This window comes from Chryseobacterium antibioticum (genome assembly GCF_012927325.1).
Classification (GTDB): domain Bacteria; phylum Bacteroidota; class Bacteroidia; order Flavobacteriales; family Weeksellaceae; genus Chryseobacterium; species Chryseobacterium antibioticum.
This window is the reverse complement of record NZ_JABBGI010000020.1, coordinates 1-87,205: the sequence shown is the minus strand read 5'-3', so window position 1 is coordinate 87,205 and position 87,205 is coordinate 1. Positions and strand designations below refer to the sequence as shown.

Genomic DNA, 87,205 nt, shown 5'->3' with positions numbered 1-87,205 from the left:
ATGCTGATTATAATCCTTGAAATTCATACAGATACCTGATATACAGTTAAATGTAATGAAAATAAAACAGTAAAACAAGTACTTTTATAACAAAAAGAATCTGCCTCAGTTGTGAGACAGATTCTTTTTTTATTACAGGATCACGGTAATCATTCAAAACGGATCATTTACTCAATATTCAGCTACACCTGTTAATTCTGGTTTGGTTTTAAAATCTGTACGTTTCATATTTGTCTAACATATCATCAGGGTGTGAAAAAATTAATAATAACAGTAATTTAAACTTAGAATATTATGAAAAAATTTAAAAAATTAACCAGAGAAGAATTAAAAAAAGTGACGGGAGCTGGCATAGACTGCGGTCCGTTTCCATGTGTCTGTATTTACACCCATTATTGGTGTGAGTATGCAAAAAAATGTATTCCCAAAGGATTTTTTTGTGGAAAAATTCCGGTAGAAGTAGAATAGTATGATTAAAAATTAAACTCAAAAATATTATGAAAAATATCAGGAAACTTTCGAGAGAAGAAAAAAGTAAAATAAGTGGCGGGTTTACCGAATTTCAAATCGAAACATGTGGTGGTGCTACTTACGTATGTTTCCGTGGAGGTGGTGCCTGGGGGTGCTGGAGAAAACCTGGCGGAACCTGTTATCCTCCAATGGTGTAATGAATCAGACTATATCAATCTCAAAAAATTATTATTATGAAAAAATTATCAAAAGAACAATTGAAAAACATCAACGGTGCGGCTTGCCCCGGAGGATGTCCTTACCCTGCAGGAACCACTTTCGGGCCTCCGGGATCAGGAGCAACGCGCAGCTGTCAACAGTACAATGCTATGACTGACTGTTGTAAAGGTCAGTATATTGTACATATGGGTTGTGTAGGTCCAGTTTTTAGCTGATTAAACTGAAAGAGCAGCGATGGAAGAGGGTTCTTTCGTTATTAATCGGGGATTTAAAATAGAAGTGATTAAAGTTGTGTTTAATTGTTTTTACCGGCTTTTATAATTTCCGTCTTAGCTCTTTTATTGGTATTCCCTTTAATGGGATATATTTAGATTTACTTATATATTTTTCATAGAATAGGTTTAAAATGCTATATTTATGAACCAAAATAAAATTAATATGAAAAATTTAAAAAAGCTTTCCAGAGAAGAAAAAAGTAAAATCAGTGGCGGATTTACCGAATTGCAGATTGAAGCATGTGGTGGTGCTGCCTATGTCTGTTTCCGCGGAGGCGGTGCCTGGGGCTGCTGGAGAAAACCTGGTGGTACCTGCTATGCGCCAATGCTGTAATTAATTAAAGTATTTTCTGTTCTTTATGGTTTATTTTTCATGATTTAGGTTTAAAATGCTATATTTATAAACCAAATAAATTAATATGAAAAATCTGAGAAAGTTAAACAGAGGAAATCTGAAATCGGTTAACGGAGGAAATGTCTGTTATGAAAACTGTCCTCCGGGACCTTATGGACCAGGGCCGGATTATCCAAAATCATGTGATGATTTTAATGCTTTGCCTGCCTGCTGTAAATTACGGGTCAAGGTAGACTATCTTTGTTCTGGACCATTATAAAAAAGCACTGTGTGAAAACAGTGTTTTTTTATCTTATTTGATCAATTTTTTAAAGCTATTTGATGTGTATTCTTTCCCGTTTCTATATCTTTTCTGAAAGTATCTATAAATTTTCCATTGCTTCCTTTATCCTTTGACACAGCTATCAGATAATAGTTGCCTGAGTTATTTTATTTAGGCGTCTCTATTTCTAATTTTTGATGGATCTATTGTTTGTAAGTTTAAGGTTTTGTAAGATATATGCTCTTCCTCAGTAAATTAAAAAAGGATGCCTCTTTGCTTTGAGACAACCTTTTTCAATACTAAAATTGATTAATCCATCAACTTTTTAAGAAGTGGCTAAACATTTTGGCGGACTACCACATACTCCCGGAATGCATACTTCATCGGGTTTACAATAAGTGTCACATTCCCTTGATGTTCCGCCATTGATACTTTTTAGACATTCTTTGTCTAATTTTTTTAAATTTTTCATATGTAAAGATTTTGGTTTGAACCTTAAATATATGAAAAATTATTTTATACTTTTCGAAAGATCCAGCATTGCCTCAATCGGTTTTAAAGCTCTTAAACGAAGCTCTTCGTCGATCAGGATTTCCGGAAGTTCGTATTTCATACACAGGTATAATTTCTCCATGGTATTGCGTTTCATGTAGAAACATTCTGAACAGTTACAGCTTTCGTCAAAAACCAGAGCAGGAATCAGTTCTTTGTGTGGCGCACGCTTTCTCATTTCATGAAGAATTCCTTCCTCAGTGGCAATAATGAATTTCTGACAGTCATCTTTTTCTACAAAATTCAGCAGGGCAGAAGTAGAACCGATGAAGTGAGCCAGTTTTAATACGGCTTCTTCACTTTCAGGATGTGCAATCATTTTCGCATCAGGATTGTCTGCCAACTGTTGGGCAATTCTTTCCATAGAAAAAGCTTCATGTACGATGCAGCTTCCATCCCAAAGAATCATATCACGGCCGGTTTTTTTAGATAAATATCGTCCTAAATTTTTATCCGGTGCAAAGATGATTGGTCGGTCTTTTGGTAGTGCTTCAATCACGGTTTCAGCATTTGAGCTGGTTACGATGATGTCACTTTCTGCTTTCGTTTCAGCATTACAGTTGATGTAGGTGGCGATGAGAGCATTAGGATGCTGTTCACGCATTTTTCTCAGACCTTCTCCTGAACATCCGTCTGCCAGAGAGCATCCTGCCATCGTATCGGGAAGAACTACTTTTTTAGTCGGGTTCAGAATTTTAGCAGCTTCTGCCATAAAATGTACTCCGCAGAATACGATCATGTCTGCATTGGTATCTTTGGCCTGTCTGGCCAGCTGTAAAGAATCTCCCAGAAAGTCTGCGATATCTTGGATTTCTCCCGGCTGGTAATAATGGGCAAGGATCACCGCATTTTTTTCTTCTTTAAGTTTCAGAATAGCTTTCACCAATTCTTCGCCTTGAGGGATTGCTATATCTTTTATGTCCAAAAACCCTCTTACAGGAATGGCAGATTTAGCTTTTTCTAATGTTTCGGTACTCATATCAACCTCAATTTTTTGATTATAGAAGTTAGAGATTAGAAATTAGAGTTTTGGTGTGACTTCAATGGGTATATCGACACAACTAATTTCTAGCATCTAGTTTCTTTCTATAAATTTTTTTATTAAACTTTCTATTTCTATTTTTGCTTCGTCAAGATCGTTATTAATGACGATCCTGTCAAACTCTTTCGCAAAGGTCATTTCTTCTCCTGCCTTTGCTACCCGGGTTTTGATGGTTTCTGCATCATCTGTGTTTCTGGAGATCAATCTTCGTTCCAATTCTTCGATGGAAGGCGGTTCAATGAAAATGGACAGGGCTTTTTCTCCAAAATATTTTTTTAAAGAAATTCCTCCTTTTACATCCACATCAAAAATGACCACTTTTCCGTTGTTCCAGATCTTTTCCACTTCCGATTTTAAAGTTCCGTAATATTTGTCAGTATACACTTCTTCATATTCTACAAAAGCATCTTCCGATATTTTCTGTCTGAATTCGTCAGGACTCAAAAAATGATAATCCACGGCATGAGCCTCACTTCCTCTCGGCTGTCTTGTGGTGCATGAGATAGAAAATGCCAGTTCAGGAAATGTTTCCAGAGAATGTTTTACTAATGTAGTTTTTCCGCTCCCCGACGGTGCTGAAAATATGATAACTTTATTCATTTAGATTAGAGATTTTTAGATTAGAGATATGAGAACAAACTCTCTACTCTCTTGTCTATAGGTCTATGGTCTATAATACGTTTAACGTCTGTTCTTTAATTTTTTCCAAATCATCTTTCATCATGACTACCAGTTTCTGGATTTCTGCATGATTGGCTTTTGAACCTAAAGTATTGATCTCTCTTCCGATCTCCTGAGAAATAAAACCAAGTTTTTTCCCGTTGAAATCTTCATTGTCCATTACTTCTTGGTAGTATTTCAAATGCTGCGTAAGTCTTACTTTTTCTTCTGCAATATCCAGTTTCTCTGTAAAATAAGCCATTTCCTGATAGAAACGGGTTTCGTCTACATTTTCAAATTCTTTTAAAGATTTTTGATAACGTTCTTTTACAGCAATGATTCTTTCCTCTTCAAAAGGAATAACTTCAGAAAGGTATTTATCAATATTCTGAATATTTCTGGCCAGTTCTTCGTGTAAGATACCTCCTTCTGTCTTTCGGAATTCCATAAAACGATCCACAGCAGCGTGAACGATCTTCGCCAAAGACTCCCATTCACCTTCCGTAAGTTCGTCAGGTCTTGAAGTAATAGCATCAGGAAGTCTTACTGCCATTTTCAGGTATTCAAAGTCTGGTCCGTCAGAAGCTATGTTGCGAAGTTCATTCATATAAGAATCAATTAAGCTTCTATTGATCTTCACATCATTAGTCTCTTCAAGGTTCTCCAAATTGATGTAGCAGTCTACCTTTCCACGGATAATTCTGTCGTTAAGGATTTTTCTGATTTCGAATTCCTTTTCTTTATAACGTAAAGGAACTTTGATATTTAAATCAAAGCTTTTGCTGTTCAATGATTTAATATCTATTGAAATCTTTTTACCTTCAAAAACACCTTCGGCTCTGCCGAATCCGGTCATTGATAAAATCATAGTTTTTTATTGTTGTACAAAGATAAACATTTAAATTAGCACTGTGAAATCGCAGTGATTTGGAAATCACAATTAATGATGAAGATTTTAGATTCCATATGACCTTTAAAAAACAAATAGATAAACTACATATGAAAAATTTGATTTCTGTTGTAGGACCCACTGGAATAGGCAAAACGAGACTTGCAATTGATCTGGCCAACCATTTCAATACCGAAATTGTTTCCTGCGATTCCCGTCAGTTTTTTAAAGAAATGAAAATAGGTACGGCATCGCCATCGGAAGAAGAACTGGCGCAGGCACCTCATCATTTTATTGGGAATCTTTCAGTTAAAGAATACTATTCCATTGGTCAGTATGAGGAAGATGCTTTAAAAAAACTCAATGAACTTTTTGTCAATCATGACACTGTCATTTTGGTAGGTGGAAGTATGATGTATGAAAAAGCAGTTATTGAAGGTTTGAATGATCTGCCTGAAGCTGATGAAGATAATCAGAAAAAATTACAGGAAATCCTTGATACCGATGGAATCGAGAAACTTCAGCAGATTCTTAAAGAGCTTGATCCCGAGTATTTCGAAGTGGTAGATTTTCACAATCACAGAAGACTTTTACGGGCTATTGATGTGATCTGGCAGACCAATAAAAAATATTCCGAACAGATTGCTGTTTCACAGGATTCCAGAGATTTCAACGTGATCCGGATAGGAATTGAAGCGCCCAGAGAAGATCTGTATGACAGAATCAACAGAAGGGTAGATATCATGATGGAAAAAGGGCTTTTAGCGGAAGCGGAAGGCTTGGAGGAATTTAAAGATCTGACCGCTTTGAAAACTGTTGGATATGCAGAATTATTCAAATATTTTGATGGAGAATGGGATCTGGAATTTGCCGTTTCCGAGATCAAAAAAAACAGCCGAAGATATGCCAAGCGTCAGTTAACATGGTATAGAAAAGCGGATGATATTCACTATTTGCCATTGGGCTATTCACAAAATGATTTTGATGACCTTCTTCAATGGATCTCTGAAGAATTTCAAAAGTGAGTTTTGTACTGAATTCTAAAATTTCAAATATTTTTAAACCATTAAGATCTCATTAAGGGTTTTAGAATATTAAGTTGAGCTTCGCTTTAAGTAGTATCGGCTTAAAAAATCCATTGATTTTCTTAACTAAACTTAATTGCTTCAATGAACTTAATGGTTTAAAACAGGAATTTGTAAGTGCAAATTCAGGGAGTTTTTAACGCAAAGTCTAATTATTATAGTATATATTTAAAGGAGAAAAGAGAGAATCAATTGAAATTGATTCGACTAAGCTGGCGTATATCAGGTCACTTAACCAACGGCTCTGCCGTAATCTTTGCAAATCTCAAAATAACACGTTTACACAGTAAGCCTTTGCGTTAAAAAATGCGGCCCCTGAACCAGAGACCGCACCAAAAACAATATAATTAAATTTACTACTTCCAACCGCCACCAAGAGCTCTGTAAAGATCCACAATGCTGCTTAGTCTCTGTCTTTTTACAGACGCAAGATTCAGTTCAGCCTGCAGAGAATTTCCCTGAGCTGTAATCACTTCCAGATAGTTGGCCATACCGCCCTTGTAAAGCATTTCTGCACTTTTTATTCCGTTTTTCAACGTTGACACCTGCTCTGTTGCTTTCTGTTCCTGAACTTTCAGGCTTTCGTTAGATACCAAAGCATCGGAAACTTCACCCACTGCATTTAAAACAGATTGGCGAAAAGCCAATACGTTTTTCTCTCTTTGGATTTTTGCCACATTCAGATCCATTTTCAATTGTCTTTTCTGGAAAATAGGCTGGGTGATTCCTCCTAATACAGATCCGAACAAAGATGCCGGAATCTGAAACCAGTTATCAATTTTAAATGAATTCACACCACCGTTTGCTGTGATTTTCAAGGCAGGATACATATTAGCCTGAGCAATTCCCACCATTGAATTGGACTCCAAGAGAACCAGTTCCTGCTGACGCACATCCGGACGACGGCTTACCATCGCTGCAGGAAGTCCTGCTGAAATATTCTGAGGAAGAGAAGTGTCAGACATTTCAATCGTTCTGTTGACTTTATTTGGATTTTCACCCACAAGGATACTCAAAGCATTTTCCTGAATGGCAATATTTTGTTCCAACTGAGTGATCAGAAGTTCTGTAGACTGTTTCTGAGCAGTAGCCTGCTGAACACCTAAAGAAGTGGTATCACCGCTTTGCCACATTTTTTCAGTAATGGAAAGAGTATTATTGCTTAATTCCAGATTTGATTGGGCAATCTGCATCTGCTTATCAAGCATCAGTAAATTATAATATCCCTGGGCAATAGCTGCAACCACCTGTGTCTGTACCGCTTTTGTAGCTTCATACGTTTGCAGATACTGCATTCTTGAAACCTCCTGCTGATTTTTGATCTTGCCCCAGATATCAGCTTCCCATGAAAGGTTGAATGCTGCATTGTAATCTTCAACATGGTTCTGACCTAAAAAAGAATTTAAGCTTTTCCCGTTCATACTGTTTTCTGAAGGTTTTGAAATTTGCGCCGAAACACCAAAGCCTACATCAGGATATTGAAGATATTTTGCCTGTTTGAGTTTTTCCTGTGAAGAAGCTACCTGTTTCAAAGCAATCTGAAGATCATAATTATTTTTAATTCCTTTTTCAATCAATCCCTGTAAAATAGGATCGCTGAAAAACTGTTTCCATTCTAGGTTGGCAATGCTTGCTGTATCAGCAGTAGCCGTGTACTGGAATTTTTCCGGAAGCTGGAGGTCCGGCTCTGTGTATGCCAGTTTGGACACACATGAAACCGCGCCTAAAGCTAATATAAGGGTTAGAATAAAATTCTTAATTCTTTTCATAGTTTTAAATAGACTTTTAATTGAAAACAAAACTTTGAGAGGGTTTTATTACTGCAAAGAGGTCTTTAGTAGGAGAATACTTTGCTTTTAATGAACCATTAATGTCTCAAAGTTTTGATATCATATGTATTAGTGAGCAGTTGCCAGAAGTTCTTCCTGCTGTTTTTTAAGAAGTCTTTTCTTTTTTCTGCTTGGCATTTTTTCATGCAGGTACTGGAAGATCACGTACATTACCGGAATGATGAAAATCCCGAATACCACACCTGTAAACATTCCTCCTACGGTACTGATACCGATGGAATGGTTACCTTTTGCCGCAGCTCCCTGGCTCCAAACCAGTGGAAGCATCCCGATGATGAAGGCAAATGAGGTCATCAGAATAGGTCTCAAACGTAATCTTGAAGCCTGTAGAGCGGACTCAATCAATGTTTTTCCTGCTTTTCTTCGCTGCACAGCAAATTCCACAATCAGAATCGCATTTTTGGCCAAGAGTCCGACAAGCATGATCAAACCAACCTGAACGTAAATATTATTGTCAATTCCAGCCAGCCCCGTGAAAGCAAATACTCCAAAAATCCCTGTAGGAACAGTCAGAATAACAGCAAAAGGAAGAATGTAACTTTCATACTGAGCGGCCAATAAGAAATACACAAATAGTATACTTAAGAAGAATACAAATGCAGTTTGTCCACCTGTCTTGATTTCTTCACGGGTAATTCCCGTCCATTCATATCCATATCCTCTTGGTAATGATTTTTGAGCTACTTCTTCTACGGCTTTAATGGCATCTCCGGTACTGTAACCAGGTTTTGGAGTTCCGTTAATGGTTACCGCGTTGAACAGGTTATTTCTCGTCACTGTTTCAGGTCCGAAAGTTCTTTGCAAAGTAACCAGGGTCTTTACAGGAACCATTTCACCTGATTTATTTTTAACATAAATTCCTTCCAGAGAATTCGCATCGGTACGGTAAGGAATATCCGCCTGAGCCATTACTCTGTAATATTTCCCAAATCTGTTGAAATCCGAAACAAAACTACTTCCGTAATAGATCTGCATAGTCTGCATCAATTCTGTGATAGAAACTCCCAATTGATTCGCTTTGTCCGAATCTACATCAATGGTGTACTGAGGGTTTCCTGCTGCATACGTGGTAAAGGCGAATGCAATTTCCGGACGTTTCATCAATTCTCCGATGAAGGCTTGAGTGGTTGTTCCTAACTGTTCAAAAGAACCGTTGGTTTTATCCTGAAGCATAAATTCAAAACCGGAAACGTTACCAAAACCTTGTACGGTAGGGAAGTTGAAGAAGAATGCGTTGGCATCTTTCACTTGTGACACTTTTCCCGTCAATGCTGCTGCAATTTGATCAGGATCTTTCATTTCGCCACGATCTTCATAATCTTTAAGCTTAATGAAACCTGCAGAATAAGGAGAAGCGTTGGCATTACTGATAAAGTTCATTCCATCTGCTACCCAAAGGTGCTTCATCGCTTTTTCAGCATTGACAATTTTATCAATCTGTTCAGTAGCTCTGTTGGTTCTGTCCAGTGAACTTCCCGGAGGTGTATTTACGGCATACAAAACAAATCCCTGGTCTTCCGTTGGAATAAATCCTGTAGGAGCTTTATTGATCAGGAAAACACTTGCAGCAATAATAATGGCTAAACCTCCTACGGCAACCCATTTGTTTTTAATTAAAAACTTAAGGCTGTAAATGTACTTTTGGGTCATATTACTAAAGGCCACATTGAACGCGTTGAAAAACTTCGCTCCAAAACCTTTTTTATGATTGTGCTCGCCATGTTCTCCCTGAGGATCATTTAATAGTAATGCACAAAGAGCCGGGCTTAATGTTAATGCATTGACTGCTGAGATCATGATAGCGATTACCAATGTGAAGGCAAACTGTCTGTAGAAAACCCCTGCAGGACCCTGCATAAACCCAACCGGAATAAATACGGCACACATCACCAAAGTAATGGAAATAATCGCACCGGAAATTTCACTCATAGAGTTGGTTGTGGCTTGTTCCACTGGCATTCCAGTCTGTTCCATTTTGGAATGGACAGCTTCTACCACAACGATGGCATCATCCACTACAATACCGATGGCGAGTACCAATGCGAACAAGGTCAACATGTTGATACTGAATCCAAATAACTGCAAGAAGAAGAAGGTACCGATAATGGCAACCGGAACTGCAATTGCAGGAATCAATGTAGATCTGAAATCCTGAAGGAAAATGTATACTACAATAAATACCAGGATGAATGCAATCACCAAAGTTTCAACGACCTGATGAATAGAAGCATCAAGGAAGTCTTTGGAGTTGTACATAATGATGGGCTTTACTCCTTTTGGAAGCGTGGTAGAAAACTGATCTACCTGCTTTTCAATTTCAGTAAGAATTTCATTCGCATTGGAACCTGCAGTTTGAAGGATAGCGAAACCCGCTACAGGTTTACCGTCCACTCTGTTGGCTGCTGTATACGTATAGGAACCGAATTCTACTCTCGCTACATCTTTTAATCTTAAAAATGAACCGTCATTATTGGCTTTAATAGCAATGTTCTCGTAGTCCTCGTTTTTGCTTAATTTACCTTTATACTTTAAAATATATTCGTAAGTTTCCTTACTTCCCTGTCCAAGACGTCCTGGTGCAGCTTCCAGGTTATGATCTTTGATAGCAGCCATCACTTCCTGTGGAGAAAGATTATTAGCGGCTAATCGGTCTGGCTTTAACCAAATTCTCATCGAGTAATCTCTCGTACCGAAAACCTGAGCCTGGGCAACACCGGGAATACGCTGTATCTGCGGAATGATGTTGATTTTAAGATAATTTTGTAGAAACAGTTCGTCATATTGTTTAGGATCATCACTGGACAATCCCATAAACATGATCATACTGTTCTGTACTTTCTGCGTGGAGATTCCGGCCTGAACTACCTCCTGAGGAAGCTGGCTCATGGCTTTAGATACACGGTTTTGAACGTTTACTGCGGCATTATCCGCATCTGAGCCCTGTTTGAAAAATACACTCAGGGTCATGGTACCGTCGTTACTCGAGTTGGAGGTCATGTAAGTCATGTTCTCAACTCCATTCACTGCTTCTTCAATAGGAACAGCAACGGATCGGGCTACAACTTCTGCGTTCGCACCCGGATAAAAAGCGGTTACCTGAACGCTTGGAGGTGCAATATCTGGAAATAGCGTAATCGGCAGGTTGAAAACCGAAAGGGCTCCCAGCAATAGCAGTATAATGGAGATGACCGTTGAAAGTACCGGTCTTTCTATAAATTGTTTTAACATAAGAAGTTTATTTTTTTAAGTCTTCTGTATTCGGAATAGATGACAAAGGTTTAGCTCTCAATAAGCTGTCAGATGAAATCGCTTTTGGCTTGATAGACACTCCGTCCTTTAAGTTTCCAATTCCGGTGTATACGATTTTCTCTCCGGGAGAAAGTCCTTCAGAAATAAAGTAATAGCTTTCGGTTTTTCCTGAGATTTTAATCGGTTTGCTGGTTACTTTGTTGTCTTTACCTAAAATATAGACATAGGTCTTATCCTGAATTTCAAAAGTAGATTCCTGTGGAACGACCAGAACATTGGAAAGCATCTGAGGCATACGCACTCTTCCTGTATTTCCTGTTCTTAAAGAACCTTTTGCATTAGGGAAAACGGCACGAACGGTGATGGCTCCGGTAGTTTTATCAAACTGTCCGTCTACAATACTCATTTTTCCTTTTTCAGGGTAAGTACTGTTATCTGCGATCACCAGGTCTACCATTGGCATATTCTTCAGTTTTTCGTCTAAAGTTGCTCCGGGATATTTATTTTGAAACGCAATAAAATCCAGTTCACTTAAAGAGAAATAGGCATAAATTTCACTGATATCTGATAATAGCGTCAACGGGCTTGGATCTGTTCTTGAAATCAAGCTTCCTTTTTTGTAAGGAATTCTTCCGATGTATCCGCTTACAGGTGCTGTAATGGTGGTAAATCCTACATTAATTCTGGCACCTCCTACGGAAGCTTGTGCCTGTGATGCGGCTGCTACTGCGGCTGCGTAGTTTGCTTTTGCCGTTTTCATCTGTACATCGGAAACTACTTTCGCGGCTACCAATGGCTGAAGTCTGTCAACTTCCACTTTAGCTTTTTGAATATTGGCATTGGCAACCTGTAAATTGGCCTGAGCCATATTCATTTGCTCGCCATATGCTCTTGAATCTATTTTAAATAAAGGCTGTCCGGCTCTTACATAAGCGCCTTCTTCAACGTAGATCCTGTCCAGATATCCGTCTACCTGAGATCTTATCTCTACGTTGTTTTTACCTTCCAGTGCGGTAGGGAATTCCTGATATGTTGTAGCTGGAGAGGTGATCACGGTGTAAACCGGAAGTTCCGGAGCAGGCGGTGCTGCATTGGAACCTTCTGCTGCTTGGGTACAGTTCTGCAAAAGGATAATACTTGATATAAGTACGATAAACCTTATTTTTCCAGGTATTTTCATTGTTGGTTTAATTTTTTTAATGAAGTGTTAGATTTAAGTAATAGTGTTCTTTTAAATATTTTCTGTTATTTTTCCTAACGGTGTTAATGATTAGTTCAAAAAAAATTCCAGAAATTTTAATAAAGGAGTCAGATCGTCATTTTCATAATAGTTGTCTGTTTTTTTTATGTTGGTTGTCTATAGATGAGGTATATTAAGTATGCGTTAATTTATCTAACAGTGTTAGGCTTAGTGGTAAAAGCCTCCTGTAATTTTAAATAATAGTTTCCATTGGTACTTTTTTTAATTTTTTAAATGAATCTTTAACTGATATCCGATGTTATTTTTCCTAACGCTGTTAATTTTAAGTTCAAAAAAAATTTACAAAGACTTAACGAAGGCTGAAACGGTTTCGTCCAGAGTCGTTTTATTCATCGTAGAAGGAATATCAGAATTTCTCATCATCATAATAGAGATCAGACCGTGCACCGCCGAAAATAAGGCGTGAGACATATGACAGGCATTGTCGGGATTAGATCCGTTCTTCTTAATGATATTGAAAGTACATTCATAGATCAGGTCCTGAAATGATGAAAATTCTTCTTTCATCTGGCCCTTACCGCTGCACTGCATTCCCAAACCAAACATCAGCTGATAGTATTCTTTATTTTTAAAAGCAAAATTCCAGTAAGCATCCACTATAGCAATAAGCTGCTCTTCAGGAGTTTCAAATTTGCTCTGGGCTTTTAATAATTCTATATGAAGACAGTGAAAGCCGTTTATAGAAATTTCATACAAGATTGCTTCTTTGTTTTCAAAATAATCATAGACTACAGGAGCACTGTACTCAATGGCATCTGCAATCTTACGCATTGACAATGAAGCCCAGCCCTCTGTTTTAGCCAAACCGAAAGCTGCCTGCAAAATATTTGCACGGATGGATTCTTTCTCTCTTTGACGACGTTCATGTAGGCCCATGATATTTATTTACTAACAGTGTTAGCAAAACTACAAACTTTTAGGTATAACTTCCAAATAATAATTGATAATTAACATTTAACGCAAGTTTATAAATCAGCAGATTGGCTTGTATGAAAAAGAAACTTTATATTTGCTGTTAAAGAAAATAAAGGATATGAATACTCCCTCAAATATGTTGGCCCTAGGAACTAAAGCTCCGTTTTTCGAGCTTCCGAACCCTTCAAAAACTAATGAGATCCAATCTCTTGACGAACTGAAAGGAGAGAAAGGAACACTGGTGATCTTTATGTGCAACCATTGTCCGTTTGTTCTTCACGTGATCGATAAGATCAACGAACTGTATGAAGACTACAATGAAAAAGGAATTGAATTCATTGCGATCAATGCTAATAATGTAGAAAAATATCCGGCTGATGCTCCGGAAAAAATGATAGAATTCCAAATCGAAAGAAATTTTGATTTTCCATATCTGTATGACGAAAGCCAGGCGGTAGCAAAAGCTTATGATGCAGCCTGCACACCGGATTTTTATTTCTTTGATGATAAATTAGACCTTATCTACAGAGGACAAATGGATGATTCAAGACCTGGGAACAACAAAGACGTAACAGGAGAAGATCTGATCATCGCCTTTGAAAACCTGTTGTTAGGAGAACCTCAAGAAGAGATTCAAAAACCAAGTATGGGATGTAATATCAAATGGAAGTAATACTATGAATGGTTGAAATTTTTAACCGTCATATATAATAAGTATAAAGCTGTTCTTTTTCAAGAGCAGCTTTTTTTACCCCTAGTAAGATTTAAAATCTTGCCAGGGATAATAGTATTTTTAAAAGCTAGCTTTTAATTTAACCTCATTCTCAACCTTCAAATCTACACTCACTTTATTATGAGAATAGTTTTTGATAAACTCAGAAGGTGTCTTCTCCGTATACTTCTTAAACATCCGGTTGAAGTAAGTCACATTATTAAACCCGCAGCTATAACTGCATTCTGAGATACTTTTATCCTGAGCCATCAGAAGACAGGCTTTATTGATGCGATACCGGTTAACAAATTCTGTAAAGGTGATTTGGGTCGCTTTTTTAAAGAAATTACAGAAAGCCGGCAGTGTCAGATTGGCCAGTTTGGCTACCTCTTCAATATTGATTTCTTTATCGTAATTGTGCTCTACATAAGTAAAGATATTTTCCAGTCTTGTTTTATTTTTTGAAATAATGGTATACGGCATAATTTCCTTGTTCAAAAGATCATAATCCTTACATTTTGAAAGTTCAAATAGAATATCAAGCAAGAGTAAATATCTTTTATAGCCTTCCGATTCCAGCATCAGTTTCAGCTTGGGGAGCATTACTTTTTTGATTTTATGGGGAAAGTGGATCCCATATTTAGAAAGCTCCAGCAAATTTTTAATAGATCGGGCTTCCACTTCCTGTTCCGGAAACTGGAGAATGTCTTCTCTGAACTGAAGTACAATTTCCTCATGTGGATCTGTTGAATTTAATCCAAACCCTGAATGGGGAATATTGGAACCGATTAAAACCAGATCGCCGTTGGTATAATTGCTTTTGTGATAGCCAACGTGGCGGGTGCCGTTCCCGGAAATGACACAGACCAACTCGATTTCCGGGTGGTAATGATATTGCCATTTGAATTCGCTGATGGGCGAATTGTTGTGCAGGGTACGGAAGGAGCTCTTTTCGCTGGGGATTATTCTTTCAAAACTGACTTTCATCTAATTAATCATATTTAATCAATAAAAATACTAATTATATTAATATAGTTCAAATATTGATTTATTGTGTTAAATTAATGTTAAGTGAAATGCTTCTATCTTAGCCGACAAGAAATGATCTCCATGAAAAATTTCAATATTAAAGCTGTATTATTTTTAAATTATTTTGTTTTCGCGATTCTTTTGAATTCCGTGGGAACCGTTATTCTGCAGGTACAGCAGAACTTTGGAATTTCAAAATCTTCAGCCAGTATTCTGGAAGGGTTTAAGGATCTCCCAATCGCGATATGTTCATTTATTCTAGCTTCATTTCTACCTAAGATCGGGATCAAGAATTCAATGCTTATTGCCCTTTTCCTGGTGAGCTGTATGTGTTTTGTGATGCCTTTTGCCGATGATTTCTGGTTTTTTAAATTGCTATTTGCGATGGTAGGAATTTCATTTGCACTCATAAAGATCTCAGTTTTCACCTCCATCGGTCTTGTGACCAATACGGATAAGGAACATTCCAGCTTCATGGGGTTTCTGGAAGGATTTTTCATGATTGGGGTATTGGCAGGAAATGTCCTTTTCAGTTTATTCATAGATGACCATAATCCAAAATCTACCCAGTGGCTGAACGTATATTGGGTGCTGGGGACGCTTTCCGCACTGTCATTTTTGTTTTTATTCTTTTCAAAATTAAATGAAAGCGAAGCCAGAAGTGAGAAAACAGATTTGTTAGGCGATCTTAAAAACAGTATCAGTCTGTTCAGTTATAAAAAAGTATTGTTTTTCCTTTTGTGCGCCTTTTTATTTGTACTGGTAGAACAGAGCTTCCAGACATGGACCCCCACTTTTTACAAAGAAATTTTAAAACTTCCGACTTCAATGAGCATCCAGGCCGGAGCAGTTTTAGCCGGAGCTTTTGCACTGGGAAGATTTTTATCAGGCTTTTTCTCTAAAAAATTTAGCTGGATCTATGTGGTTTCTTTCTGTGTGATCGGCTTTGCAATCAGTATCATTCTGGTTCTGCCATTGACTCATAATGTTCAGATCGATGAAGGAACAGGCTGGTTTAATGCGCCTCTTGTCGTGTATTTATTTCCTTTAATGGGAGGTTTGCTGGCACCCATCTATCCAAGCATCAATTCTGTGATCCTGGCATCCATTCCAAAATATTTGCACAGTGCCATGTCCGGGTTGATTGTGGTCTTTTCGGCAATCGGAGGCACCATCGGTTCTATGATCACAGGCTTTGTCTTCCAGGAATTCAGCGGACAGCAGGCATTTTATCTTTCACTGATACCGCTTTCGCTGCTGATCATTTCGGCCATTTTCATGAGTAAATTAAAAATAAATCCTAAGAAATAATAATGAATAAACAGCTTTACATAAACGAAATCCAGGCTCTTTTTGATGATGTACAGAGAGCACAGATCTTTGAGGACCAAAAGATGATGACCGATGCCGTTCCCATGTTTCCTGTTTCGGAGATCAATGCGGAATATGAAAAGAAAAAAGGAAACGAAGGATTTAATTTGAAAGATTTTGTGCTGGCGAATTTTGATTTTCTGGGAGCGAAAATTTCAATCCGGAGGGAAGATCAGCTGCCTATTGAACAGCACATTGAAAAGCTTTGGGATGAACTGACCCGTACTGCTTATGAAGAAAAAGGAACGCTGTTGAAGCTTCCAAAACCCTATATTGTACCGGGAGGCCGTTTTAATGAGTTTTTCTATTGGGACAGCTACTTTATTATGCTTGGGCTGCAGGCATCGGGAAGAACAGAAATGATGGAAAATATTGTTGAAAACTGTTCTTATTTAATTCAGAATGTTGGCTTTGTTCCGAATGCGAGCAGAACTCATTTTCTGAGCCGTTCACAGCCACCTTACTTTTCGCTGATGCTGGATCTTATTTTTGAAACCACACACGACGAAAATATTTATACCCGATATCATGATACTTTAGAGAAAGAATATGCTTTCTGGATGAATGGGGAAGAGAGTCTGGATAATGATTCCAGTGCGAAAAGAGTAGCAAAAACCAAAGACGGAGATATCCTGAACCGTTATTATGATGCCGAAAATACACCCCGTCCTGAAAGTTATCTGATTGATATTGAAGATAGTGAAAATACAGGAGAAGAATTTTACAGAAATATTAGAAGCGCTTGCGAATCCGGCTGGGATTTTTCCAGCAGATGGTTTGCAGACGGAGAACATATACAGACAATAGAAACCTTGAACATCGCAGAAGTGGATCTGAACAGCCTTTTATGGCATTTGGAGAAAACACTTGCAAAATCTTCAGCGCTTCTGAATCTGACAGAGAAAGAAAATTATTTTACTCAAAGAGCAGCAAGACGCAGACAGATGATCAACACCTACTTTTGGGATGAAAACACTGAATGTTATAAAGATTATCATTTAAAAAAACACAAAAACACACCGTCTGAACATATTGCTGCTCTTTATCCATTATTTCTGGGACTGGCAGATCAGGCACAGGCAGAATCTGTGGCTAAAAATATCGCAGAGAAGTTCCTGTATCAGGGAGGTCTTGTGACTACTACAAAGAAAACCGGCCAGCAATGGGATCTTCCCAATGCATGGGCGCCCTATCAGTGGCTAGGTTTTAAAGCGATGAAGAATTACGGTTTCGATGAACTGGCTGAGGAAATAAAAAATAACTGGTGCAACAATGTGGAAAGGGTATACAGCAACACCGGAAAATTAATGGAAAAATACAACGCGTTAGACACTGAAACAATTGCGGGAGGCGGAGAATATCCGAATCAGGACGGATTCGGATGGACAAATGGGGTCTATCTCAAATTAAAACAAAACTAACTATATAAAAATCATGCTATGAAAAAAAGATCGATATTTTTAATGGCTGCCACCGCTACGCTTTACTTTAACAATGCGTATGCTCAGGAAACCCCTCAGGATTCAGTCAAAACGTCTTCTATAGACCAGATCGTTATCACCGGAAACTCCGGTCCAAAAAAGAAAATAGAATCCAGTACGGCTATCTCTACGTTTACGGCCAAAGAGATTCAGAAACAGAATCCTATCAGTGCTGCGGCTCTTTTACAGAGAGTTCCGGGGTTTGCTGTGGAAACTTCAGGAGGTGAAGTAGGAAACAACCTTTTCGCAAGAGGTATTCCTTCGGCAGGAGCTTACGAATTCGTGCAGGTTCAGGAAGACGGACTTCCGGTTTTTGAAGACGGAGCACTTCAGTTTGCCAATGCAGATAATTTTTTCCGTGTAGATAATTCGGTAAGCAGGCTGGAAGCTTTAAGAGGAGGTTCCGGGTCTATTTATGCAACCAATTCTCCGGGAGGTCTGATCAACTTTATTACTAAAGAAGGAAGTAACGACTTTAAAGGAACTGCTAAACTGGAAACCAGTACTTATGGGTTGATGCGTACAGATGTGAATGTAGGCGGTGCATTGGTTCAGGATAAACTTTTCTTTAACGTAGGCGGATTCTACAGAACGGATAATGGAATCAGAAAAACAGGTTTCAGAGCCAACAACGGCGGGCAGATCAGAATGAATCTTAAATATGTCTTTGATAAAGGTTATGCTAAAGTATATTACAAAAAATTAGACGATAGAAATACTTTTTTCCTTCCGATTCCTTTAACTCAAAACGGAAATGATTTGAAAGAATTTCCGGGTTTTGATGCTAATTACGGAACTTACAGTTACAGAACCATCAGCCAGCTCAATATTCCTCAGGCCGGAGGCGGTTTTTTCAGCAGAAATCTGGAAGACGGTATTCATCCGAAAGTTGATGTTTTAGGGGCCGAATTCAAATATGATCTTGGAAATAACTTCTCTGTTTTAAATAAAACAAGGTATACCAATATCAATATGAATTATACAGGGATTTTCCCTGCAGGAGGTCCTGCCACAGCAGGTCAATTTGCGAAAGATAATGGAATCACAGGAAACAATTATCAATATTCGTTAGTAAGCAGCGGAGCGATTGTAAACCCTGCTTTTGTTCAGGAACTGGGCTTCTGGGCTATTGATAAGCAGATGAACAATTTTGTGAACGACTTACAGTTGAATTATAAATTTGACAAAGGAAATGTGACTGCAGGTTTCTACAAATCCAACTGGAAATCGCATCAGAACTGGAACTGGAGCAATATTCTGGCAACAGCATCAGATAAGCCGGAACTTCTTAACCTGGTTGATACTTCTCTCACTCCAAATTCTACAGGCTATTCTAAAACGTATAACGGAGTTACAGATATGTCTTTCCTGTTGAGAGACTCTCAGGTTCAGGGAAGTTTGAATGATCTTTATGCCAACTTAGATTATAACATTACAGATAATTTGAGTATCAATGCGGGACTTCGTTATAGCCGTGATTTCTACAAGGGATATTCGGTAAATACCACAACGGCCAATCTGAATAATTCTGGCTTAACTACTGATGGTATGCATAGCTTCAATACGACAACTGCGGATGATAACATGAGTGTTTTAGGAAACAAATATAACTACTGGAGTTATGATATTGATAAGCTTTCCTATACTTTGGCTACCAACTATAAAATTAATAAAGAAAACGCTGTTTATGCACGTTTCTCTCACGGATTCAGATCTCCAAATGAGGAGGCATATTATAATTATTTCACCACCCCTAATCCGGACCAGCCTTTAAAACCGGTATTAACCAATCAGGTAGAATTGGGGTATAAATATTACTCCCGTACATTTGATATTGCGGTGATCCCTTTTTATTCAACACTTAAAAATCTGTCATTTACAGATGTGTTTTCTAACGGAACTTCAGAAAATACTTTTGCCAATACCAAAAATTATGGAGTTGAGCTGGAAGGATATGCAAGATTGTTTAACAATATGCTAGAGCTTACTTTCAACGGAACCATTCAAAATCCAAAATACAGCGGATTGGAAGAAGGAAGTCTTTTGGAAGGAAATGTGGTAAGAAGAATGCCAAAGGTATATTTTAATATTTCACCAGCTGTAAATATTACCAAACAGTGGAGAACATATGTAAGCTATAACTACTATGGAAAACGTTTCCAGGACCAGTTGAATGTTCAGACTTTACCGTCATTCAGCGAATTTGGAGCCGGAACTTCTTATCAGTTGGGAAAAATCCGTTTTGCTGTTGATGGAACCAATATCTTTAATACGATCGGTATTACAGAAGGCGATCCAAGAGCTGGTTCTCCAACCGGAGACGGAACTATTATGGCAAGACCAATTATGGGAGCAGCCGTAAGAGCATCTATCACACTCGATTTTTAAACTTATATTTATTTTCTTCATAAAAAAACCGTCAGAATCTTTTCTGGCGGTTTTGATTTTTTGTCGAAAAGAACGGAGAGGTAAAAGCCAGGAATCAAGACTTCAGACATGAGATCATAGACTTCAGACTTTTTCCCGGTGAATTTTAGCAAATGATAAAAGTTTCAGGATTCACGGTTGGAACTAGCAACTGTCAACCAGCAACTTAATCCCCACTCTAATACTCTCAAACTCCGGGAACCCGAAACTATTTAAAAAACGGATTATACTGCTTCTCAAAGCCTATTGTTGTAGGATTACCGTGGCCTGAGAAAACCTGAGTTTCATCATCCAGAATAAATAATTTGTTGGTAATACCATCGATCAGTAACTCATGGTTTCCTTTGTAAAGATCGGTTCTTCCGATGCTTCCTTCAAAAAGAACATCTCCTGAAATCATAAATTTCTGGTCTTCATGATGGTAAACCACACTTCCCGGTGAATGTCCCGGAACATGGTAAATTTTAAATTTTTCTCCATCCAGGTCAAGAACTTCATCTTCATTAATATAAGTGATATCTGCTTTTACAGGATTAACAGAGAATCCGAATCGCATTCCGCTGGCCTGAAGCATATCCAGTACTTCCTGGTCGTCCTGATGCATATGGACAGGTACTTTAAAGGTGTCGAAAGCCCACTGCAACCCTAAAACATGATCGATATGAGCATGGGTTAAAAGGATCTTCTGAATCATCAGTCCGTTTTCAGAAATAAAGCTCTCTATAGCTTTGGTTTCCTGCTCATTCATATTTCCCGGATCAATCAGCCAGGCGTTTTTATTTTCGTTGTAAAGAATATACGTGTTTTCACTGGCAAAATTAAATACGAAGCCTTGGATCTGAAGCATAACTGATTTTTTTTGTTTCAAAAGTACGATATTATTAAGAAAATCCCGATTTTTCGTTATCTTCGTCATAATGAAAACTTTGCGAATACTTTTACTTTCTTTGGGCGGACTGGTTTTTGGACAGAATATCCAAAGCATCCAGCTTTTTAATCCTCAGACGAACGATGAAACGCCTGTGATCAGGTTTGGGGAACAGTTGGTTTTAAGCTTTGATGACCTTACCAATGCCAGTGAAATCTATCGATACACCATCAAGCATTACGACAGAAACTGGAACGATGACAACCTATTTTTTACAGAAATTGCAACGGGAAGCCTAAACGGGCTTTTAGATCAGTTTCAATATTCTTTTAATACGTTGCAGCCTTACACACACTATAAGCTTACCTTTCCGAACGATAAAATCCAGCCGAAAATTTCAGGAAATTTTGAGTTGATCGTTTATAAAGATTCTGCAGACAAACCTCTTTTCAAAAGACGTTTTTATCTGGTAGAAGATGCTGCCACTGTTGCTTTAAATATTTCAAGGATTGCAGATGCCAAAAATCCGAATGTGAATCAGAGAGTGGAAGTAAAAGCGACTTCAAAAGCAGGAGACCTTTCTTCTAATGTCAATTCTATGACTTTGAATGTGATGCAGAACAACAATCCTAATGTGGTGGTTAATACTCTTAAACCCAGTGCGACTTTAGGAAACCAACTGCTTTTTCAACAGATGAACTTAACATTTCCGGGCAATAACGAATTCTATTATTTTGATAACAAGAATATGAATATGGCCGCAGACATGGTGAGAGCTACAGAACTGAAGGATGGTATTAATCAGACTTATCTGCATCCGGTATGGGCTTTTCCACTCAATTATCAGTACCAGCCAGACGTTAACGGAGCATGGTATTACAGAAGAAATGATCTGGGATTGGAAAGAAATGCTGAAAGAGAAGCTGATTATTCCTGGGTCCATTTTTCATTGGATTCGGATCCTGTGGATAAAGAAATTTATGTAATGGGAGGTTTTAATAATTTTAAAGCGGGTAAAGAAAATCTGATGCAGTATGATGCAGCCAATAAAAGGTACGTAGCCAGAATATTTCTAAAGCAGGGTTTTTACAACTATATCCTCGCGACAAAAGAAGGTGACGGATCTCTGAATTTCGGAGAAATAAATGGTAATTTCTGGCAGACTGAAAACCTATATCAGGCATTTCTATATTATGCTCCTTTCGGACGTAATTATGACGGACTGATGGGATATGGTGAATTCAGAACACCAATTGGGAAATAATATTGAATAAATTACCCCTTTTTTTGTAGACTATTCATAGAAATAACAAATTACTTAAAATAAAATACGATATAGAAAAACCATCTCTCATGAGATGGTTTTTTTTTTGAAACTATGATGAATACATAATTTGAGAGAATGTCAGAGGATTTATAAGACAATCAAGTATTATGCTTAGCATATTGAAAAAAATATTTCATAAAATGTTGAATTGTGTAAAAAATATTAGTCTATAATTTTTGTAGGAATAAAATTGTTTTTAATTAATTACAATGTTTTTAAAAAAAAATTAAATTTAAAACAATTGTTCTATTTGTTTTTTAAGTTTTATTTATTGATTCCGCTTTTTTTTTACAAAAAAAATATAAATTCGTTTCACATTAAACAAAAATTTTTATGAAAACAAAATTTATCTTAGCAGTAAGCGTTGCCGCTTTCTCCTTTTCTTTTGGACAAGAAACTCCATCAAAACTAATCTCTGGTAAAAACGGACTTCATGCAGAACTTATCAGGTTCGACAAAAACGGACCGGATTTTAAGGGACAGCCTGTTTTATTTGATGAAACAACTAAAAGAGTTTCACAGGGACAAGGTTTAAGACTAGGTTCAGAAAAAGATGCACTTGGTTTTGAAACCCACAGATTCCAGCAGACAATTAATAATATTCCTGTAGAATACGGAATGATGGCAGTGCAAACAAAAGGGGGCAAAGTAGTAGGGGAAACCGGAAAATGGATCCTTAAAACACCTGCATCTGCAGAAAAAAAACCGGCTATTTCTGAAAGTATTGCATTGCAGAGTGCTTTATCTTTTGTAGGGGCTGATTCTTATAAATGGCAGAACAAAGAAGAAGAGGAATTCCTTAAAAACGAATCTAAAAATCCTAATGCAACTTTTGCTCCAAAAGGAGAATTGGTGTACTATTCAGATCCTTCTGATGAAAAGCTGACCGATCTGAAGCTTGCTTACAAATTTGATATCTATGCAGAAAAACCATTAAGCAGACAATACGTTTTCGTAGATGCTAAAAATGGCGCAGTTTTAGGAACTGATGCATTGATTCACGAAACCAATGCTCCCGGAACTGCTACAACTGCTTATAGTGGAAACAGATCTATAGTGGCAGATTCATACAATGGAAGCTACAGATTAAGAGAAACAGGAAGAAATACCGGCACAGCTGTAGAAACTTACAACCTGAAAAAAGGAACCAATTATTCGAGGGCAGTAGACTTTACAGATACTGATAACAACTGGAACAACGTAAACACCAGTAAAGATCAATATGCTACTGATGCCCACTGGGGAGCTGAAATGACCTTAGATTATCTTTATACAAAATTTGGCAGAAAGAGTATAGACAATAATAATTTTGCCATAAAATCTTACGTACATTACTCAACCAACTATTTTAATGCTTTTTGGGATGGTTCCAGAATGACTTATGGAGATGGAAGCTCAACAAACGGAAATAAACCGTTAACGGCATTAGATGTTTGTGGTCACGAAATTACCCATGGTATGACCTCAAAAACAGCCAATCTGGCTTATCAAAGAGAATCAGGAGCATTGAATGAAGGTTTTTCTGATATTTTCGGAAACAGTATAGAACTTTGGGCAAGACCTACTCAGGCAAGCTGGAAGTTAGGGGAAGACTTTAGTTATGTGATCAGAGATATGGCTAATCCTAATGCTTACAGCCAGCCTGATACTTACAAAGGAACATACTGGAAAGATGCAACTACTACAGGCTGTGCAGTACCGGGACAAACTACCAATGATTATTGTGGAGTTCATACGAACTCGGGAGTACTTAATTTCTGGTATTATCTATTAGTAACCGGAGGTTCTGGTACAAATGATAATGGTTTTGCTTATAATGTTACGGGAATCGGCTTAGATAAGGCAGCGGCAATTGCTTATAGAACACTAACGACTTATCTTACTTCTTCTTCTACGTATGCCAACGCAAGAACTTCTTCTCTTCAGGCAGCGGCAGATCTATACGGAGCTGGCGGAGTTGAAGTTACTCAGGTAACCAATGCATGGAATGCAGTAGGTGTTGGCGGAGGAACTTCTGTTGCAGGAAAAATGGCTGCTCCTGATGCTTCACTTTACACCATCAGCCCAAATCCAGCTACCGACAAATTTACTGTTGAATTTGAAGGAAAAGAAGGAAACGGAATTGTTGAATTAGTGAGCCTGACAGGAAAAAGAGAGCTTTCTGAAAAGATCAAGATTACCAACGGTAACAATAAAGTAGATGTTCGGTTACCTTCTAATATCCTTTCAGGAGTATACGTAGTAACGGTTAACGGACAAAAAGCAGGAAACCTGATCAAGAAATAAATTTTAAGATATCTTAAAAAGGGGCACAAAATTAATTTTGTGCCCCTTTTTGTTTTATGTATTGACGAAGTTATACCAAATAAAAATCACTTAGTTTTTCTTCACAAAGTATTTTTACCACATCGATCCATCGGTCTTCATCGTTCAGGCACGGAATATAGTGGAAGTTTTCACCGCCTCCATGCTGAAACTGCTCTTTACCTTCTACTGAAATTTCTTCCAGAGTTTCAAGACAATCGGAAACAAAAGCCGGGCATACAACTGCCAGATTTTTTACTCCTTTTTTAGGAATCGTTTCTAAAGTCTCATCTGTATAAGGTTCAATCCATTTGTCATTTCCCAATCTTGACTGGAAAGAAACAATGGTTTTCTCTTTGGGAAGATTTAATTTTTCAATAACAAGGCTGGTCGTTTTATAACATTGATGACGGTAACAAAACTTATGGCTTGGATTGCTGTCTCTTGAGCAGCAGTCATTAAGATTACAAGTATTGGTAGGATCTGTTTTGTAGATATGCCTTTCCGGAACACCGTGATAAGAAAACTGCAGCGCATCAAAATTTTCAGGAAGTTTTTCCCTGATACTTTCTGCCAGACAGTTGATATAAATATCTCTGTTGTAAAAAGGCTGGATATAATTAATCTTTACCTTCGGAAACTTCTTTTTTCTTACCTCTTCAGCTTTTTCAATGACTGTTTCCGTTGTACTCATAGCATATTGCGGATACAAAGGAAAAAGAACAATCTCGGAAACTCCCTGATCAACTAATTTCTGAATTCCTGCTTCAATGCTGGGTTGAGCATATCTCATTCCGATTTCTACAGGAACATCAACAATTTTCTGAAGTTTCTTCTGAATTTTTTGAGTGATGACAATTAAAGGCGAACCTTCATCCGTCCATACTGTTTTATAAGCTTCTGCAGATTTTGCAGGTCTTGTTTTAAGAATAATTCCCTGAACTAACAGTGCCCGGAAAAACCAACGGTAATCAATCACCCTTTCATCCATGAGAAATTCGTCAAGATACTCCTTTACATCATTTACCGCCGTTGATCTTGGTGATCCCAGATTGACTAATAAAATTCCTTTCTTTGGCTGGAGGGATTCTTTCTGCAAAACTTTCTTTTTTTAATTATAATTTCAATTGATAGGGTATGGGTATAGATGCCAGATATCAGATATGAGATCAGAGACATGAGACTTTTTAAAGTAAGGCTAGAAACCAGCAACTGTCAACCAGTAACTAAACTCCCAAATCTAATACTCTCAAACACCAAAACTCAAAACCAGCTACCCATTTACCGCTTCCACTTTCTCAACCAGATCAGGAACGAATTGTTTTAAAATATTTTCAATACCGTTTTTCAAAGTAGCAGTAGAGCTTGGACATCCTGAACAAGCACCCTGTAAAAGCATTTTTGCGGTTTTGCTTTCCTGATCATATTCCATCAGCGAAATTTTTCCACCGTCATTTTCTACTGCAGGAGCTACATATTCATTTAAGATATCTGAAATTTTCTGCTCATCGTCTGTATATTCTCTGTTGATGATCTTTTCAACAGGGCTTTCATGATTCTGAGGTTCAATATTTGAAATCTCACCACCATTTTGAAGGTATTCCGCGATAAGACCTCTTACAGCCATCATGACCTGATGCCATTCTACAGAATCATCTCTTGTCACGGCAACAAAATTATCAGAAATAAAAATTTCTTTAGCGAAATCAAATTCCTTAAAGATCGCTTGTGCTAAAGGAACTCCGTCTGCAGCCTCTCTTGATTTTACTTCCACAAAACCGTCAATAAGCATTTTGCTGGAAACAAATTTCATGGCATTCGGATTAGGAGTCATCTCTGCATAGATCTGATACATCTCTTTCTTTTTCTGAAGGTAAATTCTCGGATTAGCCAATAATTCATCCTCAATAACATTTTTAAGGCTGTCAGCCACATGTTCCCATTCTATTGTATCCTGCTTTGCTATCGCTACAAAATTAGCAGTAATGAAAATTCTTTCGACAAAAGGATAGTTGAAAAGTTCCTGAGCTAAAGGAATTTCTGAAATATCTGAACTTCTGTCCAACTCTAAAGATCCCGGGATCAGGTTATAATCCGCGACAAATTTCATCACTTTCGGGTTTTCAGTTGGTTCTATAAGTATCGTACGCATTTTTTCGTTAAATTTGAGATACAAAAATACGCAATTAGAAATTAGAAGTCAGAGATTAGAAATTAGATTTTTGCTATCACACTCATTTAGAAATAAAAATTCAGAAGTTGGAAATGAGTGGGAGCAGAAGTATAATCTTTAAATGAACTCATTTTCAAATCATCAAATTAAAGCTATGGCAATTGTAAAAGAACTTTTAGGAAAAAAACCTCAGATAGGAGAGGATACTTTTTTAGCAGAAACGGCCACCATTATCGGGGACGTTATCATGGGAAAGAACTGCAGTATCTGGTATAATGCAGTAATCAGAGGAGATGTAAACTACATCAAAATGGGCGACAAAGTAAATGTTCAGGACAATGCCATGCTGCACTGTACCTATCAGAAATATCCTTTAATTCTTGGAAATAATGTTTCCATAGGCCACAATGCGATTGTCCATGGATGTACCATCAAAGACAATGTACTGATTGGCATGGGAGCAATTGTAATGGATGACTGTCTGGTAGAAGAAAATTCTATTGTAGGTGCAGGTTCTGTGGTAACACAGGGAACTCATATCAAGTCAGGAGAAGTTTGGGGAGGAGTTCCGGCAAAAAAAATTAAAGATATTTCTGCCCAGTTGCTGGAAGGCGAAGTCAACAGAATCGCTGATAATTATGTAAAATATTCTTCATGGTATAAGGAGAATCTTGAAGTTTGAGAGTAGGAGAGTTTTAGAGTATTAGAGTTGGGAGTTTAGTTACTGGTAGACAGTTGCTAGTTTTTAACTTACTATAAAGGTCTCATGTCTAATATCTGATGTCTAACATCTTGATTCTTGGCTCTTGTTTCTTGGCTCTACTCACCTTCACTTACGAAGTAAAATTCACAAAATAGTAAAAGCTCCATCAAATTGATAGAGCTTTTTTTATCCTTAGTATCAACTCCTGAGTGAGTTTTTGTTGATGATTCAACGGAATATATAACCTTTGCTTCGATTTTTTCTTTTTATTGTTCTGCCATTATCAGCATTGCTTTTCCAGCGATACACTTGATAGAAGTTGGTGGTATGAGCATCATACAGTCAGAAGTAATATTGTACTTCTCGTTGAAGGTTTTTACTTTCTGTGTATAATCTTCAATTCTTGGTAATAGCGTAGTCTCAATTTTTTTAGGATATGCGACATATTGCTGAGGTCCTCCACAAGCTTTGGCTCCCATCGGGGCAAATGTCCATTCCGAGGCATCAGTACATTTTTCTTTCAATGCCTCAGACTCAATGGATGCTTTTATCTTATCCAGTTGGGCCTGCTCATATTTCTGACTGTCCTCATCGGCTGGTCTTTCTGAGATATCTTTAGGAAGATTGGTATTGAGATTCTTGGATGTATTACATGAAACTACGGTAAGTGTAGTGCATAATGCTAGTAATGGAATATTGATGAAAAATTTTTTCATTATAATTTCTTTTCTGTTAAAGAATTTTCAAAAGTTATGCCAAGGTAACAAATTCAAATTCATTTTGCGTAATTTTGGAGCGATGAACAATCATTTTTTTGACTTAATAGAGCATACGAACAGAAGTGTTTTTCTTACGGGAAAAGCAGGAACCGGAAAAACAACCTTCCTTAATGACTTTGTAAAGAAGACAAGGAAAAAGTATATTGTAGTAGCTCCTACGGGAATTGCCGCGATCAATGCAGGAGGAGTAACAATCCATTCTATGTTTGGTTTGCCTTTAAGGACTTTTTTACCGACTACGGACCGTATTGATGGAAGTTTGGCGAATAATATTGCCGATCTGATGCCCCATTTCAAATACAGAAAAGATAAGCTTAAACTTTTAAGAGAAGTGGAGGTCCTGATTATTGATGAGGTTTCCATGCTGAGGGCCGATGTTCTTGATATGATGGACTTTTCTCTGAGGTTTATCAGAAGGAATAATCAGCGATTTGGCGGGGTTCAGATGTTGTTCATTGGAGATTTGTATCAGCTTCCTCCCGTTGTAAGGGACGAACATATTTTAAAGATTTGCTACCAGTCTCCTTTCTTTTTCGATAGTCATGCTGTTAAAGAGATTCCGCTGCTGACTATTGAACTGACTAAAGTGTACAGACAATCGGATGAGAAATTTCTGGATATTCTAAACGCGATTCGTGACGGAGATGTAGCGAATATTAATTTTGATGTGCTGAACGAAAGATATGATCCTGATTTTAAAGCAGGAACGGATTCCTACGTTTATCTGTGTTCGCACAATCGAATGGCCGATGAGATCAACCAGCAAAAGCTGGAAGAAATTGACCTGACAGTGAAAACCTATGAAGCTAAACTTTTTGGTGATTTCAAGGAAAACCAGTTTCCCAATGAACAATTTTTAGAATTGAAAGTAGGGGCACAGGTGATGTTCATCAGAAATGATATTACCGGAGAGAAAAAATATTTCAACGGAAAGTTGGGTGAAATCATGTCACTTGATGATAACGAAATCAAAGTCGTTCTCGATGGAAGCGAAAGAGAAATTGTGGTGAAAAGGGAAGTGTGGGAACAGAAAAAATATTTCCTCGACACTGAAAAAAATATCAAAGAAGAAGTGCTCGGAAGCTTCGAACAGTTCCCGATCAAGCTTGCGTGGGCGGTTACCATTCACAAAAGTCAGGGATTAACGTTTGACAATGTTATTATTGATGCAGGAAAAAGCTTTACAGCAGGACAGGTTTATGTAGCCTTGTCAAGATGCCGTACTTTGGAAGGAATTGTTTTAAAATCCAAAATTACACCGGAGGTTATTTTTAAGGATAACAGAATTCTGCAATTCCAGGGGAATACTTTTGCCAATGACAATGTAGAAGCTATCCTGAACCGTGAAAAATATGATTACAGCATCAGGAAAGTCCTCCGTACAGTCAACTGTCTGTGGTTTCTGCATGAAGTGGAAGAATGGAATAAACTTTCAATAACCACGAAAAGTATCGATCATGTAAAAACCAATCAGCTTTATCTTCAGCTGAAACATGAAATTGTTAATCTTGGAAAAATTTTCGAAAAACTGGAAAGGGTTATTTCACAAAAGGTTAATAATTTTATTGAGAACAAAGAAGAATGGTCTGAAATTGAAGGTAAAACGAAAGGGGCAGTTAATTTTTTTTTTACGGAAATCAGGGATAAAGTGTTCAATCCGTTGAAAGAATTTTATGCTGAAATTAAAGGGACAAAAGGCTTAAAACAGTATAATGAAGAATTCAGGGAATGGCTGGAAGATACAGAAGAATACCTGAACAGTCTGAAAGAGGCTCATTTATTGGAAACGAAGCTTTTAGATGAAAAAAATGATAAAGAAATCAATTTAAAAATTGCAAAAGTTCCTTCGCAGGTCCTGACCTTCCAGCTATTTGAACAAGGAAAAACCATCGGTGAAATTGCAATGGAAAGAGGTTTGGTAAAAGAAACCGTGATCGGGCATTTAGCGAAATTTGCAGAGCAGGGATTGCTGGATATTTCAAGAGTCATCACTTCTGATAAGATCAAAGCATTTGAAGACCAGTTCTACAAAAATCCACACGAAACCTTAACGGAATGGAAGAATGCATTGCCCAACGATTTTGAATTTAACGAGATCAGGATTTTGATCAATCATTATACTTTTAAAAAGGAAAAGAATTCATAAAATTCTTTTCCTTAGTTGTATTGTAAGCCTTTTAGACTGGAAATTATGGATACATCGTATTGATTGTATTAATATCTCCGGTTGTAAAGCCGGTTCTATTGTAGGTAAAGTTGGTATTGTTTGCTCTCTTAATAGTAGGTTGCCCATTTTTAGAATAGGAATTTGGCCAATACATCATCACTGAATTAATGTTGAAAGGACCTATATCCGTTCCTGAATTATACATATTGAAATTATAAGCCTGCCCATCCTGAATGTTGTTCCACTGGATACTAACATATTGATCTCTGTCTTTACGCGCATGTTCGTGATAAAGCCCTACGGTATGTCCCATTTCGTGAATTACCGATCCTACAGAAATATATTGATCCAAAGAAATATTCTGCCTTCCACCCTGGAATCCTATATGAGCCCATCCATCTGATCCGGATGAACTTCCGAAAATAAATTCCACATAGTTCGTTTGATTGGTACGGGGAATCCATTGGGTGTTGGTTTTAGTATTATACTCATTAACTGCGCTGGTAATTTTATTTGCATTTATAGAACCCATGTTACTGGCAACAGTATAGTAAATTTTACCTCCCGGCCATCTTGAAAAGCTGGCGCCTCCTTTAGAATTATCTCCCACTAACTGTTTGTCGGATAGTACAATATCCCCCTGGAAAAAGTTCATTCCATCTTTTCTCTCATAAGTAATAGTCTGGCCTTCCAATTGTCCCTTTTTAATGCTCTCAGCATGAAGGGTTGTTGTGTGGGCTTCTGTCATCATCTCTTCATTATTTTTATTACAAGATGCTAAAGTAGCGGCAATAATAAAGCTTATAAAGACAGTTCTTTTTGTCAGTATTTTCTGAAATAGGTTATTAGATTTTTTGTTCATGATAATATTTTTTATTGGTGTTAAAATTTAGTCTATTTTTTATATACGAATATAGTATTTTATTTCACTTATTAATGAATTATTAATGTTAAAATATTTTTTTTAATAATTAATAAGCTTTGCTTTAATATTTTAAAGGAAAGCTATGGAAATTGAGGTGAACTTGTTTTGGTTTTATTGTCCAGTTGCACGAAAGATAATGGAGGCGTATGAAAAATAGAAGATAGTGGAGATTTTTCAATTTTTTTACACCAATAATCTGTCTTAGGTATATAAGAATTCATCCGAAAAGAATGCAACAGATACTACAGCAGTAATTTTTTTTCCTTATCCTATTTCCTGAAATTCATTTACGAAAGATATAATTAAGATTTAAAATTTTTCAATAGTTTTTGCCTGAACTAGGCGATCAGACTTATCAATTACAAAAAGTAACTAATGCAATTTTATTGGTTTAAATTTGTTTGGTTTTTAGAACCTAAAATTTAAAATAATGAAATTGAAAGGAGATTCTATGTCACCTTTAAAATAAACATCTCGATATGAAAAATTTTGAAATATCGGTGCTGGATCTTGCTCCCGTAAAGCAAGGGAAAAGCATTCACGATACCTTTCAGGACAGTTTATCTTTAGCAAACCATACTGAAAATTTAAATTATAAAAGATTCTGGCTTGCCGAGCATCACAATATGGAAAGCATTGCCAGTTCTGCGACCTCTGTTCTGATCGGCTTTATTGCCAACGGAACGAAAACAATAAGAGTGGGATCAGGAGGAATTATGCTTCCCAACCACAGTTCTCTTATCATCGCCGAACAGTTCGGAACCCTGGAATCTCTTTTTCCGGGGAGAATAGATCTTGGTCTGGGAAGAGCTCCCGGAACTGATGGTCTTACCGCTCAGGCCCTGGGAAGAAATCCTGCGATCATCAACCAACAGTTTCCAAGACAGATCTTAGAACTGCAGACGTATTTTTCAAAAGAAAATTCTGATGCTTTGGTCCGTGCGATTCCGGGTGAAGGTCTGGATATTCCACTGTATATGCTGGGATCCAGTACAGACAGTGCATGGCTGGCTGCAGAACTTGGGCTTCCCTATGCTTTTGCAGGACATTTTGCTCCCGAGCAGATGGAAATGGCGTTTAAAATTTACAGAGAACATTTTCAGCCTTCAAAACAGTTGGAGCAACCTTATATCATGGCCTGTGTTAATGGTGTGGCAGCAGAAACTTCAGAAGAGGCTCACAAAATTTCCACTACTTTGTTCCAGGCATTCATCAATATTGTAAGGAATGACCGTAAACCTTTTGCACCACCGGTAGATGATATGGATGATATCTGGTCTCCCATGGAAAAATCCATGGTGCTTCAGAAACTAAGATATACGTTTATAGGAGATCAGGCAGAAATTGAAGAAAAGATGAAAGATTTTCAGGGAAAATTCAATGTAGATGAATTAATTATCAATTCACATATCTACGATCATCAGAAAAGACTGAGATCTTATGAAATTTTCAGAGAGGCAGCAAACTCTTTATCCAAAGCCTAACAAACCCTCTATATTAATTGGCAGATGCTTATTTTTATAAGTATCTTTGCACAAATAAAAAGTAAACATGTCTGATATTAAATTAAATACTATTCCAGAGGCTATTGAAGACCTTAAAAATGGTAAAATAATCATAGTAGTAGATGATGAAGACAGAGAAAATGAAGGAGATTTTCTTTGCGCTGCAGAATTGACAACGCCAGAAATTATCAATTTTATGGCACTCCACGGAAGAGGACTTATATGTATGCCGCTTCCTGAAAAAAGATGTGACGAGCTTGGTCTTGAAGTAATGGTAAGCAGAAGCAGTGATCCTAAGGAGACCGCTTTTACCGTTTCTGTTGACCTTCTTGGAAACGGAACTTCTACAGGTATTTCCGCCGGTGACAGAGCAAAAACAATTTTAGCTTTGATGGATGAAAAATCCAAACCTACAGATTTCATGAGACCCGGACATATTTTCCCGCTTCGTGCAAGAAAAGGAGGCGTTTTAAAAAGAGCTGGACATACGGAAGCTGCCATTGATCTTACTCAGTTAGCTGGTTTAAAAGAAGGAGGTGTGATCTGTGAAATAATGAATGATGACGGGACTATGTCACGTTTGCCTGAGCTTCACGTTTTCGCTCAAAAGCATGATATGAAGATTGTTTCTATTGAAGATCTGATTCATTATCAGCTTAAAAAAGGAAACCTTATCGAAAGACTGGAAGAAAGAAAAGTAAAAACAGCCTATGGTGAGTTTGATTTTTATGCTTTCAGAGAAACATCTAACGACCAGATCCATTTTGCATTAACGAAAGGAGCATGGACAGTTGATGAACCTGTTTTGGTAAGAGTTCAGTCTTCAGATTCTTATTTTGATGTATTGACAAGACTTAACAACGGTGAAAAACCTTTATTGGAAAAAGTAACCCATATGGTGAATGAAGCAGGGAAAGGAGCCGTTATTTTCATCAATAACGTTTCAAATTCTGAGAATACACTGAGAAAACTTCAGCAGTTTCTGAATTATCAGGACGGGCAGGAGCAGCATCCTACATTGGCATACAATTACAGAGATTACGGTATCGGAACACAGATCCTGAAGAATCTGGGAATCAATAAATTCAAGGTGATCACGCAGAACCCTAATATCAAGCCTCAGGTTGGAGGATATGATGTAGAGGTGACCGAGCTGGTTCAGCTTTAAATGTGAATTGTGAATGATCAATTGTTAATTAACATGATCATTTTATAAATAATTTCAAGATAAAAGGTTTAGAATTTTTCTAAACCTTTTTTATTTTTAAACTGTGACAGAGCTTTTAATAAGTCAATGATGAATTTTGCTTCGCAAGTGAATGGTGAATGGGAGAATCAGGATATGATAACCGAGAATTAAGATGCCAGATTTCAGACATCGGATTTCAGGTCAGAGATATTAGACTTTTTTATATTGAGTCTCGGAACCAGCAACTGTCAACCAGCAACTCCACTCATATACTCTAAAACTCTCTTACCCTTAAACTCCCAAACTCCCAAACCCGAAACCCATCAACTACAAGCTTATTTCGTCAAAATTTCTAAACCCGTTCAGAAAATCTTTCACAGTCATTCTTTTTTTGCCTTCAAGCTGAAGTTCCTGTGGGAAATAAACGCCGTCTTCTGTATAGATTTTAAATTCATTTTTAGAAATATCCAAAGTTCCGGAAGGTTTTCCATGATCTGAAATTTCGAATTTTCCAGCGAATATTTTTAATCCTTTTTCTTCTTCTCCAATTTTTATAGTGGTGAAAGCAGCCGGATAAGGTGACATGCCAAGAATGAACTGATGAACTGTTTTTGAAGGAGCCTTCCAGTTGATTCTGGTGTCTTCCTTAAATATTTTATAAGCATTTTTAGGATGCTCCACATGAGGTTGAGGCTTTTCTACAATAGCATTTTCTGCAAGGCCATCAAGTGTTTTTACTACCAGTTTTGAACCCATTTCCATCAATCTGTCGTGAAGGCTTCCTGCATTTTCATCCGGTAAAATTTCCAGCTCTTCCTGAAGAAGGATATTCCCTTCATCAATTTTTTCATTGATAAAGAATGTGGTAGCTCCGGTTTTTTCTTCTCCATTAATTACGGCATAATTGATTGGTGCTGCGCCTCTGTAATCAGGAAGAAGAGAAGCATGAAGATTGAAAGTTCCCAGTTTAGGCATTTCAAAAAGAACCTTTGGCATCATTCTGAAAGCGACCACTATAAAAACATCAGCATCCAGCTTTCTCAGTTCTTCTAAAAATTCAGGGTTTCTCAATTTTTCCGGCTGAAAAACAGGAATATGATTGTCTGAAGCATACACTTTTACAGGAGACTGACTGATCTTTTGTCCGCGACCACTAGCTTTATCAGCTACCGTTACAACACCTACTACTTCATGCTTTGACTGATGGATAGCCTCCAAAGAAGTCTTTGCAAACTCCGGAGTTCCTAAAAAAACGACTTTCAATGATTTCATAGGACAAAGATAAGGGTTTTTGGGAGTTGGAGAGTATTAGGGCTGTAGAGTTTTAGGGTGGATGGGAGTGGGGATAGTTGCTTGTTGCTCGTTATTAGTTGCTAAATTTACCGTAAAAGTATTTATTTGAAATTGGGTATCTAAAATCTTATTTCCTGGCTCTCTCTTGAGTCTGTAACCTAGAAAAGTCTCCTATCCCGTGTCTGAAATCTAGATTCTATCATTCACCATTCACTTGCGAAGCAAAATTTCACTATTCACGATTATTCATTACTCAGCGCATACGTTCTGAAATTCAGCATTTTTATTTTTCCGGCATCTAAAAGGAAGATCAGGTTTTCTAAAATGTTGTTTTTAGAATGATAGTTGAGCTGTACCGAAAGATCTTCAATGGTTGAAGGTTTTTTAGCCAATAGATTAATGATTTGCTGAGAAATATTTTTTCCGAAAATCGACTGTTTATTCTTTTCGCAGACTGAACACTGTCCACAGTTCTTCGTATTCTTTTCACCAAAGTAGGCGAGAATAAGTTTCATTTTACAGTAATCATTATTTTCTATAAAAAACTTGATCTCCTCCCATTTCTGAATCTTATTTTTTTGGATATGCTCAAAAAGTTTCCAATAGGCTGAATGGGTTACTCTTTCATCACGCGGTTTTAGAAATTTAATGCTCGAAAGGGCACCGTCTACATATTCCAGATAATTTTTCTGCTGAAGTTCCTTCAGTCGTTCTTTGATCAGCGGAACGCTTACACCGATTTTATTACTTACCTGCTGCTCACTGAACATTACTTTGTGTGTAGTGATTCCTGATACCGTACGAAGTAGAAGCTCTATAAAATAAGCGTCTTTTCGTGGAAGCTGGTCTATTTCATCAGCATTGAAAAGAAGCTCCAGTGAAGACAGGCTTTTGTTGTCGTTATGAAAGATGATTTCCTGATTGTGAAGAAAATTGAGAACATTACTGATCTTAGCTTTCGACAATCTTGTGAAGTTTTGTATGCCCTGAGTATTAAGCTGGAATACTTTTTCCGGCAATTCATATTCAGCCACCTGAAAAATAGAATAGAGATAGGTGATAATCTTTAAAAACTCTGCTTTGTTGGGTGTTTGGTTTTTTAAGATCTCATCAAAATTAATAAGTTCCTGTTTATTCCAGAGAAGAAATGCAAAACTGTCTTTTCCGTCCCTTCCTGCTCTTCCGATTTCCTGGTAATAATTCTCTAATGATGGTGCAGGAGAGTAGTGGATGACAAATCTGACATTGTCCTTGTCTATTCCCATCCCGAAAGCATTGGTGGAAATAAGGACATGATTGTCACTTTGATTCCACATATTTTGCCGTGTATTTTTCTCTTTTGTCGTTAAACCGGCATGAAAATAATCTACATTTTTTACCTGATTTTTTTTAAGAAATTCTGCCAGCATTTCTGCATCTTTTCTGGTTCTTACGTAGACAATTCCTGAGTCATTGTTGTGTTTTAAAATATCAAAAACACGTTGAAACTTATCTGAAACTTCATCCATAAAGATTCTGATATTCTCTCTTTTAAAGCTCTTCTGGAAAACAAAAGGTTTTTTAAGTTCCAGTTTGTTTTTTATTTCTTCCAGTACTTTAGGAGTGGCAGTGGCCGTTAAAGCCAGACAGGGAATCTTGGGATTATTTTTTCTAAATTCTTTGATGTTCTGATAACTAGGGCGGAAATCCTGTCCCCATTCTGAAATACAGTGAGCTTCATCTACGGCAATAAAAGACAGTTGAATTTCTTCAATATTCTGCAAAAACTGTCTGTTAGTCAATCTTTCCGGTGACACATACAAGAGTTTGGTAAGTCCGTCCTTACAACGGTCATAGACTGCTTCAGCATCATATTCATCCAATTCGGAGGATAGATAGTCTGCTTCGATACCGCGATGCTTAAGCTGGCTTACCTGATCTTTCATCAGGGCTAGCAGGGGAGAAATAACCAGACAGGTGCCTTCTTTTAATAAGGCTGGTAGTTGGTAGCAGAGTGATTTTCCGGCACCCGTAGGTAACAGGACGAGGCTGTCACTTTCATTGATAACTGCGTTAATGATCTCTTCCTGAGAATCTCTGAAACTATCATAGCCCCAAAAAAACTTTAGGGTATCATATTTTAACTTTTGGAAATCCTGCTGAGAAATCATAGGGTAAAAGTAATAAAAGTATTACAACAAAAAAAGCCGTGCAAGGCACGGCTTTAATATATTTACTGCTAATTGTATTATTTAGCTTCGAAGTATACTCTTCTGTTTGCTCTGTTTTTCCATTCAGGACATTTAGTAGCTGGCTCACACTCAGGATATTTAAGGTCTTTTTCACCTTTACCGATTGCGTTTAATTTAGAAGATTCTACTCCGCTTTTGATTAAATAACTTTTAACGCTATTAGCTCTTCTTTCAGATAATTTTTGGTTATAAGCATCAGAAGCTCTTGTATCTGTAGCTCCGATTACATTATATGAACCGTTTGAAGAGTTGATATATGAAACAGCATTATTTAAGATTGGAGTGTTTGAAGGTAAAATTCTGTCAGAATTTAAATCAAACTCAATTCCTTCAAGTTTAGTTTCTGTTTCTACTACAGGTCCTGTAGTTGTTGTAGGACATCCGTTGTTTTCAACAGGTCCAGGAACAGTCACACACTTATCGTAAAGGTCGATTACACCGTCAAGGTCTGTATCAAGAGCAACACCAGCACCATCTACTCTTGCACCAGCAGGAGTATCAAGCTGTCTGTCCCAATCGTCACAAACTCCGTCGTTATCAGCATCACCTTTCTTACATACTTCAATATCCTGGTTTTTGTTAGCCAAAACATCAAGTTTGTAATAGATTTCCTGAAGTGGGTCATGCCACATTAAGTGCGACTCATGCTTTCCAAGTTTCAATGAAATACCTAAAGTAGCATTGAAGAAGTTGTCAGATACCTGCTCTTCACGTTTGTTGATAGCACTGTATTTGTCACCTCCACCGTCGAATTCATCATCACCGGTTACTACATACATCAATCGGCCTTCAAGGTCAATTCTTCTGTTAATTTTATATTTTAAACCAGCACCAGCCTGCATAAACATAGATCCAAACTTGAATGGTTTAATTTCTGTAACCATTTTCTGTCCGGTAATATCTTTTTGATATGCTCTGTAAGCAATCGTACCGATACCTGCATAACCGTGAAGTGCCCATCTGAAAGGAGAATGATTGTCAACTCTTCTCAATAAGTTAGAGAAGTTGATATCTCCTAATAAAGAGATTGCATCATACTGAGTTCTTGCACCTACCGCTGTTGCATCTGGAGCAGTATCCTTAGTATTGAACCATCCTTGTCTTGTTTCACCTCTGTCATATTGTAATTTTAAACCGAATGCATGAGTAATCGCTTTATCAATACTTACATAAGCAGAGTATCCGAAAAGATTCTTACCGTTACCATTCTTAATAGAAGTCAAATCTCCTGACTGAACTAGCGGTACACCTGCACCAGCTGAAATAGACCAGTCGTTGAATCTTTTTGACTGATTGGTAAACGGGGAAACATTGGCAGAACCAGAAGAAAATGTGTTTGGATATTCTCCATTTGAAACTGCTGTTGAGTCTTGTGCATAGCTTGTGGCTGGAATTGCCAGTGCTAATGCTACAATTGCTAAACTTAATTTCATAGTGTATTTTTTATTTAGTTAATTAAATGATTTTATTTTTATAAAAACAGTTTTTATCGCTGTTTACTATTTTGTAGGGCATCCGTTGTTTTCAACAGGTCCGGGAACCGTTACACACTTATCATATAAATCTATCACTCCGTCAAGATCCATATCTAAAGCGACTCCAGCACCATCTACTCTTGCTCCTGCAGGAGTATCTAGTTGTCTGTCCCAATCGTCACATACACCGTCATTATCAGCGTCTCCTTTTTCGCATACAACAAGATCTGTAGATGCATTTTCTAAAACGCTTGTTCTGTAGTATGCTTCCTGAAGAGGATCATGCCATGCTAAGTGAGATAAATTTTTCCCTAGTTTGAAAGAAACTCCTAAAGTAACTGTCCATGCATTATCAGATCTCGAATCGCTGATCATGTTATACTTTGAACCGAAAGCTGCAGGATCGTAGTCGTTTGGACCAGCCCATCCGCCTCCGTCAAATTCATCATCTCCACTTAGAATATACATTGTTCTCGCTTCGATGTCGATAAGCTTTGATACTTTGTATTTCACTCCTGCTCCAAACTGATAAAATAGAGAGTTAATGTCGAGATTTTGTTTGATAAACAAAGGAACTCTTTTTGGAGCGTCACTCCATCTGAATTCGTTTGCGTCATGCAGAGAAGTATTATAACCCTGGAACCCAATTCCTGCATAACCGTGTAAAGCCCATCTATAAGGGGAGTGGTTATCAACTCTTCTCAATAGATTGGAAAAGTTAACATCTCCCATTAAAGCAACCTGATCAAATTTAGTAGTTGCTGTACCTACCCCTGCCGCAGCACCTACTGCGCCTTCTAACATTGCTTTCTGTTTTGTTTCACCTCTCTGATAGATAAGGCTTAATCCAAAAGCATGCGTGATCTGCTTGTCAACACTTACATAGGCACTATATCCCCAATTAACCTTTTTGTCATAAAAAGATCTAAGATCGGAATGAGCCATAAATGCTGCGCCTCCACCAACAGAAATAGACCAGTCGTTGAAACGTCTGGACTTATTGTCGAATGGTTTTACATTAGCAGAACCTGAAGAGAAGGTATTAGGATACTCAGTTGAAGAGTTTACTGTTGTACTGTCCTGAGCGTAAGCTGTGATAGGCAGTGCGGCCAATAATAATAAACCTAATTTCATATTGTATGTTTTATGTTTTATTTAGATAAAATTTTTCAATAATATTTTAGAAAAATCCCTTTCAAATAAATGCTTTTGATGGGGTATCTCTAATCTTTTTGATTTGAATTTCAAATCGTTATATTTAATGATATCAATATCTATTATTCTATCGCTGTAACTTCCAGATGATGTTGAATCATTAACTCTACCCATTTCCATTTCAATACCTTTAACAAAATCAAGCAGTTGAATTGGTGAAAGACGCGTGAATATTATTGATGCAATATTACAAAAAATATTGGAACTAACAAACTCTACGGGTTCAGTAATTAAAAATTCGCTTGTTTGTGATATTTTATTACCACTCTTACTGATTTTCTGTAAAGCGTATTCTAAATTTTTTTTTTGATCTCCAAGGTTACTTCCCAGTAACAAAACGACCTTATTCTGCGACATATTAGAAAATTGATTGATTTATGAGAAGTTTCTTTAAAAACGTATTGGCAAATATAGTGGCAATTGTCCTATTATGTGCTATATTTTTCGTCTTTTTCATTATGATGATTGTATTCAGTTCCATGGGGAGCGATAAATCTGTTGCGGTGAAAAACAATTCTGTTCTGACGATTAATTTAAAGACCAATATAATAGATAGTCCAACTGAAGAGGAAGTAGGGCTGTTTAATATTAATGATAAAAGCAAAAGCGTTTTGCTATATGATGTCCTGGAGGCTATCAGGAAAGCGAAGACCGATGATCATATTAAAGGGATAAGTATTGAGGCTGATGATCTGCATGCAGGGATGACGCAAATCGATGATATCAGAAATGCTATTGAAGATTTTAAAAAGAGCGGAAAATTTGTATACGCTTACGGAAATGGAGTATCACAGGCTTCTTATTATCTAGGATCTGTAGCTGATCAGTATTATCTTAACCCATCCGGAATGATAGAACTGAAAGGACTCGCTACTGAAGTTACATTTTTTAAAGACTTTGCAGATAAATATGGTATTGGGATAGAAGTGATTCGTCACGGAAAATTCAAGTCAGCTGTAGAGCCTTTTTTAAGAAATGATATTTCCCCTGAAAATAAAGAGCAGCTGAGTACACTTTTAAATGATATCTGGAAAAATACATCCACTAAGATGGCCATTTCAAGAAAAATTGATACAGCTCAGTTTAAAACAGTTGTCGACAGCTTATACGGAATGATTCCTGAATTGGGTTTAAAATATAAGCTTGCGGATAAACTGATCCAGAAAACAGAGTATGATCAGATGATAAAATCTAAGCTGAGCCTTAAAGAAAAAGAAAAGCTGAATAAAGTATCATTAGCAGGCTATATCAATTCTTACGCAGATGAAGACAAAGCAGGAGAGAAAGTGGCTATATTGTATGCGTCAGGAGGAATTAACAACGGAGATGGGTATAACGAAATCTATTCTGAAAAATACATCAAGTATATCAGAGATCTTCAGGATGATGATAAAGTAAAAGCAGTGGTCTTCAGAATCAATTCTCCGGGGGGAAGTGCCAATGCTTCGGATGAGATTTTATTTGAACTTCAGCAATTGAAAAAGAAAAAACCTTTAGTAGTTTCTTTTGGGGACTATGCTGCTTCAGGAGGTTATTACATCGCAATGGCAGCGGATAAGATCTATTCTGAGCCTAATACACTGACAGGATCTATCGGAGTTTTCGGAGTGATCCCTTATTATAAAGATCTTGCTAATAAAAACGGGATTCGTTCAGATATTGTTGCGACCAATGCCAATTCTCAGTATTATTCAGCTCTGAACGGTGTGACGCCTTACGGAGTCAATCTGATCACGAGAAGTGTAGAAGGAACCTATAAGAGATTTGTACACTTTGTTACTCAAAACAGAAAGCAGACTTTCGAGCAGATTGACAGTGTAGGAGGTGGGAGAGTATGGAGTGGTGTTCGTGCCAAGGAAATTGGGCTTGTAGATGAGTTAGGAACATTGAATGACGCTGTGAGGTTTGCTGCACAAAAAGCAGGTTTAAAATCTTACCACGTATCTTCATATCCTAAGAGAATGACTCCTTTTGAGCAGATCTTTAAAGACCTTAATGAAGAAGATATTTCAGCAAGAATCATTAAAAATAAAATAGGAAAAGCCAACTATGAAATCCTTCAGCAGATCACAGATGAGAAACTGAAGTCTGAGGTGAAAATGGAAATGCCTTACCAGATTAAGATCAACTAAACTAAATTATATTGTACAAAAAATCCCGGATCTGAATTTCAGATCCGGGATTTTATTTTTTATCTGCTAATGCTAGCTTTTCTTTGTTACCATTCCGTATATCCAAAGAACAATTAAAGCTCCGCCTACGGCTAATAGCATACTTCTGAAATCGAAACTATCTGTCGTTCCCCATCCCAAAAAGCTGCCTACAAATCCTCCTACGAAGGCTCCAATAATACCTAAGATAATCGTTATCAGCCAACCGCCGCCTTGTGTTCCCGGCATAATAAGTTTTGCAATTGCACCCGCGATAAGACCAAATATGATCCAAGTTAAAATTCCCATAGTCCTAAATTTTTAATTGTTAATAATGTATAAAAGTTGAAATACTAATTTAAAGATAAATATGATAAAAATCATCTTTTCTTGAAAAAAGAATCTACAAATTCTGTACCATTAAACAATTGGAGGTCCTGCATCTTTTCACCTACACCGATATATTTTACCGGAATCTGGAATTGATCTGATATACCTATGACCACACCACCTTTGGCAGTTCCGTCAAGTTTTGTTACTGCCAATGCGTTTACTTCAGTGGCTGCTGTAAACTGTTTTGCTTGCTCAAATGCATTTTGTCCTGTAGAGCCGTCAAGAACCAGAAGGATCTCATGAGGAGCATCAGGGATGACCTTCTGCATGACTCTTTTGATCTTAGAAAGTTCATTCATCAGGTTGATCTTATTGTGAAGTCTTCCCGCAGTATCAATGATCACCACATCTGCCTCCTGTGCAACGGCACTCTGTACGGTGTCGAAAGCCACAGAAGCCGGATCTGAGCCCATATCCTGTTTTACGATAGCAACACCCGCTCTTTCGCTCCAGATCGTCAGCTGGTCTACTGCTGCCGCTCTAAAGGTATCTGCTGCTCCAAGTACAACCTTTCTGCCCTCAGATTTAAACTGGTGAGCAAGTTTCCCGATTGTCGTTGTTTTTCCTACACCATTTACTCCAACTACCATGATGACATAAGGCTTTTTCGAGCTGTCTATATTTCCTGTTCCTGCGTGAGGGTTTTCAAGAAGCAGTCCTGAGATCTCTTCACGAAGGATATTGTCAAGTTCGCTTACGCTTACATATTTATCACGGGCAACGCGTTCTTCAATCCTTTCTATGATCTTGATGGTGGTGGATGCGCCTACGTCAGATGCAATAAGTATTTCTTCAAGATTATCCAGTACTTCATCATCTACCTTGCTTTTACCGACTACGGCCTTCGTCATTTTTTCAAAGAACCCCTGGCTGGATTTTTCCAGACCTTTATCTAAAGATTCTTTTTCTTCTTTTTTGAAAATATTTTTAAACCAACTCATAGTTCATTCTTATTTGTTTTTTATAACTGCCGTGGCTTCTACTTCTATAAGTACGTCATCTCTGAAAAGACGGCTCACTTCCACAAGGCTGCTCACTGGAGGATTTTGAAGGTTGATATACAAGTCACGAATTTTTCTAAAGTCTGGTATTTTAGAAATATCGGTTACGAAAATTCCCAGTTTTACAATATCCTTTGCTGTAGCTCCATATTCTTTCAGGATGCCTTCAATGTTTTTAAAAATCTGCTGGGTTTGCTTCTCTACGTCGTTTCCAACGAGGTTGCCGGCAACATCCAGTGGAACTTGTCCGGAAAGAAAGATCATCTTAGAATTTCCACAGTCAATGCTTGTTGATTGTGAAAGTCCTTTAATGGAGAAAACTTCAGCTGAGTTTTTAAATTCTACATTGTCCATCTTTTTCTGACCGAATGAAAATAGAAAAATTTCTGTGAAAACCAGAATAAGAATCTTTTTCATATAGAGGTATATTTAATTAATAATCTGGTGAACAAAGATAACAAAAAAACTACCCAAAATCTGAGTAGTTTTTTATATTGTAAATAAAGTGGAGATTATTTCTTCAAATAACCGTCTACTTCGTCTGCATTCATTACTTTTTCTTCAAAAACGTAAGCACCTGACTTAGATGACTTAACCATTTTCACAACTTTAGTCATTTTTTTTGACTGTCCGCTTTGTAGGGTTGCTACTACTTTCTTTGCCATGGTAAATTATATTTATAAATTACTTGATTTCTTTGTGAAGGGTAGATCTTTTAAGAACTGGATTATACTTCTTAAGCTCTAATCTCTCTGTAGTGTTCTTTTTATTTTTAGTAGAAATGTATCTAGACATTCCTGGCATACCACTCTCTTTGTGCTCTGTACATTCAAGGATTACTTGAACTCTGTTTCCTTTTTTTGCCATGATTTATTAATTCTTTTTAATCAATCCGTTTCTAGTAGCTCTTTCAATAGCTTCCTCGATTCCAATCTTGTTAATCACTCTCAATCCATGAGCTGATACTTTCAGTGTTACGTGCTTATCTTGCTCCGGAAGGTAAAATTTCTTCTCTAATAAGTTAATTTCAAAACGACGCTTCGTTTTGTTATTAGCGTGAGAAACGTTGTTACCAACCATTGCACGCTTTCCTGTTATTTGGCAAATTCTTGACATATCTCGATGTTCTTATTTGTATAATATTTGAGAGTGCAAAATAACGAAGAATTTTTTATATAGACAAATCTTTTGGAAAATATTTACAAATAACAGGCTGATTAATAATCATGAATTTTAAAATAGTTGAAATCCCGACATAAGCTGAGCCAAGTGACTGATATATTTCATGTAAACTTTCCGTGAAAAGCAAATTCGAATGTTTTATCTTTGTTTTTAATTAATCTAAATAAAAATAATATGAAGAGGATTTGTATTCTTTTATCTATGCTTCCTGTTGGGCTGGTGGCGCAGGACTATACTGAAATCCAGACCGGTATGAGGAATTTTTATTACGGGTCAGCAGGTGTGGCTGATATGGATAATGACGGAAAGCAGGATGTAGTGATCAACGGAGCCATTGATAGTGATGATGATGGAAATGTTGACACCTCTTTCAATGAAGTATACAAAAATAATGGAACTTCACTGGTACCTTATGCTAATTTGGGAACGAATGTAACCCACCTGGGAGATATAAAATTCATGGACTTTAATAATGACGGTCTTTTGGATATTATTTCTACAGGGCTAAGCTATAATGATGTGGTCAACTATAAACATTACAGATTTCGAAATACTGGAAGCGGTTTTACAAAAGAAGCTGACCTTGCAGGAAAGATCTATGGATCCTTGGAAGCTTTCGATTTCAATAATGATGGCAAAATTGATTACGCGATCAATGGAACTCAATATGTAGAAGGAGCCGGTTTTTTAAATAATCTGGATTTTTATAAGAATACAGGCACTGACTTTGAAATCTTCAAAGGCTGGCTGCCGGGAACACAAAATGGAAGCTTCAAATTTGTAGATCTTAACAATGATAATCTTTTGGATCTCGTTATTTTAGGAGTTGCTGATGGTGATGTTCCCATATTTAGAGTCTATATCAATCAGGCAGGAACATTAACGCTAACGCAGGATTTTACGTCCCTGACAGGCGGAAAAATGGATTTCGCAGATTTCAATGCCGATGGTTACCAGGATATTGTAGTTACAGGCCAGGATAGCAGCTACTCTGGATTTCTTGCGGTCCTTATGAATGATGGAACCGGGCATCTGAATGTAGAACAGATCAATGCTCCGGAGATCGCTGATTCATCTGTAACGACAGGGGATCTGAATAATGACGGATACTATGATTTTATTGTTTCCGGAAATGATGAAAATAATGCTGCTGTCGTAAAAACTTTTTTATATGATACTTCGAACCAAAATTTCACTGAACATATACCTACAGGACTGTATACTTTAGGAGGGCCGGGTTTTGTTAATTTACTTGACTTTGACAATGACCACCATCTGGATGTTTTGCTGGCCGGATTTGATTGGGCGGATCCGGACATGCCTTCACTTACCAAAATTTTCAAAAATACTTCTACTGAAGTTAATCTGAAACCTGTACCTCCTGCAGTCCTTAATGTAGCAAAGACCGGAAACCGTTTTAGATTCTCATGGAGTGGAGCGTCTGATGATAAGACACCTGTGAATGCGCTTCGCTATGAAATTAAGGTAGGAACTACGCCCGGAGCTGGCAATATTGCAAAATACGTAGTGACAACACCATCGTGGTTCCTGGATCTTGATCCTTCTATTCAGAATGTATACTGGAGTGTAAAATCTATAGATGCTTCAAACGTATTTTCTGATGAGTCTGCTCAAAATACATTGGCAACCCAAGATGTAATGAATATAGACAGCCAGATTTCAATATATCCAAATCCGGCATCAGAGAAAATACATATTAAAGGAGAGAAAGTTTCGGACGTTGAAATCTATTCGATGGATGGCAGAAAACAGAATGTTGTTTTAAATAATGACCAGTCTATCAATGTATCCCATCTTACGAAAGGAGCTTATGTGGTAAAACTGAAAATTAAAAACGAAATAATCATCAGAAAACTAATTATTAAATAGCTGATAGTTCTATGAGTGAGAAAAGCCAGTCGTCCAGCTGGCTTTTCTATTTTTTGATAGTGAAAATTTTATTAGGTTATGCTGGACCACCCCGTCAAGAATTCTTTGAATTTTCGCCACCCTTCCGTGGGAGGGGAATTTTCGTCGTTTGAATCGTCATCGTATTTTTTACTCAAACATATTGATAGCCCTAATAGTAAATAAAAACCTTTGATTTTTTTAAACTTATGTGGTCTTCTTATTCGCAAAGTATTTAAACCTAAAATAACTTAAGTGTCAAAATCTTTTGTGACTTTTGTGGTAGAAATTTCTCAACAATAAATAGGCCGGTCAGTACAGAAAATTCTGTTATTTATGTTTAAAAAAGATGATCATCAATATTAAGCTTTCTTAATCCTGCTCTTGAACTTTTCAATCAAAAAGTAAAATAGTAAAAAGCCCAGTGCGAAAAAGGAAAATCTTGATAAAATATCACCCGCTCTTGTGTAGAAAGTCGTGGTTTCATAAAGATTCACTTTTGCAAATAATGTGGTCTGGTCACCGTAGAAAGTGTCGGTTACGACTTCTCCTTTTGCATTGATATGTGCAGATATACCGCTGTTGGCAGCACGGGCAATTTCTCTTCTGTTTTCAATAGCCCTTAGTTTCGCATAGGATAGAAGCTGTTTGTGTCCTTCTGTAACTCCCCACCAGGAGTCGTTGGTCATAATACCCATAAAATTGGCTCCTTTTTTCACGTATTCTGTTGTGAATTCACCATAGATACTTTCGTAGCAGATGATGGGTGCCATACGGCCTTTATTGTAAGGATTTGAGAAGGATTTTCTTTCTTTGTCTATGCTCAGAGAAGCAACGGTTCCGCCTAGGTTAAGCATGGCATCGCCCAGAAGAGGTTTTAAAACACTCATGTATGGGAAGATCTCAACACCAGGTACCAGTTTTCCTTTATGATACACCTGAATCTTCTCCTGTGGGGCAATCTGAATAGCGGTATTATAGCTTTCTACCCAAAGTTCGGGATTGAGCTGATAAGCTTCTTTTGGAATGTTTTCCTGATTTTTATAAAAACGGTGAGAAGAAATTCCTGTGGCAAAAACGGCTCCCGGATGTTTAGATAAAAATCCTTTGACATTATTTAAAAGGACACTTTTCTCAAAAGTGGTTTCAGAGATGGAGCCTCTTCCGGGAAGGGCAGTTTCTGGCGCGATATAATAATCGATCTTACCTTTTGAATTATTTTCTGCTAAAGTTAACAGGTCGTTTTCAATGGTAAGGCTGTCCTTTGAATACTTTTCAGCATAAGGATCAAGATCAGGCTGAAGCATCAGAACATTCACCTGTCCGGAAGGTTTTTCGTTGAAGTTATTGTATTTGATTAATGAAATAATCATCGGCAGAATAATCAGGGCAGCTACAATAGAAACATTTCTGATCAGATCTTTTCTCTTTCTTCCGGCTTCCCAGGTTCTTAAAGTATAGAAAACTAAAACATTGATGAGTAAGATCCAGAAGCTTCCACCGGTTGCTCCCAGTGTATCATACCATTGGATCAGTTTAGGGTATTCTGAAAATACATTTCCTAAATTCAGCCATGGCCATGTCATTTCCCAGTTAAGATGGAATTTTTCAAAACTCATCCAGATAGCGATCAGAAATCCTAATCCCCAGTAGGTTCCCTGTGCATTTTTGTACCAGTGATAACATTGGAAAACAAGAGAATACAGGAACGAATTCACAAGGACCGGAAAAACTACGGCCATCATAGAATGGCTTCCATCCGGGTTTTTGGAACCATACAGCCATCCCGTCGTTACGATGTTCCATACTATAAAACAAAGGTAGGAGAGCCCGAAGACCATCCAGCTTTTTCTTTTGTAAGCTGAAAATTTTGATATGCCGTGTTCCATCATCAATAGAGGAACAAGGGCAAAAAATATAAAGAACGGTACTCCGTAAGTGGGCCACGAAACGGATAGTAGCATTGCTGAAATAAGCGTAAGTAAAAGGTATTTCATTAAATTAATTTAACACACAAATTTAATGTTTTTGAAATGAATAAATTTGCACTTGATGTTAAAGAAATTTTATAAAATTATTATTGTTCCGTATACACTGGTGTTGCTCTATCTCATGTTTTTAGGAATGGGCAGATTTCAATACGAAGACAATCAGATTACAGTAGAGCCTATTCTCTCCACGCTGGAGTTTATCCACAATACCATTGGATGGAAAGATATTGTGCTCATTGTGCTGGGTAATATCATCATGTTTATTCCTTTCGGATTTTTGGGCTGGATCTTTCCTCACCTTAAAAATCTGAAAAGGCTGCTGTACGTTTTCGTTTCTTCCATAGTCATCGTTGAAGCACTTCAGTATTTTACAAGAATGGGCATATTTGAGGTGGATGATATCATTCTTAATACTTTCGGTGTTTTTCTGGGGTGGCTGCTTCGCAGGCTGATAGAAAAGAAATTTACCCGTTTAGTTCTTTAGCCCGCTTTTCAGCATTTAAAATTCCGCTTTTTAAAATTTCTTTAAAATTGTTGTCTTCAAATGTTTTTAAAGCAGCTTCGGTTGTTCCGCCTTTGGAGGCAACGTCTTTGATGAGTTCTTCAAGACTTTTTTCAGAATTATTGATCAGGTGGTATGCACCCAGCATGGTCTGTTGTACAAACAGTTTAGAAAGATTTTCTTCAATACCCATTTCCATACCAGCTTTGATCATAGTGTCAATAATATAATAAAAGTAGGCAGGTCCGCTTCCTGAAAGGGCTGTAACACCGTCCAGAAGATCTTCATTTTCCAGATACACCGATCTTCCGGTACTGTTCAGAAGTCTTTCAATATTGATCAGTTGGCTGAAAGAAATGCCATTAGCAGCGGTGTACCCAGTAATTCCCATTCCCAAGAGGGTAGGAGAGTTGGGCATCGCTCTTACGACAAGCGGGTGATTTAATAATTGTTGAATCTTTTCAATTTTGATTCCGGCCATGATCGACAGGACCATTTGGTTTTTTTTTAATGTAAATTGAAAATTCTGGGCAACATGCAGGAAATCCTGAGGTTTTACAGCAATGATAATGAGATCGGCATCCAGTTCCTGGGTTTCTTCAAAAGTAGAGATTTTGGATTTTGGAAACTCTTCGGCGATCTTAGAAATTTTAGACAGGCTTCTTGTGATCAGGTGTAGATTTTCAGGCTTGATCAGGTCATACTTTAAGAAGGATTTTGAAAAAGAAAGGCCCATATTGCCTGCTCCGAGAATAGTGATTTTCATATTTGTGCTCTTTTTTTAGCTAAAATAGTGATTTTGATGACTAGTCCTAAATAATATTCACCTCCCGTTCCAGCTCTATTCCGAACTTTTCTTTAACAGAATTGATAATCTGCGTTGAAAAATTATAGATTTCTTTTCCAGTAGCATTTCCCGTAGCATTCACGATAACCAGCGCCTGAAGTTGGTGTGAGGCTGCATTGCCTATCTGTTTTCCTTTCCAGCCACATTGCTCGATCAGCCATCCGGCAGGTACTTTTACCACATCTCCGTTTGGATATCCGGGAATATGTTCAAACTTTTGCTTTAAATCTTCAAACTGGGCTAATGGAATGGTAGGGTTTTTAAAAAAACTTCCTGCATTTCCGGTCACCTTTGGATCCGGGAGTTTGCTCTGTCTGATGTTGATGACAGCTTTGGAAACGTCCTGAATCGTAGGATGAGTGATGCCTAAATGATCCAGCTCAGTTTTTATTGCTCCGTATTCTGTTTTAATGTGATGATTCTTCTTTGTTAATTTAAAACTAACCTCCAGGATCACATACTTTCCTTTGCCTTCCTGCTTGAAAATAGAATCCCTGTATCCGAAATGACACTGTTCAAGGTTAAATGTTTTCAATTCAATATTTTCAAGATCCAAAACAGTACAACCTACGAAAATATCTTTAATTTCAGTTCCGTAGGCTCCGATATTCTGCATAGGTGAGGTACCTACATTTCCGGGAATCAAAGAAAGATTTTCCAGTCCGCCGTAGTTTTTTTTAAGGCTGTACATCACGAATTCATGCCAGTTTTCACCGGCTTTTGCCGTTACAAGAACTTCATTTTCATTCAGATCTTCCTGTTCAATTCCTTTTAAACTAAGTTTAATAGCAAGACCTTCAAAATCTTTAGTCAGCAGGATATTGCTTCCGCCGCCCAAAAATAAAACAGGAAGATCATGATCTTTAGAATAATTAATAGCATTCTTCAGTTCTTCAATCGTGTGTACTTCAATAAAGTATTTTGCGTTGACATCAACACCGAATGTATTGTAAGGCTTTAGGGAAAAATTTTCTTGCATATTGTTATTGGTATTCTGTTGGAAGAATCATGTTGAGTTGTTCTTTGAATTGCTTCAGCTGTTGGTAATGAAGCGTATCCGCATAAGAATTGACGTAAATATGTGACTTTTTCGGAGTTCTGATCTGAAAAGTTTCGTCGATGCCGTCTACAGACTGTTTGCTTGGAGAACTTTGTATCTCATCAAGATCTTTAGTATGGATCGAAGAGATCAGCTGTTTCCAGATTTGTACATTGATGGCTGTGCTCCATTCCTTATGAGTTCCGCGGGCTGTGATGCCCTGTTCTGCGCGTATGGAGTCTTTGGTGACTTTGATGATCTTATAATCTCCCTGATCACCTCCGATATTGGATAAACTGATGAAGGTTATTTCATTCGGATTTTGATGAGTAGCTGGGGTCTGCTCCTTTGTCTTGTCACAGGAAAAAAATGCCGGCAACAAAAATATTGAAAACAGGAGTTTCAGATAAGTATTTTTTATTGCCGGCACCATAGATTATATTTTACAGGCTAAATTCTTCTCTGTATTTTTTCAAAGCTTCTTTAAGAATTTCAGCGCTTTTCTTAAGATCTTCCTCTTTCAGCACATAAGCAATTCTTACCTGTTTTTTTCCTAATTCAGGATCGCTGTAGAAACCTCCTGCCGGAGCTACCATGATCGTTTCCTTGTTAAGAGAATATTTTTCTAGAAGCCACTGTGCAAATTTTTCAGTATCATCTACGGGAAGTTCTGCAACACAGTAGAACGCACCTCTTGGCTTAGGGCAAATTACTCCCGGAATAGCATTCAGAAGGTCTACCAATATATTTCTTCTGTGCGTATACTCTTCTCTTACCGCTCTGATGTAGGCACCGTCGTTCTGGTGAGCTGCTGTTGCTGCAATCTGACCCAAAAGTACAGGACTCAATCTTGCCTGTGCAAAAAGCATCGCTGCATCATGAATCTTTTTGGAACGGGTTAGCATACATCCGATTCTTACGCCACACATAGAATAACGCTTGGATTCTGAATCGATGATGATGCAATTCTCGCTCAGTTCAGGGAAATCCAGCATAGAAATCTGCTGCTTTCCATCATAAACATATTCTCTGTATACCTCGTCAGAGATGATAACGATATCATATTTCAAAGCAATTTCTGCCAGCTGCTGAAGCTCTTCACGGGTGTAAAGATATCCTGTAGGATTACCCGGGTTGCAGATAACGATAGCTCTTGTTTTATCTGTAATCTTTTTCTCAAATTCTTCGATCGGAGGAAGGGCGAAACCTGTATCAATAGTAGACGGAACCGCTACAACGTTTACATTAAATGTGCTGGTAAAGCCGTTGTAATTGGCATAGTAAGGCTCGGGAATGATCACCTCGTCACCGTCATCACATAAAGTAGAAATCGCGAAGTTTAAGGCTTCAGAACCTCCATTCGTTACAATGAAATTATCAGGCGTCAGATCTGAAAAACCTAAGGTATGATAATAATCGGTTAGGGCTGTTCTGTATTCTATATTACCTTCAGAAAGCGCATATTCTAATACTTTAAGATCAATATTCTTTAAAGCATTTAAAGCTGTTTCCGGCGTTTCAATATCAGGTTGCCCGATATTAAGGTGATAGACTTTTATTCCCTGCTGTTTCGCTTTTAAAGCGTAAGGGACCAGTTTTCTTACCGGCGATGGCGGCATATGCTGTGCTCTGTTTGAAATATTCGGCATTGTTCAAAAAATTTGTATGGCAAAAGTAAGATTTAATTTCTCAATAATAAAATAACCTGTTGTCCATTTTGAGTGCTTTTTAATTGTTTTGAAAATCAGCGAATTAAAATTGATTGTTGCCGGTTCTTTTGATTGCCGGCGTAATCCTTTTTATTTATGCTTCATACTGGTCATCAGTTTGTTAAAAATATGGGCTATTGGAGATTGATTATAGGTCAAAATGATTGAAATTGTTAAAATAATATCTTAAAATGTGAATAAAGCATTTGGTCATAAAATAATGTTTTTATATAGTTGAAAATATTGATACTTTAATGTTATTAACTAATGTTTAATTATTTTATAATAATATTGATTCTTTATTGATTTTTTATTAAATTTCGATGCTAATAAAAAATAATTATGAAAATACATTTACCATTGAGAATTTTACCTGCGATGGCTCTTTTTGCGGTATCCGCTGTGAATGCCCAAAATTTTCAAACCATGCCTGTCTCATCCGGATACACAGCCGACGTTATTGCCAATGATGTGGGTCCCGCTACATCAAGTACTACAGAAGATGTGGACGGAGTGTCTTTTGCCTTTGTAGCAAGGGATTTTAAACTTACCTCTACAAGTACACCCATTACTTATGGGCTTCCCGTGAACGGGATTATTAATTCTGCAGTGGCTTCTACACCGGGACTGAGCTTTAAACTGGGAGATTTGTATGGAAATAATTCCTTGAAAATTTCCAGTAATACTACAGGAAGCAATACCGGAACACTGTCATTTTTGACACCGGTTCCTGCTTTTAAAGTGTACATGCTTTCTACCGGTGGAAGCGGAACATGTACAGTGAATGTCACCGTCAACTTTACAGATGCTACCTCTCAGATATTTTCCGGAGTAGCGATCTCAGACTGGTATGGCGGGTCCAACTATGCCGTTCAGGGAATCGGAAGGATTAACAGAAGTAATAATGTTTTGGAACCGAATTCTACAAATCCAAGACTATATCAGTCTGCATTGACTATTGATGCAGCCAATCAGACCAAACCTATTCAAAGCGTTACCGTAACGAAAGTCAGTGGAACAGGAATCGCCAATGTTTTTGCCTTTTCAGCGGATGCTTATACCGATTGTGTAGCGCCTACACTTCAGCCAGTAGGTACATTGACGTCAAATTCTGCTCAGGTTTCATGGACAATACCAGGCAGCGTTCAGGCGGTAAGCTATGATGTGTATTACAGTACCAGCAATACGGCTCCTACAGCTGCGACAGCGCCTAATCACGCTGGAGTTACGGGAACTTCCTTTACCATTCCATCTTTATCACCAAGTACGGTCTATTATTATTGGGTAAGAAGTAATTGCAGTACTGCAACAGCTCAGAGTGGGTGGTCTTTATCCGGAACATTTATTACATTGTGTGGTGCCGTTGTTCCGTCATATACCCATGATTTCAACAGCTTTCCGGGAACTTGCTGGACAGCCGCACTTTCAGGCGGTACTCCTGCGACAGCTCCTACCGGGACAACATCTTATTGGGGAGCAGGTGGATTCTTAGGAGTAGGCTCTGCCGGATCAGCGACGATCAATTTATATACAACAGGCAGAACAGGATGGCTAAAAACACTGCCCTTCAATCTTTCCGCAGGTGCATATAAAGTTAAATTTGATTATGGTGTAACAGCTTATCTTAGTACCAATTCTTCACCGATGGGATCTGATGATGTCATTCAGTTTTTGGTATCGAACGATGGAGGAACTACATGGACAATTCTGGAAACATGGAACGCAGCCAATGCACCTACCAATACGTCGACTCCTTACTCGTACAGCTTAACGGGATACAACAGCGCCAATACTGTATTCGCCTTCTACGCAACTGACGGAACGGTGAATGATGATCCTGATTACAATTTTTATGTTGATAATTTTAAGGTTGAAAATGCTCAGTTGAGTACTTCCGAAGTAAAAGAGGGAGTGAAGAAAGCATCAGTTCATCCAAATCCGTTCAAAGATATTTTATATATTTCAGACAGCAGAGAAGTGAAATCTGTAACGGTAGGAGATGCTTCCGGCAGAACAGTAAAAACCTTTACCGGAGCTGTGAAGGAACTTGATCTGAGTACGCTGAAGACAGGTTTGTATTTTGTTATGATCTATTTTAAAGACGGATCACAATCTACTGTGAAAACGATCAAAAAATAATTTTTTTTAATGTCAATAAAGTTAGGCCGCAGTGCATTCATGTACTGCTGCTTTTTTTGATTCAATTTGATTCAGGATATCTATAAATTTTGTTATTTTGGATGACTATAAAAACTTAACTGAAAATGCAAATTCCAGCAGACTCTGTAGCCGATTATATTTCAAAAATTCCTGAAGAAAGACAGGAAGTATTCAAAAAATTATTTGATACTATAAATGACAATCTACCGAAAGGCTTTCAGCAAGGGACCAGTTACGGCATGGTAGGTTGGGCAGTTCCTTTGGAGACCTATCCGGCAGGGTATCACTGTACGTCAGGCTCGCCATTACCTTTTATGTCGTTGGCTTCTCAAAAGAATTTTATCGCCCTTTATCACATGGGAATCTATGCAGATCCTGAATTGTTAGACTGGTTTGTTGCTGAATACCCGAAATACTCCACAAGAAAACTTGATATGGGAAAATCATGCATCCGTTTCAAAAAAATGGAGGATATTCTTTTTGAACTGATTGCGGAGGTCAGTAAAAAAATGACCGTTGAAGACTGGATCAATCTTTATGAAACTCAGTTTAAAAAGCAAAAAGAGTCCGTTTCAAAAAAGAAATAGACTCTTTGCTTACTTTATCAATCTAACCACAAAAGCAGCAAAAGTTTTTTAAGGTTAAAAATTCTCCTCATAGAAAGGGCACTTAAGTTTGGGAAAAATCAAGGAGATTATTCAGTATTGCTATCAAGCACTCTTATGAAAAATGGGCAATCATTTAAACGGCGATCATTCCCCTTCGATGGAGGGGTGGCGAAAATTCAAAGAATTTTTGACGGGGTGGTTAATTACTAAACACGAATAAACACAATCACTCGTGCTCATCCGGAAAACCCTAACATCAAAAATCAATATCCCAAATCCCGGTTTTTCTTTCTAATTCAACAAGTGCTACCGCATTATCTGCAAGCGTTTCAATATAGCGCTGCCTGATATCATTATACGTTCTCTGTGCATTCAAAACTTCCAGAATAGAACTTTCACCTCTCTGATAACTGTAGCTGATGCCGTCCAGAATATTTTTGGCTTCGGCCAGCATTCCGTTATCAAACTGTTTCAGTTGCTTCTGTGTAGCTTGGTATTGCTGGTAAGCTTGCATGACTTCAGTGCGGACGCTGTTTTCGATCTGCTTATACTCGGTTTCTGCCTGCATACGTCCCATTTCTGCAATTTTCAGATCTGCATTTCTTCGGTTTGAAAACTTCAGAGGAATGCTGGCTCCCAGTTTTACGGTATTTACAGCGGGTGAGGGCGCAATTTCATTGGTTGCCCAGGTATTGTGCTCTGCGCCTAAGCTTAATCCCAAATCAATGATACGGTTAGCCTTTTCAAGCTTAACCAAGCTCGCAGCAGTATTGATGTTTTGTTTTGAGGCTAAAAGATCAGATCTGTTATTCACTGCCTCCAAGACAAGTTCCTCAGGATTGAAATCTCTGTTAAAAGCTTTGAAATCTCCATTAATCTCTCTGTCTTCCATACCGGTTCCCAGGAATATAGAAAGTGCTGAGAAGGACTGTCTGCTAATGCTTTCTGTTATATACAGATCGTTAAGCAAAGAAGAAGCTTCCAGTCTGCTTTGTTTAGACGTGACCAGCGAAATAGCTCCCAGCCTGTATCTGATGTTGTCGGATTTTGCAAGTTGATCCATACTCAGGTAAGAATCTTTTTGGACTTCAACAAGAGCTTTTGTTTTTAAAACTTCAATATACCCAACAGATGCGTCTGCTATAAGATTTCTTAAAAAATCCTGAAGCTGAAGCTTAGCGTATTCGGCCTGGTTTTTTGCCGTTTCTATCCTTGCTTTTCTTTTTTGGCCAAGTTCCAGGGTCCAGCTTACCGAAGTTCCTATCGTATAGCCCATCTTTTTTGAAACACCATTGTCCGAGGTCTCCATTTCAAGTTGGGGATCCGGGAAAATTCCGGCAGTAAGGATAGAAGCTTCCGCCATTCTGACATTATATTTCTGGGCGGCGTAACTGAGGTTTTTTTCTCTGACCTCATTCAGATAAGACGAAAAACTGAGAACTTCTTTTTCCTGACCTTTCAGTGAAAATTGGAAAGTTGCACACACGGATATGATAAAAATGATTTTAAACTTCATCTGATTTTATTTTTTGTTTGTCGAAATGATATTCTGCGAGATAATAAATAGCGGGCAGGATAAATAAAGTAAGAAGGGTTGAAAACATAAGACCATAAACAATGACTGTAGCTAAAGGTCTCTGTACATCAGAACCTATCCCGGTAGCCAGTGAAGCAGGGAATAAGCCGATTACGGCAACCGAAGCGGTCATCAATACAGGTCTGAAACGGTCTTCTGCTCCTTTTATCACCGATATTTTTAGATTAACTCCCTGTTTTCTTAGCGTGTTGATATGAGATACCATGATGACCCCGTTCTGTACGGCTACTCCAAATAGTGCTATAAAGCCCACAGCTGACGGGACATTTAAAGTCATACCCCGTACATTTAATGCTAACATACCCCCGAATAAGGCAAGAGGAATAATACTCATCAGGACAAGCGCCTGTCTGAAGCTTCCGAATGCCCCGTAAAGCAGTAAGAACATAACAGCCAATGCCAGCGGAACAATGAAAGTTAAGCGGGAATAAGCTCTGTTTTTGTTCTCAAACTGTCCGCCCCATTTGATCTCGTATTTCTGATGATCGTAGCGGATATCTTTTTCAATCGTATCCTGCGCTTCCTTCAGAAAAGAAGATAAATCACGATCCCTTAAATTGAGTTTTACGGTGAGATGTCTTTTATTCATTTCTCTGGTGATTGTACTTTCTCCGGTACTCAATTTGATCTCAGCTACCTGTGAAAGCGGTATTTTAGCACCTGAAGCAGAAGTCAGCATAAGATTCCCGACCTTATCAGGAGTATTCCGGCTGTCTTCGGCATACCGGAACGAAATATCGTAGACTTTATTGCCGATAAAGATCTGTGAAATAGCCTTTCCGCCAAGGGCTGTTTCGATGAGGTCTGCCACATCGGAAACATTCAGTCCGTACTGTGCAATTTTATCCCGTTCTGCAATAATTTGCAACTGCGGAAGCGGTGGTTCCTGATCAATCGCAAGATCAGCAGATCCCGGAATTGTTTGTAGAGTAGAAAGAATCTGTTCTGCAATTTTTCTTGTTCCGTCAAAATCATCACCGTATACTTTGACGACCAATTCACTGTGGGCTCCGGAAATTTTATCCATAACCCCATCGATCATCGGTTGGGAAAATCCTACAGAAAATCCCGGCATATTTTTATAATCATCAGCCAGTTCTTTGATAAGATCGGCTTTAGTCTTTCCGGATGCCCACTCTTTGTAGGGTTTTATGCCTACAGAAACTTCAAAATGGGAAGCCGTCCACGGATCTGTTCCGTCATCATTTCTTCCGGTCTGTACCATGACATAGGTGACTTCAGAATGTTTCATAGTCTGAGTACGTAAAGAATCACTCATCTCTCTGGCTTTGTCTAATGAAATTCCGGGCGGAAGCTGTACCTGAAGCCAGATAGACCCTTCATCCAGTTCCGGCAGAAAGTCTTTACCTACCATAAACGAAAGGAATCCCGCTGAGATGAGTATAATGCCTGCTGGAATCAGCATTTTTTTAGGAGCCTTTATGATTTTATCAATTCTTTTACCGTAAAGACGGCTTATTTTTTCAAGCCAACGGTTGTGAAATATCTTCTGAGGCTTTCTGTAAATAACGTAGGCCAGTCCGGGAATCAAAATCAAAGCAGCAGCCAATGCTCCCAGCAATGCATATCCGATTGTAAAAGCCATAGGAGTAAAAAGTTTTTTTTCTACACGCTCAAAGGCAAACAGCGGAAGATAAGCTGTAATGATAATGACGGTTGAAAAGAAAATAGGTTTTGCGATTTCTGTTGCCCGCTTGATGATGGTTTTTTCTTCCAGTTCCTTATCCGGATCTTCTTCTCTCTTTTTTAAAATAACCTCCAGCATGACAATAGACCCGTCTACAATAATCCCGAAATCTATAGCGCCTAAAGACAGGAGATTAGCAGGGATATTGGTGAAATACATCAGGATAAATGCAATCAGCAGAGATAGAGGAATCGTGATGGCGACAAGCAGCGCCCCTCTCCAGCTTCCTAAAAATACGATTAGGATGATAATGACTAAAACAATTCCTTCCGTTAGCGTATGGGTGACTGTGGTTAGGGTGGTATTCACAAGATCGGTTCTGTCCAGATAAGGGTGGATTTTTACGCCAGCGGGAAGAATACTGGTGTTCAGTTCTTCAATAGCCTGATGAACATCCTTTAAAACGACGGAAGGATTCTGCCCTTTTAGAAGAAGTACAATTCCTCCGGTACTTTCATTATAATTCCGTTTTCGGTCTGTGTAACCCAGAATTCCTTTTCTTTCAAGATTGCCGTATTTCAGAGTACCTACATCATTTAAAAAAACGGGAACACCTTTTTCTGTTTTGATGACAATTTTACCCAGATCATCTAAATCTTTGATCAGACCGATTCCACGTACTACATAAGCAAGGTCACCCCTCGGCAGCATACTTCCTCCGGCATTGCTGTTGTTTTTGGTGATAGTTTCCGTAACCTCAGATAAAGATAATCCATACTGATCCAGTTTTTGAGGATCCAGCTCGATCTGGAACTGTGTGGTGATTCCACCAAAATTTGTCACATCCGCAATGCCTGTAACCTGTTTGATTCTTGGGATAATGACAAAATTCTGCAAATCGGTCAGTTCCCTGAGACTTTGTCCGTTTCCTTCAATAATGTAGCGGTAAATTTCTCCCACCGGAGAGGTTAAAGGATCCAAGCCTGGTTGGGCATTGTAAGGCAGTTCCGCTTCTGAAAGCCTTTCCTGAATACGTTGTCTTGCCCAGTAATCATCAACCCCATCATCAAAAACCATTGTGATGATAGAAAGTCCGAAGGTACTTTTGCTTCTCATGATATGCATTCCCGGAAGACCGTTTAGAGATCTTTCCAAAGGAATGGTGATCTGCTGTTCTATTTCTTCGGCAGCCAGCCCCGGCACCTGGGTAACTACCTGTGATGTGGTGTCGGCAATATCAGGATAGGCTTCCACAGAGAGTTTGGTCCATGAATAATATCCGAAAATTCCGAGTAATAAGAAAAGGGTAAGCATCAGCCATCTCTTCTGTATAGAGAGTGTGAGTAATTTTTTCATAAGATTGATTGAATAGTCCAGTCCGGAAACCGTTTTGCTCAGTGGGCGAAAGCTTCCAGAGTTATTGAAGAGGTATTATTTTGTATCAGGCAAATAGACTCCACCTTGAGTCATGATGATATCTCCGGGTTTGAGCCCTGAATTGATCTTGGTGGTCTTCTCAGCCGTGCTACCGGGAACGACGATACGTTTTGTAAATTCATTTTTACCGGATTTTATCCAGACATATTGGCGGTCTCCCTGCTGCATCAGTGCACGGGAGGGAATAATCACGGCTTTTTCTGTTCCTGCAGAATAGGTAACCGCTGCGAACATTCCGGGTTTTAATTTCCTCTGCGGATTGTCACATTGGATTAAGACCCTGATACTTCGGGTATCTTCATCTACCAGTTCGCTGATGTGATACACCTTTCCGGTAATCTCCATATCCGGGTAGGTATTGACTTTCACCGATACAGGATCTCCCGGACTGATAAAACGGATGTCTTTCTCTTTCACAGCACCTGTGATCCATACTTTTGAAAGTTCAGCGATAATCACCACCGGTTCCGAGTCTTCTTTCAGATATTGCCCGGTAACGATTTTATTGGAGATAATTTCTCCACTGATCGGTGCTTTTATAATATAGGTTCCGCCTGAGCTTTTGCTGTTGTAGGCATTCAAGGTTGAAGAAGCATTGGAAAGCGATGTTTTCTTATTCTGATATTCAGTTTCTGTTTCTTCCAGTTCTTTTTGTATACCCACACCATGTCTGACAAGGTCTTGCTGACGTCTGTAATTTTTTTCTGCAAGTCTTAGGTCATTCAATGCATCAGAATAATCTTTCTGCACAGACGAATATCCGGGAGCGAGGATCTCAAAAACCGGACTTCCTGCATTTACGCTCTGTCCTATATTCACAAAGGATCTGATCACCCTTCCGGAAAAAGGACTGGCTATTTCTGCATAATTATTGGGAATGGTTTCTATCGTTCCTGCTGAAGTAATGCGGTTACTGTATTCCTGCTCCGTAACAGTTTCTGTAATGATTTTCTTTAATACCGGATTGTTTTCTGATAGGATAACATGATTTCCTTTGATGCTGAAGGTTTCTTTTTGCTGAGGTTCTTCTTTCTTACCGCTACAGGAAATGATAAGGAAAAGAACAGGAGAGAAAAATAGTATTTTCATTGAGAATATATTAATCAGTTGGGGTTCATTTTTTAGAATCATTTTAGATTGATTTTTAAGTTTATAAATCGTTTTCAGTTCCGATGATCTCCCAGCTTACTCTGGTAATTTTGTCTTCCAGGGTAAGTCTGCTGACCGCCTTTTCGATAATGTTGTCTTGGGGCGAAGAGGAGTAGACTTCTGCAGAAATAATAATGTTTTCCGGTGTTTCAGTATCGTCGCTGGTCAGGGATTTGAGTAAGATCTGGTCAGTTGAATTAAAAGACTGCATGAGCAATACTCTTGCATGGTTTTCAATTTCAGTTCTGCATGTAATGATGATAAGATATTCGGAAGTGCTGGGACGGATGGTTTTTGAGCCTAATGCTTTTCCCAGAGGACGCAGGACCGTGTGGATTAAGATAATAAGTCCGGTGGTGATTCCAGCTTCGGTCACAAATCCCAAAGCAGCCAGTGAACCTACAGAGGCAGAACACCAGATGGTCGCAGCGGTATTCAGTCCCCGTACAGTAAGTCCGTCTTTCATGATAACACCACCACCCAGAAAGCCAATGCCACTGACAATGTATGAGGCTATTCTACCTGTAGCATCGCCTCCGATTTTAACCGATAATAAAACAAATGCTGCCGATCCCAGACATACCAACGTATTGGTTCTGAGCCCTGCACTTTTCTGATGCCACTGTCTTTCAAAACCAATTGATGCACCTAAAATAAGAGCGATCAGTAAGCGGGTAGCAAATTCTAATGTATTCATAACTTTTTCTTTTTTGCAGGCCTTTTCAGGCATACAGAAAAAGCATACTCAGAAAAGCCTTAAGGTTGATAATAACAGGCAGGATCTGTGTCCATAGTTTGAATTATTTTGCTGCAAAAGTAGTGGTAACGGCTGGCGTAAGCTGTTAGAGATGGTTTAGAAAGTTATTAGAATTCTATTAGAGAGGTTAGAAGTTAGAAGTTAGAGAGTATGAGGGTTTTAGAGTTTTAGAGTTTGAGGGTCGGAGAGTGTATGAAAGTGGAATTTAGTTGCCGGTTGCGAGTTGACAAGTTGACAAGTTGCTGTTTCAAAATGCGAAACCGGAAACGCGTATCTCGAAACTTTATTAACGATTAAAATAAATCTAAATTTCTATTTCATCACGATTCTGTCTGAAATCTGATGTCTGGCATCTGATGTCTCAAATAAATTCATGTAAACAGTATCTGAAAAGTAGTCGTATCTTCTTTGGAAGAGACCTGGATTTGGGCATGGTGAAGACTAATGATCTTTTGGGTAAGGTAAAGGCCTATTCCATATCCTTTTTGATCAAGGGAATTTTCAGCTCTGTAGAAAGGTTTGAAAATATTCTGCTGATCCTTTTCAGAAACAGGCAGTCCATTGTTGATAAACTGAATGGAAAGATGATCTGAAGCTGAAGCAACATCAATAAAACAAGTGCCGTCTGAAGCGTATTTACAGGCATTGTCAATAAGATTGTTGAATGCCACCAGAAGAAGATAAGGATTTCCTTTGTGGATCAGTTTCTGCTCATCCATCTCAGGATCAATGTTGAGGTTGATTTTATACTGAGGGTTTTCTTTTCTGATTTTAGCATAAGAGTCCATTAGAATTTCATCTATCCTGATCTCGGAAAAACTTATTTCAGCCGGGTCATAGCTGGCTTTGGCAAGATCCATTAAACTTCCGGAAAGCTTACTCATGTTTTTCACATCCGTTAAGGCATTCAGGATAATCTTTTGATATTCGCCCTGCGTATAATTTTTCTGGAGAGCCAGTTCCAGCTCAGCAGTCATGGCTGCAAGCGGCGTATTCAGTTCGTGGGAAATATTGGAGACAAAATGCTTTTGTGTATTGAAAGAATGATCCAGCCTTTCCAGCATTTGGTTGAAGTTTTTTTCAAGTTCATGGAATTCTCCTTTCTCTTCAGATTCATCCAGTCGGAGCTGCAGTTTTCCTGCATTGATCCTTTTGATCTGTTTCACCATTTTCACGGCAGGACTGAGCGCTTTTTTAGAAAGAAAAAGACCCGCCAGATAAATAAGGACAAGGATAATAATGAAGGAAACAATACTGATGGTCAATAAATGATGGATGGAATTATAACCATACTGATCATAAGCTGCTGCTGTGACTGCATACTGTTTTCCGTTATGGGAATAAACGATTCCTGCCACCTGAAAATCATTCAGAAAGAAAAAAAGCTGTTTACTTTTAAAGATCTTTGAAAGCATTTCGGAGTTTTCCTTCACATAATCCACTTTTGAATCATCATGATACACAAGATTGAAACCGGAATCATAGATGGCAACCTGAACCTCACTTAACGTCTGGGTATTGGTTTTGTAAAGCTGATGCATTTCCTTTTCGCTCAGGGCACCCTGGAAAAAGAGATTGGCTTTGGCAATAGCTTCGCTTTTAAGTTCCGTATAAAACGAAGTTTCCCTGGCTTCCTTTGAAGAATAGTAGATCGCAACGCCATAAAAACTGATGAGCATCGCAGTGACTAATGTAAACAGTAAGGTAAGCCTGGTTCTAACTTTCATGGCGAATCTTTAAGTGTTGGAGTTGTCTTCGTAGCCCTTTTTTAAAATGAAACCCATGCCTGCTTTGGTGTGAATAAGCTTGGTTTCAAAGCTACGGTCTATTTTTTTTCTGATATAATTAATGTAAACATCAATGAAATTCGTACCTGTATCAAAATGAGTATCCCATACATTTTCTGCAATTTCATGGCGGGAAAGCACCCTTTCAGGATTTTCAAGCAAAAATTTCATCAGGTTAAACTCTTTGGGAGTAAGCTTGATGGGATATCCGGCACGGATGACAGTTTTTAATTTCAAATCCATCTCAATATCTTCGTATTGAAGCACAGACGAGGTTTCCGGACGATAGGTGGAATATCTTTTAAGCAGAACCTTGACTCTGGCCATAAGCTCACGCATTTCAAAGGGTTTTGTAAGATAATCATCTGCCCCGGAATCAAAACCTTCCAGTTTATCGTCTGTCGTTCCCAATGCTGTCAGCATAATAACGGGGATTTCGGGTTTCAGTGCCTTGATCTCTTTGCAGAATTCCAGTCCATTTTTAACAGGAAGGATAATATCTGTGATGATGAGGTCAAAATCCATCAATTCGGTAAGTTTGAGGGCTGTTTCACCGTCGGCAGCAATGTTTACTTCCATATCATTTTCCATCACTCCTCTCGCAATCAGCTGCAAAAGTCTTTTATCATCTTCAACTAACAGGATATGAGGCATAGAATTCAGGTTTTATGGCTGGTCCTGCAAAGGTAATTAAGTATTTTCACATACATATAATGAATGCAATTTGTAAATTTGACGGCTCAACATAAACCTGTTATGATTAAATTAAAAAATGGTCCTTTTTTGAAAACCGGAAAAACCTTTACCTATATTATTTTCTTTGCTGTCATGCTCTTATGGCAGAATTGTACTCCCCATCCTAAAGCCAGGCAGCTAAAGAATGGTGATCTGCTTTTCGTCACAGCAAAAGAAACCGGACTTTCAGGAGCGATTAATAATGTCACTCAAAAACAGAAAGAGGCATCATTTGATCATATCGGAATTGTAGAAAAAGAAAATAATCATTGGTATGTGCTGCACGCTGCACCAAAAGGAGGCTCCCAGAAACAAGACCTGACATCTTTTCTTAAAGATCAGTCTAATGACGGACAAAAAGTAATGATTTACCGTTTAAAATCTGACTATCAGAAATCTGTTCCTGCAGCGCTTAAAAAGGCAGAATCTATGTTGGGGAAGCCTTATAATTTCAATTATATCTTGGATGAAAATTCATATTACTGTTCAGATTATATCGAAAGGACTTTCCGTGACAACAAGATCTTCAAATTAGAACCTATGACATTTATTGATCCTAAAACCGGTCATACCAATGAATTCTGGACAGAATTTTATAGAAAAAAGAACCTGGCCGTTCCGGAAGGAGAACCCGGATGTAATCCCAATGGACTGGCCGCTTCAGAAAAACTGGAAAGAGTAGGAGAACTGTAAATCATACCATAAAATAATATTGCCCCTAAAGACTTCAATGATCTTTAGGGGTATTTTTTATTTGGATTAATTTAAAATATGTGATCTTCGTGTAATCTGTGGGAAATAATTCTCTTTTATGATCCTAAGCTTAAAAATAATATGTTAAAATTCAAAATTATTAGTCTACTAATTTGGTGGACTAATAATTTTTTATATTTTTGTCAAAGATTTAACGCAAGAAAGCAAACATGATCTAGAAAATGTTTAACCAAAAAATTGTTTAATGATGATTACACCTAATTCAACATTACAGGTAATACCCAATAATACCATAGGGCTGCCTAAAAAAGAACTGATACTGGAAATAGAATTGAATGGCAAAATGAAATTTGAGCATTTAATGAATACCATCTACAATCAGTTTGGAATCTGCCACAGGGTGTTGTCTGCCAATGTAGAATATGTGAATGGAAACAGTTTTGGTTCAGTACAATTGTATATTAATGTCAATTCAGAAGACTACCAGCAGCTGGAGTTCTATCTGAATAAAAATAAACTTTTAAGTACCATGGTGGAATACAACTGCCGGAAGTATTTTTAGGGGAGATTCATATAGTTTTAATTACAGAAAGTATCCGGTTTTCCGGGTACTTTTTTTGTGTTGTGAGTTTAAATAGAAATCTTATTATTTTAGCTTTATTTTCTTATATCACTTCAATATTTTTAATGATTTAAAGGGAATTCCATTAAAATAATTCCCGAGTATTCTTAAATTTCTATTTCCGATTCAAAAAAACAGTACTTTTAAAGGATATAAAATAAAAATTTATGACCCTAGTTATTATTGCTTTAATCGCAGCGTTCGCTATTTATGCAGTGTCTATCTACAACCGTCTTGTAAAACTGAGAAATCTGGTTCAGGAAGCGTGGAGCAGTATTGATGTTATGCTTAAAAAACGTCATGATCTCATCCCCAATCTTGTGGAAACAGTGAAAGGCTATGCCACTCACGAGCGTGAAACCCTTGATAGTGTCATCAGAGCCAGAACACAGGCCGTAGGGGCAGATTCTGTTCAGGCTAAAGAAGCGGCTGAGAAAAACCTGAATCAGGCGATGATGAATTTATTTGCTGTAGCAGAGCAATATCCTGATTTGAAAGCTAATGCCAATTTTCAACAGCTGCAGAGCGAACTTACTTCCATAGAAAATGATGTTGAGAAATCAAGAAGATATTATAACGGAACGGTGCGTGAGAATAATACACTGGTAGAATCTTTTCCAAGTAATATCATTGCCAATATGTACAAATTTGAGAAATCACCTTTCTTCGAACTGGATAATATTGCTGAAAGAGAAGTTCCAACCGTAAAATTCTAGGAATGAAAAAGTCGTTACAACTTTTCCTTCTTCATTTTTTTTTCATTGCTTTTGCCCAAAATGAGCTGGCAAGGGCAGATCAGTTGTCGATTATAGGGTCGGAAAAAATTATTTCTTTCCATTCGGAGATCGACGTGGATAAAAATTCAGGAATTACCGTCACGGAAAATATAAAAGTGTACAGTCTCGGAAATAATATCAAAAGAGGTATTTTCCGGGCACTTCCTTTATCCAGAAATCTGAACAATAAGACACAGAAAGTAAGGTACACGATCATCTCTGTTAAAAAAAACGGGATCGATGAAAATTACCATGAAGAAACCGGGGACGGTTATTTAAAAATATATGCGGGAAACAAAGATATTATCCTGGATCCCGGAACCTACGACTATGAAATACAATACAAAGCAGAGAACCAGATCGGATTTTTTGCGAAGTATGATGAATTTTACTGGAATGTAAACGGGACCTACTGGGATTTTGATGTAGATTCTATTTCTGCCAAAGTAAACCTTCCGGAAGGGGCCGGAATCATCCAAAATTCTTGCTATACCGGAGCATATGGCAGCAATAGCCAGAACTGTACGGCTCAGGTACTGTCAGATCATTCCATAGAGTGGAGGGCTGCAGGGCTTAAGGCTAATGAAGGGCTCACTGTTGCAGTGGGTTTCAAAAAAGGACTTATGGTCCCACCGCCGCCGCCAACTTTTCTTGAAAAATATGGAATTCTGATGGGTGGATGTATCGTATTCCTAGGATTTTTGATGTATCTCTATTCAACATGGAGAAAATACGGAATAGATCCCGAAATGCCAACCGTTTATCCACAGTTCAATGTTCCTGAAAATCTTTCACCGTCTTCTCTGGGCTATATCAATTCTGAAAGTTTTAAAAATAAATACCTTACCGCGGCCGTTGTCAACCTTGCTGTAAAAGGTTACGTAAAGATTATTGAAGGTGAAGATTCGGGTCTGTTGGGATTTTTTAATACCAAAACTTTTACGCTGGAAAAACTGAAACCGGCAGATGAAACCCTGTCTAAAGAAGAAATCAATCTGATGAACAGTCTTTTTTCAGCATCTGAAAATTCTGTGAAGTTTGACGGAAAATACAATTCGAAAATTGAAAAAGCAGTTCTTAATTTTAAAGAAACACTGAAATTTCAGCATGATGATTTGTTAAATGAAGGAAATAATACAAAGAAATTATTACTCCCATGGATCATTATTACTCTGGTTTACGGCTTAGGTTTATTGATAAGCTACCATATATTACCTGAGTTTGAAAGAGTATTTGCCGGAGTAATTTTATATATTATTCTTTTTGTTGCGTTTGCTTTAATAGCATTTTTTGCGAAAAAATTATCATGGAAACTGTTATTCTTTATCCCTATTCCCATTAGTATTATACTGGGAGTAATAGGGGTGGTTTCTCAGGAAAGTACAGGTGCTGAAAGTATCAATTTCAGTGTCTGCTATATTTTCATTGTTCTGGCATTTTCAGTGATGATGCTGTATCAGTATTTAATCAAACAGCCATCCAAAGAAAAGTTGAGAAAAAAATCATTGATAGACGGGTTCAAAATGTATATGGGAGCAGCAGAAAATGAGCAACTGAAATTCCATAATCCACCTCAGATGACTCCACAGGTTTTTGAGACCCTTCTTCCCTTTGCTATGGTGATGGGAGTAGATCAGATCTGGGGACAGAAATTTGATGATTTACTGAAAAGAACATCAACAGAATATAATAATACCTGGTATTACGGGGGCGTGATGAATCATTATGCATTCGGAAATACTTTAAACTCAAGTCTTACGCAATCCATACAGTCTGCATCTACAAAGCCATCCAGTTCCGGCAGCGGATCCGGTGGAGGTGGATTCTCCGGCGGTGGAGGTGGCGGCGGAGGCGGAGGTGGCTGGTAACCGATGTTTCAAAAAAATAAAAGCGTTCAAAAATTAATTTGAACGCTTTTTTATTGGAATACAATGTATTTTTAAATTCTTTCAATGTCAGCACCAATGGCTTTCAGTCTTCCGTCAATATTTTCGTAACCTCTGTCGATTTGCTCGATATTGTGGATGATGGATTTTCCTTCCGCAGAAAGGGCTGCAATAAGAAGGGCGTTTCCGGCTCTGATATCAGGAGAAACCATAGTCGTTCCTCTTAACGGAGATTCTTGATTCATCCCGATTACCGTAGCTCTGTGCGGATCACACAAAATGATCTGTGCCCCCATGTCAATCAGTTTATCTACAAAGAATAATCTGGATTCAAACATTTTCTGGTGAACCAAAAGACTTCCTTTCGCCTGAGTAGCCACTACCAGAATAATGGATAATAAATCTGGTGTGAATCCCGGCCAAGGAGCATCTGAAATGGTAAGGATAGATCCGTCGATAAACTTCTGGATCTTATAATTTTCCTGAGCAGGAATAAAGATATCGTCATTGCTTTGTTCAAGCTGAATTCCTAATTTTCTGAATGTATTTGGAATCACGCCAAGCTGGCTCCAGTTTACATTTTTGATGGTGATTTCAGATTTCGTCATGGCGGCAAGGCCTATCCATGATCCGATCTCTACCATGTCCGGAAGCATCGTGTGTTCTGTACCGTGAAGATATTCTACCCCTTCAATGGTCACAAGGTTGGAGCCGATTCCGGAAATATTAGCCCCCATTCTGTTCAGCATTTTGCAAAGTTGCTGAAGATAAGGTTCGCAGGCAGCATTATAAATTCTTGTTTTTCCTTTGGCAAGGGCAGCAGCCATTACGATATTGGCTGTCCCGGTTACAGAAGCTTCCTCAAGAAGGATAAATTTCCCTCTCAGTTCTTTAGCTTTTAGTGAATAGAAATATTCCTCTTCATCATAATTGAATTCAGCACCCAATTCTACCAATCCCTGGAAATGCGTATCCAGTCTTCTTCTTCCAATCTTGTCACCTCCAGGAGTCGGCATATACGCTTCACCGTAACGGGCAAGCATCGGACCCATCAGCATAATGGAACCTCTCAGTTTAGCGCCGTCTTTTTTAAATTCGTCTGATTTTATATAGTCAAAATTGACCTTATCGGCTTTGAATGTGAAATCGCCCTGGCCGTTTTTTGTTACTTTTACCCCGAAATCCCCAAGGATTTCGATCAGCCTGTTTACATCGTGGATATCAGGAATATTTTTAATTCTTACCTCCTCATCTGTTAACAAGACAGCACATAAAATTTGTAAAGCTTCATTTTTTGCCCCTTGTGGAGTTATTTCCCCATGCAGTTTTTTTCCTCCCCTTATCTGAAATGTTCCACTCATTACTTTCTGTTTTTATGGTTGTTGTTGTTATGCCTTCTCTTATTAGTCTGGTCTTTATTATTAATATTGCTGTTGCTTCGTCCGTTGTTGCTGTTATTTCGTCCGTTGTTGCTGTTGTTACGGCTATTGTTATTGCTGGTATAGTAGATCTTGCTCTTCTCAAGAGATTCTATTCCGGTAAGGTCCAACCTGTTTGCAGACAACTCTTTAAGGTGACGGAAAATAACGTCATCCGTTACATGTTCCTTATTATATACATTGTAAGACTTCTTCATGTTATTGGCGATCACCTCGATAAGGGCTTCCTTTTCGTCACCCGGTTCAAGTTCAATTGCTTTTTCAATCAGTTGAAGGATACTTTTCCCGTAAAACTTGAAATCTCCCTGAAGTTTAGGGTATTCCATTCTTTTAGGCTTTTCTGCCAATTGTTCTCTGGTGGGGAAAGGATATGGGGATTCTACATCGAGATCATATTCTGCTAAAATGAAAAGATGATCCCAAAGTTTATGTTTATAATTTTCTTCGTCACGGAGTTGAGGGTTTCTCTGACCCATAAAATCGATAATAGCCATTGCCATTTCACTCCTTTCCTCTTTGTTAGGGAGTTCCTTGCAGCGTTCAACCAACTGCTGTATGATTCTGCCATATTCCGGCATATGAAGCTGAGTTCTTTGGGTGTTATATTCCATAATATGCAAATATATGGATTAAAAGAAAAATTGTTTTGAAAATATGAAAAGTTTATGATTTTTTAATGAAAATTGTATGCAGTCTTTTCTGGAGATCTTTTCGTGAAAATGAAAATATCTCACTTTTTTTAGACTTTGTTTTAAGAAAATTGTAATTTAGTTAATAGATTAATAATTAAAATAGTAGTATGAAAAAAACACATTTATTAGTTTCGATGCTGGTTTTAACAATCTTTAGTGCCTGCCGGAACAATGATGAAAACGACAATGAAAATCCCCGCAATGAAGAAGTTCATTCCAAAATCGTAAACGTTACCAACCATGACGGGCGTCCCTTCAGTACCGGAAGCGGATCTGTATCCGGAAAATTTGTCTCCGGTCCTGGAGGTGGAGTGCTTATGCAGGGTTTTTACTGGGATGTCCCCGAAGGTGGGAGCTGGTGGAATACCGTGACAGGCAAGTTAACCGCCTGGTCAGATTCAGGAATCGGGGCAGTATGGCTGCCGCCTGCATCAAAAGCTCAGAACGGAGCCTACTCAATGGGGTATGATCCTACAGATTACTATGATTTCGGTAATTTCAATCAGAACGGAAGCGTAGAAACGAGGTTTGGATCAAGGACTGAACTGGAAGGGTTGATTACAAAAGCCCATGCTGAAAATATGCAGGTTTATGCAGATATTGTCATCAATCACAACAGTGGCGGACAGTCTCAGGCCAACCCTTTTACCGGAACAAGCACATGGACCGATTTCTCAGCCATTGCTTCAGGGAAATTTCCGAGAAGCTACAATGATTTTTACAAAAATTCTTACGGAAATAATGATGAAGGCGCTTTTGGTGGATTTCCGGATCTTTGTCACGCTAATCCCTACGTTCAGGACTGGCTTTGGGGGAGAGATGATTCTGTCGGGAAATATTATAAGAATGTCATGAAATTTGACGGCTGGAGATTTGATTATGTGAAAGGTTTCGGACCTTGGGTCGTGAATAACTGGAATAGTAACGTGGGCGGATTTTCCGTGGGTGAGTTGTGGGATTCCAATGTGAATACCCTAGAATGGTGGGCTAATAATGCCAACAGTTCTGTATTCGATTTTGCAGCGTATTATAAAATGGATGAAGCTTTTGATAACGGAAATTTAAATGCTTTGAATGACGATATGATGTGGAAGAGAAATCCTTACAAAGCTGTTACTTTCGTAGCCAATCACGATACGGATATCATTAACAACAAAATGCCGGCTTATGCTTATATTCTGACTCATGAAGGGTATCCGACCATCTTTTACCGGGATTATGAAGAATGGCTGAATAAAGAAAGACTGAATAATCTGATCTGGATCCATAACAATAAAGCTACCGGAACCACTTCAATCCTTTATACGGATAATGATGAATATATTGCCAGACGTAACGGGTACAACGGAAATCCGGGACTGGTAGTCTATATCAACAATTCTTCAAGCTGGCAGGAAAGATGGGTGGAAACCAATTGGAGCAGTCAGCAGATTAAAGATTTTACTGGTAATTCTACCTGGTATCCTACAACACAGGGAGACAAATGGGTGAAAATCCAGTCTCCGCCAAATAGTTATTCAATATGGTCTTTGAACCAATAAAACAAGTGTAATAAATAAGAAAGCAAAGATGATTCATCTTTGCTTTTTTCATATACGTTTTGCAGAAATCTGTAATTAAAGATCAGACTTCAATAAATTTTTTCTTTTGATTTTGATCAGGGAGAAAGCATTTCTGGTTAGCCAGTTTCATTCTGTTTCTTGAAATAAGATCATACACCTGATCGCTTAAAAAAGCGGGTACTATTTTTCCTGCAGCGGACAGTTTATAAATACCACCCAGTATATGGGCTATCTGCAGTACCGCCCGTGATTTTGTATAGTAATATTTCCCAGGTTTCCAGAGGTAAAGGGTATTGAATACTTTATTTTCCAGACCTCTTTCAGACAGGAACTTCTGGCCAAAATCTGATTGCAGAGATGCAAACATGAACCTATCATGTTTATCCCGTTCCAGAATCCATTGCACCCAAAAATTACAGACGCCGCATTCGCCGTCAAAAAATACAATATGTTTGTCTTCCCAGTTCTCCCGCATGATGCTGATGTTTAAAATACCATTTTCCTTTCGGTGTCTTCTTTTACTTTTTTGAAATATTTAACCAATTCTTTCCGTTGTTCAGGAGTCAATTTGGCATCCTGATGTCCTACATAATACGATTCCAAAGGCATTTCTTCTTTCTCGATCATTTCTATGCATTCTTCCAATTTATGTGCCTGTATCTTGGGTTCATACACCGCAAAGGTAGAGAAATTAAGCTGTTTTCTGCCTTCATCTATATGATTTTTAACAAACCACGAAGCTGGTGAAATACTGGAATACCATGGATATTGAGTTTCATTGGAATGGCAGTCATAGCATGATGTACTGATGATCTTTGCGATAGGTTCCGGCGTGTTTTTAATCTTCAGAAAATCCATACCCGGAGTAGCGGGCGGATTGGTTTTATCAATCGGAAAAAACTGAATAATAATGAATGCAACAAGAAGAATAACGAGTATTTTTTTCATATCAATTGTATACTTGAAATATAAAAATAATCAAATTTTATTAAATCGAATGAACTGATTATCAAATTATAGACCACTCATTTGAATCATTCTAAATATGATAGTTTCATCTTGCTTTTTATACAGATGTTCTTTAATTTTTATTAACTTAATTGCATTATTGTACCTTTTGATCTCATACTATAAAAAGATTTGTAAAATTGAATTGATTATAGTTTTTAACTATGGTTTAAATTAAAATTAATAGATTGTATATATTATATAAACTTTATAAGTTTGTCATGTCTTTACAAAGAAACTGTATTAATCAACATAAAAAATTAAACGACAATGGAAAAAGATTCGAATGATATCAGTAAATGCCCATTTCATAATGGAACCATGAAAAAGGAAGCTGTAGCAGGCGGAGGAACCAAGAATTTAGACTGGTGGCCTGAGCAATTGAGGGTAGATATCCTGCGTCAGCATTCATCACTTTCAGATCCTATGGATAAGGACTTTGACTACGCTGAAGCATTTAAAAGCCTTGATCTTGAGGCCATAAAAAGAGATCTTCATGCGTTAATGACGGATTCTCAGGACTGGTGGCCCGCTGACTTTGGTCATTATGGTCCTTTGTTTATCCGTATGGCATGGCACAGTGCCGGGACTTATCGTGTAGGTGATGGCCGGGGTGGAGCAGGAGCAGGACAGCAGCGTTTTGCACCGTTGAACAGCTGGCCGGATAATGTGAGCTTGGACAAGGCCAGAAGATTGTTGTGGCCTATTAAACAAAAATATGGAAAGAACATTTCCTGGGCAGACCTTTTGATCCTGACCGGAAATATAGCTCTGGAATCTATGGGCTTTAAAACATTCGGATTTGCAGGAGGACGTGAAGATGTGTGGGAACCGGATATGGATATCTATTGGGGTTCTGAAAAAACGTGGCTGGGGGGGGATCTTCGTTATGCTCACGGATCAGAAGGAGTAACTGAACAACATGGTGTACTTCCTACTGATGACAATGCAGACGGTGATATTCATTCCAGAAATCTTGAAAAGCCTCTTGCAGCCGTACAGATGGGACTTATTTATGTAAACCCTGAAGGTCCGGACGGAAATCCTGATCCTATTGCTGCCGCTAAAGATATCAGAGATACTTTCGGACGTATGGCGATGAACGATGAAGAAACGGTAGCTTTGATTGCGGGTGGACATACATTTGGAAAAACACACGGTGCCGGTCCTGCCGATCATGTAGGAAAAGAACCTGAAGCAGCCGGAATTGAACTTCAGGGATTAGGGTGGAGCAGTACATACAAATCAGGAAGAGGAACAGATGCCATTTCCAGTGGGCTGGAAGTAACCTGGACAGAAACTCCGACAGAATGGAGTAATTATTTCTTCAAGAATTTATTTGAAAACGAGTGGGAGCTTACAAAAAGCCCCGCCGGCGCTCATCAATGGGTGGCAAAAGATGGCGCAGAGATCATTCCTGACGCCTTTGATTCCAATAAAAAGCACAGACCTACAATGCTTACGACAGATCTTTCATTGCGACTGGATCCTGTTTACGAAAAAATATCAAGACATTTCTACGAAAACCCGGATGCGTTTGCTGATGCCTTCTCCAGAGCGTGGTTTAAACTTACGCACAGAGATATGGGCCCTAAAGCAAGGTATTTAGGACCAGATGTGCCACAGGAAGAACTGATCTGGCAGGATCCTATTCCGGCAGTTGATCATGAATTGGTGAATGATGGAGATATTGATGTATTAAAAGGAAAAATATTGAATTCAGGGCTGACTATTTCAGAGCTGGTATCTACCGCATGGGCTTCTGCTTCTGCATTCAGGGGGAGTGATAAACGTGGTGGAGCTAATGGAGCCAGAATCCGTCTTGCGCCTCAAAAAGACTGGGCTGTAAATAACCCTTCTCAGCTTCAAAAAGTTTTGGGAGAATTGGAAAAGATTCAGAAAGAATTTAATGATTCTCAAGGCGGAGGAAAGAAAATCTCAATCGCAGATATGATTGTTTTGGCAGGAAGTGCAGCCGTAAAAAAAGCAGCACAAGATGCCGGGCAGGATATTAAAGTACCTTTCACGCCCGGAAGGATGGATGCTTCCCAGGAACAGACCGATGTGGAGTCTATGAGCTATATGGAACCAGCTGCAGATGGATTCCGTAATTACCTGAAAAGTAAATTTTCTGTATCCACAGAATCTTTGTTGATTGATAAAGCACAGCTTCTAACGCTTACAGCTCCGGAACTGACAGTATTAATAGGAGGAATGCGTGTTTTGGATACCAATTTCGATGGATCAAAACACGGGGTATTTACCAACCGTCCTGGAGTACTTACCAACGACTTCTTTGTTAACCTTTTGGATATGGGAACACAGTGGAAATCAATCTCAGAAGATCGTGAAGTGTATATGGGGACTGACCGATCAACAGGTCAGCCAAAATGGACAGCTACCCGAGCAGATCTTGTTTTCGGTTCAAATTCTGAATTGAGAGCGGTTGCTGAAGTCTATGGAAGCAATGATGCTCAGGGAAAATTTGTCAATGATTTTGTGAGAGTGTGGACGAAAGTGATGAACCTGGATAGATTTGATTTAAAATAATCGTTACTTAACATAATATTATGAAGACAGCTGATAAAGCTGTCTTTTTTTATTGATTATTATATTAATTAATAAAAAAATTGATGTAATGTGTAAATAAATTATATATTTGTTGAAAAAAAACAAATATGTTAAGAAAATTATTTCCTGCCTTAGTATTGGTAGGTTCTTTTGGTTTTGCTCAAGTAGGAGTGAATACAAGCCTGCCAAACGCTACACTCGATGTAGTTGGAAATCCGACCGATACTTCAAAATTGGATGGGATTATTGCACCCAGAATCACTGGCGATCAGCTAAATGTAAAAATCTACACTCCTTTACAGACCGGAGCTCTGGTATATGTGACAGCTGCCGGAGCTTTAAGCGATCAAACGGTAGATGTCAATTCTGTAGGATACTATTACTTTAATGGTGATTTGAATAAATGGGTAAAACTGAATACAGGTATTTCTGCATCACCATGGAATATACAGAATACAGGCAGTCCTGCAACTGCCAATACTCAAAATATCTATCAAAATGGAAAAGTGGGGATTGGTTTTGCTGCCACTGATGTGGTATCTGACAGGCAATTTGAAGTGAAGGGTGACATGAAAGCTCAGTATGGAAGCGGAAGCAATTACTTTGGGATAGATACGAATCTTTTTGGGATTGGAAATGGACTCTATTATGCTGACAATAACGACTTGTCTGCTGCCACCAGTACAAGTGTAGTGATGACGAGACCAGGAATAAGCAGTTTACAGTCAAACTATGGAGCAGGCGGAGGTAGTATGGCTGCTTTCTCAGGGGCTACTGGCGGATCTTTTGCTTTAGTGGCGAATAATCCGGATCAAAGTGTAAATGCTTCTGTATGGGGAATAAGCAATGGAACCGTCAATAATCTTACATTGAGCCACAATGGGAATGGGGTTGAATCAACAGATCTTGTTTTGGAAAAACTGAAAGGAGTTACTTTTTCTTACAAAGACACATCTGGTGTGCCTCAGGGTAGCTATACTTTTCCAAGAACAAATGGCCAGGCCAATCAGGCTTTAGTCACAGACGGGGCTGGAACATTATCATGGAAAGATGGTTCGTCTTTAAATGCAAAAATAAAAACTTTGTCTTCGGGGGCTGTTGCCGCAGATGATTATACGATTCTTGTAGCAGGAAATATTTCACTTCCGGCCGCAAGTATGGCCAATCAGGGGAAAGTGTATAATTTGGTTAATGATACGGCTGGAAACGTTACCGTAAATGGAAATTTTAGAATTAATGGAGGAAATTTCACTAATTACGGTTTGAATAATAATGATTGGGGAAGAGCAATTGTGGTACAGAGTACTGGCTCAGCTTGGGTGGTGATTTCGAGATATTAAAATTTTGATTTACTCTGAAATGTATAAAAGTCATTCTAAAATAGAATGGCTTTTTTTTTCATGTTGAGGATCTACTTCTATTGGGGGATTCTCAACAAAAAAAATGACTGTTTCACTAGAAAACAGCCATTGTAATTTATTTTAAAATTTAGTAACCGTACCAACGTCCACATTCATTATGGCAGTAAGGAAAATCATCTGGATTATTTGCAGCTGCTTGAATACAAGCAGCCTCAGTTTTATAATATGGCTTACCTGAACCCCACCAGACTGCACATTCTTGTGTAATTCCTCCTTTAACAGCTTTTAAACTCTCTCTCGAAATTTTTTTTAAATTTTTCATAGTAATTTTGGATTAATTTTTTCTTACTCTATCCGCTTTTCGAATATTGTATTTATTGAACTAATATAAAAAAATATATATTACTGCAAATATAAAATTACATCGGAACGTGAATTTTTTTTGAAACAAAATTGATATAGTCTTTGGGCTCCATTTTTAGATGGATCAGACATTAAATTTTGATGCTTTTTTATGGGTAAATTCTCCTTTATGATAACAATACCCTGACCGTTTTTGTTTGAGATAAGCTCTTTAAACGAATGTCTATTCCTTTAACTAAAATTTTAGATGCTTCCAGCTTTTTACAAAATAAGTGCATTTATAATTTAACACGACACGTTCTGTCGCTATGCTATAATAGATTTGTAGTACTAAAGATTTAAAAATATATAATAATCCTTTGTATGTGATAAAATTCATATTAAATCTCATTAATGGGATCTAAATCACTATTAAAAAATGTTAAATTTGCAAAATAAACTTAAGTTAAACTAACAAATACACAAAAATAGATGACAAAACTCTACATGAGTGCATTTACCATATGCACAATCTTGAGCAATGCTCAGGAAGTGGTCTGGCAAAAGGATATTAAATCCAGTACACAGGATTTTTTAAGCCAGGTAACCACAACAATCGATCAGCAGTATTTGATCACGGGAAGCTCAATTCAGAGCAGTAAGCTACAGCAAAACAGTAAACAAAACAATGGCTACGATTTCCATTTAGTCAAATTAAACCAACAGGGTCAGGAGGTCTGGGAAAAGTACTTTTCAGGTCAAAACCATGATTATTTATCTGTAACCGTTTCTACACAAGACGGAGGTTTTTTGATTTCTGGTACAACTTATTCTCAAAAGGGGCTGGATAAAAAAGACGATAGCAAAGGCGGATCCGATATTTGGTTGATTAGACTCAATGAATTTGGGGATGAACTTTGGCAAAAAACATTGGGGTCAGCATCTGATGAAGAAGCAAGATCAGTAATTCAAACTACAGATTTGGGATTTTTTGTGGCTGGAAATGTGCAGAACTCTGCTAAAGGTTACGGATCAAAAGATGTTTTGATTATAAAACTAGACAAAGACGGAAAAACTCTTTCCGAATCCGTATTTGGAGGACGTGGGTTAGATGAAGTAGAGAAAATGATCCCAACTAGAGATGGTGGTGCATTGCTAGGGATATATTCCAGAAGCAACCTGAGCGGTTCAAAGAAAACTGAAAACTTTGGTGAAGGAGATTACTATATTATCAAACTTTCAAAAGACGGAAAAGTAGAATGGGAAAAGAACTTCGGAGGAAAAGCAGATGATCATCTAAGAACCCTAGCCTTGACATCGACTGGCTATATCATCGGTGGCGAAAGCCGTTCAGAAAGATCAGGAAATAAAACTGTGGGTATTGAAGAAGGAACAGATCTATGGCTAATCTCGCTTAACGAAAGAGGAGAAGAAATGTGGCAGAAGTCTTATAGCTTCAAAAACAGAGATATCCTGATGGGTATGAGTGTCCTTCGTTCAGCAGATGATAAAACTTCTAAAGGACTCCTTTTAGGCGGCTACAGGCAGACAGAAGGAAGGGTTGAAACTGACGATGAAACCTTCTGGATGCTTTATTTAAATGCAGATGGAAATGAGCAGTGGCGCAAACATGTGAAAGGTGAATCCAGAAAACGAGAAGAAAGATTATCTGATATAAAGCTAAACAGAGACGGTTCAATCATTCTAGCGGGAACCAGTGCTGAGGAACTAGGAAAAGAAAACTGGAAGATTGTAAAACTGGGAGATAAACAGCTTGACCAGTTGATTGAAAAACAGGATATTAAAATCTATCCTAATCCTGTTTCAGAGTATGCTTATGTGGAAATAGGCTTTGAATTCAAAGAAGCAGATATTATCCTGTACGATATGGGTGGAAGACAGCTTCAGACTGTGAAAACGAAGAATAAAGTGACGAAGATTAATACTCAGAATTTAATTCAGGGAGCTTATCTGGTTACGATAAAAACGGATAATAATAAAACAGCAAGTGCTAAACTGATAAAAAAATAAAACCAAATGAAAAGAAAAATTATACTATCTTTTATTGTATTAGCATACTCGATCGGGTATTCCCAGTCAGTAAACTCAAGCGATAGCAAATACAATTTAACTATAAAATCTCCTGATGCAGCCCAACTGTCAAAACACACTGATATGCCGACCTCTACTCATACAGGATCAGTTGGTGTCGATATTCCGTTGTATACCATAAAAGTGGGTGACTATACTCTACCAATTTCTCTAAAATATCATGCATCCGGAGTGAAGGTTAAAGAGACTGCTTCAAAAGTTGGCCTCGGATGGTCACTCTCAATTGGAGGCATTTCACTTTCTAAGCAAATTTTTGGTGCAGAAGATAAAGGAAAAATTCCCTATATCAATCCAATAAGCTTTAATCCGGTTCCTAGTAATCCCACCGATTATGATCTGGCAATGAAAGCTACAGGATTCAATGGACTGGCCAAGTATGATACTCAACCGGATATTTATTCATATGTTGCCGGAAGTTCTTCTGGAGAATTTTATTTTGACAGCTTAGGTAAAATTATTCAGATCCCATATAGTACTGTAAAAATAGAAGATTCATTTACGGTTACTGATAATGGAGGTGTAAAATATTATTTCATTCCAGGTAACCAAATTCTGAATATAGGAGGCTCAGCACCCTCTCCTGATGATACCCACACTACAGATTTTGTGATCTCTAAAATTGTACTTACCTCCGGAAAAGAAATTAAATTTAATTATTCAAGTACAAATTATAGTTATTTAAGCAATTACTATAAAGGTCTCAAAATTCCTCGTGCATGTTCAGTTCAGAATGGAATAACCTACGAGGAATTTGCCACAAAAACAAATGTTCTTTCAGAAAATGTGTTACAAAGCATTGATTTTGAAGGGAACACAATAAAATTTCTTTATACTGGACGTGAAGATATTAATAATGGACTCTCTCTAAATAAAGTAGAAATTAGGAATACAAATAATGCATTGGTAGAAGACTACAGCTTGATAAAAGAATATTTTGTGAGCGGGGATTCTCCTTCTATATTTGATTATTGGTCTGAACTTCCATATACTACGAAAAGATTAAAATTGAAAGAAGTTGTCAATAATAAAAACAACTCAAAATACAGACTTCAATATTATGAAGATAACCCATTGCCAAACAGGCTTTCCGATCAGACGGACCATGTTGGCTTTTATAACGGAAAAGTTATAAACACAGGAATTCCTTATGTAGAATATGGCGATCAGCGATATGGCAATGGGGATAATAAAAATCCAGACATTAACTATGCTATTTCAGGTAGTTTGAAAGAAATTCAATATCCTACCGGTGGGAAAATGGAATTTCAATATGAATTAGATGATTTCTATTTTGAAGGTATAGAAACCCAAATTGAAAAGAAAAATTTCATGATTTCAAACCTAGAACCTCTGGGTAGTATATTCAGCGTTAATAGTGATGCAAACAGTGTATATTTTAAAATTACCTTTCAGAGTAGTGCCAATCCTGATGATAGTGACCAGGTTAATCTGCCTGAAGGACCACATTTTGTAGGAGAGTTACTTGACAATAACAATACGGTTCTCAAAACATTCCTGATCAACAAGGATTATGAAATAACAGAAGATAAAAAACCGTCCTACAAAATAAGGATAAGAAATGTAGGAAATGTAGCTACCACCCATTATGCTACCTTAAATGCACAATGGTTTGAAAAAACATCCCAAAATAAACAGTATAACAAATCAGTCGGAGGAATCAGGGTTCAGAAGATAAAAAAAATAGATGCTGGTAATATTACCAATGAAACTGAATTCATCTATAAAGATGAGAATAACAAATCTACCGGAGTATATATGGCGGATGATATTAATTATTCATACATTCAGGAAGTGGCTGAGGATCAGAATACTGGGGCCAGTTGTGAACAATTGGTTATTAGTAATTCAGGAAATTTCAATATTGCGACAATCAATGGGAAGCCTACGATCTACAATAAGGTAACATCTCGAGTTAAGAATTTGAATAACAGTAGTGAAAACTATGAAATTATTGATGAATATTTAAACAGATCTCACACCAATCCAAAAAATGCACGAAGCCCATTGTTTACGTATGCCAATAACCAATTTGCCCGTGGAGTATTGCTCAATAGAAAATATTATAATTCCAATAAAAAGTTAGTCAAAAAGGACAGTATGATATATGAGTTTGATAATCATTTTAATCAGCTCTCAAGTGATTACAGTGCCAACTTTCCAAATATTCCAATCAGACCTTACTTTATTGGGTTAAAGTCTTCCAGTTGCAGTATGTATGACATCAACGGAAGTTGCCAGTCCCGAAGCCCTGTTTTTTATGTTGAAAGATATGAAATTACATCTGCATGGGTCAAAAAGATGATGGCTGTTTCCACCAACTATTTGGAAGGTAAGAGTCTAAATGAAATTACAAATTATTTATATGATTTTTCTTATAAGCATATAAACCCGTTAACTATTGACATTAGATTTCCGGACTCAAATTCGCAAACCCAATATCAATATGCTCATGAAAAAGGCAACCAGTTGATGATCAGTAAGAACATGATTGGTATTCCTTTAGAAACTTCTACAACCCAAACCCTTGGAACCAATATAAAAACACTGTCAAGAACTGAGACTATTTATCCAAAAACTGTTGCGGAAATTACCAACAACAGTTCCTCTCTGGGTCTTCCTTTATCCGTTCTTTCCTATGATCTTCAGAACAACGCTCCGTCTACTGAAGTTACCTATGACAAATACGATTCCAAAGGTAATTTACAGCAGTACACGACAAAAGATGGCACTTCAACGACTATCATCTGGGGGTATAACCAAACCCAGCCTATAGCCAAAATAGGAGGTGCTAAGCTTGCTGGTATTTCTCAGGCACTCATCGATAATATTGTCAATGAATCTATTAATGATGGTCAGCTGGGTACTGATGCTTCAGAGCAATCACTGATCTCCGCTTTGGACCTATTTAGAAATAATTCCGCATTATCAGCTTATCAAGTCAGTACGTATAGCTATGATCAATTAGTTGGAGTAAGAAGTATTACGCCGCCATCCGGCATCAGAGAGTTCTACATTTATGATACCGCAAACAGACTGAAAGAAGTAAGAGAAAATGATAGCAATGGAAAAGTGCTGAAAGAATACCAATACAATTACAAAAACTAACACACGATGAAAAAAATAATCATTCCCATTGGGCTGTTGCTGCTCACTCATTCAGTGCATGCCCAGCTTACCTAGGGAGAAAACTATGTGTATTCCAAGACTTATCTTGATTACAACGGTACCCAACCTACAAAAACTTCAGAAACCGTTCAGTATTTTGATGGTCTGGGAAGACCAAAACAAATTGTCAATGTAAAAGCCTCACCTCTGGGAAGAGATGTTGTTACTCATATAGAATACGATGCATTCGGAAGGCAGGTAAAAGATTACTTACCCGTTCCGCAATCTGGGACCCAGAACGGAGGTATTGTTCCTTTATCACTGGCTAATGCTACCCAGCCAGATATTTATGGCTCGGAAAAGATCTTTTCAGAAAAGATATTTGAAAACTCACCTCTTGACAGAATCCTTGAACAGAAACAGGTAGGAAATGATTGGAGTAACAAACCCGTAAAATTTGGCTATGATGCCGTTACCGTTGCAGATAGGGTGAAAAAATTCACTACTGTTACCACTTGGGAAAATGGAGCTACAAAATCTGTTTTGGGTGAAAACTGGTTATATACCGACGGGCAACTGTACAAAAACTCTGTAAAAGATGAAGATAGCAATGAAACCATAGAATTCAAAAACGGACAGGGACAGCTTATTCTGGCCAGAAAAGTAATTGCTGCCGACGAGTATGCAGATACTTACTATGTATATAATGAATATAATCAGCTGGCATTTGTTATTCCACCGCTTGCAAGTATCCGTGGTGATATTGCCACTAATACTGTAAAACATGATGAGCTATGTTACCAATACCGCTATGACGGAAGAGACAGACTCGTTGAAAAGAAGGTACCTGGAAAAGGCTGGGAATACATGTTGTATGATAAACAGGATCGTTTAGTTGCCACCCAAGACACTGTTTTAAAGGAAAAAGGACAATGGTTGTATACCAAATATGACCAGTTCGGAAGAGTTGCCATTACTGGAATCGGAACAGGCTACCAAAGAAGTGTTGAGCAAGGTACAGTTGACGGTTTCGGCTCTAATAATGTTAACAGAGTAACAACAGCTCCTTTCAACAGGCAGGGAGTGGATGTGTATTATGGAAATCAGGACAGTAGTTATCCAAACTCTTCAAATTGGGTGACATTGTTGTCATTGACTTACTATGATACATATCCTGCTTACAGTTTTAATCCCTCTTTTCCATCCACCATTCAGGGAGAATCTATTTTGACAGAAACTCCATCAACTGACGGAAGAAGCACCAAAGGATTACCTGTCATGAGTTTGGTAAAGAATATTGAAGATGATAACTGGACAAAAAACTATACCTATTATGATACCAAAGGTCGTGCAGTAGGAACCTATTCCATCAATCATTTGGGAGGCTATACCAAAACAGAATCCAAGCTGGAGTTTGCTGGCGTTCCACAAAAAGTTATAACAAAACATAAAAGATTAGATACAGATACAGAAAGAGTGATCACTGAAAACTTCACCTATGATCATCAGAACAGACTGCTTGTCCATAAGCATCAGGTAGACAGTAATCCAGAAGAAATTCTTGCCCAAAACAAGTATAATGAACTTTCCCAACTTGAAAACAAGAAAGTGGGAGGAATCAGCATTGGATCACCGCTTCAAAGCATAGATTACAAATACAATATTCGTGGCTGGATGACCAAGATCAATGATCCTGCTATTCCTACCACGTCAGCCCCCCAATATGGAGGGAATATTGCAGAAGTACACTGGAAAACCGCTGATGATGTTTACAAAGCATACCATTATATTTACGATAAGCTGAACAGACTGACAGATGCGATTTACCGAGAAGCATACACTACTGCTCCCAATAATTATTTCTTTAATGAAAATGCAGTTTACGACCTGAACGGAAACATCACTCATTTAAATAGAAACGGAAAAGCTCCTACAGGAAACGCACAGCTTGTTGATGATCTTACCTATAATTATACAGGAAACCGTTTGAACCAGGTCATTGAAAGCTCCTTAAATGACGCAGGATATGAAGGTGGAAACAATATGATTGATTACGACCTGAACGGGAATATGACCACGATGAAAGATAAAGGGATACAGAGTATTGTTTACAATTATCTTAACCTGCCTAATACTTTTTCAATAACATACGTAGATCCATTTGGTCTTGGACAGGCTAGAAATGCGCAGTTGGGGTATTTGTACCGTGCAGATGGAACAAAGCTCAGAAAAAACCATACGATTTACGGAAGAAAAGGTTTATCAGGCTCCACACGTATTACAGATTATCTTGATGGATTTCAGTATGATTATAATGAAGGAGGGGGCTTATGTCTGACTTGTAGAAGTGAAACTGCTTTTGAAGAACAGGCTTATAAAAACATCAATGATGGTCTTGTTATTGGAGGTCCCCCTGAATGGAAACTGGATTTTGTACCCACAGCAGAAGGGTTTTACAGTTTCACGGAAAACCGTTATATTTACCAGTACAGAGATCACCTTGGAAATGCCAGGGTAAGTTTTGCCAAAAACATCGAAGGCGCTTTGGAAGTTACGGATACCAATAACTATTATCCATTTGGATTAAACCATATTCAGGGAATGCTTAGCAGTTCAAAGTTGGGAAGCTATTACAGTTACAAGTATAATGGGAAGGAGCTCCAGGAGACAGGAATGTATGATTATGGTGCAAGATTCTATATGCCAGACTTAGGAAGATGGGGCGTGATTGATCCGCTGGCTGAAAAGATGACTCGACACAGTCCTTATAATTATGCGTTTAATAATCCTTTAAGGTTTATTGATCCTGATGGAAGGCAAGGGACGGATTGGGTTGGAAAAACAGATGCTACTGGAAGTACACAGTGGCATTGGGAAGATAAGATAAAAAGTGCTTCACAAGCAGCAACAGCAGGTTATGATAGTTATTCTGACGGCAAAACAAATAATACTTATACTTCTATTTCCGGATCTGAAGTAACATTAAAAACTGAAGGAAATTGGTCTGAAGATTTTACTGCTGTTAATGAGACAACATTAGGGGCTGCACAAGCAAAAATGTTTGGTAAATATGCTTTTGGGGTTTCAGTTAATATGAGTTATGGTTATATAACCAAATCATATTCTCTTGCTTATAATTTGGGTACTGAGCAATTTAGAATATTTGAAACTGATGGAGGGAAATTAGGAGCCAAAAGTCCTGGCGATGTTGGTTTTTCATTATTTCAAATGAATGCATACGGAGAAAAAGATGGAGCAAAATATACTAATGTTTTTGAAGGTGCTACTGGTTATTCTACAGAAGTTTCCGGCTCTGTTTTTTATGGAGGTTCTCACAGTTTTAGCGCAAATGATAATAATGTAGGTCGTGCTGATTATGGAACTCAAGCTACAAGCTTTAATTTAGGAACTGGTTATGATGCAAGCGTTTCAAGAACGCATACAACTGATATCACATAAAAAGTTAATAATACTCCATCAGCAATTGGCAGTTGGCTTCGTAAAAATGTTAAATACTCCCCTCAATTTAATTAAAATATGAAACCGAAAATAGGCTTAATTATATGTTTAGTAATTGTGTTGATTTTTTTCATTTTTACAAATCGTATAGATCATCAAAGCAATGCGAAGAGACTTGCAGAGGAAGAATGCATTTTAGTTGTAGAAACACCTCCTTCATCATATACTTCCGATATGTTTAAAGCGAAAGGTTATAATCCTCTAACAAAAAAACCTTGCGAGTGCAATCACTATAATAGATGGTGGAGTTCATATAAAGATGAAATAGAAGCTGGTGATACTATTGTGAAGAAGAAAGGTGAACTAATATTCAGTATCCACAAAAAAGATAGTATTATTAATCATAGATATAGATTATAATAACAAAAAATAAAAGCGGAAATTTTCTAGTCATGGTCGGAAGAAAAATTCTTCCGACTTTTTTGTTTTTTGGCGTACGGAAAAGCACACTTATACTGCTGATTATCAAACAATTAATTTGTTTTTCTGTTTTTATTTTGTATATTAGCAGTTGATAATCAATTATTTATGCCCGTTTTCAAAGATCACAAATTCTCCCTTAAGCAGGTTTTAGAATTTCTCCCCGAAGCACTCTTAAGTCATCTTTCCGCGACCA

At 37.9% G+C, this 87,205-nt stretch carries 71 protein-coding genes and 1 pseudogene; 32 read left to right on the top strand and 40 right to left on the bottom strand.

All coding sequences use genetic code 11. The features are described from left to right. The first annotated feature begins 294 nt into the window (after positions 1-294). The 5 genes from HHL23_RS15800 to HHL23_RS15780 all read left to right on the top strand — a co-directional run bounded on the left by HHL23_RS15800 (position 295) and on the right by HHL23_RS15780 (position 1,579). Complete coding sequence (locus tag HHL23_RS15800) at positions 295-468, top strand: bacteriocin-like protein (protein WP_169235755.1); 174 nt, start codon at positions 295-297, stop codon at positions 466-468. A gap of 29 nt (positions 469-497) precedes the next feature. Then, entirely contained in the window at positions 498-668 is a 171-nt protein-coding gene (locus HHL23_RS15795) for a hypothetical protein (protein ID WP_169235754.1), read from the top strand. Positions 669-704: 36 nt separating this feature from the next. Continuing rightward, positions 705-905: a bacteriocin-like protein gene (locus tag HHL23_RS15790; RefSeq protein WP_169235753.1), complete on the top strand. Its 201-nt coding sequence runs from the start codon at positions 705-707 to the stop codon at positions 903-905. A 223-nt stretch (positions 906-1,128) separates the two neighbouring features. Then, complete coding sequence (locus HHL23_RS15785; protein ID WP_169235752.1) at positions 1,129-1,299, top strand: bacteriocin-like protein; 171 nt, start codon at positions 1,129-1,131, stop codon at positions 1,297-1,299. Between the two features lie 85 nt (positions 1,300-1,384). Next, entirely contained in the window at positions 1,385-1,579 is a 195-nt protein-coding gene (locus tag HHL23_RS15780) for a bacteriocin-like protein (protein WP_169235751.1), read from the top strand. Between the two features lie 514 nt (positions 1,580-2,093). On the opposite strand, the gene nadA is transcribed toward HHL23_RS15780, so the two are convergent. From nadA to HHL23_RS15765, 3 genes are all read right to left on the bottom strand, one after another. Beyond that, entirely contained in the window at positions 2,094-3,113 is a 1,020-nt protein-coding gene (gene nadA, locus HHL23_RS15775; RefSeq protein WP_047452126.1) for a quinolinate synthase NadA, read from the bottom strand. A gap of 96 nt (positions 3,114-3,209) precedes the next feature. Continuing rightward, the gene (gene gmk / locus HHL23_RS15770; protein ID WP_169235750.1) at positions 3,210-3,776 is read right to left on the bottom strand and encodes a guanylate kinase; all 567 of its coding nucleotides are present in this window, start codon (positions 3,774-3,776) and stop codon (positions 3,210-3,212) included. 70 nt (positions 3,777-3,846) lie between these two features. Then, positions 3,847-4,704 carry a YicC family protein gene (locus HHL23_RS15765; RefSeq protein ID WP_169235749.1) on the bottom strand — a complete coding sequence of 286 codons (858 nt, stop codon included), beginning with the start codon at positions 4,702-4,704 and terminating at the stop codon, positions 3,847-3,849. 131 nt (positions 4,705-4,835) lie between these two features. Between HHL23_RS15765 and miaA the strand changes: the two genes are divergently transcribed. Then, positions 4,836-5,750, top strand: a complete 915-nt coding sequence (miaA, locus tag HHL23_RS15760; RefSeq protein WP_169235748.1) for a tRNA (adenosine(37)-N6)-dimethylallyltransferase MiaA — start codon at positions 4,836-4,838, stop codon at positions 5,748-5,750. Positions 5,751-6,166: 416 nt separating this feature from the next. On the opposite strand, the gene HHL23_RS15755 is transcribed toward miaA, so the two are convergent. The 4 genes from HHL23_RS15755 to HHL23_RS15740 form a co-directional block, all read right to left on the bottom strand. Then, positions 6,167-7,579, bottom strand: coding sequence for an efflux transporter outer membrane subunit (locus HHL23_RS15755; RefSeq protein ID WP_169235747.1), 1,413 nt, complete (start codon positions 7,577-7,579; stop codon positions 6,167-6,169). 129 nt (positions 7,580-7,708) lie between these two features. Next, positions 7,709-10,888 (bottom strand): efflux RND transporter permease subunit, encoded by a 3,180-nt coding sequence (locus HHL23_RS15750; protein WP_169235746.1) that lies wholly within the window; start codon positions 10,886-10,888, stop codon positions 7,709-7,711. A gap of 7 nt (positions 10,889-10,895) precedes the next feature. Continuing rightward, complete coding sequence (locus tag HHL23_RS15745) at positions 10,896-12,089, bottom strand: efflux RND transporter periplasmic adaptor subunit (protein ID WP_169235745.1); 1,194 nt, start codon at positions 12,087-12,089, stop codon at positions 10,896-10,898. A gap of 360 nt (positions 12,090-12,449) precedes the next feature. After that, positions 12,450-13,046, bottom strand: coding sequence for a TetR/AcrR family transcriptional regulator (locus HHL23_RS15740; protein WP_169235744.1), 597 nt, complete (start codon positions 13,044-13,046; stop codon positions 12,450-12,452). Positions 13,047-13,203: 157 nt separating this feature from the next. Between HHL23_RS15740 and HHL23_RS15735 the strand changes: the two genes are divergently transcribed. Then, on the top strand, positions 13,204-13,758 hold the full coding sequence (locus HHL23_RS15735; RefSeq protein ID WP_073334406.1) for a thioredoxin family protein: 555 nt from the start codon (positions 13,204-13,206) through the stop codon (positions 13,756-13,758). A 120-nt stretch (positions 13,759-13,878) separates the two neighbouring features. Here the strand turns inward: HHL23_RS15735 and HHL23_RS15730 are convergent, their stop codons facing one another. Then, positions 13,879-14,784 carry an AraC family transcriptional regulator gene (locus HHL23_RS15730; protein WP_169235743.1) on the bottom strand — a complete coding sequence of 302 codons (906 nt, stop codon included), beginning with the start codon at positions 14,782-14,784 and terminating at the stop codon, positions 13,879-13,881. Between the two features lie 123 nt (positions 14,785-14,907). Between HHL23_RS15730 and HHL23_RS15725 the strand changes: the two genes are divergently transcribed. The 3 genes from HHL23_RS15725 to HHL23_RS15715 are packed head-to-tail and all read left to right on the top strand — an operon-like array spanning position 14,908 to position 20,066. Further along, positions 14,908-16,137 carry an MFS transporter gene (locus HHL23_RS15725; protein ID WP_169235742.1) on the top strand — a complete coding sequence of 410 codons (1,230 nt, stop codon included), beginning with the start codon at positions 14,908-14,910 and terminating at the stop codon, positions 16,135-16,137. A 2-nt stretch (positions 16,138-16,139) separates the two neighbouring features. Beyond that, positions 16,140-17,618 (top strand): trehalase family glycosidase, encoded by a 1,479-nt coding sequence (locus tag HHL23_RS15720; RefSeq protein ID WP_169235741.1) that lies wholly within the window; start codon positions 16,140-16,142, stop codon positions 17,616-17,618. Between the two features lie 18 nt (positions 17,619-17,636). Continuing rightward, positions 17,637-20,066, top strand: a complete 2,430-nt coding sequence (locus tag HHL23_RS15715; protein WP_169235740.1) for a TonB-dependent receptor — start codon at positions 17,637-17,639, stop codon at positions 20,064-20,066. Positions 20,067-20,313: 247 nt separating this feature from the next. Here the strand turns inward: HHL23_RS15715 and HHL23_RS15710 are convergent, their stop codons facing one another. Then, on the bottom strand, positions 20,314-20,952 hold the full coding sequence (locus HHL23_RS15710) for an MBL fold metallo-hydrolase (RefSeq protein WP_169235739.1): 639 nt from the start codon (positions 20,950-20,952) through the stop codon (positions 20,314-20,316). Positions 20,953-21,022: 70 nt separating this feature from the next. Between HHL23_RS15710 and HHL23_RS15705 the strand changes: the two genes are divergently transcribed. Both HHL23_RS15705 and HHL23_RS15700 read left to right on the top strand, forming a co-directional pair. Beyond that, positions 21,023-22,237 carry a type IX secretion system plug protein gene (locus tag HHL23_RS15705; protein ID WP_169235738.1) on the top strand — a complete coding sequence of 405 codons (1,215 nt, stop codon included), beginning with the start codon at positions 21,023-21,025 and terminating at the stop codon, positions 22,235-22,237. 396 nt (positions 22,238-22,633) lie between these two features. Next, positions 22,634-24,586, top strand: coding sequence for a M4 family metallopeptidase (locus HHL23_RS15700; protein WP_169235737.1), 1,953 nt, complete (start codon positions 22,634-22,636; stop codon positions 24,584-24,586). A 70-nt stretch (positions 24,587-24,656) separates the two neighbouring features. On the opposite strand, the gene hemH is transcribed toward HHL23_RS15700, so the two are convergent. Both hemH and HHL23_RS15690 read right to left on the bottom strand, forming a co-directional pair. Next, positions 24,657-25,703, bottom strand: a complete 1,047-nt coding sequence (gene hemH / locus HHL23_RS15695; RefSeq protein ID WP_169235736.1) for a ferrochelatase — start codon at positions 25,701-25,703, stop codon at positions 24,657-24,659. A gap of 174 nt (positions 25,704-25,877) precedes the next feature. Then, positions 25,878-26,756, bottom strand: coding sequence for a NifU family protein (locus HHL23_RS15690; protein ID WP_169235735.1), 879 nt, complete (start codon positions 26,754-26,756; stop codon positions 25,878-25,880). A 175-nt stretch (positions 26,757-26,931) separates the two neighbouring features. On the opposite strand from HHL23_RS15690, the gene HHL23_RS15685 reads away from it, so the two are divergent. Further along, positions 26,932-27,459: a gamma carbonic anhydrase family protein gene (locus HHL23_RS15685; protein WP_169235734.1), complete on the top strand. Its 528-nt coding sequence runs from the start codon at positions 26,932-26,934 to the stop codon at positions 27,457-27,459. A gap of 287 nt (positions 27,460-27,746) precedes the next feature. Here the strand turns inward: HHL23_RS15685 and HHL23_RS15680 are convergent, their stop codons facing one another. Further along, on the bottom strand, positions 27,747-28,196 hold the full coding sequence (locus HHL23_RS15680; protein WP_169235733.1) for a hypothetical protein: 450 nt from the start codon (positions 28,194-28,196) through the stop codon (positions 27,747-27,749). 82 nt (positions 28,197-28,278) lie between these two features. On the opposite strand from HHL23_RS15680, the gene HHL23_RS15675 reads away from it, so the two are divergent. Beyond that, positions 28,279-30,405, top strand: coding sequence for a helix-turn-helix domain-containing protein (locus HHL23_RS15675; protein WP_169235732.1), 2,127 nt, complete (start codon positions 28,279-28,281; stop codon positions 30,403-30,405). A gap of 43 nt (positions 30,406-30,448) precedes the next feature. Here the strand turns inward: HHL23_RS15675 and HHL23_RS15670 are convergent, their stop codons facing one another. Further along, positions 30,449-31,288 (bottom strand): M12 family metallopeptidase, encoded by an 840-nt coding sequence (locus HHL23_RS15670; protein ID WP_169235731.1) that lies wholly within the window; start codon positions 31,286-31,288, stop codon positions 30,449-30,451. A gap of 542 nt (positions 31,289-31,830) precedes the next feature. Between HHL23_RS15670 and HHL23_RS15665 the strand changes: the two genes are divergently transcribed. Next, a complete protein-coding gene (locus HHL23_RS15665) occupies positions 31,831-32,835 on the top strand; it encodes an LLM class flavin-dependent oxidoreductase (RefSeq protein WP_169235730.1) in 1,005 nt (334 codons plus the stop codon). A gap of 67 nt (positions 32,836-32,902) precedes the next feature. Beyond that, complete coding sequence (ribB, locus tag HHL23_RS15660) at positions 32,903-34,024, top strand: 3,4-dihydroxy-2-butanone-4-phosphate synthase (RefSeq protein WP_169235729.1); 1,122 nt, start codon at positions 32,903-32,905, stop codon at positions 34,022-34,024. Positions 34,025-34,372: 348 nt separating this feature from the next. On the opposite strand, the gene fmt is transcribed toward ribB, so the two are convergent. The 5 genes and pseudogenes from fmt to folK form a co-directional block, all read right to left on the bottom strand. Next, positions 34,373-35,317 carry a methionyl-tRNA formyltransferase gene (gene fmt, locus HHL23_RS15655; protein ID WP_169235728.1) on the bottom strand — a complete coding sequence of 315 codons (945 nt, stop codon included), beginning with the start codon at positions 35,315-35,317 and terminating at the stop codon, positions 34,373-34,375. 263 nt (positions 35,318-35,580) lie between these two features. Continuing rightward, the gene (locus HHL23_RS15650) at positions 35,581-37,488 is read right to left on the bottom strand and encodes a RecQ family ATP-dependent DNA helicase (RefSeq protein ID WP_169235727.1); all 1,908 of its coding nucleotides are present in this window, start codon (positions 37,486-37,488) and stop codon (positions 35,581-35,583) included. A 77-nt stretch (positions 37,489-37,565) separates the two neighbouring features. Further along, positions 37,566-39,002 carry an OmpA family protein gene (locus HHL23_RS15645; RefSeq protein ID WP_169235726.1) on the bottom strand — a complete coding sequence of 479 codons (1,437 nt, stop codon included), beginning with the start codon at positions 39,000-39,002 and terminating at the stop codon, positions 37,566-37,568. Positions 39,003-39,074: 72 nt separating this feature from the next. After that, positions 39,075-40,178, bottom strand: a pseudogene (locus HHL23_RS15640) (OmpA family protein); the annotation flags it as partial. Between the two features lie 21 nt (positions 40,179-40,199). Further along, positions 40,200-40,616 (bottom strand): 2-amino-4-hydroxy-6-hydroxymethyldihydropteridine diphosphokinase, encoded by a 417-nt coding sequence (folK, locus tag HHL23_RS15635; protein WP_169235724.1) that lies wholly within the window; start codon positions 40,614-40,616, stop codon positions 40,200-40,202. 20 nt (positions 40,617-40,636) lie between these two features. On the opposite strand from folK, the gene sppA reads away from it, so the two are divergent. Then, on the top strand, positions 40,637-42,391 hold the full coding sequence (sppA, locus tag HHL23_RS15630) for a signal peptide peptidase SppA (protein WP_169235723.1): 1,755 nt from the start codon (positions 40,637-40,639) through the stop codon (positions 42,389-42,391). 72 nt (positions 42,392-42,463) lie between these two features. Here sppA and HHL23_RS15625 read toward each other — a convergent pair whose 3' ends face one another. The 6 genes from HHL23_RS15625 to rpmB form a co-directional block, all read right to left on the bottom strand. After that, positions 42,464-42,718, bottom strand: a complete 255-nt coding sequence (locus HHL23_RS15625; RefSeq protein ID WP_169235722.1) for a GlsB/YeaQ/YmgE family stress response membrane protein — start codon at positions 42,716-42,718, stop codon at positions 42,464-42,466. Positions 42,719-42,789: 71 nt separating this feature from the next. Continuing rightward, entirely contained in the window at positions 42,790-43,743 is a 954-nt protein-coding gene (ftsY, locus tag HHL23_RS15620; protein WP_169235721.1) for a signal recognition particle-docking protein FtsY, read from the bottom strand. 9 nt (positions 43,744-43,752) lie between these two features. Next, complete coding sequence (locus tag HHL23_RS15615; RefSeq protein ID WP_169235720.1) at positions 43,753-44,220, bottom strand: RidA family protein; 468 nt, start codon at positions 44,218-44,220, stop codon at positions 43,753-43,755. Between the two features lie 95 nt (positions 44,221-44,315). Continuing rightward, entirely contained in the window at positions 44,316-44,468 is a 153-nt protein-coding gene (locus HHL23_RS15610; protein WP_002976755.1) for a DUF4295 domain-containing protein, read from the bottom strand. A gap of 19 nt (positions 44,469-44,487) precedes the next feature. Beyond that, the gene (gene rpmG / locus HHL23_RS15605; protein ID WP_027373683.1) at positions 44,488-44,670 is read right to left on the bottom strand and encodes a 50S ribosomal protein L33; all 183 of its coding nucleotides are present in this window, start codon (positions 44,668-44,670) and stop codon (positions 44,488-44,490) included. A 6-nt stretch (positions 44,671-44,676) separates the two neighbouring features. Continuing rightward, positions 44,677-44,919, bottom strand: a complete 243-nt coding sequence (gene rpmB, locus HHL23_RS15600; RefSeq protein ID WP_002976757.1) for a 50S ribosomal protein L28 — start codon at positions 44,917-44,919, stop codon at positions 44,677-44,679. A 240-nt stretch (positions 44,920-45,159) separates the two neighbouring features. Here rpmB and HHL23_RS15595 point away from each other — a divergent pair, with 240 nt between their 5' ends. Then, positions 45,160-46,875: a T9SS type A sorting domain-containing protein gene (locus HHL23_RS15595; RefSeq protein ID WP_228464792.1), complete on the top strand. Its 1,716-nt coding sequence runs from the start codon at positions 45,160-45,162 to the stop codon at positions 46,873-46,875. Between the two features lie 380 nt (positions 46,876-47,255). Here the strand turns inward: HHL23_RS15595 and lnt are convergent, their stop codons facing one another. Further along, positions 47,256-48,890, bottom strand: coding sequence for an apolipoprotein N-acyltransferase (lnt, locus tag HHL23_RS15590; RefSeq protein ID WP_169235719.1), 1,635 nt, complete (start codon positions 48,888-48,890; stop codon positions 47,256-47,258). Between the two features lie 55 nt (positions 48,891-48,945). Between lnt and HHL23_RS15585 the strand changes: the two genes are divergently transcribed. Continuing rightward, positions 48,946-49,368, top strand: coding sequence for a VanZ family protein (locus tag HHL23_RS15585; RefSeq protein WP_169235718.1), 423 nt, complete (start codon positions 48,946-48,948; stop codon positions 49,366-49,368). Here HHL23_RS15585 and proC read toward each other — a convergent pair. Genes proC through HHL23_RS15565 form a run of 4 tightly spaced genes read right to left on the bottom strand, consistent with a single transcriptional unit; the run spans position 49,349 to position 52,921 of the window. Next, entirely contained in the window at positions 49,349-50,152 is an 804-nt protein-coding gene (gene proC / locus HHL23_RS15580) for a pyrroline-5-carboxylate reductase (protein ID WP_169235717.1), read from the bottom strand. The two genes, HHL23_RS15585 and proC, sit on opposite strands and share 20 nt — an antisense overlap. A 46-nt stretch (positions 50,153-50,198) precedes the next feature. Next, a complete protein-coding gene (gene murB / locus HHL23_RS15575; RefSeq protein ID WP_169235716.1) occupies positions 50,199-51,212 on the bottom strand; it encodes a UDP-N-acetylmuramate dehydrogenase in 1,014 nt (337 codons plus the stop codon). Between the two features lie 4 nt (positions 51,213-51,216). Beyond that, complete coding sequence (locus HHL23_RS15570; RefSeq protein WP_169235715.1) at positions 51,217-51,705, bottom strand: hypothetical protein; 489 nt, start codon at positions 51,703-51,705, stop codon at positions 51,217-51,219. 10 nt (positions 51,706-51,715) lie between these two features. Further along, entirely contained in the window at positions 51,716-52,921 is a 1,206-nt protein-coding gene (locus HHL23_RS15565; RefSeq protein WP_169235714.1) for a pyridoxal phosphate-dependent aminotransferase, read from the bottom strand. 402 nt (positions 52,922-53,323) lie between these two features. Between HHL23_RS15565 and HHL23_RS15560 the strand changes: the two genes are divergently transcribed. Continuing rightward, positions 53,324-55,120 (top strand): T9SS type A sorting domain-containing protein, encoded by a 1,797-nt coding sequence (locus tag HHL23_RS15560; protein ID WP_169235713.1) that lies wholly within the window; start codon positions 53,324-53,326, stop codon positions 55,118-55,120. A gap of 125 nt (positions 55,121-55,245) precedes the next feature. Next, positions 55,246-55,728, top strand: coding sequence for a DUF1801 domain-containing protein (locus HHL23_RS15555; protein WP_169235712.1), 483 nt, complete (start codon positions 55,246-55,248; stop codon positions 55,726-55,728). Positions 55,729-56,005: 277 nt separating this feature from the next. Here the strand turns inward: HHL23_RS15555 and HHL23_RS15550 are convergent, their stop codons facing one another. The 6 genes from HHL23_RS15550 to HHL23_RS15525 form a co-directional block, all read right to left on the bottom strand. Next, positions 56,006-57,265, bottom strand: coding sequence for a TolC family protein (locus tag HHL23_RS15550; RefSeq protein WP_169235711.1), 1,260 nt, complete (start codon positions 57,263-57,265; stop codon positions 56,006-56,008). Further along, on the bottom strand, positions 57,255-60,350 hold the full coding sequence (locus tag HHL23_RS15545) for an efflux RND transporter permease subunit (protein WP_169235710.1): 3,096 nt from the start codon (positions 60,348-60,350) through the stop codon (positions 57,255-57,257). Before HHL23_RS15545 ends, HHL23_RS15550 begins: the two co-directional genes overlap by 11 nt. Positions 60,351-60,425: 75 nt before the next feature. Continuing rightward, on the bottom strand, positions 60,426-61,520 hold the full coding sequence (locus HHL23_RS15540) for an efflux RND transporter periplasmic adaptor subunit (RefSeq protein ID WP_169235709.1): 1,095 nt from the start codon (positions 61,518-61,520) through the stop codon (positions 60,426-60,428). Positions 61,521-61,581: 61 nt separating this feature from the next. Next, positions 61,582-62,277, bottom strand: coding sequence for an MgtC/SapB family protein (locus HHL23_RS15535; protein ID WP_169235708.1), 696 nt, complete (start codon positions 62,275-62,277; stop codon positions 61,582-61,584). Positions 62,278-62,708: 431 nt separating this feature from the next. Beyond that, positions 62,709-64,064, bottom strand: a complete 1,356-nt coding sequence (locus HHL23_RS15530; RefSeq protein ID WP_169235707.1) for an ATP-binding protein — start codon at positions 64,062-64,064, stop codon at positions 62,709-62,711. A 9-nt stretch (positions 64,065-64,073) separates the two neighbouring features. Continuing rightward, complete coding sequence (locus tag HHL23_RS15525) at positions 64,074-64,778, bottom strand: response regulator transcription factor (RefSeq protein ID WP_169235706.1); 705 nt, start codon at positions 64,776-64,778, stop codon at positions 64,074-64,076. Positions 64,779-64,880: 102 nt separating this feature from the next. Here HHL23_RS15525 and HHL23_RS15520 point away from each other — a divergent pair, with 102 nt between their 5' ends. The 4 genes from HHL23_RS15520 (at position 64,881) to HHL23_RS15505 (ending at position 68,839) form a co-directional block, all read left to right on the top strand. Continuing rightward, positions 64,881-65,552, top strand: coding sequence for a YiiX/YebB-like N1pC/P60 family cysteine hydrolase (locus HHL23_RS15520; RefSeq protein WP_185194882.1), 672 nt, complete (start codon positions 64,881-64,883; stop codon positions 65,550-65,552). Between the two features lie 265 nt (positions 65,553-65,817). Continuing rightward, positions 65,818-66,135, top strand: coding sequence for an NIL domain-containing protein (locus HHL23_RS15515; RefSeq protein WP_228464790.1), 318 nt, complete (start codon positions 65,818-65,820; stop codon positions 66,133-66,135). A 227-nt stretch (positions 66,136-66,362) separates the two neighbouring features. After that, positions 66,363-66,911, top strand: coding sequence for a LemA family protein (locus HHL23_RS15510; protein WP_169235705.1), 549 nt, complete (start codon positions 66,363-66,365; stop codon positions 66,909-66,911). 2 nt (positions 66,912-66,913) lie between these two features. Next, positions 66,914-68,839: a DUF2207 domain-containing protein gene (locus tag HHL23_RS15505; RefSeq protein WP_169235704.1), complete on the top strand. Its 1,926-nt coding sequence runs from the start codon at positions 66,914-66,916 to the stop codon at positions 68,837-68,839. Between the two features lie 71 nt (positions 68,840-68,910). Here the strand turns inward: HHL23_RS15505 and murA are convergent, their stop codons facing one another. After that, complete coding sequence (murA, locus tag HHL23_RS15500) at positions 68,911-70,218, bottom strand: UDP-N-acetylglucosamine 1-carboxyvinyltransferase (protein WP_169235703.1); 1,308 nt, start codon at positions 70,216-70,218, stop codon at positions 68,911-68,913. Next, positions 70,218-70,907, bottom strand: a complete 690-nt coding sequence (locus HHL23_RS15495; RefSeq protein ID WP_169235702.1) for a DUF4290 domain-containing protein — start codon at positions 70,905-70,907, stop codon at positions 70,218-70,220. Before HHL23_RS15495 ends, murA begins: the two co-directional genes overlap by 1 nt. Positions 70,908-71,095: 188 nt before the next feature. Here HHL23_RS15495 and HHL23_RS15490 point away from each other — a divergent pair, with 188 nt between their 5' ends. Further along, entirely contained in the window at positions 71,096-72,529 is a 1,434-nt protein-coding gene (locus HHL23_RS15490) for an alpha-amylase (protein WP_169235701.1), read from the top strand. 82 nt (positions 72,530-72,611) lie between these two features. Here HHL23_RS15490 and HHL23_RS15485 read toward each other — a convergent pair whose 3' ends face one another. Together HHL23_RS15485 and HHL23_RS15480 are read right to left on the bottom strand one after the other, a co-directional pair. After that, a complete protein-coding gene (locus HHL23_RS15485; RefSeq protein ID WP_169235700.1) occupies positions 72,612-73,025 on the bottom strand; it encodes a thiol-disulfide oxidoreductase DCC family protein in 414 nt (137 codons plus the stop codon). Positions 73,026-73,036: 11 nt separating this feature from the next. Then, the gene (locus HHL23_RS15480; protein WP_169235699.1) at positions 73,037-73,498 is read right to left on the bottom strand and encodes a heme-binding domain-containing protein; all 462 of its coding nucleotides are present in this window, start codon (positions 73,496-73,498) and stop codon (positions 73,037-73,039) included. A gap of 330 nt (positions 73,499-73,828) precedes the next feature. On the opposite strand from HHL23_RS15480, the gene katG reads away from it, so the two are divergent. Next, positions 73,829-76,108: a catalase/peroxidase HPI gene (gene katG / locus HHL23_RS15475; RefSeq protein ID WP_169235698.1), complete on the top strand. Its 2,280-nt coding sequence runs from the start codon at positions 73,829-73,831 to the stop codon at positions 76,106-76,108. Between the two features lie 128 nt (positions 76,109-76,236). Beyond that, entirely contained in the window at positions 76,237-77,469 is a 1,233-nt protein-coding gene (locus HHL23_RS15470; RefSeq protein ID WP_169235697.1) for a hypothetical protein, read from the top strand. Positions 77,470-77,617: 148 nt separating this feature from the next. Here HHL23_RS15470 and HHL23_RS15465 read toward each other — a convergent pair whose 3' ends face one another. After that, positions 77,618-77,812, bottom strand: coding sequence for a bacteriocin-like protein (locus HHL23_RS15465; RefSeq protein WP_169235696.1), 195 nt, complete (start codon positions 77,810-77,812; stop codon positions 77,618-77,620). Positions 77,813-78,324: 512 nt separating this feature from the next. Here HHL23_RS15465 and HHL23_RS15460 point away from each other — a divergent pair. The 4 genes from HHL23_RS15460 (at position 78,325) to HHL23_RS15445 (ending at position 86,949) form a co-directional block, all read left to right on the top strand. Beyond that, positions 78,325-79,863, top strand: coding sequence for a T9SS type A sorting domain-containing protein (locus HHL23_RS15460; protein WP_169235695.1), 1,539 nt, complete (start codon positions 78,325-78,327; stop codon positions 79,861-79,863). 6 nt (positions 79,864-79,869) lie between these two features. Next, positions 79,870-83,070 (top strand): hypothetical protein, encoded by a 3,201-nt coding sequence (locus HHL23_RS15455; RefSeq protein ID WP_169235694.1) that lies wholly within the window; start codon positions 79,870-79,872, stop codon positions 83,068-83,070. Positions 83,071-83,157: 87 nt separating this feature from the next. Next, positions 83,158-86,529, top strand: coding sequence for a DUF6443 domain-containing protein (locus tag HHL23_RS22850; RefSeq protein ID WP_169235693.1), 3,372 nt, complete (start codon positions 83,158-83,160; stop codon positions 86,527-86,529). A 78-nt stretch (positions 86,530-86,607) separates the two neighbouring features. Beyond that, a complete protein-coding gene (locus tag HHL23_RS15445) occupies positions 86,608-86,949 on the top strand; it encodes a hypothetical protein (protein WP_169235692.1) in 342 nt (113 codons plus the stop codon). Positions 86,950-87,205 lie beyond the last annotated feature (256 nt).

Excerpts from the sequence above, each read along its gene's own strand:
- HHL23_RS15800 (WP_169235755.1), top strand. The coding sequence starts at position 295 with ATGAAAAAATTTAAAAAATTAACCAGAGAAGAATTAAAAAAAGTGACG.
- HHL23_RS15795 (WP_169235754.1), top strand. The coding sequence starts at position 498 with ATGAAAAATATCAGGAAACTTTCGAGAGAAGAAAAAAGTAAAATAAGT.
- HHL23_RS15790 (WP_169235753.1), top strand. The coding sequence starts at position 705 with ATGAAAAAATTATCAAAAGAACAATTGAAAAACATCAACGGTGCGGCT.
- HHL23_RS15785 (WP_169235752.1), top strand. The coding sequence starts at position 1,129 with ATGAAAAATTTAAAAAAGCTTTCCAGAGAAGAAAAAAGTAAAATCAGT.
- HHL23_RS15780 (WP_169235751.1), top strand. The coding sequence starts at position 1,385 with ATGAAAAATCTGAGAAAGTTAAACAGAGGAAATCTGAAATCGGTTAAC.
- nadA (WP_047452126.1), bottom strand. The coding sequence starts at position 3,113 with ATGAGTACCGAAACATTAGAAAAAGCTAAATCTGCCATTCCTGTAAGA.
- gmk (WP_169235750.1), bottom strand. The coding sequence starts at position 3,776 with ATGAATAAAGTTATCATATTTTCAGCACCGTCGGGGAGCGGAAAAACT.
- HHL23_RS15765 (WP_169235749.1), bottom strand. The coding sequence starts at position 4,704 with ATGATTTTATCAATGACCGGATTCGGCAGAGCCGAAGGTGTTTTTGAA.
- miaA (WP_169235748.1), top strand. The coding sequence starts at position 4,836 with ATGAAAAATTTGATTTCTGTTGTAGGACCCACTGGAATAGGCAAAACG.
- HHL23_RS15755 (WP_169235747.1), bottom strand. The coding sequence starts at position 7,579 with ATGAAAAGAATTAAGAATTTTATTCTAACCCTTATATTAGCTTTAGGC.
- HHL23_RS15750 (WP_169235746.1), bottom strand. The coding sequence starts at position 10,888 with ATGTTAAAACAATTTATAGAAAGACCGGTACTTTCAACGGTCATCTCC.
- HHL23_RS15745 (WP_169235745.1), bottom strand. The coding sequence starts at position 12,089 with ATGAAAATACCTGGAAAAATAAGGTTTATCGTACTTATATCAAGTATT.
- HHL23_RS15740 (WP_169235744.1), bottom strand. The coding sequence starts at position 13,046 with ATGGGCCTACATGAACGTCGTCAAAGAGAGAAAGAATCCATCCGTGCA.
- HHL23_RS15735 (WP_073334406.1), top strand. The coding sequence starts at position 13,204 with ATGAATACTCCCTCAAATATGTTGGCCCTAGGAACTAAAGCTCCGTTT.
- HHL23_RS15730 (WP_169235743.1), bottom strand. The coding sequence starts at position 14,784 with ATGAAAGTCAGTTTTGAAAGAATAATCCCCAGCGAAAAGAGCTCCTTC.
- HHL23_RS15725 (WP_169235742.1), top strand. The coding sequence starts at position 14,908 with ATGAAAAATTTCAATATTAAAGCTGTATTATTTTTAAATTATTTTGTT.
- HHL23_RS15720 (WP_169235741.1), top strand. The coding sequence starts at position 16,140 with ATGAATAAACAGCTTTACATAAACGAAATCCAGGCTCTTTTTGATGAT.
- HHL23_RS15715 (WP_169235740.1), top strand. The coding sequence starts at position 17,637 with ATGAAAAAAAGATCGATATTTTTAATGGCTGCCACCGCTACGCTTTAC.
- HHL23_RS15710 (WP_169235739.1), bottom strand. The coding sequence starts at position 20,952 with ATGCTTCAGATCCAAGGCTTCGTATTTAATTTTGCCAGTGAAAACACG.
- HHL23_RS15705 (WP_169235738.1), top strand. The coding sequence starts at position 21,023 with ATGAAAACTTTGCGAATACTTTTACTTTCTTTGGGCGGACTGGTTTTT.
- HHL23_RS15700 (WP_169235737.1), top strand. The coding sequence starts at position 22,634 with ATGAAAACAAAATTTATCTTAGCAGTAAGCGTTGCCGCTTTCTCCTTT.
- HHL23_RS15690 (WP_169235735.1), bottom strand. The coding sequence starts at position 26,756 with ATGCGTACGATACTTATAGAACCAACTGAAAACCCGAAAGTGATGAAA.
- HHL23_RS15685 (WP_169235734.1), top strand. The coding sequence starts at position 26,932 with ATGGCAATTGTAAAAGAACTTTTAGGAAAAAAACCTCAGATAGGAGAG.
- HHL23_RS15680 (WP_169235733.1), bottom strand. The coding sequence starts at position 28,196 with ATGAAAAAATTTTTCATCAATATTCCATTACTAGCATTATGCACTACA.
- HHL23_RS15675 (WP_169235732.1), top strand. The coding sequence starts at position 28,279 with ATGAACAATCATTTTTTTGACTTAATAGAGCATACGAACAGAAGTGTT.
- HHL23_RS15670 (WP_169235731.1), bottom strand. The coding sequence starts at position 31,288 with ATGAACAAAAAATCTAATAACCTATTTCAGAAAATACTGACAAAAAGA.
- HHL23_RS15665 (WP_169235730.1), top strand. The coding sequence starts at position 31,831 with ATGAAAAATTTTGAAATATCGGTGCTGGATCTTGCTCCCGTAAAGCAA.
- ribB (WP_169235729.1), top strand. The coding sequence starts at position 32,903 with ATGTCTGATATTAAATTAAATACTATTCCAGAGGCTATTGAAGACCTT.
- fmt (WP_169235728.1), bottom strand. The coding sequence starts at position 35,317 with ATGAAATCATTGAAAGTCGTTTTTTTAGGAACTCCGGAGTTTGCAAAG.
- HHL23_RS15650 (WP_169235727.1), bottom strand. The coding sequence starts at position 37,488 with ATGATTTCTCAGCAGGATTTCCAAAAGTTAAAATATGATACCCTAAAG.
- HHL23_RS15645 (WP_169235726.1), bottom strand. The coding sequence starts at position 39,002 with ATGAAATTAAGTTTAGCAATTGTAGCATTAGCACTGGCAATTCCAGCC.
- folK (WP_169235724.1), bottom strand. The coding sequence starts at position 40,616 with ATGTCGCAGAATAAGGTCGTTTTGTTACTGGGAAGTAACCTTGGAGAT.
- sppA (WP_169235723.1), top strand. The coding sequence starts at position 40,637 with ATGAGAAGTTTCTTTAAAAACGTATTGGCAAATATAGTGGCAATTGTC.
- HHL23_RS15625 (WP_169235722.1), bottom strand. The coding sequence starts at position 42,718 with ATGGGAATTTTAACTTGGATCATATTTGGTCTTATCGCGGGTGCAATT.
- ftsY (WP_169235721.1), bottom strand. The coding sequence starts at position 43,743 with ATGAGTTGGTTTAAAAATATTTTCAAAAAAGAAGAAAAAGAATCTTTA.
- HHL23_RS15615 (WP_169235720.1), bottom strand. The coding sequence starts at position 44,220 with ATGAAAAAGATTCTTATTCTGGTTTTCACAGAAATTTTTCTATTTTCA.
- HHL23_RS15610 (WP_002976755.1), bottom strand. The coding sequence starts at position 44,468 with ATGGCAAAGAAAGTAGTAGCAACCCTACAAAGCGGACAGTCAAAAAAA.
- rpmG (WP_027373683.1), bottom strand. The coding sequence starts at position 44,670 with ATGGCAAAAAAAGGAAACAGAGTTCAAGTAATCCTTGAATGTACAGAG.
- rpmB (WP_002976757.1), bottom strand. The coding sequence starts at position 44,919 with ATGTCAAGAATTTGCCAAATAACAGGAAAGCGTGCAATGGTTGGTAAC.
- HHL23_RS15595 (WP_228464792.1), top strand. The coding sequence starts at position 45,160 with ATGAAGAGGATTTGTATTCTTTTATCTATGCTTCCTGTTGGGCTGGTG.
- lnt (WP_169235719.1), bottom strand. The coding sequence starts at position 48,890 with ATGAAATACCTTTTACTTACGCTTATTTCAGCAATGCTACTATCCGTT.
- HHL23_RS15585 (WP_169235718.1), top strand. The coding sequence starts at position 48,946 with ATGTTAAAGAAATTTTATAAAATTATTATTGTTCCGTATACACTGGTG.
- proC (WP_169235717.1), bottom strand. The coding sequence starts at position 50,152 with ATGAAAATCACTATTCTCGGAGCAGGCAATATGGGCCTTTCTTTTTCA.
- murB (WP_169235716.1), bottom strand. The coding sequence starts at position 51,212 with ATGCAAGAAAATTTTTCCCTAAAGCCTTACAATACATTCGGTGTTGAT.
- HHL23_RS15570 (WP_169235715.1), bottom strand. The coding sequence starts at position 51,705 with ATGGTGCCGGCAATAAAAAATACTTATCTGAAACTCCTGTTTTCAATA.
- HHL23_RS15565 (WP_169235714.1), bottom strand. The coding sequence starts at position 52,921 with ATGCCGAATATTTCAAACAGAGCACAGCATATGCCGCCATCGCCGGTA.
- HHL23_RS15560 (WP_169235713.1), top strand. The coding sequence starts at position 53,324 with ATGAAAATACATTTACCATTGAGAATTTTACCTGCGATGGCTCTTTTT.
- HHL23_RS15555 (WP_169235712.1), top strand. The coding sequence starts at position 55,246 with ATGCAAATTCCAGCAGACTCTGTAGCCGATTATATTTCAAAAATTCCT.
- HHL23_RS15550 (WP_169235711.1), bottom strand. The coding sequence starts at position 57,265 with ATGAAGTTTAAAATCATTTTTATCATATCCGTGTGTGCAACTTTCCAA.
- HHL23_RS15545 (WP_169235710.1), bottom strand. The coding sequence starts at position 60,350 with ATGAAAAAATTACTCACACTCTCTATACAGAAGAGATGGCTGATGCTT.
- HHL23_RS15540 (WP_169235709.1), bottom strand. The coding sequence starts at position 61,520 with ATGAAAATACTATTTTTCTCTCCTGTTCTTTTCCTTATCATTTCCTGT.
- HHL23_RS15535 (WP_169235708.1), bottom strand. The coding sequence starts at position 62,277 with ATGAATACATTAGAATTTGCTACCCGCTTACTGATCGCTCTTATTTTA.
- HHL23_RS15530 (WP_169235707.1), bottom strand. The coding sequence starts at position 64,064 with ATGAAAGTTAGAACCAGGCTTACCTTACTGTTTACATTAGTCACTGCG.
- HHL23_RS15525 (WP_169235706.1), bottom strand. The coding sequence starts at position 64,778 with ATGCCTCATATCCTGTTAGTTGAAGATGATAAAAGACTTTTGCAGCTG.
- HHL23_RS15520 (WP_185194882.1), top strand. The coding sequence starts at position 64,881 with ATGATTAAATTAAAAAATGGTCCTTTTTTGAAAACCGGAAAAACCTTT.
- HHL23_RS15515 (WP_228464790.1), top strand. The coding sequence starts at position 65,818 with ATGATGATTACACCTAATTCAACATTACAGGTAATACCCAATAATACC.
- HHL23_RS15510 (WP_169235705.1), top strand. The coding sequence starts at position 66,363 with ATGACCCTAGTTATTATTGCTTTAATCGCAGCGTTCGCTATTTATGCA.
- HHL23_RS15505 (WP_169235704.1), top strand. The coding sequence starts at position 66,914 with ATGAAAAAGTCGTTACAACTTTTCCTTCTTCATTTTTTTTTCATTGCT.
- murA (WP_169235703.1), bottom strand. The coding sequence starts at position 70,218 with ATGAGTGGAACATTTCAGATAAGGGGAGGAAAAAAACTGCATGGGGAA.
- HHL23_RS15495 (WP_169235702.1), bottom strand. The coding sequence starts at position 70,907 with ATGGAATATAACACCCAAAGAACTCAGCTTCATATGCCGGAATATGGC.
- HHL23_RS15490 (WP_169235701.1), top strand. The coding sequence starts at position 71,096 with ATGAAAAAAACACATTTATTAGTTTCGATGCTGGTTTTAACAATCTTT.
- HHL23_RS15485 (WP_169235700.1), bottom strand. The coding sequence starts at position 73,025 with ATGCGGGAGAACTGGGAAGACAAACATATTGTATTTTTTGACGGCGAA.
- HHL23_RS15480 (WP_169235699.1), bottom strand. The coding sequence starts at position 73,498 with ATGAAAAAAATACTCGTTATTCTTCTTGTTGCATTCATTATTATTCAG.
- katG (WP_169235698.1), top strand. The coding sequence starts at position 73,829 with ATGGAAAAAGATTCGAATGATATCAGTAAATGCCCATTTCATAATGGA.
- HHL23_RS15470 (WP_169235697.1), top strand. The coding sequence starts at position 76,237 with ATGTTAAGAAAATTATTTCCTGCCTTAGTATTGGTAGGTTCTTTTGGT.
- HHL23_RS15465 (WP_169235696.1), bottom strand. The coding sequence starts at position 77,812 with ATGAAAAATTTAAAAAAAATTTCGAGAGAGAGTTTAAAAGCTGTTAAA.
- HHL23_RS15460 (WP_169235695.1), top strand. The coding sequence starts at position 78,325 with ATGACAAAACTCTACATGAGTGCATTTACCATATGCACAATCTTGAGC.
- HHL23_RS15455 (WP_169235694.1), top strand. The coding sequence starts at position 79,870 with ATGAAAAGAAAAATTATACTATCTTTTATTGTATTAGCATACTCGATC.
- HHL23_RS15445 (WP_169235692.1), top strand. The coding sequence starts at position 86,608 with ATGAAACCGAAAATAGGCTTAATTATATGTTTAGTAATTGTGTTGATT.